Below are 105961 nucleotides of genomic sequence, written 5' to 3'. Positions count from 1 at the left end.
CCTCCCCTTCCGCAGCCCCCGCCCCTCCCGTCGTCTCGGCCCTCTCCTCGCCCTGGCGTATGCCCGTACCCCCGCCACCCTCCTCCTGCACGCCGCCCTCAACCCGTCGGCAGCGCTCACCGAGCGGGCCGTCGGCGGCGGGATCCGGGCGACGATCCCGCTGCAGGCCGCACTCGTCGCCCGCGCCGGGGCGCCGGGAACCGCGCTCGCGCTGCTCGGTCTCGTCCCGGCCGCCCGCGCCCTCGCCCGGAAGGTGAACCCCACATGACCACCGAGGGCCGTGCCACCACTCCCCGCATCACCTCCTCCGACCCCGACCCCGGCTCCGACCCCGACCCCGACCTCCGCGCGGGGCGACCCACCTCCAGGCCCACCGTTCGCCCCCGCCTGGGCTACGGCACCAACGGCCTCACCGATCTCCGGCTCGACGAGGCCCTCGGGCTCCTCGCCGACCTCGGCTACGACGGAGTCGGGCTGACCCTCGACCACATGCACCTCGACCCGCTCGCCCCCGATCTGGCCGCCCGTACCGCCCGGGTCGCCAGACGCCTGAGCGAACTGGGCCTGGCGGTCACCGTCGAGACCGGCGCTCGTTACGTCCTCGACCCGCGCCGCAAGCACGGCCCGTCCCTGCTCGACCCCGACCCCGAGGACCGGGCCGCCCGGGTCCGGCTGCTGCTCCGGGCCGTCCGGGTGGCGGCCGACCTCGGCGCGCACGCCGTGCACTGCTTCAGCGGCGTCCTTCCCGCCGGCACCCCGCCCGACGAGGCCTGGAAGCGGCTCGCCGCAACGCTCACCCCCGTTCTGGAGGCGGCGGAGGCCGCCCGCGTTCCGCTCGCCGTCGAACCCGAACCCGGTCACCTCCTCGCCACCCTCGACGACTTCCACCACCTGCGCGGACTCCTCGGCGGCCCACCACCCGCCGTACTCGGCCTCACCCTCGACATCGGCCACTGCCAGTGCCTCGAACCCCTCCCTCCCGCCGACTGCGTACGCGCCGCCGCCCCCTGGGTGCACCACGTCCAGATCGAGGACATGCGCCGAGGTGTCCACGAGCACCTGCCGTTCGGCGACGGAGAGATCGACTTCCCTCCGGTGCTCGCCGCCCTCGCGGAACTCACCGCCTCCGGCTACCCCGGGCTGACCGTCGTCGAACTGCCCCGGCACTCCCACGCAGGGCCCGAACTCGCCCGCACCTCCCTCTCCTTTCTGCGCCGGGAGATTCCGCCATGCTGACCGACATCTCCCGAGCCTGGCTGGACTCCGCACTCAGGGACGCCGCCGACCGCACCCCGGTGTGGGAGGAGCGGTTCGTCACCGCCGGCCGGCACTGCGGCCCGGCGGACGCGGACGAGGCCCGCACCCTTCTCCTCCGGGCGGTCGGCGCCGAACCCGACACGCTCACCCGCCTCTACCACCACGGCACCACCGCCGAACGGCGTGCCGTCCTCCTGGCACTCCCCGCCCTCGTCACCGGCCCCGAGTCCGTTCCCCTCGTCGAGGACGCCCTCCGCACTCACGACACCACCCTGATCGCCGCCGCCCTCGGCGCCTACGCCGCCACCCATCTCCCCCCTCACGCCTGGCGGCACGGACTCCTCAAATGTCTCTTCACCGGTGTCCCCGTCTCGGCCGTCGCCGGACTCGCCGAGCGCGCCGCCGGCGACACCGAACTCGCCCGGATGCTCGCCGACCACGCCGCCGAACGCACCGCGGCCGGCCGCCCCGTCCCCGCCGACCTCTCCCGCGTCCTCGCTCTCACCGCCCCCGCCGAGGAGTCCTGATGCGCATCTTCGACCCGCACATCCACATGACCTCGCGCACCACGGACGACTACCGGGCGATGTACGACGCCGGGGTCCGCGCCCTCGTCGAACCGTCCTTCTGGCTCGGCCAGCCGCGCACCTCGCCCGCCTCCTTCCTCGACTACTTCGACGCGCTCCTGGGCTGGGAACCGTTCCGCGCCGCCCAGTACGGCATCGCCCACCACTGCGCCCTCGCCCTCAACCCCAAGGAGGCCAACGACCCCCGCTGCGTCCCCGTCCTCGACGCCCTGCCGCGCTATCTCGCCAAGGACGGGGTGGTCGCCGTCGGCGAGATCGGCTACGACTCCCTGACGCCGGCCGAGGACACCGCTCTCGCCGCGCAGCTCCAGCTCGCCGCCGACCACGGTCTCCCGGCCCTCGTCCACACCCCGCACCGCGACAAGCTCACCGGCCTGCGCCGCACGATCGACGTCGTGCGCGAGTCCGCGCTCACCCCGGACCGGGTCCTCCTCGACCACCTCAACGAGACGACCGTCAAGGAGGCCGCGGACAGCGGCGCATGGCTCGGCTTCTCCGTCTATCCCGACACCAAGATGGACGAGGACCGGACAGTCGCGATTCTCAAGGAGTACGGAACCGGGCGCGTCCTCGTGAACTCGGCCGCGGACTGGGGCGCCAGCGACCCCCTCAAGACCCGCGCGGTCGCCGAGGCCATGCTCGCCGCCGGCTTCACCGACGACGACGTCGACCAGGTCCTCTGGCGCAACCCCGTCGCCTTCTACGGCCTCAGCGGACGCCTCCACCTCGAGGTAGCCGCCCCGGCCGATGCGCACGAGGGAAACTCCGTGCGCCGCGGCGGGGAATGAGGCACCGGCATGCGCTTCCGGCACCCCGACGGATCCACCGTCCACCTCTCCTACTGCACCAACGTGCACCCGGCCGAGACCCTCGACGGCGTCCTCGCCCAGCTCCGCGACCACTGCGAGCCGGTCCGCCGCCGCCTCGGGCGTGACCGTCTCGGCATCGGACTCTGGCTCGCCCGGGACGCCGCCCGCACCCTGACCACCGACGCGTCCTCGCTCCGCGCCCTCCGCGCCGAACTCGACCGTCGCGGCCTCGAAGTGGTCACCCTGAACGGCTTCCCGTACGAGGGCTTCGGCGCCGACGAGGTCAAGTACCGCGTCTACCAGCCGGACTGGACGCGACCCGAACGCCTCGCCCACACCACCGACCTGGCCAGGATCCTGGCCGCGCTGCTCCCCGAGGACGTCACCGAGGGATCCGTGTCCACCCTGCCGCTCGCCTGGCGGACCCCCTTCGACGCCCGCGCCGCCGCCCTGGCCCGGGCCGCCCTGACCACCCTCGCCGGGCGCCTCGACGCCCTGGAGGACCTCACCGGGAAGAGCATCGGCATCGGGCTGGAACCGGAGCCCGGCTGCGTCGTCGAGACCGTCGCCGACGCCGTCACGGCGCTCGACCCCCTTCCCGGCCCCCGGATCGGGGTCTGTCTCGACACCTGTCATCTCGCGACCTCCTTCGAAGACCCCCGCACCGCGCTGGACGCTCTCGCCGCCGGCGGCATCCCGGTGCCCAAGGCGCAGCTCTCCGCGGCGCTCCACGCCGAGCACCCGCACCTCCCCGAGGTGAGGGAGGCGCTCGCCGCGTTCGCCGAGCCCCGCTTCCTCCACCAGACCCGCACCAGGACGGCCGCCGGCCTCCGCGGCACCGACGACCTGCCCCAGGCCCTCGGCACCGCCGCCCGCGCAGCGGCCCCCGGCCTGCCCGAAGCCCTCGCCGCCGCGGGCGGTCACGACGCCGGCCCCGGTCTGCCCGACGCGACTCCGTGGCGCGCCCACTTCCACGTACCCCTGCACGCTCCCCCCGCTCCTCCGCTCGCTTCCACACTCCCCGTCCTCCGGGACGCCGTCGCTCTCCTCGTCGGCGGTGCGCACCCGCGCACCCATCACCTGGAGGTCGAGACGTACACCTGGCAGGCCCTTCCTCCCGACCGGCGTCCTCGCACCCGGGCCCGGCTCGCGGACGGCATCGCCGCCGAACTGACCCTGGCCCGTGACCTGCTGACCGACCTCGGCCTCAAGGAACTTCCATGAGCGACCCCGCACCCACACCCGCATCCGCGCCCAACCCCCTCCTGGTCCTCGACGTCGTCGGTCTCACCCCGCGGCTCCTGCCGCACATGCCCCATCTCGCCGCCCTCGCCCGCGACGGCTCCCACGCGCCGCTGTCCACCGTCCTGCCCGCCGTCACCTGCACCGCCCAGACCACCTTCCTCACCGGAACCCTCCCCGCCGAACACGGCATCGTCGGCAACGGCTGGTACTTCCGGGACCTCGGCGACGTCCTGCTGTGGCGCCAGCACAACGGCCTCGTCTCCGGCGACCGCCTCTGGGACGCCGCCCGCCGCACCCACCCCGGCTACACCGTCGCCAACATCTGCTGGTGGTACGCCATGGGCGCCGACACCGACATCACCGTCACCCCCCGCCCCGTCTACTACGCCGACGGACGCAAGGAACCCGACTGCTACACCCGGCCGCCCGCGCTGCACGACGAACTCACCGAGAGGTTCGGCACCTTCCCCCTCTTCCACTTCTGGGGCCCCGGCGCCGACCTCGTCTCCAGCCGCTGGATCGTCGACGCCACCCGTCACATCCTCCGCACCCGCCGTCCCGACCTCGCCCTCTGCTACGTCCCGCACCTCGACTACGACCTGCAGCGCTACGGCCCCGACGACCCGCGGGCCTTCCGTGCCGCCGCGGCGCTCGACACCGTCCTCGCCCCGCTGCTCGCCGAAGCCCGTGCCGAGGGCCGCACGGTCGTCGCGCTGTCCGAGTACGGCATCACCCGGGTCGACCGGCCCGTCGACATCAACCGCGCTCTTCGCCGGGCCGGGCTCCTGGAGGTCCACACCCAGGACGGCATGGAGTACCTGGATCCCATGACCTCGCGGGCCTTCGCGGTGGCCGACCACCAGATAGCCCACGTCTACGTGAGGCGTCCCGCGGACCTGCCGGCCGTCCGGGAGGCCCTCGCGGACCTGCCCGGTCTGGAACGGCTCCTCGACGACGAGGGCAAGAAGGAACACGGCCTCGACCATCCGCGCGCGGGGGAGCTGGTCGCCCTCGCCGAGCCCGACGCCTGGTTCACGTACTACTACTGGCTCGACGACGCCCGCGCCCCCGACTTCGCGCGGCTCGTCGAGATCCACCGCAAGCCCGGCTACGACCCGGCCGAACTCCTCATGGACCCGCTCGACCCCTACGTACGGATCAAGGCGGCCAGGGAGATCGCCCGCAAGAAGCTGGGTATGCGGTACCGGCTGGCGGTCGTTCCCCTCGACCCCTCACCTCTTCGCGGCAGCCATGGCCGCCTTCCCACGAGCGATGACGAAGGTCCGCTCATCCTGTGCTCCACCCCCCGCGCCCTGGACGGCCGCGTCGCGGCCACCGATGTGAAGAACCTGCTGCTCAGGCTGGCCGGAGTCGCTTGAGATCCCGACTCGACCCCGTCCTGATCCCGGCTGAATCCAGCTGAATCCAGTGAAGCAGGCCCCGACGACAGCCAAGGAGTTATCCACAGATGAGTCGCATCCGCCGTACCGAAGCCGCCACCGACCCCGAACTCGTCCACAGGCTCAGCAGGCGGAACATGCTGGGCGTCGCCGCCGGCGCGACCGCCGCCGCCCTCCTGGGAGCGGCGGCCGCTCCGGCCGCCGCCACGGCGCCGGTCTCCGCCGGCACGAGTCCCGAGACGCGGGGCGGCGGGCACGGCCGTCCCGTGCTGCCGCCCGGCCGTCTGGGCATCCAGCTCTACTCGCTGCGCGACAAGGTCGCCACCCTCGGCTTCGCCGCCGTCTTCGCCGAACTGCAGAAGTACGGCTACGACGAGGTCGAGTACGCCGGCTACGGCCAGGGGGCCGCGGGCCCCCTCAGCCTCGCCGAGCTCAGGAGCCTCACCCGCGACCACGGGTTGCGCGGCATCGGCAGTCACGTCGGTTACTACTCCGCGGATCCCAAGGCGTACACCTTCGCCCAGAACCTCGACCGCGTCCTCGACGACGCCGCGGCCCTGGGCCTGCCCCACATCGGCACCGCCTCCGGGCCCTGGCGCTACGGCTCCACCGTCGACGGGTGGAAGCGCTGCGCCGAGGAGTTCAACCGGTTCGGTGCCGCGGCGAGGGAGCGCGGCATGAAGTTCTACCAGCACAACCACTCGGAGGAGTTCTCCTTCGCGACCGACCGGCCCGACGTGCGCCTCTACGACGTGCTCCTGGCGGAGACCGATCCCGACCTGGTGCACCTGGAGATGGACATCTTCTGGGCGTACGTCGGGCAGCACCGCTACTCGACGCGTCCGGACGGCACCCCCGACCCGTTCGACCCCCTCGACTACGTACTCGCCCAGCCCCACCGGTTCCCGCTCTTCCACGTGAAGGACGGCGACCGCGACGAGTCCGTCGTCCCCTACGGGTACCGCATGACCGACGTGGGGGACGGCGACATCGACTACCGGCGCTTCATCTCGGCGGTCAACCGCACCCACCGCGGAAGGAACGCCCACCACTGGCAGACCGAGCGCGACAACCCCGTGGACTCCCTGAGCTTCGCCCAGAGGTCCAGCGTCCACCTCCACTCGCTGCGCGAGAAGGGGTAATGAGCCGGGGCCGTCCGCCCTCCCTCCACACGTTGCGCGCACGGTCCGTACACGTACGGAAACTCCTTGTGTGTCGCCCCGTGACACACACCCGATCAAGGGAGCCCGAAGGCGGGCGGCACCCCACTGACCACGGGAAACGCTGGTGAAAGGCACCACACCTTGTCCGGGTGGCGGAATGGCAGACGCGCTAGCTTGAGGTGCTAGTGCCCTTTATCGGGCGTGGGGGTTCAAGTCCCCCCTCGGACACCAGCGAGAATGCCGGTCGATCTTCGGATCGACCGGCATTCTGCGTTGTCCACAGGGCTCCCCGGGGCCGGGGCGGCAGGGTGGCAGGGCGCCTATCCTGGGGGAGTGATCGAGAACCTTCCCTCCTGTCCCCAGTGCTCGAGCGAGTACACCTACGAGATGAACAATCTGGTGGTGTGCCCCGAGTGCGGCCACGAGTGGGTGCCGGCCGCCGACAGCGGCACGAGCGCGGACGAGTCCGGGGAGCGCGTGATCAAGGACGCTGTCGGCAACATCCTCAGCGACGGCGACACGGTGACCGTCGTCAAGGCCCTCAAGGTCAAGGGCAACCCCTCCGGGATCAAGGCGGGCACCAAGGTGCGCAACATCCGCCTGGTCGACGGCGTCGACGGCCACGACATCGACTGCAGAATCGACGGCTTCGGCGCCATGCAGCTCAAGTCCAGCGTGGTCAAGAAGGCCTGAACCCGTGCGACGGCGGTGATCGCGGCCGGCGCGCGAGCGGTGGAGGCGAGTCATGGTCGAAGGACCTACTCCCGGCCCTTCCGGATCGACGCCGTCGGACAGTGGCCGGCCCCCTGCCGGTCCGCCGTCCGGCCCGCTGAGCGGTCCGCCGTTCCCGGATCGCCCGCCGCCTCGCCGACGGGTTCTCCTCATGGTCCTGGCGGGCGGGCTCGTCCTCGTCGTGGGCGCCGTGGGCGTCCTGATCGGCGCGGGCGCCTTCGGCGGAGGCGAGCGGGGCGGCGGAGCAGCCCCCTCGGGCGCGGCGCAGCGGGCCTCGTCCCCGGCCGTCCCGACCCCACCCACCTCGGCTCCACCCACCTCGGCTCCACCCACCTCGGCTCCACCCACCTCGGCTCCACCCACCTCGGCTCCACCCACCTCCGCTCCACCCACCTCCGCTCCACCCAGCCCCACCGCGTCCGACTCGCCCTCGGCCAGCTCCCTGCCCCCCGCCGCCGACGCGGCCGCCTTCGGCCGGACGCAGCGGTACGACGACGGCGTCGAGGTCACCGTGTCGGCGCCGGTCGCGTTCACCCCCTCCGCCGCCGCGGCCGGGCACACGGCGGGAAACAAGGCGGTGACCTTGCAGGTCACCGTGCGCAACGGCGGTGGCGAGCGGCTGGAGCTCGCGGTCGTGCAAGTGCGTGCCAGGGACGGCGAGGGCCGGGAGGCCTCGCGGGTCTTCGACGCGGAGCCCGACCTCGGCACGGGGCTCTCGGGCACCCTTCTGCCGGGGAGGAAGGCGGTGGCGGCCTACGGTTTCGACGTACCGCCGACCACGGACGCCCTGCTCGACGTCGAGGTACAGATCGGCTTCGAGCGTCCGGCCCTCTTCTGGAGCGGCACGGTCGAGTAGGCGGGCGGCCTACTTCCTCCGCGCCAGCACCAGCCTGCAGTGGGGGCTTCCGTCGTCCCTGCGGCCCAGGGTCTCGACCGGGGTGAGGGACACCTCGAAGCCGGTGTCCTCCAGGCGGCGGCGTACGTCCGCGAGGCGGAAGGTGCGGTAGTACATGACGAACGGCGGGCGCCAGACGGTGTTGCGGACGCGCATCGCGGCGTCGAAGCCCCAGAGGATCCAGTAGAGGCGGGAACCGACGCGGGGTGGGGCGCCCACGGGGAAGGCGAAGGTGCCGCCGGGGCGCAGGGAGGCGTGGACCTGGGCGAACAGGGTGCGCTGGGCGTCCGGCAGGAAGTGGCCGAAGGCTCCGAAGCTGACCGCCAGGTCGAAGACCGGCCCGAACGGCAGGGCCAGGGCGTCGGCGCGGACCAGGTCGGCGGTGGGGTGGGCGTCGCGGGCCCGGGTCAGCATGCCCGTACTGAAGTCGACCCCGGCGACCCGGCCCGCGCAGACCGAGCGGAGGACGCCGAGTCCGGCCCCGGTGCCGCAGCAGACGTCGAGTCCCGAGTCGAAGGGGCCGAGGGGCTCCAGGGTGCGGGTGACCGCGGCGAGGAGCCGGTCGGAGGTGCGGAAGGGGGTCGCGTCGAAGCTGCTCGCGAGCAGGTCGTAGCCGTGTTCCACGGAGGAGAGGGCCTGGACGGTCAGCTCGCGGAGGCTGGGACCCTGCGGGGAGAACATGCTGCCGACCCTATGCCGTGACGGCCCGTGGGCGTCAGAGCGCGCTGCCCACCGGTGGCCCGGTCCAGGACGGCGCGGTTCCCGTCAGCTGGCAGGCCAGCAGATACAGGGGGATCGGCGGGGTGTAGGGGGAGGTGCCGTCGGGGTGGTGGATCAGACGGGGGGCGCGGTCCGGGATCTCGGCGCCGGGTGCGTAGCAGGCGGGCAGCGGCCAGACGACGTCGAGGTCGGAGCCGGCCGGGACCAGCCACCACCACCAGTCGGAGTCGGCGTAGACGCAGCCTTTGGCGGGGAGCCGGGAGAGGATCTTGAAGCCGAAGCGGGCGGGGACTCCGACGGCGTCGCAGCCGAGTCCGGTGTGGAGTCCGACGGGGACGGGGAGGCGGGTGGCGCCCAGTTCCCGGGGGCCCGTGGCGCCGCGGGTGCCGGCGAGGAGTTCCGGGGAGCGGCGGGGCTCCGGCACGCGGCCGGGGGGCCTGCGGGTTCCCGGGAACATCGGGATCATGCGGGTGGCCATCGACCTCAGCACGGTTCCCCCATGCCGTGGGCCAGTTCCGCCCAGACGACCTGGGCCGAGCCGAGTCCGGTGCGGTCGGCGCCCCAGGCGGTGCAGAGGGCGTCGACGATGAGGAGTCCGCGGCCGCGTTCCTCCTCGCCGCAGTCGCGTATCCGCGGTCCGGCCGGGCCGCCTTCGTCACGCACCGCTATGCGGAGTGTCTCCTCGCCCTCGCGGAGTTCGCAGATCACCCGGCCGCTGGCGGTGTGCACGACGGCGTTGGTGACGAGCTCGGAGACGACCAGCGCCACCGTGTCGCGTATGTCGGGGCCGCAGCCCCAGAGGATGAGCCGTTCCTCCGCCAGTCTGCGGGCCCGCGCGACCGAGGCGGTGAGGGCCGGGAGCTCGAAGGCGAAGCGGCGGACGGCGTCGGTATCGGTCTGCGGCTGTGGGCGCTGGGCCATGACCCGCTGGGCTCGAGGGCTCATGAGACCTGAAGGCTGCGCGTTACCAGAAGCCACGACCGGTTCCTCACAACAGTGGGCAGGACTGCCGTACGTCGCTGTCGCCGTGGCGTGGTGGCGCACGGCGGCAGCGTGTACTGGTTCACCGGAACACTGTCCTCCTGAGTCGGACACTTGGCAAGTGGCACTCTGGAAATTGCAGAGTGCTGTGTTCTCTCTGGCCGGGCTTCGTGGCACACTCAGTCGAAACAGTGCGTCGGGGAGGTCTGAGAGTGAGCGAGCCGCGGTCCGCCCCCACGGTGGGACAGGTCGTTCTCGGCAGGCGCCTGCAGGATCTGCGGGAACGGGCCGGCCTGAAGCGGGAAGAGGCCGCGAAGATCCTCCGCGTGGCCCCGGCCACCGTCCGGCGGATGGAGACCGCCGAAGTCGCACTGAAGATCCCGTACGTACAGCTCCTGTTGAAGGAGTACGGGGTCACGGACTCCGAGGCGGAGGCGTTCATCGCCCTCACCGAGGAGGCCAACCTCCCCGGCTGGTGGCAGCGGTTCCACGACGTGCTGCCCGGCTGGTTCTCCATGTACGTGAGCCTGGAGGGGGCCGCCAGCCTCATCCGGGAGTACGAGCCCCAGTTCGTTCCCGGTCTGCTCCAGACCGAGGGATACGCCCGCGCCATTCTGCGCAGCGGGGCGGTCGGTGGCGGCAGTGATGCCGAGAAGGCCGAGGAGACCGAACGGCATGTAGCCCTGCGGATGGAGCGCCAGTCCCTACTGACCAGGGAGGGCGCCCCGAAGCTCTGGGTGATCATGGACGAGACGGTGTTCCGCCGACCGGTCGGTGACGGGCCCGAAGTGATGCGCGACCAGCTCGACCGGCTGCTGGAAGCAGCCGAGCTGCCGAACGTCACCCTGCAGATCGCGGAGTTCGCGTCCGGCCACCATCCCGGCACCTACGGACCGTTCGTCCTCTTCCGCTTCGCCATGCCGGAACTCCCGGACATGGTGTTCAGCGAGTACCTGACCGGCGCCGTCTATCTCGACGCGCGCCCCGAGGTGGCATCCCACCTCGAGGTCATGGACCGCATGGCGGCTCAGGCCGCGACTGCACAACGCACGAAGGAGATCCTCCGGGATCTCCGCAAGGAGCTGTGAATGGATCGCATATACAACGGCATGCCCGCCGCTGAGCTCGGTGCCGAGGGCTGGCACAAGCCGTGGAGCGGCGGGAACGGGGGCAACTGCGTGGAGGCCATGAAGCTGGCCGACGGCAGGGTCGCCGTGCGACAGTCCGCAGACCCTGAAGGACCCGCGCTCATCTACACCCACGGGGAGATCGCCGCTTTCATCCAGGGGGCCAAATCCGGTCAGGCAGATTTTCTGCTCACCTGACCCTTCCGTCTCACCCCGCACGTCACGTAACTCTTGCTGTAGCGCAGCCCGTTCATCCCGACCAGGAGAGCCGATGACCCAGGACCCCGCAGCCCCGCGGAGTGAGATACGCATCGACACCAGCACGCCGCACCCGGCGCGCATGTACGACTGGTTCCTGGGCGGCAAGGACAACTACCCGGTCGACGAGGCGATGGCCCGCCAGCTGTTGACCGTCGACGCCCGGGGCCGTGACATGGCCCGCGTCAACCGGGCCTTCATGCACCGCGCCATCCGCTGGCTCAGCGCCCACGGCGTCCGCCAGTACCTGGACGTCGGTACGGGCATCCCGACCGAGCCCAACCTGCACCAGATCGCGCAGGAGGCCGCGCCGGAGTCCCGCATCGTCTACTGCGACAACGACCCGATCGTGCTCGCGCACGCGGCCGCCCTGCTGCGCTCGACCCCGGAAGGGGCCACCGAGTACATCCAGGCGGACGCCCGCGAACCCGAGATCATCCTCGAAAGGGCCGGAAAGGTCCTTGACTTCGACCAGCCCATCGCGCTGTCGATGCTCGCCCTGCTGCACTTCGTCGGGGACGAGGACGGCGCGTACGAAATCGTCGCCAAGATCGTCGAGAAGCTCGCGCCGGGCAGCTACCTCGTCCTCTCGCATGTCACCGGGGACTTCGACCCCGAGGGCGCGGCGAAGGCGGCCGCGATGTACAAGGCGCGCGGGCTGACCCTGCGGCCCCGCTCGCGGGACGAACTGGCCGCGTTCTTCGACGGTCTGGAGTTCGTCGAGCCCGGGGTCTCGCTCACCGCCGAGTGGCACCCGGAGCTGGGCGTGCCCGTTCCGGTCCAGGGCGACGACCCGATCCCGGGCTGGGCCGGGGTGGCCCGCAAGCCCTGACCCGACCCGGATCCGTACGGAGGAGGCCCGCCGACCTGTCGGCGGGCCTCCTCGCGTTCCACGCCGCACACCAGGCCTGTTCTACGGCTCCACCAGCGTCACCAGGAAGCCGCGCGCCGGGCCGATGTTGCCGGCCGCGTCGATCGTGCGGTACTCGATCCGGTGCGTGCCGTGGTCGGGGGTCGCGTCGTCCCACGGCACCGCCCGGCTCCGGCCCAGCTTCCCGTACACGAGGTCGTCGATGACCGTGCCGCCCGGTGTGAAGCGGAAGGGCGCGTCCGCGTCCGTCGGCCAGCCGTAGTACGTGTACCAGCCGTCGCCGTCCACCCGGAACTGGCTCACCACCGCGCCCTCCTGGTCGTCCCGCGCGGTCAGTCGCATCGTGAACGGCCCGTCGTAGACGTACTCGACGGGCCGTCCGGGGCGCCGTACCGTGCGCAGGGGTTCCGACAGTTCGTACGCGGCCGTGGCCGGCCGGGCGTCGACCGTCCAGCTCAACTCCTCGGACGTGCCCGCTAGGTGGGCCGTCAGCGTGTGGGCCCCCGGGGTGAGCCGCAGGGAACGGAGGTCCAGGTCACGGTCGTTGGGTCCGGTCGACACGGGGCGGCCGTCGAGGCGCCACCGTACGTCCGGCGTGCGGTCCGCCGGATGCGTGGTGTCCGCGTGGACGACGGACCTGGCGCCGACGGGCGAACCGAGGGGCGTGTGACCGGTGAAGGCCACCCGGGTGTCGTCCCGGGCGGTGGTGAGGGAGGGGTCGACCGTCCAGCTCACGGTCTTGGTGAGGGCGGCGGACGCCCGGACCGCGGGATCGCGGACGAAGGGCGTCGGGTCGGTGACCGTCGCCGTGAGGCTGTGCGGGCCGGGGGAGAGCCGCAGCCTGCGAAGGTCGACCGTGCGGGCGCCGTCCGTGGGCAGGGTCCGGCCGTCGAGGCGCCAGGTCACGCGGAGCGCACCGCCCACCGGGTGCAGGGTGTCCACCCACACCGTCCGGTCGGCCCCGAGGGGCTCCGTGTTCGGCGTGTGGTCCTGGACGAGGTTCACCTTCGCGGAGATCGCGCGGACCATGACCTCACGCTCCACCTGGTCGAAGGAGTAGCCGAGGGTCTTCATGAGCGAGTGCCGGCTCGGCCGCCAGACGCCCGCGGTGCTGTACAGGCCGCCCTCGTGACGGCCTATGACCCCGCCCGACTCGCTCTCCTCGCCCAGCCAGCGCCACCACTTGGCCCGCTGCTCCAGCATCTGGCGCTCGGTGAGGAGGGTGTGGTGGACGGAGGAGGGCTCGGGGCCCGAGTAGGCACCGCCGGGCACCCCGCGCGCGTAGTAGTCGTACTCGTCCTGGAGACCGCCGAGGGAATGGCCTATCTCGTGCGGGGTGATGAGCGAGGAGAGTGCGTTGCCGCCGGACGCGGTGGCGTAACCGCCGCCCGCGCCGCCGTAGGTGGAGCTGTGGGCGAGGGCGACCACCTGGCGGTTGGCGCGGCTCGTGCCGGGGACGAGGTCGGCGAGCGCGGCGGCCTTGCGGCTGTCGACGGTGAGCAGCCGCTGCACGCTGTCCGGGTCGCAGCCGCCCCAGAAGCCCATGTCGAGCGCGGTGTCGCGGGCGGGGGCGTCCAGACCGGGGTCACAGTCCACGCCCGACTCGGCCGAAGGCGCCTCCACCGCCCACACGTTGACGTACGAGCGGTACGAGGCGAACGGCTCGATGCTCCACAGCGTGTTCAGGTGCCGTTCGAGGTCCGCGCGGAACGCCGGCATCTCCGCCGCCGTGTAACCGTCCCCCATGAAAACCAGGTTGAACCGCCGGTCCGCGGGGCCGGTGGTCTGGACGGGGACGACGACGGGACCGTCACCGGGCGTCGGTGTCTCCGCCGCCGCCGGCGCGGTGCCCACCAGGCCGGCGGCCAGCAGGCAGGCGGTGAGGAGGCGGCCCACCTCTCGTCGAACACCCTTGTTCTGTGAGGTCATGGGGCGCGAGCCTAGGCCGCGCCCCCGGCCTCGTAAAGATGTTCGTCGGCCGTACAGGCGGCTGTCGGCTCAGGGTCGTAGGTACGCCAGACCCGGGTGCTCCGCCGTGTAGCCGTCGACGAGCCGGCGGGCCACCGCCACCGAGTCGACCAGCGGGTGCAGCGCGAAGGCCTTCACGGCCGTCGTCCGCGAGCCGCTCTCCGCCGCCGCGAGGACCTCACGCTCCACCGCCTTCACCCCCGTCACCAGGCCGACGGCGTGATACGGCAGCGGGGAGACCGAGACCGGATGGGCGCCGTTCGCGTCCACGAGGCACGGCACCTCGATCACCGCGTCGGCGTCGAGCGCGGCGAGCGTCGTGCCGTTGCGCACGTTCAGGATGAGGGTCGCCCGCTCGTCCCGCGCGATGGCCCGCATCAGGGCGAGCGCCACCTTCTCGTAGCCGCCCGACTCCAGGTCCTCCTCGTCGCGCTCTCCGGTCCCGGCGGCCTCCCGGTTGGCCGCCATGTAGGTGGCCTCCCGGTCGGCGAGCGTGCGGTGCCAGGCGTCCAGGGCGGGGGTGTCCGGCTTCGCCATCTCGGCGTAGAAGCCCGCCTGCTGGTCGCGGAGATAGGCGCCGCGGGTCCGCTCCGCGGTCCGGTAGGCGTGCACGGCCTCCCGGTTGAAGTAGTAGTAGTGCAGGTACTCGTTGGGGATCGCGCCGAGGGAGCGCAGCCACTCGGAGCCGAAGAGCCTGCCCTCCTCGAAGGAGCCGAGCGCCTCCTCGTCGGCGAGGAGGCGCGGCAGCTCGTCACGGCCACCGACCCGCAACCCCCGCAGCCAGCCCAGGTGGTTGAGGCCCACGTAGTCGATCCAGGCCTCGTCCGGGTCGGCGCCCAGGACGCGGGCGACCCGGCGGCCGAGCCCGACGGGGGAGTCGCAGATGCCGACGACCCGGTCGCCGAGGATCCGCGACATCGCCTCCGTGACCAGGCCCGCCGGGTTGGTGAAGTTGATGACCCAGGCGTCCGGGGCGAGTTCTGCGATCCGGCGGGCGACGCGCACCGCGACCGGAACGGTCCGCAGCCCGTAGGCGATGCCGCCCGCGCCCACCGTCTCCTGTCCGAGTACGCCCTCGGCGAGCGCGATCCGTTCGTCGGCCGCTCTGCCTTCCAGCCCGCCGACCCGGATCGCGGAGAACACGAAGTCGGCGCCGCGCAGCGCCTCGTCGAGGTCCGTGGTCGCCGTCACCCCGGGCGCGTCCGGCACTCCGTGGCCCTGCTCGGCGAGGACCCTGGCGATGGCCGAGACCCGCCCTTCGTCGAGGTCGTACAGGGTGACGTGGGTGACCCGCCCCTCGGCGTGGTCGCCGAGGAGGGCCCCGTACACCAGCGGCACCCGGAACCCGCCGCCTCCGAGAATCGTCAGTTTCATGCTCGTACGCTACTCGGACGGACCCTCTGAGCAGCGGGATTCCCGACCGGCGTCCACGGGGGCGTCCACATGCCGGGCGCCGTCGCGCGTTCCCCGTGGGGGACAATGGCGGCATGTCCCGACGCAAGACCCGCCCCCGTACGACCGCCGCCGCGGCCCCGGCCGTGACCGCGACCTCGCCCTGCCCGTGCGGCCTCGACGCCCCGTACGGCGCGTGCTGCGGGCGGTTCCACGCGGGCACGGGCGGTACGGCGCCCACGGCCGAGCTGCTCATGCGCTCCCGCTACAGCGCCTTCGTCGTCCGCGACGAGGCCTACCTGCTGCGCACCTGGGCGCCGGCGACGCGTCCCGACGAGGTCGACTTCGATCCGGGTATCCGCTGGACCGGCCTGGACATCGTGGAGACCACCGAGGGCACCGCCTTCCACCAGCGCGGCACGGTCACCTTCACCGCGCGCTACGTCCACGCCGGCGAGCCCGGAGAGCAGAGCGAGCGGAGCCGCTTCTCCCGCCATGAGGGTGCTTGGGTGTACGTGGACGGGGACGTGGCGCGGTCATGATGAACCGCTGATCGGCTGCTCAGCGCGCCCCTCACCCCCGAGCGGGCCCCGCCCCGCTCAGCGGGCCCCCGCCGGGGCCGTCTGCCGGCCGGCCGGGAAGCCGCCCGCGAGGTCCTCGGCGACGATCTTCTTCGCGATGGCGTCCGTCGCCACCCGCAGTGCGGGCTCGCTGGGCCTGCCGCCCTCCTGCTCGATCCGGTCGGCGAGCCACGCGCCCCACGCGTGCGTGATGAGGTCCGCCTCGCGCTTGCCGGCGGGCGTGTGGGAGAGCAGGTTGCCGTCCCGGGTGAGGAACCCCTCGTCGACCATCCGGTCGAAGGCCGGGAGCAGCACCTCGGGCGGGATGCGCCGGCCCGCCGAGATCAGGCCGAGGCTCGCATGGCCGACCGCCCGGGTGAAGAGCTCGACCTGCATCACCGCCCAGGCGCCGGCGGTGTCGAGCCGGGTGTCGGACGCGGCGATGATCCGCCGGACGGTGTCGAGGTCGGTCTGGTGCAGGATCCGCCCGACGGCCAGTTCGAGGAGCTTCGCCGAGTCGCCCGCGGTGGTGGGGGAGCCGAAGCCCTCGCCCATGTCGGGGGCCGCGGCGCGCGCCGAGTCGCGGAGCTTCACCTGCTTGAGGAAGAGCGCGACGACGAAGCCGATGGCGGCGACCGGCACGGTCCAGAGGAAGACGGTGTGGAGGGTGTCGGCGTAGGCGTTGACGATCGGCTCCGCGACGGCGTCCGGCAGTCCGTGCACTCCGGCCGGGCTCTGCGCGGCCTCCGCGAGTCCGGTCGGGTCCACGCCGAGGCTCCCGGCGACGACCGTGGCCTCGCCGACCCCGGCGGTCAGGTTCGGGGTGAGCGAGTTGACGTAGATCGTGCCGAAGACGGCGGTGCCGAAGGAGCTGCCGAGGGTGCGGAAGAAGGTGACGCCGGAGGTGGCGGTGCCGAGGTCGGCGTAGTCGACGGTGTTCTGCACGGCGATGGTGAGGACCTGCATGCACAGCCCGATGCCGACGCCGAGCACGAACATGTAGAGCGACGAGAGCCAGGTGCTGGTCCCCGGCCCCATCAGCGACAGCAGATAGAGGCCGAGCCCCATGACCAGGCAGCCGACGATCGGGAAGATCCGGTAGTGGCCCGTCTTGCTGACCACGTTGCCGCTGAAGATGGAGGCGATGAGCAGGCCGACGACCATGGGGAGGGTGCGGATGCCGGAGACGGTGGCCGAGTCCCCGTCGACGTACTGGAGGTAGGTCGGCAGGAAGGTCATCGCGCCGAGCATGGCGAAGCCGACGACGAAGCTCAGCACGGAGCAGACGGTGAAGACGGGATTCCCGAACAGCCGCATGGGCAGCATGGGTTCCGCGGCCCGGGTCTCCACCCAGCAGAACAGGGCGAGGGAGATCAGACCGCCGGCGAAGAGGCCGATGATGACCCCGGACGTCCACGCGTACTCGTTGCCGCCCCAACTCGTGGCCAGGATCAGGGCGCTGGCACCGGCGGCGACGAGCGCGATGCCCGTGTAGTCGATGACGGGCCGGCTCGCCGAGCGTACGGAGGGGATCGTGCGGGCGGCGGCGATGACGACCAGGATCGCGATGGGTACGTTGACGTAGAAGGCCCAGCGCCAGCTGGCGTGGTCGGTGAACAGGCCTCCGAGCAGCGGGCCGATGACGGTGGAGACGCCGAACACGGCCCCGATCGCGCCCTGGTACTTGCCGCGTTCGCGCAGCGGGATCACGTCGGCGATCAGCGCCATCGAGGTGACCATCAGACCGCCGGCGCCGATGCCCTGGAGGCCGCGCCAGACGATCAGCAGCGTCATGTTGGTGGCGAGTCCGCAGAGGAACGAGCCGGTGATGAAGATGACCGCCGAGATCTGGAAGATGACCTTGCGGCCGAAGAGGTCGCCGAACTTGCCGACGAGAACGGTCGCGACGGTCTCGGCCAGCAGGTAGGCGGTGACCACCCACGACATGTGGGCTGCGCCGCCGAGGTCCGAGACGATCGTGGGCAGGGCGGTGCCGACGATCGTCTGGTCGAGGGCGGCGAGGAGGACGCCCAGCATGATCGTGCCGAAGACGATGTTGCGTCGGCGGCGGTCGAGCACGGGCGGCTCGGTGGCGGCCGGGGGCGCGGGCGCTGCGTCGCTGATCGTGGTCACTCTGGCAGCGTCACACCGGCCCCGCGCGGCTGCATGCGGGGGACGGCCGAACGGGCGGGCCGGTCGCGGGTGACGTGTGCGGGCCGGTCGGGAGTGACGTGTGCGGGCCGGTCGGGAGTGACGTGTGCGGGCCGGTCGGGGGTGACTTGCGCGGGCCGGTCAGGGGTGACGTGTGCGGGCCGGTCGGGCTTGACACGGGCGGACCGGTCAGGGACCGACGGGAAACGCGGCGTCAGGGGGTGACGGGCAGCTTCGGGTGGTGCTTGGCGAGGACCTTGTTGGCGCGTGCGAGCGCGGCGAGGGCATGCTCGCGGTCCGCCCGGTCCTCCGCGCACAGCGGCCCCCGGAACCGGTAGACCTCGCGCGCCGCGCAGTCCGCGTCGACCTCGGCCTGGAGGACGTGCAGCGGCAGGCACGAACCGATCAGCGCGGCCACACGGTCGGGGATCGGGACGGGAACGAGGCGCGAGGGTGAGGTGATCACGGTTCAGTCCTAGCGGGTCGGGGAAGGGTACGGAAGGGTCTGCTCTCCATACGTACCGGATGGCCGTACGGGTTCCGGTACGGCCGTGTCGCGACGGAGCAACGACGCGGGGGCGCAGCGGCGCGGCGCGCGGGAACCACGGCGGGGGAGTGGGTGAGGACCCTGGGCGGTCGCGGTCACGTTCTCGCAGGTACGAGGGCGGATGGCCCTCACGGGATTGCGCACCGTCCCTGCGTATCGCTCACGCGTGCGGTGAACGCATGCCCGATACGGGGCTGTTGGATGCGCGTCGACCCTTGTGGAATGTGAAGCATCTCACTCCCCGGACCGGGGCCTTCCGGCGCGCCCGTGCCAGCCCGAGGCGAGGGGAGGTCTAGGCCAGGACCTCCGACAGGTCGTACGAGACGGGCTCGTCCAGCTGCCCGTACCCGCAGGACTCCGGCGTCCGGTCCGGACGCCACCGCTTGAACTGCGCCGTGTGCCGGAAGCGGTCGCCCTCCATGTGGTCGTACCCGACCTCGCAGACCCGCTCGGGCCGCAGCGCCACCCACGACAGGTCCTTCTTCCCCGACCAGCGGCTCGGCGCGCCCGGCAGTCGCGCTCCCTCGTGTGCGGCCTCCTCCGCCCACGCCGCCCACGGATGCCCGTCGGGCGGATCCATCCGGAGCGGCTCCAGCTCCTCGACCAGCTCGGCGCGCCGCTGGGCGGTGAAGGCCGCGCAGACGCCGACGTGCTGGAGGACGCCCCTGTCGTCGTGCAGGCCGAGCAGCAGCGAACCGACCACGGGGCCGCTCTTGTGGAAGCGGTAGCCGGCCACCACCACATCGGCCGTCCGCTCGTGCTTGATCTTGTACATCAGGCGGGCGTCCGGCCGGTACGGCAGGTCGAGGGGCTTGGCGATCACCCCGTCGAGGCCCGCGCCCTCGTACTGCTCGAACCAGTGGGCGGCCAGCTCGGCGTCCCGGGTCGCCGGTGCCAGATGGACCGGCGCGTCGACGCCGGCGAGCATCCGCTCCAGCGCCTCCCGGCGTTCGCCGAGGGGAGTGTCGAGCAGCGAGGCGTCGCCGAGGGCGAGCAGGTCGAAGGCGATGAACAGGGCCGGGGTGGTCTCGGCCAGCATGCGGACCCGGGAGTCCGCGGGATGGATCCGCTCGCTGAGCCGGTCGAAGTCGAGCCGCCCGTCGTGCGCGATGACGATCTCCCCGTCGACCACGCACCGCTCGGGCAACCGGGCCGCGAGCGCCTCGACCAGTTCGGGGAAGTAGCGGGTGAGGGGCTTGCCGGTACGGCTGCCGATCACGAGCTCGGGCCCGTCCCGGTGCACGATCGCCCGGAAGCCGTCCCACTTGGCCTCGTACTGCATCCCGGGCGGGATCCGTTTCACGGACTTGGCGAGCATCGGTTTCACGGGCGGCATCACCGGAAGATCCATGAGCCGATTGTCCGGTATGCGGGAGTTGTCGGCGAGCCCTAGGCTGACCGGCATGGCAGGCAAGGCGGCAGCGGTGGAACTGGAAGTCGGCGACCGGACCGTACGCGTGTCCAATCCGGACAAGGTGTACTTCCCCGAACCGGGCTACACCAAGCTCGACATGGTCAGCTACTACCTCGCCGTCGGCGACGGCATCACCCGCGCCCTGCGCGACCGCCCCACCACGCTTGAGCGCTATCCGGACGGGGTGACCGGCGAGTCCTTCTTCCAGAAGCGCGCCCCGAAGTACCTGCCCGACTGGATCCCGACCGCGCACATCACCTTCCCCAGCGGCCGGTCGGCCGACGAGATGTGCCCCACGGAACCGGCGGCCGTGCTCTGGGCGGCCAACCTCGGCGCCGTCACGTTCCACCCGTGGCCGGTACGGCGGGACGACACCGACCACCCCGACGAACTGCGCATCGACCTCGACCCGCAGCCCGGCACGGACTACGCCGACGCCGTCCGTGCCGCCCACGAGCTGCGCTCGGTGCTGGACGAGCACGGACTGCGCGGCTGGCCGAAGACCTCCGGCGGGCGCGGGCTCCACGTCTTCGTGCCGATCCTGCCCCAGTGGACCTTCACGCAGGTCAGGCGCGCCGCCATCGCCTGTGGTCGGGAGCTGGAGCGGCGGATGCCGGAGCGGGTCACCATCAAGTGGTGGAAGGAGGAGCGCGGCGAGCGGATCTTCGTCGACTACAACCAGACCGCCCGGGACCGGACGATCGCCTCCGCCTACTCCGTACGCCCGCGCCCCCATGCCCCCGTCTCGGCGCCGCTGCGGTGGGAGGAGGTCGACGACGCCGTGCCGCGGGACTTCGACATCAAGAAGATGCCGGCCCGGTACGCCGAGGTCGGCGACGTCCACGCCGACATGGACGACGAGCGGTTCAGCCTGGAGTCCCTGCTCGAACTGGCCCGTAGGGACGAGGCGGAGCACGGTCTCGGGGACCTGCCCTATCCGCCGGAGTACCCGAAGATGCCGGGCGAGCCGAAGCGCGTCCAGCCGAGCCGGGCGAAGAAGGAGGAGACCGGCTGAACGGCCGTTCCGGCGTCTCGGTCAGTCCTCGACGGAGGACGGAGGGCGGGTCCAGAGCGTGAGGTCGCTGCTGGTCGCGACCGCCAGGGTGAGGCCGGTCGGGGAGAAGCCGGCGGCGCGCAGTTCCGAGTACTCGGAGTGGAAGACGTGCCACCAGGTGCCTCCCGCCGCCCCTCTGTTCGCTCCGCCGTCGGCGGAGAGGATGACGCGGTCGTGGGGCCAGTCGGGGCTGACGACGTCCACCGTCCAGCCGTCCGGTGTGGTGCGGTGCAGACCGCCGCCGAAGAGGCCGGCGATGCGGATCCCCGTGCCCGCGACGGGGCCGAGACCGGGGCAGGTGAGGTCCGGGTGTGCGTCGGGGGTGCTGGTGGCGGGGTCGGGGTCCCGGTCGCGTGCGATCTTCTCGCCGGTGATCGCGTCGAAGAGGCCGTGTCCGTCGTGGGAGACGACCATGACGAGGTCGTGTCCGGTGTCCGGATGGACCGCGAAGCCGATGCCGAGCAGGCCCCCGACGGGGGTCCCGCGGTCCAGGACCGGCTGCCAGGGTGCCGGGGCGGCCATGACGGGGGCGGCGAGGTGGTGAGCGCGCAGGCGCTGCTGGTACTCCGTGATCAAACCTGCCTCCTCGGTGCGTGACGGGGCCAGCCTAGGGGTCGGCCCTCTCCCTTCCCTCCTGAAACAACACGAACGATCGTGCTAGCATTTTTCCACGTCAGGACGATCGAGGAGATCCGGCATGTACCCCATGGCTCCGCTCATCCGCACCGCCCTCAACGCCACCGCCCGCGTCGCCCCCGGACCCGCCGGGCGCTGGGCCTTCCATCTCTTCGTCCGCCCGCTCGGCCGGGCGCGGGTCAGGCCGGAGGAGCGGAAGCTCCTCGACGCGGCGCGCACCGGGCACCTTCGGATCCGGGGCAAGGGCGTCGTCACCTACGCCTGGGGCGACGGCCGTCGGCCCGTACTCCTCGTCCACGGCTGGTCCTCGCGCGCCTCACGTCTCACCGCCTTCGCCGAGGCGCTCCTCGCACGCGGCTACAGCCCCATCGCCTTCGACGCCCCCGGCCACGGAGACTCCTCGGGGAAGGCCAGCAACATCGTCGAATACCGGGAGATCATCCGGGAGTTGCACGCCCGGCACGGTGACTTCGACGCGGTCGTCGCCCACTCCTTCGGCGTCCTCGCCGGCCTCTTCGCCCTTCGGGACGGCGTCCGTACCGCACGCTTCGTCGGCCTCGGCGGAGTCGGCTCCTTCGAGCTGCTGCTCGCGGGCTTCCGGGAGGGTCTCGGCCTCGACGAGCGGGTCATCCGGTGCATGCGCGACCACGTGGAGCGGCGGATCGCTCCGGACGAACCCGGGATCTGGGGCCGCTTCGGTGCCGACCGGGACCCAGGCGAACTCGGCGCGCCCCTCCTGCTGTTCCACGACGAGGGCGACGACATGGTGCCCTCCGCCCAGTCGCGACGGCTCGCACGGGCCCACGGGGACCGGGCCCGCCTCGTCGTCACCCAGGGGCTCGGCCACCGCCGCATCCTGTCGGATCCGGCGGTCGTGGCCGAGGCGGTGGAGTTCCTGACGGCTCCGGCGGAGGAGCCGTCAGGGGAGCGAATGGCGGCCGGCTGAGCGGGCAAGGGGGCCGTCGGCCGGGCGAGCGGGCCGGCGAGGTGCCTAGGGAGCGTCCTCGCCCAGGCCCGCCAGGCCCCGGTCCGTGGCCGAGGCCCGCAGGCGGGAGACGACGCCCCGCTCGGCGCGGGCGTAGGGCGCGGTGTCGCCGAGCAGGACGGACTGCGCGTTCGCCGCCTCCATCAGCGCGATCACCTCGAACGCGAGCTGCTCCACGTCCATGTCCTCGACGAAGTCGCCCACCGCCCGGGCCTCCGTCATGGCCTGTTCCATGTAGGCGGTCCAGTCGAGGCGGGTCCGGGCGACGGCGTCGTGGACCGGGCCCGTACGGGCGTCGAACTCGGCCGAGACCGCGTAGAAGAAGCAGCCGCCCGCGAAGACCCGGTCCGAGGAGTACGTGAGCCAGTTCCGGCACAGTGCGCGCACCCGCCGGGCGCCCGGCGGTACGTCCTCGAGAGGGGTGACGACGCTCTCGGCGAAGACGGCGACGGCGGCCCTGATGGTGGCGAGCTGAAGCTCTTCCTTGGATCCGAAGAGGGCGAAGACGCCGCTCTTGCTCAGCCGCAGCTCGGTCGCGATCCGTCCCAGGGACAGACCTTCGAGCCCCTCGATCGAGGCGATGTCCATCGTCCGGCCGAGCACGAGACGCCGGGTCTGGTTCCCGCGCTCGACCCGCCCGTCGGTCTTGGTCCCGGTGCCGCTTCCGGTGCTGCCGTTCATGCGCCCATGGTACTGACCGCACGACCGTACGGAAATCTTCGCTACCCGGCCTGGCCCCCGGGCGCGCGCCGTTCCCCCGGGGCGAGCAGCAACACCTCCAGGGCGCGGGCGCAGGACCGCGCCTGCGCCAGGAACCAGTCGAGCCGCGCGTCGGTGAGGAGCTCCGGGGCCGCGCGGACCGCGAGCGCGAACCGTGTGTGCCCGGACCGCTCCAGGACGGGTACGGCCAGGGTCCGCACTCCCAGGCCCGGCTCTCCTTCGTCGAGCGCGTACCCCGCCTCCCGTACGCGCGCCAGCTCGGCGGCCGGAGCGGAGGGCTCGGCGAAGGCCCGCTCGGTGACCGCGTGCGGCGGCGGGGCGTGCGGGCCGCCCTCATCGGCCCGGGGCCACGCGAGCAGGACCTTTCCGAGCGCCGTGGAGTGCAGGGGGCGGCGCAGCCCCACCTTCGGCGTCACCGGCCCGCCCGCCACGACCACCGCGTGCGGTCCACTGCGCAGCGCGAGCTCGGCGGTCGCTCCGGTCCGTTCGGCCAGATCGGACAGCTCCGGCGCGGCCAGGTGGAGCCCCCGCTGGTGGTACGAGAGCCGGCCCAGCTCCGTCATCGCCGGACCGAGCCGGTAGCGGGCGGTCCTGGTGTCCTGCTCCAGGAAGCCCGCGCCGAGCAGGGTCCGGGCGAGGCGGTGTGCCGTGGAGGTGGAGAGCCCGAGGCGCCGTGCGAGGTCGGAGGCGCTCAGGTCGGGCCCGTTGTCGTGGAAACAGTGCAGTACGTCCAGTGCGCGGCGGACCGCCTGGGCGCCCGCCGGGGGTCGGACGATGCCGGCCTCGGTCGTCATAGGGTTCGCTCCCCGTGGGTGATCGGGTTCCCACGTTCCCACGTGACGGGACTCGAATCAGCGGTCCCGCGAGGTCGGAAACAGTCCGTTCACAAGCGGTCCCACGGGATGGGAGGCGGGAGTCGGGCGAGGCCGACAGCCGGATCGTGCGTCGGGTATCCGCCATTGATCGAACGTTGATGGCGCGTTTACGGCAGTGCGGCAGCGTGTCGGTCATGCGGATGGACATGCAGAGGAACATGCGGATGGGCACGCGGATGAACACGCGGACGAGCCTGCGGACGGATGCCGACGTGCTGACCGCCCCCGGCCCCGCTCCTGACCTCTCCTGGCGCGAGGACGCGCTGTGCGCCCAGGCGGGACCGGAGTTCTTCTTTCCGGCGCCCGGGTCGTCGACGCGTGAGGCGAAGCAGCTCTGCGGGGCGTGCGAGGGGCGCGTGGCGTGCCTGGAGTACGCGCTGCGTCACGACGAGAGGTTCGGGGTGTGGGGCGGCCTCTCCGAGAAGGAGCGTGTGCGGCTCAAGCGGCAGAGCCGCTGACCCGCCGGGTCCGCCCACCCGGCCGGTGACTCAGCCGGCCGCGCGCGCGGCCATCCGCGCCTTGCGGGCCGCGAGCTTCTCGTCGAACTTGCTCGCCTCGGAGTCCAGGCCGTTCATGTACAGGCCGAGCTCCTCCTGGGCGCGCAGGCCGTCCGGGCCGAGGCCCTCGATCTGGAGGACCTTGAGGAAGCGCAGGACGGGCTGGAGGACGTCGTCGTGGTGGATGCGCATGTTGTAGATCTCGCCGATCGCCATCTGCGCCGCCGCCCGCTCGAAGCCGGGCATGCCGTGGCCGGGCATCCGGAAGTTGACCACGACGTCCCGCACGGCCTGCATGGTCAGGTCGGGAGCGAGCTCGAAGGCCGCGCCCAGCAGGTTGCGGTAGAAGACCATGTGCAGGTTCTCGTCGGTGGCGATGCGGGCGAGCATCCGGTCGCAGACCGGGTCGCCGGACTGGTGGCCGGTGTTGCGGTGCGAGATGCGGGTCGCGAGCTCCTGGAAGGCGACGTACGCCACCGAGTGCAGCATCGAGTGCCGGTTGTCGGACTCGAAGCCCTCGCTCATGTGCGACATCCGGAACTGCTCCAGCTTGTCCGGGTCGACGGCGCGGGAGGCCAGCAGGTAGTCGCGCATGACGATGCCGTGGCGCCCCTCCTCGGCGGTCCAGCGGTGCACCCAGGTGCCCCAGGCGCCGTCGCGGCCGAAGAGGCTGGCGATCTCGTGGTGGTAGCTCGGGAGGTTGTCCTCGGTGAGCAGGTTGACGACGAGGGCGATCTTGCCGATGTCGGTCACCTTGGACTGGGACGGGTCCCAGGCCTCGCCGTCCTCGAAGAAGCCGGGGAAGTTCCGGGCGTCGGACCACGGCACGTACTCGTGCGGCATCCAGTCCTTGGTGACCTTGAGGTGCCGGTTGAGTTCCTGCTCCACGACCTCTTCGAGCGCGTAGAGCAGGCGCGCGTCGGTCCACTCCGCCGAGCTGCCGAGGTGGGGAGAGGTGAGCGTCACGGGAACTCCTGGGGACGGAGAGAAGGGCATACGGGATTACCTACGGATTCGTAGGTTACGAGACCGTAGGTTAAGGCTCCGTAAGGCGACGGCCAAGCCCGTCGTGGCGATGTCCGGTTACGTTCCGTTATGTGTGCTGCTCCGGCGGGGGACCGGAGATGCAGGTCACGTCCCGCCCGCTCGGCCCGGGCCGCCCGCCCGACTACTCAGAGCAGATGGTCGGCCTCGCCCGCCTTCACCGCGGAGATCAGGGCGCGGAGCGCCTCCACCGAGTCGCTGACGTACACCCCGGGGGCGAGCGTCGAGCCGATGTAGGCGCGCCCGGCGTCGTCGAGGCCGAACCGGAAGCAGTTGGCGCCCTCGCTGCAGAAGGCCTCGCTCCAGTCGATCTCGACGGTGGGGGCGGTCGGGGCGACGGCGGTGCCGGTGCCGGTGCCGGTGGTGACGTTCATGTGGGGGTCCCTCACAGATCCTCGGCGATGGTGCGGACGAACGCGCGTGACTCGTCCACGGGCAGGGCCAGCCCGCGCAGTCGGTCCAGAAGCCCCCGGTAGCGGCGCAGTTGCATGTCGGCGTCGAGGAGCAGGGAGCCGTGGGAGGAGTCGAGCTGCACGGTGTCGAGCTGCGCCACGGGCGCGGCCACATAGGTGAACGACTGGCCCGCCCCGGGGAAACCCCCGGCGGCGAAGGGTATGACCCGCACGGACACGGTGTCGCGTTCGGAGCGGGCCAGGATGTGTTCCAGTTGCGCCCGTGCGACCTTCGGTCCGCCGAACTGCATGCGGAGCGCCGCCTCGTGGATCACGGCCTCGTATCCGATGGGCCGGTCGCGCTCCAGGACCTCCTGGCGGCGCAGGCGCAGGGCGAGCCGGGCCTCCAGATCGGGGTCGGGCAGTGGGGGGACGGCGGTGTCGAAGACGGCCCGCGCGTGGTCCTCGGTCTGCAGGAGTCCGGGGATGTGGGTGGTGACCGCCGTGTGCAACGCGGAGGCGTGGTACTCGAGTTCGGCGATGTCGATGAGTGCGGGCGGCAGGAGTCCGCGGTGCTCCTCCCACCAGCCCCGGTCCCGCTCGTGGGCCATGCCGGCGAGCAGGTCGACGAGGCCGGTGTCCGGGCAGCCGTAGTTGAACGCCAGGGTGCGGACGCGTTCGGCGCTGATCCCGAAGCGGCCCGACTCGATGTGGGGGATGCGGGTGCGGTCGACGCCCAGGAGGGCGGCGGCCTGCTGGGCCGACATCCCCGACTGTTCGCGCAGTTTGCGCAGTTCGCTCCCTAGCCGCTGCTGGCGCGCGGTCGGGCTGCTCCTGGGTGGCACGCTTCGTCTCTCCTTCGTCCCGTGACGTCGATATGGCCGGAATGGCACGAGTACCGGCAAGTAGTAGCACTGTGCTCCGCGCGTGCGCTACGGTCGGTAGCGCAAGTCTCACACGGCGCTACCGGTCGTGTGGAGCTACCCCCCTGCACAGGAAATGTGAGCAACCCGATGAAGGGCGCCCTGCGTTGCCTCCCGACCGCCGTCGCGGCCGGGCCCATACCCCCCGCCACGGAGAACCTCAGTTACTCGATGCTCCTTCCCGGAGGCGCCTACTGTGCCGGACTCGCCCGCCAGGCGGTCGAGTCGCTCCTGACCCGGCACGGGCTCTCCGAGCTCTGCGAGACCGCCACCCTCGCCGCCTCCGAACTGGTCTCCGCCGCCTACCGGTTCACCCCCGACCGGGAGATGATCCTGCGCGTCCGCTGGCAGTACGAGGCACTCCGGATCGTGCTCTACGACCAGCATCCGGCCCACACCTCACCCGCCGCGGCCGAGGAATGCCGCGACCGCCGCAGCCGCAGCATGTGGCTGCTGGCCGCGGCGGTCGACGGGCACGGCGGGGACTGGGGACTCGCCCCCGTCCTCACCCCGGGCGGCGGCACCAAATCCTGGGCGTTACTGCATCGCTAGGCGGAGCCCAGCGGTGTCCGGCGGCGCGCCCTAGCGCGAACTCGCCGTCGTCCCGCGTACCTCCTCCGCGGTCGTCGGCCGCAGCTCGCCGTCGAGCAGCAGCCAGCGGGTGATCCCCAGCGACTCCAGGAACGTCACGTCGTGGCTCGCCACGATCAGCGCCCCCTCGTACGCGTCGAGGGCCGCCGTCAGCTTCCGTACCGACGCCATGTCCAGGTTGTTCGTCGGCTCGTCCAGCATCAGCAGCTGCGGAGCCGGCTCCGCGAGGAGCAGCGCCGCCAGCGTCGCCCGGAACCGCTCCCCGCCCGACAGGGTTCCCACGGGCTGATCGGCCCGCGCCCCCCGGAACAGGAATCGTGCCAGTCGCGCCCTGATCGCGTTCGCCGTCGCGGCGGGCGCGAACCGGGCGACGTTCTCCACCACGCTCAGCCCGTCGTCAAGGACGTCGAGCCGCTGCGGCAGGAAGCGCAACGGCACCCGTGCCTCCGCCTCGCCCGACAGCGGCGGTAGCTCCCCGGCGATCGTCCGCAGCAGCGTCGTCTTCCCGGCGCCGTTCCGGCCGACCAGCGCGATCCGCTCCGGGCCGCGCAGCTCGAACCCGCCGGCCACCCGGGCCCCGTACCGCAGCTCCAGATCCCGCAGGAACAGCACCTCGCGACCCGGCGGCACCGAGGTGCGCGGCAGTTCGACGCGGATCTCGTCGTCGTCCCGCACCGCCTCCACGGCCGCGTCGAGCCGCTCCCTGGCCTCGGAAAGACGCTCCGCGTGCAGGGCGCGATGCTTGCCGGCGGCGACCTGGGCGTTGCTCCTGAGCCCGTTCGCCACGATCTTCGGGACGACCTTGTTCTCGAAGCTCTTCTGCGCGTACCGCTTCCGGCGCGCCAACTTCACCTGCGCGTCGCCGAGTTCCCGCTTCTGCCGCTGGACGTCCGCCTCGGCGACCCGCACCATCCGCTCGGCCGCCTCCTGTTCGGCCGCGAGCGCCTCCTCGTAGTCGGACCAGGCGCCGCCGTACCAGGTGACGGAGCCGTCCCGCAGATCGGCGATCTGGTCGACGCGCTCCAGGAGTTCACGGTCGTGGCTCACCACGACCAGGACGCCGGACCAGTTCTCCACCGCCTCGTACAGACGGGCGCGGGCCTGCCGGTCCAGGTTGTTGGTCGGCTCGTCCAGCAGCAGGACGTCGGGTCGGGCGAGCAGCAGTGCGGCGAGCCTCAGCAGCACGGACTCACCGCCCGAGACCTCGCCGACGGTCCGGTCGAGACCCACGCCGCCGAGGCCGAGCTGGTCGAGGGTGGCGCGGGCCCGCTCCTCCACGTCCCAGTCGTCGGCCAGGGCGGTGAAGTGCTCCTCCGCCGGGTCTCCCGCCTCGATGGCGTGCAGTGCGGCACGCTTCGCGGCGATCCCGAGGATCTCGTCCACCCGCCGGGAGGTGTCCAGGACCAGGTTCTGCGGGAGGTAGCCGAGTTCGCCCGTGACCCGGACGGTGCCGGAGGCAGGGGTGAGCTCGCCCGCGATCAGCTTGAGGAGCGTGGATTTGCCGGAGCCGTTGAGCCCGACGAGACCGGTGCGGCCGGGGCCGACCGTGAGCCGGAAGTCGTCGAGGACCTCGGTGCCGTCAGGCCACGAGAAGGAGAGGGACGTGCAGGTGATGAAGGTGGGGTGATGCGCCATAGGGGCCTCCCGGTCGCGCGAGCGTGAAATGGAGCAACGCGTGAGACACCGGGGCGCGGGCAGTCGAGAGAACGGCTCGTACGCCGAGGTCGAGAACGGCACACGCGGCTCAGGGGCACGCGCGGCTCGGTGTCTCGCAACCTCAGACGAGCAACGTCCTTCTCCGATCAGGTGACGACAAGGTCAGTGACGACGGTACGACGGGGGCTCGCGCAGCGGCAAACGATTTACCGGGCGAGCGGCCTCACCGGGCGACCCGTCGGGGGAGGGGGCGCGGGGCACACGGGTCACGGACGGTCGCGCAGCAGCTTCGCCAGGTCCTGGTCCCAGTCCAGGTACTGGTGCTCGCGCCCCTCGGGCACCAGGTGCTGCGAGCGCTCCAGGAAGCGGCGCAGCTCCGAGGTCCGGACGTGGACCATGGCCACCCCCTCGGGGGCGTGGAACTCGACCACCGTGCGGTCGTATCCGTACGGGCGCAGACGGACGTCCCCGACGCCGGCCGGGCGTTCGACGCCCTGGACGAGCAGCTCGCGCGCGAACGCCCAGGAGACCTCGACGCCCTCCAGGGTCGCGGGCGGCGGGAAGGCCATGCTCACGGCGTACGGATCCTCGCGGTCGTACCGCAGGGTGGCGGGGACGGTCTCCATCCGAGGAGCGGATGCGACCAGACGGGCCTGGACGGCTTGCTCGATGACGGCGGACAAGACCGGCTCCTCTCACGCGGGTTTCGGATCCTGTGCGTCTCCCCGACACCAGGGCCCCTGACACCTCGCAAGACGAGCAAGACGGCCGGAACGTGCACTCGGGACCCACGTGAGCTACGTCACCGAACCTGACGGACGGCGTGTCCCGGCAAGGTCGGCGCAGGTCAGCGTGGTTGGGGGGCGTCGTCCTCGGGTTCGGCGCACGGCCCGGAGCGGTCGCGGTACGGCTGGTGCCGAGGGGGACGCACCCTGGACGGGGAGCGGCCCGGGGGACTAGCTTCCGGCGCCATGACGTCCATGGGGAAGACGAGACGAATGATGTCGGTGGGACTGGTCGGGGCGGCGTTGGCGCTGACCCTGGCCGCTCCGGCGCGGGCCGGGGAGACCCCCACGGCCACGCCCGACCGGCAGCCGGCACCGACGGACACGGCGGCGACCACGAGCCGTCACGACGGAGGGACCGACACGACGGCGACCACGACCCTTCGCGAGGGAGAGTCCGAAGGGGCTGGAATCGGCTGGCAGTTGACCCCGACCGGCACCGACGCCCGCTTCCGGGGTCTCGCCGCGGTCGACCGACGCACCGCCTGGGCCGCCGGCTCCCGGGGCACGGTGCTGCGCACCACCGACGGCGGCGCGAGCTGGCGAGACGTCTCGCCGCCCGGCGCGGCCGAGCTGGAGTTCCGTGACGTGGAGGCCTTCGACGCCCGCCGGGCCGTCGGCCTCGCCATCGGAGAGGGCGAGGCCTCGCGCGTACTGCGCACCGAGGACGGCGGAGCCACCTGGACCGAGTCCTTCCGCAACACCGACCCGCGCGCCTTCTACGACTGCATGACGTTCTTCGACCGCCGGCACGGACTCGCCATGAGCGACCCGGTCGACGGGAAGTACCGCATCCTCTCCACCCGCGACGGCGGCCGTTCCTGGCAGGTGCTGCCGAGCGCCGGGATGCCGGACGCCCTCCCCGGGGAGGCGGGCTTCGCGGCGAGCGGCCAGTGCCTGGTCTCGGCCGGTCCCCGTGACGTGTGGCTGGCGACGGGCGGCGGGGCCACCGCGCGCGTGCTCCACTCCGGAGACCGCGGGCTGACCTGGACCGCCACCGTCACGCCCGTCCCCGCGGGGGACCCGGCGCGCGGAGTCTTCGGGCTCGCCTTCCGCGACCGGGCGCACGGCCTCGCCGTCGGCGGCGACTACCGCAAGGACCAGCCGTCCCCGCAGGCCGCGGCGGTCACCGGCGACGGCGGTCGCGGCTGGAGCGCCTCGGCCACGCCCCCGCCCGCGTACCGCTCGGGCGTCGCCTGGCTCCCGCACAGCAGGAGCGCGGCACTCGCCGTCGGGCCGACCGGCACGGACCTCACCACCGACGGCGGCGGCACCTGGCGCACGGTCGACACCGGCTCGTACGACACGGTGGACTGCACCCTCGACGGCTCCTGCTGGGCCTCGGGAGAGAAGGGCCGGATCGCCGTGGCAACGCGCCGGTAGTGCCCGTGCCCGGGTCACGGACTAGGAGGGCAACTGCTCCCGGTAGGTGGCGAGTTCCGCGGCCGTCTTGGTCGCGTGGAACTCCGTGATCCGGTACGCGCACACGCCCTCGACGCTGAACGGGTCGGCCGCCGCGATCCTCTCGATCTCCGCGCGGTCGACCCCGGCGGCCAGGATCACCCCGCCGTCGCGCGGGTTCTTCCGCCCCGAGGCGATGAACACACCGGCGGCGTACTGCGCGTCGAGCCACTCGACGTGGGCGCCGAGCAGGGCGTCGGCCCGCTCGACGGGCGCGGTGTAGGTCAATTCCAGTACGAACATGATCGCCAGGCTACCCGGTGCCCCCGCCCCGGGCCGGGGCGTTCCGACCCCTGGGACCGCCGCGCTCCCCCCTCGGTCCCCGATTTCCGCGACGCGGGGCTGGGAGCCCGTCCACGGGCGACCGTAGGGTGGCCCGCATCATGACGATCATCGAGATTCCGGCGGGCTGGCCCGTCGACGAGACCGCAGCCCGGGCCGTTCAGCAGGAGCTGCGCGGGCGTCTCGTACGCGACGAGGAGGGGCCCGAGGCGGGCGAAGGACACGTCACGGGGCTCGACGTGGCCTACGACGACGAGCGCGATCTCGTCGCGGCGGCGGCCGTCGTCCTCGACGCGCGGACCCTGCGGGTGGTGCAGGAGGCCACGGCGGTCGGCCGGGTCTCCTTCCCGTACGTCCCCGGGCTCCTCGCCTTCCGTGAGATCCCGACGGTCCTCGCCGCGCTCGACCGCCTGACCGTCGACCCCGGCCTCCTCGTCTGCGACGGCTACGGCCTCGCCCACCCCCGCCGCTTCGGGCTCGCCAGCCACCTCGGGGTGCTCACCGGCCGGCCCTCCATCGGCGTCGCGAAGAACCCCTTCACCTTCACGTACGAACAACCCGGCTCCGCGCGCGGCGACTTCGCCCCGCTCCTGGCCGGCGGCGAGGAGGTCGGGCGGGCGCTGCGCACCCGGGCCGGGGTGAAGCCGGTGTTCGTCTCCGTCGGTCACCGGGTCTCCCTCGCCAACGCCTGTGCCCACACCCTCCACCTCGCTCCGCGCTACCGCCTCCCCGAAACCACCCGCCACGCCGACTCGCTGTGCCGCCGCGCGCTGAACGAGGCACTGGGGGAGGAGTGAGCGTCGCGCGCGGGCGGTGCCGTGGCGGTCGGTGACCTGTGGCCCCTTTCGGCCTCAGTCCGCGAAGGACAAGCTGAGGGCCGCCCGCTCGGGCGCGCACGTCGTCGCCATCAGCCGTGACCCCGCGCAGGCGGAGGGGCTGCGAGCCCTGGGCGCCCACGAGGACCACCCCGACCCGGCCGCCGCCCGGCAGCCGGTGTCCGCCGTTCTCGACAACGTCGGCGGACAGTACCTCGTCGACGCCTTCGCCACCCTGTCGGCCGGCGGCACCCTCTACAGCGTGGGCCGCTCCTCCGAGGCCGACGTGGTGCTGCCGCCTGACGCTCTGCTGGGCGACGAAGGACGGCACGACCGGTCCATCCGCACCTTCTTCCTCTTCGGCGCCCCCACCACCGACTTCTCCACCGATCTGACCTGGCTGGCCGGAGAGATCGCCGCGGGCCGCCTCGATCCGGGCATCAGCTGGCGCGGCCCCTGGACTCGCCACTCCGAGGCGGTTGAGGCTCTCCTCGGTGGGCGCCTCCACGGCAAAGCCGTCCTCGATCTCGAGTAACCGGCCGGACCCGAGACCGTGACCACCTCCGTCGGCACCGCACGACACCGACGGAGGTCGAGGAACCAGCTGAGTATCTGTACGGATACCGGGCGGTGCTCCCGCTTGGAAAGGTGGGGTCCATGACAACACCCCTCTCCGCTTCGGTGCGTTCCCACGGGCGTGGCCTGAACCTGGTCCTCGCGGGGGCCGGGCTGCTCGCCCTGGGCTGGGTCTGCGCCATGTCCTACGTCCTCGTCGTCTGGAGTCTGACGTGATCGGGCGGCTGCGCTGCCTCGTCCTCGACTGCCCGGACGCCGAGCGACTCGCCCAGTTCTACCGGCAGTTGATCGGCGGAGAGGTGGAGAGCCCCGATCCCCGGTGGGCCGTCGGCGAGGGTTCCGCCGTGCTGCGCGGGGACGGCGGCCAGGCCCTCGCCTTCCAGGGCGTGGCCGACCACCGTCCGCCCGTCTGGGGCGCGCCCGAGCAGCAGTTCCATCTCGACGTGCGGGTCGACGACCTGGACGCCGCCCACGAGGCCGTCCTGGCGCTCGGAGCCGTACCCCTGGGCAGCGGAGGGGTCGACGACGGGGGAGGCGACCCGGCGTGGCGCGTCTACGCGGACCCGGCCGGGCACCCGTTCCGTCTCGTACGGCCCTGATCCGTCACGTCGCCGCCGGCCCGCCCCGCTCGCCGGACCCGCTCAGCCCCGGTGCGCCACCCTGAAGCGGATGCCCGCCGCCGTCAGCCGGGTCGTGAGCGCGTCGCCCATCGCCACCGCCGTCGTCACCTGCCCGGCCGTCTTCGGCAGCGGGTCGAACGCGAGACAGAGGGCCGACTCGGCGAGCATCTTGGCCGTCTCGTCGTACCCCGGGTCACCGCCCGAGACCTCGGTGAAGACCCGGCGTCCACCGCCTTCGCCGACGAAGCGCACCGAGAACCAGCTACGGGCGCGCCGCTCGGCGGACGGCCCCTGACCGGTCTGGTAACGCTCCATCAGCCATGCTCGCGCCGAAGGGAGTTGGGCCGCCGCCACGCTCGCGCCCACGGCCGCCGCGCCCCCGAGTGCCATCGGGAGCGTCTTCACGGAGGCGTAGTGCCGGTAGCGGAAGTCCGGACCGTACCGTTCGAGCGCCGCGGCCGAGCGCGCCACCACCTGCGGGTCGAGCGTCGGCAGCGGCAGCGCCCAGGTCCCGGTCTCCCGGCTGAACCTGGGCGCGCCCAGCGGTGCGCGGGCGCGCCGTCCCACCAACCTCGGTTCGTGCAGACGTCGTTCGTGCGCGGCCCGGAGGATCTCCCGGCCCCGGCCGAGCGCGGTGAGCGCGGAGGCGAAGGTGCCACCGGAGAAGGTCGCACCGGCCCGTACGAAGCCGTCCACCGTGAGCGGTACGCCCTCCGGGAGCTGCCGCACGGTGAAGTACACGCCCAGGTCGTGCGGGACGGAGTCGAAGCCGCAGGCGTGGACGATGCGGGCACCGGTCTCCCGGGCACGGGCGTCGTGCCGGACGTACGTCAGGTCGACGAACTCGGCCTCGCCGGTGAGGTCGACGCAGTCCGTGCCGGCCTCGGCGCACGCGGCGACGAGCCCGTCGCCGTACCAGACGTACGGGCCGACGGTGGTGGCCACCACCCTGGTGGACTCGGCGAGTTCGCGCAGCGATCCGGGGTCGGCGGCGTCGGCGACGACGAGCGGGAGCGTGGCACAGTGCGGCCAACGGGCGGCGAGGCGGTCGCGCAGGGCGCCGAGCCCGGCCGCGTCGCGGCCGGCGAGCGCCCAGCGGCACTCGGCGGGGGCGTGCTCGGCGAGGTACGCGGCGGTGAGTTCCCCGACGAAGCCGGTCGCCCCGAACAGGACCACGTCGTACGGCCTGCCGCTCCCGTCGCGACCTTCCCAGGCCCCGGCCCCGGCCCCTGTCCCGGCCCCCGGCCCGGTCTCGGCCCCGACCTCGCCCTCGGCCCCGGACTCGGGTCCCGTACCCGCGCCGCCGTCGCCTCCGCGCCCCATGCCCGCCCCTGTGTCCATCCAGCCCCTCGTTTCGGCCGTACCGCGCCGCCGCGCGCGGTTGTCGTCGTCGGCGGAGGATAGCGGGTCCCGGGCCGGCCCCGGCCCCCACCCCGGCCGCCGTAATTTCCAAGCGCTTGCTCGGCCGGGGGGCTTGTGCCGAGTGGAACACGTTCCTAGCATCTCCGGTGTTACATCATTGGTGTCACACACGCCTGGGGGCTCGATGAGCACGACGCACACCGCCGGGAACGGCCCGCTCACCGGGGTACGCGTGGTGGAACTCGCCGGCATCGGCCCCGGCCCGTTCGCCGCGATGCTCCTCGCCGATCTCGGCGCCGACGTCGTCCGCGTCGACCGCCCGGGCGGTCCCGGCCTCGGCATCGACCCGGCCCGCGACCTCACCAACCGCAACAAGCGCTCGGTCCTCGTCGACCTCAAGGCCGACGGCGGCCCGGCCACCGTCCTCGACCTGGTCGAGCGCGCCGACATCCTGATCGAGGGCTACCGGCCCGGCGTCGCCGAGCGCCTCGGCGTCGGCCCCGACCCCTGCCTCGCCCGCAATCCGCGCCTCGTCTACGGACGGATGACCGGCTGGGGCCAGGACGGTCCGCTCGCCGCGACCGCGGGACACGACATCGGCTACATCGCGATCACCGGCGCGCTCGGCATGATCGGCCCGGACCCGGACGGCCCGCCCACCGTCCCCGCCAATCTCGTCGGCGACTACGCGGGCGGCTCCCTCTACCTCGTCATCGGCGTCCTCGCCGCCCTCCAGCACGCCCGCGCGCACGGCGAGGGCCAGGTCGTGGACGCCGCCATCATCGACGGCACCGCGCACCTCACCACCATGATCCACGGCATGCTCGCGGCCGGCGGCTGGCAGGACCGGCGGGGCGTCAACCTCCTCGACGGCGGCTGCCCGTTCTACGGCGTCTACGAGACCTCCGACGGCGGCCACATGGCGGTCGGAGCCCTTGAGGAACAGTTCTACGCGGAGTTCGTCCGCCTCCTCGGTGTCGAGGAGGCCGCCCCAGCCCGCCGTGACCTCGCGCGCTGGCCGGAACTGCGCAAGGCCGTCGCGGACCGCTTCCTGAGCCGTACCCGCGAGGAATGGACCGCCGTCTTCGACGGCAGCGACGCCTGCGTCGCGCCCGTCCTCTCCCTGCGCGAGGCCCCGTCCCACCCGCACCTCGCCGCCCGCGGCACCTTCACCGAGCGGGACGGGATCGCCCAGCCCGCCCCCGCACCCCGCTTCTCCGCCACCCCCGGCACCCTGCGCACGGGCCCCGCCCTGCCCGGCGCCGACACCGCCGCCGTCGCCCGCGACTGGGCCGTACCCGCTCTAGCGGGCCGGCAGCAGAAGACCCAGGAGACCGAAGCATGAAGCGTCAGCTCTACACCGCCGACCACGAGGCCTTCCGGTCCACGGTCCGCACCTTCCTGGAGAAGGAGGTGCTGCCCCACTACGAGCAGTGGGAGAAGGACGGCATCGTCTCCCGCGAGGTCTGGCTCGCCGCCGGACGGCAGGGGCTGCTCGGCCTCGCCGTCGACGAGGAGTACGGGGGCGGGGGCAACCCCGACTTCCGTTACAGCGCCGTCCTCGCCGAGGAGTTCACCCGGGCCGGCGCCCCCGGGCTCGCCATCGGCCTGCACAACGACATCATCGGCCCGTACCTCACCTCGCTCGGCACCGAGGAGCAGAAGCGGCGCTGGCTGCCCGGCTTCTGCTCGGGCGAGACCGTCACCGCCATCGCCATGACCGAACCCGGCGCGGGCTCCGACCTCCAGGGCATCCGCACCACCGCCGAGGACCACGGCGACCACTGGATCCTCAACGGCTCCAAGACCTTCATCTCCAACGGCATCCTCGCCGACCTCGTGGTCGTCGTCGCCCGCACCACCCCCGAGGGCGGCGCGCACGGCCTCTCCCTCCTCGTCGTCGAGCGGGGCGCGGAGGGATTCGAGCGCGGCCGGAACCTGGACAAGATCGGCCAGAAGTCCCAGGACACCGCCGAGCTGTTCTTCAAGGACGTCCGCGTCCCCAAGGAGAACCTCCTCGGCGAACTCAACGGCGCCTTCGTCCACCTCATGACCAACCTCGCCCAGGAACGCCTGGCCATCGCCGTCGCCGGCATCGCGGGCGCCGAGCACCTCCTGGAGATCACCACCCGGTACGTCAAGGAGCGCGAGGCCTTCGGACGCCCGCTCGCCCGGCTCCAGCACATCCGCTTCGAGATCGCCGAGATGGCCACCGAGTGCGCCGTCACCCGGACCTTCGTCGACCGGTGCGTCACCGAGCACAACGACGGGGGGCTCGACGCCGTCCACGCCTCCATGGCCAAGTGGTGGGCGACCGAACTCCAGAAGCGGGTCGCCGACCGGTGCCTGCAACTGCACGGCGGATACGGCTACATGAGCGAATTCCCGGTCGCGCGTGCCTACACCGACGGCCGGATCCAGACCATCTACGGCGGTACCACCGAGATCATGAAGGAGATCATCGGCCGTTCCCTCCTCGGCTGACCTCCCGCCGCCCCACGAACACCACCCTCATCGCGAAAGGCTTTCCGTGAGCACCGAAGCGTACGTGTACGACGCGATCCGCACCCCGCGCGGACGCGGCAAGGCCAACGGCTCCCTGCACGGCACCAAGCCGATCGACCTGGTCGTCGGCCTCATCAGGGAGATCCAGGCCCGTAACCCCGGCCTCGACCCGGCCGCCATCGACGACATCGTCCTGGGCGTCGTCGGCCCGGTCGGCGACCAGGGCTCCGACATCGCCCGCATCGCGGCCATCGCCGCCGGGCTTCCCGACACCGTCGCGGGCGTGCAGGAGAACCGCTTCTGCGCCTCCGGCCTCGAAGCGGTCAACATGGCCGCGATGAAGGTCCGCTCCGGCTGGGAGGACCTCGTCCTCGCCGGCGGGGTCGAGTCCATGTCCCGCGTCCCGATGGCCTCCGACGGCGGCGCCTGGTTCGCCGACCCGATGACCAACCTGGAGACCAACTTCGTCCCCCAGGGCATCGGCGCCGACCTCATCGCCACCATCGAGGGCTTCAGCCGCCGGGACGTCGACGAGTACGCCGCCCTCTCCCAGGAGCGCGCCGCCGCGGCCTGGAAGGACGGCCGCTTCGCCCGTTCCGTCGTGCCCGTGAAGGACCGCGCCGGGCTCACCGTCCTCGACCACGACGAGTTCCTGCGTCCCGGCACCACCGCCGACTCCCTCGCCCGCCTCAAGCCCTCCTTCGCCGACATCGGCGAACTCGGCGGCTTCGACGCCGTCGCGCTGCAGAAGTACCACTGGGTCGAGGAGATCGACCACGTCCACCACGCGGGCAACTCCTCCGGCATCGTCGACGGCGCCTCGCTCGTCGCCATCGGCTCCAAGGAGGTCGGCGAGCGCAACGGACTGACCCCGCGCGCGCGGATCGTGTCGGCCGCCGTCTCCGGCTCCGAGCCGACGATCATGCTCACGGGCCCCGCCCCCGCCACCCGCAAGGCGCTCGCCAAGGCCGGCCTCACCATCGACGACATCGACCTGATCGAGATCAACGAGGCGTTCGCCGCGGTCGTGCTGCGCTTCGTCAAGGACATGGGGATCACCCTGGACAAGGTCAACGTCAACGGCGGCGCCATCGCGCTCGGCCACCCGCTCGGCGCCACCGGCGCGATGATCCTCGGCACCCTCGTCGACGAGCTGGAGCGGCAGGACAAGCGCTACGGCCTGGCCACCCTCTGCGTGGGCGGTGGCATGGGCATCGCCACCGTCGTCGAGCGCGTCTGACCGTCCCGTCCGCACCCCTCTTACGGAGAAGCAGCAGCCATGAGCGAGAGCACCACCATCCGCTGGGAACAGGACGAGACCGGGATCGTCACCCTCGTCCTCGACGACCCCGACCAGTCCGCCAACACCATGAACCGGGCCTTCCGGGCCTCCATCATCGCCGTCGCCGACCGCGTGGAGGCCGAGAAGGACTCCATCCGCGGCATCATCTACACCTCCGCCAAGAAGACCTTCTTCGCGGGCGGCGACCTCAAGGACATGATCCAGGCGGGCCCCGAGCACGCCCGGGACATCTTCGAGGCCGGCCTGGAGATGAAGAACGCGCTGCGCCGCATCGAGACCCTCGGCAAGCCGGTCGTCGCCGCGATCAACGGCGCCGCGCTCGGCGGCGGCTACGAGATCGCCCTCTCCTCCCACCACCGGGTCGCGCTCGACGCCCCCGGCTCCAAGATCGGCCTGCCCGAGGTCACCCTCGGCCTGCTCCCCGGCGGCGGCGGCGTCGCCCGCACCGTACGCCTCATGGGCATCACCGACGCCCTGCTCAAGGTGCTGCTCCAGGGCACCCAGTACGCGCCGAAGCGCGCCCTGGACAGCGGCCTCGTCCACGAGCTGGCCGCCACCCCCGAGGAGATGATGGCCAAGGCCATCGCCTTCATCGACGCGCACCCCGAGTCCCGCCAGCCCTGGGACGTCCCCGGGTACAAGATCCCCGGCGGCACCCCGTCGAACCCGAAGTTCGCCGCCAACCTGCCCGCCTTCCCGGCCAACCTGCGCAAGCAGCTGAACGGCGCGCCCTACCCGGCGCCCCGCGCCATCATGGCCGCCGCCGTCGAGGGCTCCCAGGTCGACTTCGCGACCGCCCTGACCATCGAGTCCCGCTACTTCACCGAGCTGGTCACCGGCCAGACGGCGAAGAACATGATCCAGGCGTTCTTCTTCGACCTCCAGGCCGTCAACTCCGGCGCCAGCCGCCCCCAGGGCGTCGACGCCCGGCCGGTCCGCAAGGTCGCCGTCCTCGGTGCCGGAATGATGGGCGCCGGCATCGCGTACTCCTGCGCCCGCGCCGGCATCGAGGTCGTCCTCAAGGACGTCTCCGCCGAGTCCGCCGCCAAGGGCAAGGCGTACTCCGAGGCGCTGTGCGCCAAGGCCGTCTCCCGCGGCCGCACCACCCAGGCGAAGGCCGACGCGCTCCTCGCCCGGATCACCCCGACCTCCGAGGCGGCGGACCTGGCGGGCTGCGACGCGGTCATCGAGGCGGTCTTCGAGGACACCGCGCTCAAGCACAAGGTGTTCCAGGAGATCCAGGGCGTCGTCGCGCCCGACGCGCTGCTCTGCTCCAACACCTCGACCCTGCCGATCTCCGTCCTCGCCGAGGGCGTGGAGCGCCAGACCGACTTCATCGGCCTGCACTTCTTCTCGCCCGTCGACAAGATGCCGCTCGTCGAGATCATCAAGGGCGAGCGGACCGGCGACGAGGCCCTGGCCCGCGCCTTCGACCTCGTCCGGCAGATCAACAAGACGCCGATCGTCGTCAACGACTCGCGCGGCTTCTTCACCTCCCGGGTGATCGGCCACTTCATCAACGAGGGCGTCGCCATGCTCGGCGAGGGCATCGAGCCCGCCTCGATCGAGCAGGCCGCCGCCCAGGCCGGCTACCCCGCCAAGGTCCTCTCCCTCATGGACGAGCTGACCCTCACCCTGCCGCGCAAGATCCGCAACGAGAGCAAGCGGGCGATCGAGGAGGCCGGCGGGACCTGGACCACGCACCCGGGCGAGGCCGTCATCGACCGCATGGTCGACGAGTTCGGGCGGACCGGGCGGAGCGGCGGCGCGGGCTTCTACGAGTACGCGGAGGACGGCAGGCGCGGCAAGCTCTGGCCCGGCCTGCGCGAGCACTTCGCCAAGCCGGGGTACGAGATCCCGTTCCGGGACATGCAGGAGCGGATGCTCTTCGCCGAGGCCCTGGACACCGTCCGGCTCCTGGAGGAAGGCGTCCTGACCTCGGTCGCCGACGCGAACATCGGCTCCATCATGGGCATCGGCTTCCCGGCCTGGACGGGTGGCGTGCTGCAGTACATCAACGGCTACGAGGGTGGTGTCGCCGGATTCGCGGCACGCGCGCGTGAGCTGGCCCGGACGTACGGCGAGCGCTTCACCCCGCCGGCCCTCCTGGTGGAGAAGGCCGAGCGCGGCGAGGTCTTCAGCGGCTCCTGAACGCCGTCCTCAGCTCCTCGCTCAGCGAGCGCTGGAAGGCCGTGAGGAGGGCCTGGACCACCATCGGCTGCATGTGGGCCGAGAGCGACTTCATCGCGCTCAGGTGGTCCGGGTCCTCCCCGCTCTCCCGGTACGGGCTCCACACCTCGTCCCGGAAGAGCCGGGAGAGCTCCTGGGCGGCAGCGCGCGCGTGCTCCAGGAGGACGGTGCGGGAGGCGAGGATCGTCTCGTGCTCGATGGGCACGTCGAGCAGCTCGACGCCGAGCCGCAGCAGCGCCCCGTCGAGGCGGTACGTGTCCTCGTCGGCGGTCCGGTCGAGCACCCCCATGGCGGCCAGCCGGTCCACGTCCCGCTCGGTCAGCGCCCGTCCGGCCCGCCGCTCCAGCTCCCGCCGCGTGATGGACTCGGCGGACTCGGGCGCCCAGGAGGCCACCAGGGCGCGGTGGACGGCGAGGTCCTGGGCGCTGAGGTCGTCCGGCAGCTGCTCGAAGTACCGCTCGATCGCCGCGAGCGTCATCCCCTGCCGCTGCAGCTCCTCGATCAGCGCGAGCCGCGACAGATGGTCCTGCCCGTAGTGCCCGACCCGCCGCGCGCCGATCACGGGCGGCGGCAGCAGCCCCCGGGTCCCGTAGAACCGCACGGTCCGCACCGTGACCCCGGCCCGCGCGGCCAGCTCGTCGACGGTGAGACTGGTCCCGTCCCCCTCGCCACTCCCGACGCCCATCCGAGGTGCCTCACTTCCCTGCCACCGACCCGCCGGTCCGGATCGCTTGAACAGTATTGCTGTCTCACCAGCTGTGTAAAAGAGTGGCGGTGTTGTCGGTGGCGGCGCGTAGCGTGATCGACATGAACGGGATCACCTACGTCCGGGGGGACGCGACCTCGCCGCGCGGCAAGGGCGTCAAGATCATCGCGCATGTCTGCAACGACCTCGGCGGCTGGGGCAGGGGGTTCGTCGTGGCGGTCTCCCGCCGCTGGCCCGAGCCGGAGGCGGCCTACCGCCGCTGGCACCGGGAACGGGCGCGCAACGACTTCGGCCTCGGGGCCGCCCAGCTGGTGCGGGTCGAGCCGTACGTCTGGGTGGCCAACCTGGTGGGGCAGCGGGGCATGCGCACCGGGCGCAGCTCCGGAGCACCCGTGCGGTACGAGGCGATCGACGCCGCACTCGGGCTGCTCGCGGACAGGGCGATCGAACTGGAGGCCTCCGTGCACATGCCGCGCATCGGCTGCGGACTCGCCGGGGGGCGCTGGGACCGGGTCGAGCCCCTGGTCGTCGGGCGTCTGGTGGACCGGGGGATACCTGTCACCGTGTACGACTTCGGCGCGTAAGGGGCGCAGGGGTGGGGTGTGGTCGGCGCCGCGGAGGGCGGGAGCTAGAGTCGGCCGCTGTTCGGAGCGGGGCAGGGGAACAGGGGAGTCAGATGTACACGCAACTCCGGGAGACGGCCACGGAATTGGCCCGACTCCTGTGGCGGGAGCACACCGTCTACCGGGAGCGGGGCGGCGGTGTGGTGATCCGCGGCGAGCACGTGGGCCGCTGGATCAGTCTCGGTCCCACCGGGGGCAAGGATCAGGCACTGCTGCGCGCCGGGCGGCTCCTCGACGGCGGGACCACCGCCCCGGCCCGGACCGAGGTGGTCGTCGACCTGACCGCCGGGACGGCCGAGCTGGCGGCGGTCTGCCGCAGCCTCCTCGCCGATGTGGCCGCGGCCGTCGAGCCGGTCCCCGCACCGTCGGGGCGGCGGCAGGGAGCCGGGAGGAAGCAGGAGAAGCCGGACCGGGCGGCGGGCGCCGCCCGACCCGGCCGGCCCCGCAAGGAGCGGCACACGAGCCTGGGCTCGTTCGTCGTGCTGCTCTGTGTCGCCGGGGTTTTCGGTGTCTGGCTCTACAGCCTCTTCGGCAGGTCCGGGTACTGAGCCGGTCGGCTAGAAGCCGGTGACGGGGTAGTGGTCGGAGAGGTTGGTGTACGTGTAGCGCGTGCCCCAGCTGGAGACCGACCAGGGAGCGCTCTGCTCCAGGACCACGTGGTTGGTCCAGCCGGCGGGGCGGGCGTTCCCGGCCCGGAAGAGGACGTAGTCGAGGTCCTCGCGCGGGTCGTCCGGGTAGCGCTCGGAGGCGATCGAGTTCAGCTCGGTGTCGAAGGAGTACGGGTGGCCGGTGCGGGCGTCGGCCCCGGCCAGGCCCGCGTCGGCGAGCATCGTGGCGTACTCGGCCGTGCGGGAGTCGACGTTCATGTCGCCGGCGACGATCACCTGCTCGTTCGCCGGGATGTTCTTGGCGTCGAGGAAGGCGTCCATCGCCTTGAACTGGCGGCTGCGCATCTGCGCCGCCTCGCCCGCCGAGCAGCCCGGGTCGGTGGACTGGGCGTGGGTGCCGACGACGTGGACCCGGCTGCCGTTCACGTCCAGGACGCTGTAGACGAAGCCCTTGTTCGAGTACCAGTCGGCGCCGCAGGCGTCCTTGTAGACGTACTGCTCCTTGCGGACGATCGGCCACTTGCTGAGGATCGTCACACCGCCGTCCTCGGGCGTGGTCGCGGAGTAGGCCCCGCCGGTGGCGTCCCAGCCGGTCTTGCCGCGGCCCATGACGGGCGTCTGGTGCGGGTACTGCGCGGCGGCGTTCGCCTTGAGCGCCTCGGAGGAGGAGTTGTCGAAGGCCTCCTGGACCACGACCACGTCCTGCCCCTGGAAGAAGGAGGCGGCGGGGATCGCCCGGGCCCGGTGGTCCTGGCCCCAGTTCGGGTAGAGCGTCTTGGAGAACAGGAACGCGTTGTACGAGAGGACCTTCAGCCGCGGGGTCTCGGCGGCCGTGGTGGAGGAGGCGGTCGCGCCCGGAGCGGTCGCGGCCAGGGTGGCGGCGGCGAGCGCGAGCGAAAGGACGGCGCCGGGGGTACGGCGGAGCGCGGCGAACGGCACGTGAACTCCCATGAGGGTGTGGGGGGTTGACCTGGCGCGGCACATACAATCAGCCGTGGTTACCTTCCGGTAGCCTTTGGGTGCCGGGAATCTTGCCGGGTCCGCACAAGCGCGCCAACTCTCCTCCCGTTGTCTGATTTGTCGTGTTTTGGTCCAGGTAGAATGCGCGCATGACCCTCGCGAACTCGCAGATCTTCAAGACGGACCTCGGTCCGCTCAACCCCGTCTGGGCCGAGCTCATCCTCGGCCTGGTCGTGTTCGGATTCACCTTCCTCGTCCTGGCGAAGGGCATCCTGCCGAAGATCCGGCGCACCCTCGACGAGCGCGAGGACGCCATCGACGGCGGCACCGAGCGCGCCGACGACCTGCGCTCCGAGGCCACCCAGATCCGTGAGCAGTACGAGGCCGAGCTCGCCGAGGCGCGTCACGAGGCCGCCCGTATCCGCTCCAAGGCCGTCGAGGAGGGCTCGGTCGCCATCGCCGCCGCCCGCGCCGAGGGCAACGCCGAGCGGGAGGCCATCCTCGCGGCCGGTGCCGAGAAGATCGCCGCCGAGCGCGCCGCCGCCGAGCGCGAGCTCACCGCGGACGTCGACGCGTGGGCCCACGCCCTCGCCGCCCGCATCGTCGGCGAGCCGGTCGGTGCCGACCGCGCCTGACCCGTACTCCCCGGAAGGGGCCGTCACCAGGGCCGCAGCGCCCGGGTGACGGCCCCTTCGTCGTGGGTGGCAGCCTGGAGTGTGAGGAGAAGCCCATGGAACGCGTGAATCCCGTCGATCCCGTCGGTCCGATCGATCCCGTCGATCCGGTCCGGCCTGCCGATCCGGTCGGTCCCGTCGATCCGGTGCCGCCGCCCGTCGGCGGGGTGCTGTGGACCGTCGCGGGCGACATCCGGGCACTCCTGATGCTGCCCGCCGCCCTCACGATGCAGGTCGCCCACCCCGCGATCGGCGCCGGCGTGGACGCGCACTCCGTCTTCCGGACCGACCCCTGGGGCCGCGGCGAACGCTCCCTGCGTTCGGTCCAGCTGTGGATCTACGGCGGCGAGGAGGCCGCACGCGAAGGACGCCGCCTCCGGGAACTGCACCGCACCATCCAGGGCACCGACGCCCACGGGCGCCGCTACCACGCCCTCACCCCCGCCTACTACTCCTGGGTGCACGCGACCGGCTTCCCCGTCTATGCCTGGGGCCTGCGCCTCCTCGCCCGCCCCCTCACCGAGGCGCAGGAACGGCAGCTGTACGCCGAGTGGCTCCAGGTCGGACGGATCCTCGGCATCCACGACCGGGACATGCCCGCGACGATCGAGGAGTTCTGGCCGTACTACCGCAAGGTCCTCGCCGAGGAGCTGGAGGCGACCGTCGTCGTCCGGGAGCTGCTCGACCCCGACCAGCCGGTGCCGGCCCCCGACCGCGGCCCGCTGGCGCTGCGGCTCGCCCTCCGGCTGCTCTGGCCCGTCCTGCGCCGCCCGTTCCTGCGGCTGCGCGCGTTCCTCACCGTGGGCCTGATGCCGCCGGACGCCCGGGAGGTCATCGGGCTGGAGTGGACGGACGCGCAGGAGCGCACCCTGCGCCGGTTCGCCCGGGTGGTCAGGGTCGTGGTCCCGGTCCTGCCGGAGCGGCTGCGCTATCTGCCGCTGGCCCGGAAGGCACGCGCGGCCGCCCGCCGCGCGAAGCGCTGACGGACGGCCCCGGTCGCCGGACCGCTCAGTGCGCGTGGCCGTGCTCCCCGGTCTCGTGGATCGTGTTCGTCTCCGCGATCTTCTTCCACGACTTCGGCTGCACAGGCTTCGGCTGCGCGGTCTCCGGCGCGGCCGACCGCGCGGCCGGAGCGGACGGACCGGCCGTCGCCGCCGTCGACGCGGACGGCTTCGACGGCTGGTACAGCCAGGTGTCGAAGAGCCCCGCCAGCGGCTTGCCGGAGACCCGCTCCGCGTACCGGACGAAGTCGGCGACCCGCGCGTTGCCGTAGGCGAACTCCTGCGGCCAGCCCTTCAGGATCGCGAAGAAGTCCTCGTCGCCGATCTCGTTGCGCAGCGCCTGGAGCGCCAGCGCGCCGCGGTCGTAGACGGCGACGTGGAACTGGTTCTCGGCGCCCGGGTCGCCCGGCTTCACCGTCCAGAACGGGTCCTCGGCCGTCCGGGTGGCGTACACGTAGTCCGCCAGCTCCTGCGCGGTGCCCTCGCCCTCCTTCTCCGACCAGAGCCACTGGCTGTAGCGGGCGAAGCCCTCGTTGACCCAGATGTCCTTCCAGTCCTGGACGGACACGCTGTCGCCGTACCACTGGTGCGCCAGCTCGTGGACGACCACGGACACGTTCGCGCCGTTGGCGAACTGCCGCGGGCTGTAGAACGGCCGGGTCTGCGTCTCCAGGGCGAAACCGCTGGTCACGTTCGGCACGTAGCCGCCGAGGGAGTTGAAGGGGTACGGCCCGAAGACCGACTCCAGCCACTCCGCGACCTCGGTCGTGCGCTCGATCGAGGCGCGCGCGGCGCCCGCGTTGTCGCCGAGGTCCTTGCTGTACGCGTTGAGGACCGGCAGCCCGTTCGCCGTCCTGTCCGTCGTGATGTCGAACTTCCCGACGGCGAGCGTGGCGAGATAGGTCGCCTGCGGCTTGTTGGAGCGCCAGTTGAAGCGGGTCCAGCCCAGGCGCGAGGACTGCGACTGCAGCACGCCGTTGCTGATGGCCTGGTGGCCGTCCGGCACCGAGACGGAGACGTCGAAGGTGGCCTTGTCGAGCGGGTGGTCGTTGGACGGGAACCACCAGACGGCCGAATCCGGCTCCTGCGCGGCGACGCCGCCGTCCGGGGTGCGGGCCCAGGCGGTCCAGCCGCCGACCTTCACCTCGGAGGGCTTGCCCGCGTAGCGGACGACGACCGAGATCGCCTTGTTCTTCTCCAGCGGGGTGGCCGGGGTGACCTCCAGCTCGTGGTCGCCCGAGGCGGTGAACTTCGCGAGCCTGCCGTTGACCCGTACCTCACTGACCTTCAGGCCGAGGTCGAGGTTGAACCGGGACAGGTTCTGCTTGGTGGTGGCGACGATCGTCGCCGTGCCCTCCAGGAGGTCCGTGGCGGGCTGGTACTTCAGGCGCAGGTCGTAGTGGGAGACGTCGTAGCCGCCGTTGCCACTGGTGGGGTAGTAGGAGTCGCCGATGCCCGGGGCCCCAGGGGTGAAGTCGGCCGCCGATGCCGGGATCGCCAGCAGCAGGGAGGCCGCGAGGGCGCTCGGAACGATGATTCTGCGGTGCACAGGTACTCCCCAAGTCATAAGACACGTAAGACGCGCGGGTGGTCGTCGGTCCTTAGCTCGAACCCTATTCAGCACCCCGACGCACCGTCACGTCCAGAGGACCCCCTGTCACATGATCGCCATTCGGCCGACATGAACCCGTCCGTCCCGGGGATCACCCCGAATCACCCCTGATTCCCTCCGGCGCTCTTTTGCACGGGAGTTGACCGGGGTACGTTCCCGCCCATGCCGATGCGAACGCGGAGAACCCGCGGAGTGCGCCTGCCGTACGGAACCCTCGTGGCCGCGGCCACCGCCGCCCTGCTCGCGACCCTCGTCCCGCCCGCCGTCGGACAGCCGGAACCGTTCGCGCTGTCGCGGACCGCCGCGCCCTCCACCGCCTCCGTGCGGGAGTCCCTGCCCGTCCACTCGTACGCCGACGCCATCCGCGAGTCCGTCTGGGTCGACACCGGCCTCGACGGTGACGGCGACGGCCGCGCGGACCGGGTCGCCGTCGACATCGTGCGCCCCCGGGAGACCGCCGCGGCCGGCCGGCGGATCCCGGTCGTCATGGACGCCAGCCCGTACTACGCCTGCTGCGGGCGCGGCAACGAGGGACAGAAGAAGACCTACGACGCCGAAGGGAACCCCGTCCAGTTCCCGCTGTTCTACGACAACTTCTTCGTCCCGCGCGGCTACGCCTTCGTCGCCGTCGACCTCGCCGGCACCAACCGCTCCGACGGCTGCGACGACGTCGGCGGCCGCTCCGACGTCCAGTCGGCCAAGGCCGTCGTCGACTGGCTGAACGGCCGCGCCCGGGGCTACACCTCCCGAACGGGCGGCGCCCCGTCCCGCGCCGCCACCTGGAGCACGGGGAACGTCGGCATGATCGGCAAGAGCTGGGACGGCACCGTCGCCAACGGCGTCGCCGCCACCGGGGTCGAGGGACTGAAGACGATCGTCCCCATCAGCGCCATCTCCTCCTGGTACGACTACTTCCACTCCCAGGGCGCCCCGCTCTACGACGCCAACCCGAGCTGGCTCTCCGCCTACGTCAACAGCCCCGAGGCACGGGCCCGCTGCGGCGCCGTCCAGGACCGCATCACCGCGGGCACCCCCTACAGCGGCGACCGGACGGCGGCCTGGACCGAGCGCGACCACGTGCGGGACGCCGGGAAGGTCAAGGCGAGCGTCTTCGTCGTGCACGGACAGCAGGACCTCAACGTGCGCGCCAACCACTTCGGCCAGTGGTGGGACGCGCTCGCAGCCCACGGCGTCGAGCGGAAGATCTGGCTCTCCCAGACCGGCCACGTCGACCCCTTCGACTTCCGGCGCGCCGACTGGGTCCGCACCCTGCACCGCTGGTTCGACCACTACCTCCTCGGTTACGACAACGGCATCGACCGCGAGCCGGTCGCCGACATCGAGCGCGCCCCGAACCGCTGGACCACCGACCGGCACTGGCCGCCCGTCACCACCGCGACCACCACCCTGCGCCCCGCCCCCGGGGCCGCGGCGGGCCCCGGCGTCCTCGGCCGCGCCCCCGCCACGCCCGGCTCCACCGCGACCTTCACCGACGACCCGGGCCTCGGCGAGCTCGACTGGGCGGCCCGGATCGACAGCGCCACCCCGGAGAAGGCCGGGTTCGTCACCCGCCCCCTCTCCCGTGATCTGCGGATCTCCGGCTCCTCGAAGGTGACCGTGACCGCCACCCCGACGACCGCCACCGCGCATCTCTCCGCCGTCCTCGTCGACCTCGGACCCGACACGATCCGCGACTACGGGGCACCCGGCGAGGGCATCACCACCCTCACCGACCGCAGCTGTTGGGGTGTGAGCACGCCCGGCGACAGCGCCTGCTTCAAGGAGACCGAGGCCCGCACGACCGCCGTCGGACACACGGTCGTCAGCAGGGGCTGGGCCGATCTCGGCACCTGGGCCGACGCGGGCCGGGAGCGCCCGCTGACCCCCGGCAGGGCGTACACGATGACCCTCGACCTGGCCGCCACCGACCACGTCGTCCCCGCCGGGCACCGGCTCGCCCTGATCGTCGGCGGCACGGACAAGGGCCTGCTCGACCCTCCGTCGACCACCCCGACCCTCACGCTCGACCTCGCCAGGACCTGGGCGCGGGTGCCGCTGGTCGGCGGAGCCGCCGCCTTCGGCAAGGCCACGTCGGGCCGCTACCCGGCCCTGCCGCCCACCACCGCAGTGCCCTCCCCGAACGGCGCCACACCGCCCGCCGGCGTCGCAGGTCCCCGCCTCCCCGGATCAGGAGCCGCCCGATGAGCCGCCCGTCGACTCCCCGTTCCGCGCACCGCGGTTCGCGCCGCGCTCTCGCGCTCGTGGCGGGTGCCGCCGCCCTCGCCCTGCCGCTCGTCGCCGTTCCCGCCGGGACGGCCGGCAGCGCCCCGGCGAAGCCCCTCCCGCGCACCGGATTCGAGGTGAGCGGGGGTGCCCGGTGGACCACCGAGACCGAGGAGCGGGACTTCCTCGCGGCCGTCGACCGGGCGAGCGAGCGGGTGTCGCTGCGGGTCATCGGCACCACGGCGCGGGGCCGTCCGCTGCGGCTCGCCACGCTCGGGACGGGCCGCACCACCGTGCTGCTCGTCTGCAGCCAGCACGGGGACGAGCCCGCGGGCCGTGAGGCCTGTCTGAGCGTGCTGCGGGACCTCGCCCACGCCCGGGACCCGGAGACCCGGCGCTTCCTCGCACGGACGACCGTGCTCGTCGTTCCCACCGCCAATCCCGACGGCCGGGAGGCCGACACCCGGGGCAACGGCGACGGCGTCGACGTCAACCGCGACCACATCGCCCTGCGGACCGCCGAGGCGCGGGCGGTCGCCGCCGTCATCCGCGACCAGCGGCCCGAACTCGTGTACGACCTGCACGAGTACGGTGCCACCCCCCGCTACTACGACAAGGACCTGCTCGCCCTCTGGCCGCGCACCCTCGACGCCGACCCGCACGTCCACGACGAGTCCCGGACCCTCTCCGAGAGCTACGTCCGGCCCGCCGCCGCGCTCGCCGGCTACAGCAGCGGCATCTACGGCATCTGGACCGATCCCCTCACCGGCCGCCCCGTCAAGCAGGTCGCGGGCGACGGCCAGGAGCGGATCCTGCGCAACACGGCGGGGATCAAGCACTCCGCCGGCCTGCTCGTCGAGACCCGGGTCGACGCGCTCGACGAGGCCGAGCAGAACGATCCCGCACGCAACCACCGGCGCCGGGTCGCCACCCAGCGTGCCGCCCTGGAGGGCGCCTTCGCCTACGTCGAGGAGCGTCGCGGCCCCCTCACGGCAGCCACCTCCGCGGCCAGGAGCGCCGGATTCGCCGACCGGGGACCGGTGTTCCTCGGCGGCGCCGACAACGACCCGCCGGAGCCCGGGGAGATCATCGCCGACCCGCCGTGCGGCTACCGCCTGGACGCGGCGCAGTACGCCGAGACGGCGGACGAACTGGCCCTGCACGGCGTCACCGTCCGGCGGGAGGGCGCCGGGGCGCTCGTACCGCTCGGCCAGTCGCGGCGCGCGCTCGTCCCGCTGCTCCTGGACGCGCGGGCCACCTATCGCCTCGTCAGTGGGAGTCCTGTGAAGGAGTGTTGACGCCTCCGTGCCCCAGGGGCTTCGTGGCGGGCAGCAGTGGTTTGCCGGTGTAAAGTTACCCGCTGGTACTGACCATGCCTCGAACAGGTCCCCACGGCCTGGAAGTTGGAGAACCACCATGCGCCACACGAAGTCCGCACGCCGCGTCCTGCCGGCCCTGATCGCCACGACGCTGCTCGCCGGAAGCGTGCTGATCGGCCAGACGGTGACCGCCGAACCGGCGGCCGCCGGCACCATCACCTGCAACATCGAGAAGCTCCGGAGCGACGCCCGCAAGGAGCGCGACCGCGCCGCCCAGCTCAAGCGCCTCGGCGCCACGACGGAGGCGCGTCGGGCCCTCGCCCGCGCCGACGCCCTGGAGCGGCGCGCCCGCCAGTGCGCCGACGCGGACAACAACAACCGCCCGCCGCTCTGGAAGTAGCGACACGTGCGGGGCGGGTGCGGTCCGAAAGGGACCACACCCGCCCCGCGGCCGTCCCGGCCGCCCCCACCTGGGCCCGCGCCCGCGGTTCAGCCGGCCTCCACCAGCTCCGCCGCCCGTTCCGCGCAGCCCCAGGCCACCGTCACCCCCGCACCCCCGTGCCCGTAGTGGTGCACCAGACGCCCGCCGCCCGGCAGCGGCTCCGCCTCGATCCGCACCCCGCCCACCCGTGCGGGCCGCAGCCCCACCCGGTGCCCCAGCACCCGCGCCCGCGCTATCTCCGGCCGCACCCGCGCGCACCGCGCCACGATCGCCGCCGCCGTCGCCTCATCGGGCGCGAGCCGTTCGTCGTCCTCCTCGGCCGTCCCGCCGAGCACCAGCCGCCCAGGCTGCGGGAAGAAGTACGTCGTCTCGCTCGACCCGGCGTCCGCCGAGGTGAACCACTCCTCGATCCCCGGGTTCTCCACGATCACCAACTGCCCCCGCACCGGCCGCAGGCCGGGATCCGGTACGAGTTCCCGGGCAGCCGCACCGGTGCAGTCGACGACCACCCGCGCCAGGGCCGCCGCGGCGCCGAAGCCGGTGACCGTCCGCCGCTCGAAGACCCCGCCCGCCGCCAGGAACCGTTCCCGCAGCCACGCCAGATGGACCGGCATGTCGATCAGCGGCAGGCGCGCCGCCAGACCCACGTCGTACGGGCCCGGCACCTCCTCCGCCGCCAGCTGCCGAAGCCCCGGCACCTCCCGCGCCCAGGAGCCCAGACGATCCAGGGCGGTGTCCGCGTGGACCCCGGCCACCCACCGCACCCCCGTCCGCTCCGGCTCCGCGGCCAGCTCCCCGTACACCCGCAGCGAGGCCAGCGCCCACATCCCCGCGTCGGCCTCCGGCTCGATCCGGTACGGCCACCACAGCGCCCCCGCCACCGCCGAGGTCGTCGCCGTCACCTCGTCCCGCGACCAGACCCGTACCCGCAGCCCTCGCTCCGCGAGGGTCACCGCCGTCGTCAGACCGACGACCCCGCCACCCACCACGATCACGTCGCTCTCCATCCGCGGACCGTACCGGGACCGGGACATTTCCGGTACGGCTCAGCCATGGAACAGGGCCCCTGACCGGGGAATGCTTGGCTGCATGCCGGCCGCGTACACGACCCTCGACCTCGCCCCCGCCGCCCTCCCCGGCGGCACCCCTCCAGGGGGCTTCGCCCATCCCCGCTCCGACGCCCTCGACCTCGTCGTCGACGGCAGGCCGCTGCTCCACCGGCTCGACGAGGCCGAGGGCGCCGACGTGGTCTCGCCCCTGGCGGCCGACCTGCCGCCCGCGCTGCGCGCCGCGCACGTGCGACGGCTCCTCGACCCGACTCCCTCGCTCGCGGACGGCCGTCAGGTGATCTACTCCTGCCCCGACTGCGAGGACCTCGGCTGCGGAGCCGTCACGGCCGTCGTCGAGCGCGTCGACGAGGACGGGAGCGACGGCGAGGACGGTGACGACGGCGGGAGCGTCGTCTGGCGCGACTTCGCCTGGCAGACCGGGCCCACCGCGGACCCGGCCCGCGACGGCTACCCCGGCGTCGGCCCGTACCGCTTCCACGGCCCCACCTACCGCGCCGTCCTGCTGAGCCTCGGCGCGGGCTCCTGACGCCACGCGGACCGGATCTCCCGCAGGGCCCGGCCCCTGCCCGGCCCTGCGCCCCGAGCCCCGCGCCCGTGGGCAGGTCCTCACGTCGCCTAGGATTCGTTCCCTGATGACTGCAACCCTCGTCGCCAAGGACCTCGCCGCCGGCCACGGCGAACGCACCCTCTTCGCCGGGCTCGACCTGGTCGTCGCCCCCGGCGACGTCATCGGCCTCGTCGGCGTCAACGGCGCCGGCAAGTCGACACTGCTGCGGCTGCTCGCCGGCATCGACACCCCGGAGGAGGGAGAGCTCAGGCTCTCCCCGCCCACCGCCGCCGTCGGCCACCTCCCGCAGGAGCCGGAGCGCCGCGCGGGCGAGACCGTGCGCGAGTTCCTCGCCCGCCGCACCGGTGTCGCCGCCGCACAGGAGGCCATGGACGAGGCCACCCAGGGCCTCGTCGACGGCACCCCCGGCGCCGACGACGCGTACGCCCTCACCCTGGAGAGCTGGCTGAACCTCGGCGGCGCCGACCTGGACGAGCGCGCCGAGGAGGTCGCGGACTCCCTCGGCCTCACCGTCGGCCTCGACCAGCCGATGACCTCCCTCTCCGGCGGCCAGGCCGCCCGCGCCGGTCTCGCCTCGCTCCTCCTCTCCCGCTACGACGTCTTCCTGCTCGACGAGCCCACGAACGACCTGGACCTCGAAGGCCTGGAGCGCCTGGAGTCCTTCGTGAAGGGGCTGCGGGCCGGGACGGTCGTCATCAGCCACGACCGCGAGTTCCTCACCCGTACCGTCACCAAGGTCCTCGAACTCGACCTCGCCCAGCAGCAGATCACCCTGTACGGCGGCGGTTACGACGCCTACCTGGAAGAGCGGGACAGGGCCAGGCGGCACGCCCGCGAGGACTTCGAGGAGTTCGCGGGAAAGAAGGCGGCCCTCGAAGCGCGCGGCCACATGCAGCGGTCCTGGATGGACAAGGGCGTCAAGAACGCCCGCCGCAAGGCCACGGACGGTGACAAGCTCGGCCGCAACGCGCGCAGCGAGGCCAGCGAGAAGCAGGCCGCGAAGGCCCGCCAGACGCAGCGCATGATCGAACGCCTCGACGTCGTCGACGAGCCCCGCAAGGAGTGGGAGCTGCGCATGGAGATCGCGGCCGCGCCGCGCTCCGGCTCGGTCGTCGCGACCCTGCGGGAGGCCGCGGTGCGCCGCGGCGACTTCTCCTTCGGCCCCGCCACCCTCCAGATCGACTGGGCCGACCGGGTCGCCGTCACCGGGGCGAACGGCGCCGGGAAGTCGACCCTGCTCGCCGCCCTGCTCGGCCGGCTGGCGCTGGACTCCGGTGACGCGTTCCTCGGCTCGGGCGTCGTCGTCGGCGAGGTCGACCAGGCCCGCAAGCTGTTCCACGGTACGGAGACGCTCCTCGAGGCGTTCTGCGCGGCCGTGCCCGAGACGGAGCCCGCCGAGGTCCGTACCCTGCTCGCCAAGTTCGGCCTCAAGGCCGTCCATGTGATGCGGCCCGCCACCACCCTGTCCCCGGGCGAGCGGACCCGCGCCGCACTCGCCCTGCTCCAGGGCCGCGGTGTGAACCTGCTCGTGCTCGACGAGCCGACCAACCACCTGGACCTGCCGGCCATCGAACAGCTGGAGTCCGCGCTCGACTCGTACACCGGCACGCTGCTGCTCGTCACCCACGACCGGAGGATGCTGGACGCGGTCCGCACCACCCGCCGCATCGAGGTCGCGGACGGAAAGGTGACCGAACTCTGATGACGGTCTCCTTCGGCTGGGGCCCCGTGGAGGCGGGGGTCCTCGCCGCGCGGGCCGCCTGCGTGGTCGTGGTGGACGTGCTGTCCTTCACCACGGCCGTGGGCGTCGCCGTCGAGGCCGGCGCGGCCGTGCACCCGTACCGCTGGCGGGACGCGACGGCCCTCGCGTACGCGGAGAGCGTCGGGGCCGCCCTCGCCGTGGGCCGCCGTGAGGCGACCCCCGAGCATCCGTGGACGCTCTCCCCGGCCGCGTTGCGCACCGCCCCGATGCCGGAGCGTCTGGTCCTGCCCTCCCCGAACGGCTCCACCATCGCGGCCGAGGCCACCTCGTACGGCGCGACCGTCGTCGCGGCCTCCCTGCGCAACCACGCGGCCGTCACCCGGCTGCTTGTCGACCGGGGCTACGGCACGGCGGACCGCCCGCTCGCCGTCGTCGCCTCCGGCGAGCGGTGGCCCGACGGCTCGCTGCGCCCGGCCCTCGAAGACCTGCTGGGCGCGGGAGCGGTGCTCTCCGCCCTCGCCGGGACGCACACCCTGACCCCGGAGGCGACCGCGGCCGCCACGCTGTGGACGGCGACCGAGGACCCGGTCGCCGCCTTGCACGGCTGTGACTCGGGCCGTGAACTGTACGAGTACGGCTTTCCCCAGGACGTGGCCGTGGCCGCCGAGGTCGACAGCTCGACGACCGTCCCCGTCCTCGTGGACGGCGCTTTCCAGGAGGCATCATGACCGACCTACTGACCCGGCTGACCGAGATGCTGGACGATCTCGACGCGGACGTCGACGAGACGATCGACCTCGCCGACGAGATCGCGGCCTCGGGCGATGCCGGTCTCCTGCCCCGCCTCCAGGCCGAGCTGGACCGCGCCCTCACCGAACGGAACGCCTACGCCCGGGAACTCCTCGGTGGTGTCGTCGCCGCCATCGGCGGCCCGGACGCCCTCCCCACCCTGATCCGCGCCTCCGCCGTCGATCTCGGTGACGACCAGGACGGCCTGGCCGCCGAGATCGTCGACCTCGTCCAGGCGGACCCCGGGACGGCCCGCGGTCTCCTCCAGCCGCTCACGGAGGACGACGACCTCTCCGTCGCCAACCGGGCCGACTGGGCGCTGCGCTTCCTGCCGTAGCCGGGACGTAAACGAAGAGGCGTACGCGAAGAGGCGTACGCGAAGAGGCCACGGCCCGGTGGGCTGTGGCCTCGTTCACGCGGACGTGGGGGTCGGCGGTCTACCAGAAGGTGCTGCAGTCGACGTCGCCCGTGCCGGAGTCCTTGATGCAGACGCGGTAGTAGTAGCTGCCGCCGCCGAGCATGTTCGACCAGTCGCTGCCCGGGTTGGGGAAGGTGACACTGAGGCTGCGTATGAAGCCGGTGCCGGCGCCCGACCACTTCTCGATGTAGCCGTACTTGGGCCACCACTGGCCGCCGGAGGAGTCGGTGACGCGGACCCAGCCGGCCTGGCACGTGGAGGACCAGCGCAGCTCGGCCTTGAGGCCGCCGTCGGCGGTGGCGGTCCGATACGTCACGGCGCCGGCGTCGCAGCCCTGCGAGACGGGGCCGAGGTTGTCGCAGCCGGAGCCGGAGCAGCCGGCCGCGTACGAGGTGCCCGCGAGCGGGACCAGGGCCATGGTCATCGCCGCGGCCGCGACGCCCGCCATCTTGGCGATCATGCGCTTCATCTGCTGTTTCTCTTCTTCCGGGGGTGAGAAGTGGCTTCGTTCACGTGGACGCGCGGGCCGCGGTCTACCAGAAGGTGCTGCAGTCGACGTGGTTCGTGCCGGAGTCCTTGATGCAGACGCGGTAGTAGTAGCTGCTGCCGCCGAGCATGTTCGACCAGTCGCTGCCCGGGTCGGGGAAGGTGACCTGGAGGCTGCGCAGAAAGCCGCTGCCGTAGCTCGACCACTTCTCGATGTAGCCGTACTTGGGCCACCAGGCGTTGGGGCCCGACGGGTCGGTGACGCGCACCCAGGCCGCCTGACACGCGGGCGACCAGCGCAGCTCGGCCTTGAGGCTGCCGTCGGCGTATGCGGTCGCCTTGGTGACGGCGTCGCCGTCGCAGCTCTGGGAGACGGGGCCGAGGTTGTCGCAGCCGGCGCCGTAGCAGCCGGCGGCGTACGAGGTGCCGGCCAGCGGGACCAGCGTCATGGTCAGTGCGGCGGCGGAGACCGTGGCCATCTTGGCGAGGACGCGCTTCATCTCTTGTTTCCACCTTCGGAAGCAGGAACGGGATGCGGCCTCCGCGGAGGCCGGAGCCGATCATGGTTGCTTGGCATGCCCGCGTCAATGTCTGCTCGGATCGGCTGCCGATCGGCGGCGGTGCGGGGGTGGCGGTCTACCAGAAGGGGGTGCAGTCCACGTCGTTCGTGGCGGCGGGGTCGCTGATGCAGGCGCGGTAGTAGGCGGTGGGGCTGCCCAGCATGTTGGTCCAGTCCGTGCCCGGGTTGGGGAACGTCACCTGGAGGCTGCGCTGGAACCCGGTGCCGGCGCCCGACCACTTCTCGATGTGGCCGTACCGCTCCCACCACTGCTCACCGGTGGCGGTGACGCGGGCCCAGGCCGCCTGGCAGGTGGGGGACCAGCGCAGCTCGACCCTGAGACCGGAGTGGGTGCGGGACGTGGCGCTGCCCTTGGTGACGGCGTCGGCGTCACAGCCCATCGAGACGGGGCCGCGGTTGTCGCAGCCGGCGCCGTAGCAGCCGGCGGCGTACGAGGTGCCCGCGAGCGGGACGAGGGCCATGGTCATCGCGGCGGCCGAGACCGTCGCCATCTTTGCGATCGCGCGCTTCATGGTTGCTGGAACCTCCAGGAGCAGGAGCATCGTGCGCCCCCCGTGGAGGCCGAAGATGATCATGATGGCCTGTCCTGTGCGCGTCAATGGGCAAAACGGGCGACTCCGTGCGATGACCCGTTCACACCACGTCGTCCCCGTCGCCCTGTCCGGGCGTACGGGGACGACTCAGGCACTCCGGTCGGATGTCGCCTCCGACCCGTGCGTCCTTATCGGCGCTTCCCGCCGCCCTCGCCCAGGAGGCCGGCCTTGCGGAGGGCGTCGGCCATCGCGCTGTTGGCGGGCGCGGCGGCGGGGGAGCGGTCCCGGCCGCCCCGGTCGGACTGTCCGCCCCGGCCCGTGCCGGCCCCCTGGCCGCCCTGTCCGCCCTGGGTGTTCCGTCCGCCCTGGCCGCCCCGGCCGCCACCGCCCTGGCGCTGCTGCGGCGGCCGCCCGGAGCGGTCGCCACCCCGCTCGCCCCGCTCGCGCCTGGGCGCGCCGCCCTGGCCGTCCGTGCCCGCCTCGTCGTCGAGCCGCAGCGTCAGCGAGATCCGCTTGCGCGGGATGTCCACGTCCTGGACCTTCACCCGGACCACGTCGCCGGGCTTCACCACGTCGCGCGGGTCCTTGACGAACGTCCTGGACATCGCCGACACGTGCACCAGCCCGTCCTGGTGCACGCCGATGTCCACGAAGGCCCCGAAGGCGGCCACGTTGGTGACGACCCCTTCGAGGATCATGCCGGGCTCCAGGTCGCCGATCTTCTCGACGCCCTCCTTGAAGGTGGCCGTCTTGAACGCCGGACGCGGGTCACGGCCCGGCTTCTCCAGCTCGCGCAGGATGTCCGTCACCGTCGGCAGACCGAAGGTCTCGTCGACGAAGTCGTCCGCCCGCAGCGAGCGCAGCCTGCCCGTGTCGCCGATCAGCGCCGCGACCTCGCCGCCCGTCGCCTTCACCATCCGGCGCACCACCGGGTACGCCTCCGGGTGCACGGACGAGGAGTCGAGCGGGTCGTCGCCGTCCCGGATGCGCAGGAAGCCCGCGCACTGCTCGTACGCCTTCGGGCCGAGCCGCGCCACGTCCTTGAGCGCCCTGCGGGAGCGGAAGGGGCCGTTGGCGTCCCGGTGCGCGACGATGTTCTCCGCGAGGCCGGAGCTGATGCCGGAGACCCGGGAGAGGAGCGGCGTGGAGGCCGTGTTGACGTCGACGCCGACGCCGTTCACACAGTCTTCGACGACCGCGTCGAGGGAGCGCGAGAGCTTCACCTCGGCCAGGTCGTGCTGGTACTGGCCGACGCCGATGGACTTCGGGTCGATCTTCACCAGCTCCGCCAGCGGGTCCTGGAGCCGCCGGGCGATGGACACGGCTCCGCGCAACGACACGTCGAGGTCCGGGAGTTCCTGCGAGGCGAAGGCGGAGGCCGAGTAGACCGAGGCGCCCGCCTCCGAGACCATCACCTTGGTCAGCTTCAGCTCGGGGTGCTTGGCCAGGAGTTCGGCCGCCAGCTTGTCGGTCTCGCGGGAGGCCGTGCCGTTGCCGATCGCGACCAGCTCGACCGCGTGCTCCTTCGCCAGCCGTGCCAGCCGGTCCAGCGCCTGGTCCCACTTGTTGGCGGGCACGTGCGGATAGATCGTGTCGGTGGCCACGACCTTGCCGGTCGCGTCGACCACGGCGACCTTCACGCCCGTACGGAAGCCGGGGTCGAGGCCCAGCGTCGCCCGGGTGCCGGCCGGCGCGGCGAGCAGCAGATCGCGCAGGTTCGCCGCGAAGACCCGGACCGCCTCGTCCTCCGCCGCCGTCCGCAGCCGCAGCCGCAGGTCGATCCCGAGGTGGACGAGGATGCGGGTCCGCCAGGCCCAGCGGACCGTGTCCTGGAGCCACTTGTCCCCGGGGCGCCCCCGGTCGGAGACCCCGAAGCGGTGCGCGACGATCCCCTCGTACGAGGAAGGTCCCTCCGTGGGTTCCTCCGGCTCCAGGTCCAGGCTGAGCACGTCCTCCTTCTCGCCGCGCAGCATGGCGAGCACCCGGTGGGAGGGCAGGGCGGTGAAGGGCTCGGTGAAGTCGAAGTAGTCGGCGAACTTCGACCCCGCCTCCTCCTGGCCGTCCCGCACCTTGGCCACCAGCCGGCCCCTGCCCCACATCCGCTCCCGCAGGTCGCCGATGAGGTCGGCGTCCTCGGAGAACTTCTCGGCGAGGATCGCCCGCGCGCCCTCCAGGGCCGCGGCGGCGTCCGCGACGCCCTTGTCCGCGTTCACGAAGGCCGCGGCGGCGGCCGCCGGCTCCACCGACGGGTCGGCGAGCAGCCCCTCCGCCAGCGGTTCGAGACCGGCCTCGCGGGCGATCTGGGCCTTGGTCCGCCGCTTCGGCTTGAAGGGCAGGTAGATGTCCTCGAGGCGCGCCTTGGTGTCGGCGGCCCGGATCCGGGCTTCCAGCTCCTCCGTCAGCTTCCCCTGCTCGCGTACGGAGTCGAGGATCGCCGACCGGCGGTCCTCCAGCTCGCGCAGATAGCGCAGTCGCTCCTCGAGCGTGCGCAGCTGCGCGTCGTCGAGCATCTCCGTCGCTTCCTTGCGGTAGCGCGCGATGAACGGCACGGTCGAACCGCCGTCGAGCAGCTCGACGGCTGCCTTCACCTGTCGCTCGCGTACGCCGAGTTCCTCGGCGATCCTTGCTTCGATGGACGTCGTCACGGTGTCCCGACTCGCCTTCTCGTGCCTCAAGCTTGCGAGTGCATTGTGCCGGGTCGGTCACCCGTACGCGGTAACCGACCCGTCCCGCGCGCGTCCCCGGGCGTTCGCCGCCGGTTCCCGCGCGCCCCGGCCCGTGCCGATCGGATCGGCTCAGCCCTTGCTGATCAGGTCCGCGGGGAAGGCGCCCGCGCCGGCCGCCGAGACGGCGAAGTCGCGCGCCAGGCCGGTGAGCCGCTCGACGCCCGCGATGCCGAGGTGCTCGTACGGGGCGGTGTCCAGCCGGTCCGTGATCTCCTCCAGCTCCTCCCGCAGCCGGGTGCCGGACTCCGTCAGCTCGCCCTCGGCGTCGAGCAGGCCGCGCTCCCGCAGCCGCTCGGCCGCAGCGTCCCAGTCGGCGCGCCGCCAGCCGCGGCTGCTCAGGAACCAGCGCGGGCTCATGGCCTTGCCGGTCGCCGTGTGCGAGACGACCGCCTCGACCGGGTCGAGGCCCAGCGAGAGCAGGGCCGTGAGGTGACCGTCGCCCCGGTGTTCGCGCAGCAGGGTCGCGGCGTGCCAGTAGGCGAGGTGGGGGGCGTCCGGCACGGGCAGGTCGGCGTTGGCCGCGTAGAGCGGGCGGGCGTGCCGGGTGCAGGCCTCGGCGGCGCGCAGGGCGAGCTCGGCGGCCTCGGCCATCTCCGGGGAGGCGACCGTCTCCTCGCCGAGCACCCGGCGCAGGGTCGCGTCGACGGCGCGCAGCCGCGCGTCGAGGACGGCGGCGGGGGAGGCGGTCTCCCAGACGGCGGGGAGGTGCCGGGCGAGCAGCCCGTGGTTGTAGTTGTAGAAGGTCGCGGCGACGGTGCCGGCGCCGACCGCGCCGAGGGCGGCGCTGCGCGCGGCGAGTCGCGCCGCGGTGGGGTCGGTGACGCCGAGGGCGCCGAGCTCGCGGTCGAGGTCGGGCGAGAAGTAGAGCGTGGAGTGCACCGTGTTGACGACGTTGTGGCAACGGCGTCCGGCGCGCGGGGGGAGAGAGGTCGTCATGGGCCGAACGTTACCGACTGGTCGGTACGACGGGAACGGGCGGGGCGCCGACGGTCTGCCGCGATGGCAGGAAAGGTGGGTTACCCGTCATTGCGGACGTCGCCGCCGCCGCGAAGGATGGAGGCATGACGCAGCGACCCGTTCTCGTCGTCCTCTTCGACGACGTCCAGAGCCTCGATGTCACCGGCCCCTACGAGGTGTTCGCCGGTGCCGCCCGCGCCGCCGGGGATCCGTCCGCGTACCCCCTCCGCACCGCCTCCCTGGACGGCGGGCCGGTCCGCACCCACAGCGGGCTGCGCGTCCTCCCCGACACCACGCTCGCCGAAGCCGTCGCCGACAGGCCTCCGCACACCCTCGTCGTACCCGGCGGCGAGGGCACCCGCCACCCCGACCCCGCCCTGATCGACTGGCTGCGCGTCCACGCCCCGCGCGCCGAGCGCCTGGTCTCCGTCTGCACCGGCGCGCTGCTCCTCGCCGAGGCGGGGCTCCTCGACGGGCACCGGGCCACGACCCACTGGGCCGCCTGCGAGCACCTCGCCCGCCGCCACCCCGAGGTCGAGGTGGACCCGGACCCCATCTTCGTACGGGAAGGACGGCTCTCCACCTCCGCCGGCGTCACGTCGGGCATCGACCTGGCGCTCGCCCTCGTCGAGGAGGACCTCGGCCGGGACGTGGCCCTCACCGTCGCCCGCCACCTGGTCGTCTTCCTGCGCCGGCCTGGCAACCAGGCCCAGTTCAGCGCCCAGCTGTCCGCGCAGACCGCCCGCCGGGAGCCACTGCGCGACCTCCAGCAGTGGATCACCGAACACCCCGGGGCCGACCTCTCCGTCGAGGCGCTCGCCGCCCGCGCCCGGCTCTCGCCCCGCCACTTCGCCCGCGCCTTCCACGAGGAGACCGGCACCCCGCCGGGCCGCTACGTCGACCGGGTCAGGCTCGAACACGCCCGCCGGCTCCTGGAGGAGACCTCGCGGGGTGTCGAGGAAGTCGCCCGTGCCGCGGGCTACGGCACCCCCGAGACGATGCGCCGCGCCTTCCTCAGGGCCCTGGGGACCGCCCCGGCGGAGTACCGCCGCCGCTTCCACTCACCCGTCACGTCACCCGTCACACGAAACGACTGAAAGGGACCACCGTGCAGATCGCCGTCCTGCTCTACCCGGGCTTCACCACGCTCGACGCCGTCGGGCCGTACGAACTCCTCGCCCGCCTGCCGGGAGCCGAGACCGTCTTCGTGGCCAAGGAGACCGGGCCCGTCCGCAACGACCAGGGCAGCCTCGCCCTTGTCGCCGACAGGACCCTCGCCGAGGTCCCGCGTCCGGACATCGTCCTGGTGCCCGGCGGGCCCGACTCCCGGCAGGCCATGAACGACCCGGAGATCCAGGCCTGGCTGCGCACCGCCGACGAGACCAGCACCTGGACCACCTCGGTCTGCACGGGTTCCCTGCTCCTGGCCGCCGCCGGAGTCCTCGACGGCCGTCGCGCCACCACCCACTGGCTCGCCTACGAGGAGCTCAGGGCGCTGGGGGTCGAGCCCACCGGCGAGCGGGTCGTCTTCGACGGCAAGTACGTCACGGCGGCCGGGGTCTCCTCCGGCATCGACATGGCGCTGCACCTGCTCGGCCGGATCGCCGGCGACGAGACCGCCCAGACGATCCAGCTGCTCACCGAGTACGACCCGCAGCCCCCGTACGACGCGGGCTCGCCGGAGAAGGCCCCGGCCGAGATCGTCGCCCGGTGGCGTGGACGGCCCACCGAGTCGCTCGTCCGGGAGGACTGACGCTCAGAGCCCGTACGTGAAGCGGGGCGCGCGGCGTTCCAGGAAGGCGGCGACCCCCTCCGCGGTGTCGCCGCTGCCGCGCGCCTGATCGGCCCAGTGGGCGTCCCGGTCCAGGCGCCCGTCGGCGAACTCCTTGGCCGCGGCCTGGGTGAGCAGGGAGCGCGAGGCCAGCACCCGGGCGAACTCGGCCACCCGTGCGTCCAGCGCGCCCACCGGGTGCAGCTCGTCCACGAGCCCGGTCCGCAGTGCCCGCTCCGCGTCGATCAATTCGCCCGAGAACAGCAGGTACTTGGCGGCCGAGGGCCCCACGAGGGCGGTGAGCCTGCGGGTCGAGGAGGACGGGTAGACGATGCCGAGCTTCGACGGGGTGATCCCGAAGCGGGCGCCCTCCTCGGCGAACCGCAGATCGCAGGCGGCGGCGAGCTGGCTGCCGCCTCCGACGCAGAAGCCCCGGACGGCCGCCAGGGTCGGCTTGGGGAAGGCGGCGAGGGCCTCCTCGGCCCGTACCGCGAGCGCCTGCTGCTCGTCCCCTGGCTCCCGCAGGGCCGAGATGTCCGCGCCGGCGCAGAAGGTGTCGCCCTCGCCCGTCAGGACCAGGACGCGCACCGCGGGGTCGGCGGCGAGCCGGTCCAGTACGCCGGGCAGGTCGCGCCACATGCCGGCGCTCATCGCGTTGCGCTTGGCCGGGTTGGCGATGACGACGGTGGCGATCCCGTCCGTGACGCCGTCCTTCAGCTGGGGCTCCATGGGCCGGATGCTATCCGCGGTGCCCGACCGTACGATCAGGAGGGGGCCGCCCCGAGGAGGCACCGCATGGCCAGGGACACCGGCGAGACGCACGAGGACCCGGACCCGCTCCGGGACATGGCACGCGAGGGGAAACGGCTCAACCGCAGCTTCGGCTGGCTGGCCGCGCTCGGCATCCTGCTCGTGATCGGCGGTGTCGTCGGTCTGGTCTACACGGGCCTCGCCACCCTGACCTCGATGCTTCTCTTCGGCTGGCTGCTGCTGATCGGCGGTGTGGTGGGCCTGCTCCAGGCGATCCAGTCGCGGGGGACCAGCTACTTCTGGCTGGCGGTGGTGGTGGCGGCCCTGAACATCGCGGCGGGCGTCGTGGTGATCCGCCACCCGGAGGGTTCGGCGGAGGCGCTGACGATGTTCGCCGCCCTGCTCTTCCTGACCGGCGGTCTCTTCCGGCTCGTCGGCAGTGTGGTGGTGCGGGGGCCGCAGTTCGGCTGGACCCTCCTGCAGGGGGCCTTCGGCCTGCTGCTCGGTCTGCTCGTCCTCTTCGACTGGCCGGACAGCAGCCGGTACGTGCTCGGGGTCTTCTTCTCGCTCGCGCTGCTCTTCGACGGCCTGGGCCTGATCGCGATCGGGGTGGGCGGACGACGGATCGTCAGCATGGTGACCCCGGAGCCCGGTTCCGGGACGCCCCCGGAGTCGTCAGAAAACGCGCCGGATCGGTCGAACAACTGACGTGGGCATAATCAACCGATCAGAAAGCGGCCGATACGTGTCGACTTCTGGTCAGTAGGCCGGTCCACCCCCGCGCATTGCCAAGACTCGATCCGTGGCGAGAATCGAGCACGAGGGTGGGAACCGTACCGTGGACACCCACGGAGGTGGCCCCGCCCGGCAACCGTCCTACGAAGGAGTCTGGCGCTTCACCGCTGCCGCGGTCGACGTCTCCGTCCCGCAGGCCCGGCACGCCGTACGCGACCTGCTGGTCCGCCAGGGCGTCCCCGTCCATGAGGAGATCATGGACGGCCTGCTGCTGATCGTCTCCGAGCTGGTCACCAACGCCGTGCGGCACGCGGCGCTGCTGTCCCCGGAGATAGCGGTGGAGGTGGCCATCGGCCCCGAGTGGATCCGGGTGTCCGTCGAGGACAATCATCCGTACCGCCCCAAGGCCCTCGAGGCGGACTACGGGCAGACGGGCGGCCGCGGACTGCTCCTGGTCCGCGAGATCGCCCAGGAGGCAGGCGGCGCCTGCGACGTCGAGCACACCGCGAGCGGCGGCAAGATCATCTGGGCGGCGCTGCCCCTGGCCCCGATGGCACCGGGGCCGGGGGGCGCGCCTCAGCTGCCGGCGATCACCAGCCCCCGGACGGACCCGTCAGCTCCCTGATCGCCGGACGCGCCGCGTCGAGCACCGTCATGAACCAGGCGGAGAACGGCGCGGCGGCGTGCCGCTCGGCCAGCTCGTCGGCGGTCACGAAGGCGGTGTCCTCGATCTCCTCCGGGTCGGGGCGCGGTGCGCCCTGCACGAGGCCGACGAAGAGGTGGTTGAACTCCTGCTCCACCAGGCCCGAGGCCGGGTCCGGGTGGTTGTAGCGGACGGTGCCCGCCTCGGCGAGCAGCGTGGGGGAGACGCCCAGCTCCTCGAAGGTCCGCCGGGCCGCCGCCGCGAACGGCGCCTCGTCCGGGTAGGGGTGGCCGCAGCAGGTGTTCGACCAGACGCCGGGGGAGTGGTACTTGCCGAGCGCCCGGCGCTGGAGCAACAGGCGGCCCGACTCGTCGAAGAGGAAGACGGAGAAGGCGCGGTGGAGCAGGCCGGGCGCCTGGTGGGCGGCGAGCTTCTCGGCCGTCCCGATCGTCGTCCCGTCCTCGTCGACCAGTTCGAGCATGATCGGCGCCGCGGTTCCGGACGGCTGGACACCGTTCGACATGATCTCCGGCGAGATCTGAGCCGCGGTGGCTGGTGTGGTCGGCATACCCATCCTTCGCATCGGTCCTCGGCCCGGTGGGGCCACCTCAGTCTGCCGCACGAAACCGGCTTGTCCGTACTTCGGCGGCAGGACGTGGCCGCTCCCGCCGCACCGGAGTACTCCGGTGCGGCGGGAGCGGAGGACGACGCGAGGGACCCTAGACCCCGAAAGCCGCCGGATAGACGAGCGTGCCCGGCGGGACGGGGACGGAGTCGTCGAGGACGAGCGCCATCATCGCCTCGTCCGGGACCTCGAAACCTGGCTTGATTCCGTACGCGGACGCACGTACGAACCCGAACCTCGGGTAGTACTCCGGATGGCCCAGGACGAGGACGAGCGGCTCACCCCGCAGCCGGGCCGCGTCGAGCACCGCCCGGACGACGGCCTGCCCGGCCCCCGTCCGCTGGTACGCGGGAGCGACCGACACCGGGGCGAGCGCCGCGGCGGGGGCGTCGCCCACCCGGCAGCGGGTGATCAGCGCGTGCGCGGCGATCGTGCCGTCCGGGGCCTCGGCCACGTACGAGAGGCCGGGCAGCCAGGCGTCGGGGTCGAGCCGGAGAGCGTCGACCAGATCCGCCTCGCTCCCGGAGGCCCCGGCCTCCGAACCGAAGGCCGTCGACACGACCCGCCGGATCGCCCCGGCGTCCCCGGGATTCTCCGTACGGGTGTGCCAGCGCGGATCGGCCGGACGCAGCGCGAAACCGGCGTATCCGTAGTCGGAGCCGTGCTCGCGCCGGAGCGCGATCTCGGTGCGCGCGCCCGCCACCGCCTCTGCCATGCCGGGCACGGTGGTGTCGGCCGCGTCGGCGTGGGCGGCGAGCGGACCGTAGTACTCGTCCCAGTCGCTCTCCGGCTGCGGGACGGTACCCAGGACGTGGTAGCCGGCCGCGACCGCCGCCGCCGCGTTCCCGGCGACGGTACGCAGCGTGTAGTGCTCCTCCCAGAAGGCGCGGGCCACCGGGCCCGGCTCCTCGGTGGTCCAGACGCACTCGGTCAGCACGAGCGTGCCGCCGGGCGCGAGGAGCCTGCGCCATTCGGCCAGCGCCCGGTCGAAGCCGAGGACGAAGACCGAGCTCTCGGCCCAGACCAGGTCGAACGAGCCGTCCGGGAACGGCAGTGCGCCCATGTCGGCGCGGAGGGTGTGGATCGACCCGTCGAGCCCGCGGTCGGCTGCGGACCGCCGCAGTTCCGCGAGGAACGGCTCGTGGGTGTCGACCGCGGTCACCTCCGCCCCCGCCTCGGCGGCGAGGAGCAGCGCGGAACGGCCGGGACCGCAGCCCAGGTCGAGGACGCGCGGACGCTCCGGCAACTTCCCCGCGAGGGCGAGGAGCCGTCGGGTGGTGGTGTCGGAGCCGGGGCCCTGCCGCGGAAGACCGTGGTGCAGGGCGAAGAAGGAGTCGTGCAAGGCGTTGTCGGACAACGTGGGAAACCCTTTGTGAGTGGGTTCCGGCCGACGACGTGAAGGACCGGTGGGAAGACCGGGATCAGGTCAGCCGGAGACCCGGAGGCTGAGGGACGACCGGGCGCTGCCGCTGCGGGCAGCCTCCATCGCGACGGTCATCAACCTCAGCTCCTCTCTCCACACGTGCGTACGAAGAGGTTAACAGTCTCCCGGTGGTCAGAGGCAGAGTTTCGCCTCGTGCTCCGCGTGCCCGGCGGGCTCCAGCTGGAAGGTGCAGTGCTCCACGTCGAAGTGCGAGCCCAGGCATCCCTGGAGGGCGTGCAGCATCTTCTCGTGGCCGACGGAGTCCAGCGCGCCCTGGTCCACGACCACGTGGGCCGAGAGCACCGGCATCCCCGAGGTGATCGTCCAGGCGTGCAGGTCGTGCACGTCCTCGACCCCCGGCAGGGCCAGGATGTGCGCCCGCACCTCCGCCATGTCGACGCCCTTGGGGGCCGCCTCCAGGAGCACGTCCAGGGTCTCGCGCAGCAGCTTGACCGTACGGGGGACGATCATCAGGCCGATCACGATCGAGGCGATCGGGTCGGCGTACTGCCAGCCCGTGGTCAGGATGACGCCGGCGGCGATGATCACGGTGACCGATCCCAGGGCGTCCGCGAGGACCTCCAGATACGCCCCGCGCACGTTGAGGCTGTCCTTCTGACCGCGCATGAGCAGCGAGAGCGAGATCACGTTGGCGACGAGGCCGATCACCGCGAACGTGATCGTCAGACCGCCCTTGGTCTCGGCGGGCTCCATGAACCGCTGGATCGCCTCGTACAGCACGTAGCCGCCGACGCCGAGCAGCAGCAGACAGTTGGCGAGCGCGGCCAGGATCTCGGCCCGCGCGAACCCGAAGGTGCGGTTCCCGGAGGGCGGCCGGTTGGCGAAGTGGATCGCGAGCAGCGCCATCGCGAGGCCGACCGCGTCGGTCGCCATGTGCGCGGCGTCGGCGATCAGGGCGAGCGAGTCGGCGAGCAGGCCGCCGATGATCTCGATCACCATCACGGAGAGCGTGATGCCGAGCGCGATCCGCAACCGGTTCTTGTACGCGGCCCCGGCGGTGCCCGTCGGCGGCGGGCCGCCGTGACTGTGCCCGTGGTCGTGTCCAGCCCCCATGGAATGGCCTCCAGATCGAGTCGTCCGCGTCCGCTCGGTGGTCTCCGACGGGGCAAGTGAACTACGGGTGGGGGGTATGCGCAACACGGTACTGAACACCGTTGTCATATGCTCTGACCTGCGGTGATTACATCAGGACCGGCCATGGCCAGAAGTCGGTCGCGCGGGCCCGGGAGGCGGGCGGCAGCCGGGGTTTGTGGGGCGGGCCGACGATCACCCATGATGATCACCGTCAGGACGAGGCGCACCCATGAGGACATGGGTGGGCCCGGGGGAGTCCTGCCCGCGAAGCCTCGGTGAACTCGCACTTCCGTTCATCCGATAGCCTCAGCCGACGTGTCGCCGCCCCGTGCCGGGCCGCACCGCCGCGCCCGGGGCCGCCATGGGCCCCGCCGGCCCCTCCGTCAGCTCCAAGGAGTGAGTTCGCCTGTCGACCGCCATCCTCACCGGCCCGCCGGCACCCGGATCCTCGCTCGACGGAGATCTGCGGTCGCTCGGTTTCGACGTCCGGACCGCCTCGGACGCCGATGAGGCCGGAGCCCTCCTTGCCACCGTCCCGGCGGGGGAGCGCGTCGCGCTCGTCGACCCCCGGTTCGTCGGTCACCTGCACGCACTGCGCCTCACCCTCACCGACCCCCGGTTCCCCGCGGCCGCCGCACCCGGCGCGCTCACCGCGCAGAGCGGGGCCCGCCCCGCGCTCGTCCGCGCCCTGACCGCTGCGCGTGCCGAGGGCCTCGCCGACGGCACCGACGACCTCACCGGCACCGTCGCCGACGCCCTCGACGCCGACGGCGTCGCCGTGCACCGGCCCCAGCTCGGCACGCTCGTCGCCGCCGTGCCCACCGACGCCGAGGCCCGCCACCGGGCGCGCGCCGCCGTCGACGCCGTCGACGACGAGGCCGTACGCCTGCGCTCGGCCGTCAAGGCCCACGACGGCTTCTTCACCACCTTCTTCATCAGCCCGTACTCGCGCTACATCGCCCGCTGGTGCGCGCGCCGCGGACTGACCCCCAACCAGGTCACCACCGCCTCGCTGCTCACCGCCCTGATCGCGGCCGGCTGCGCGGCGACCGGCGAGCGCGGCGGCTACATCGCCGCCGGCGTCCTCCTCCTCGTCTCCTTCGTCCTGGACTGCACCGACGGGCAGCTCGCCCGGTACGCGCTCAAGTACTCGACGATGGGCGCCTGGCTCGACGCCACCTTCGACCGCGCCAAGGAGTACGCCTTCTACGCGGGCCTCGCCCTCGGCGCCGCCCGCAACGGCGACGACGTCTGGGCCCTGGCGCTCGGCGCGATGGTCCTCATGACCTGCCGGCACGTCGTGGACTTCTCGTTCAACGAGGCGAACCACGACGCCACGGCCAACACCAGCCCCACCGCTGCCCTCTCCGACCGGCTCGACAGCCTCGGCTGGACCGTCTGGGCCCGCCGCATGATCATCCTGCCGATCGGCGAGCGCTGGGCGATGATCGCCGTCCTCACCGCCGTCACCACCCCCCGGATCGTCTTCTGGGCGCTGATCATCGGCTGCGCCTTCGGCGCCTGCTACACCACGGCGGGCCGCGTCCTGCGCTCCCTGACCCGCAAGGCGAAGCGCACCGACCGGGCCGCCCAGGCCCTGGCGGACCTCGCGGACTCCGGCCCGCTCGCCGAGACCGTCGCATGGCTCCGGTCCCGTGGCAACCGCCAGTACGTGAGCGGGCCGCTGCTCGCGGCCCTCGCCGCGGTAGCGGTGCTCGGCTCGTCCCTCGTCCAGGGTGATCCCTGGACCGTGGTCGGCGCCGCCATCGTCTACGCGCTGCTCTCGGGACTCGCCGTCTCCCAGCCCCTCAAGGGCGCCCTCGACTGGCTGCTGCCGCCGCTGTTCCGCGCCGCCGAGTACGGCACGGTCCTCGTCCTCGCCGCGCGTTCCGAGGCCGACCAGGCCCTCCCCGCCGCATTCGGGCTGGTGGCGGCGGTCGCCTACCATCACTACGACACGGTGTACCGCATCCGCGGCGGCACCGGCGCGCCGCCCGCGTGGCTGGTGCGCGTCACCGGCGGACACGAGGGGCGCACGCTCCTGGTGACCGTCCTCGCCGCCCTGCTGGCGGACCGCGGTGACGACTTCACCCTGGCACTGACCGCGCTGGCGGTCGCCGTCGCGCTGGTGGTGCTCGTGGAGTCCATCCGCTTCTGGGTCTCCTCCGGAGCACCCGCCGTTCACGACGAAGGAGAAACAGCATGATCGGTCTCGTACTGGCAGCCGGTGCCGGACGCCGTCTGCGCCCCTACACCGACACCCTTCCGAAGGCCCTCGTGCCGGTGGACGGCGAGACCACGATCCTCGACGGGACGCTGAAGAACTTCGCCGAGATCGGCCTCACCGAGGTCGCGATCGTCGTCGGCTACCGCAAGGAGGCCGTCTACGCCCGCAAGGAGGCCCTGGAGGCGAAGTACGGCCTCACCATCACCCTCGTCGACAACGACAAGGCCGAGGAGTGGAACAACGCCTACTCCCTGTGGTGCGCCCGTGAGGTCCTCAAGCGCGGTGTGATCCTCGCCAACGGCGACACCGTCCACCCGGTCTCCGTCGAGAAGACCCTGCTCGCCGCCCGCGGCAAGGGCCAGAAGATCATCCTCGCCCTCGACACGGTGAAGAACCTCGCCGACGAGGAGATGAAGGTCATCACCGCCGAGGACAAGGGCGTCCAGCGCATCACCAAGCTCATGGACCCGGCCACCGCCACCGGCGAGTACATCGGCGTCACGCTGATCGAGCCCGAGGCCGCCGAGGCCCTCGCCGACGCCCTCAAGGCCACCTTCGAGCGCGACCCCGACCTGTACTACGAGGACGGCTACCAGAAGCTCGTCGACGACGGCTTCACGATCGACGTGGCCCCCATCGGCGACGTCAAGTGGGTCGAGATCGACAACCACGACGACCTCGCGAAGGGCCGTGAGATCGCGTGCCAGTACTGACCCGGCTGATCCCCTCGCCGGTCGTCGTCGACATCCGCAGGGGAGCGCTGGACGACCTGTCCGCGCTCCTCGCGGACCAGCGGATCTCCAGCAACGGCAAGATCGCCGTCGCCATCAGCGGCGGCTCGGGCCTCAAGCTGCGTGACCACTTCGCCCCCGAGCTGCCGGGTGCCGACTGGTACCCGGTCGCGGGCGGCACCATCGACGAGGCCGTGAAGCTCGCCGACGCCATGCGCGGCAAGCGGTACGACGCCGTGGTCGCCCTCGGCGGCGGCAAGATCATCGACGTGACCAAGTACGCGGCGGCCCGGGTCGGACTGCCGTTGGTGGCCATCGCCACCAACCTGTCGCACGACGGCATCTGCTCGCCGATCTCCACCCTGGACAACGACAACGGCCGGGGCTCCTACGGTGTCCCCACCCCGATCGCCCTGGTCATCGACCTGGACGTGATCAGGGAGGCGCCGGTCCGCTTCGTCCGCTCCGGCATCGGCGACGCGATCTCCAACCTCTCCGCCATCGCCGACTGGGAGCTCTCCCACCAGGTGACGGGCGAGCCCGTCGACGGCCTCGCGGCCGCCATGGCCCGCAGCGCCGGCGAGGCCGTGCTCCGCCACCCCGGCGGCGTCGGTGACGACGACTTCCTCGTCACCCTCTCCGAGGGTCTGGTGATGTCCGGGATCGCCATGTCGATCAGCGGCGACAGCCGCCCCTCCTCGGGCGCCTGCCACGAGATCAGCCACGCCTTCGACCTGCTCTTCCCGGCCCGCGCCGCCAGCCACGGCGAGCAGTGCGGCGTCGGCGCGGCCTTCGCGATGCACCTGCGCGGCGCCCACGACGGGTCCGCGCAGATGGTCGAGACGCTGCGTCGGCACGGACTGCCCGTCCGGCCGGAGGAGATGGGCTTCACCGTGGACGAGTTCGTCCAGGCGGTGTCCTTCGCCCCGCAGACCCGGCCGGGCCGCTTCACCATCCTCGAACACCTCGACCTGTCCGACGACGAGATCAGGGACGCGTACGCCGACTATGCCAAAGCCATCCGTAGCTGAGCTCCGCCCGGTCGTCCACCCCCCGGGCGTCAAGGACCGGCGCAGCGGAGAGCACTGGGGCGGCCGCCTGTACATGCGGGAGATCTCCCTCAGGATCACCCGGCAGCTCGTCGGCACCAGGATCACGCCGAACCAGCTCACGTACGTCATGACCATCGCGGGCGTCCTCGCGGCACCGGCCCTGCTGGTGCCCGGGATCCCGGGGGCGCTGCTCGGCGCTCTCATGGTCCAGCTCTACCTGCTGCTCGACTGCGTCGACGGCGAGGTGGCCCGCTGGAAGAAGCAGTTCTCGCTGGGCGGCGTGTACCTGGACCGGGTCGGCGCCTACCTCTGCGACGCGGCCGTCCTCGTCGGCTTCGGCCTGCGCGCCGCCGATCTGTGGGGCACGGGCCGGATCGACTGGCTGTGGGCCTTCCTCGGCACGCTCGCCGCGCTCGGCGCCATCCTGATCAAGGCCGAGACCGACCTCGTCGGCGTCGCCCGCCACCAGGGCGGACTGCCGCCGGTCAAGGAGGCGGCGTCCGAGCCGCGCTCCTCCGGCATGGCGCTGGCCCGCAGGGCCGCCGCGGCGCTCAAGTTCCACCGGCTCGTCCTCGGCATCGAGGCCTCGCTGCTCATCGTGGTCCTGGCGATCGTCGACCAGGTCCGCGGCGACCTGTTCTACACCCGGGTCGGTGTCGCGGTCCTCGCCGGCATCGCGCTGCTCCAGACCGTGCTGCACCTGGTGTCGATCATGGTCTCCAGCAGGCTGAAGTGAGGCCGGCCGTGAGTGCGCCGCTCAAGGTGGGAGCCGTCGTCATCACGATGGGCAACCGCCCCGACGACCTGCGCGCGCTGATCGACTCGGTCGCCAAGCAGGAGGGCGACCCCGTCGAGGTCGTCGTCGTCGGACAGGGCACCCCGGTCACCGGGGTGCCCGCCTGGGTGCGGACCGTGGACCTCCCGGAGAACGTCGGCATCCCCGCCGGCCGGAACGTCGGCATCGAGGCCTTCGGCCCCGGCGGCACCGACGTGGACGTCCTGCTCTTCCTCGACGACGACGGACTGCTCGCCCACGCGGACACCGCCGAACTGGTCCGTCAGGCCTTCACCGCGGACCCGCGGCTCGGCATCATCACCTTCCGGATCGCCGACCCGGAGACCGGGATCACCCAGCGCCGGCACGTGCCGAGGCTGCGCGCCTCCGATCCGATGCGCTCCTCCCGGGTGACCACCTTCCTCGGCGGTGCCAACGCGGTGCGCACCAAGGTATTCGCCGAAGTGGGCGCCCTGCCGGGCGAGTTCTTCTACGCGCACGAGGAGACCGACCTCGCCTGGCGCGCGCTCGACGCCGACTGGATGATCGACTACCGTTCCGACATGGTGCTGTTGCACCCCACCACAGCCCCGTCCCGGCACGCCTCGTACCACTTCAACGTGGCCCGCAACCGAGTGTGGCTGGCACGTCGCAATCTGCCCGCGCCCCTGGTGCCGGTCTATCTCGGCGTCTGGCTTCTGCTCACCCTGGTCCGGCGGCCCTCGCTCCCCGCGCTGAAGGCGTGGTTCGGCGGATTCCGCGAGGGCTGGACGACCCCCTGCGGACCGCGCCGCCCCATGAGGTGGCGTACGGTGTGGCGGCTGACCCGGCTGGGTCGCCCCCCGGTCGTCTGACATCGTGGTACCGACGTGCCGCGCATCTTGAACACGAAAGTTTCGACTTGTGAGTGACACACAGCAGGGCGGGGCGGTCGCGACGAGCGCGCCCCCGTCCGTCGACGAGGGCCTGACGCCGGCCGCGCTGGCCGCGAAGTACGGCCTCTCGGTCAGCGGCGCCAGGCCCGGCCTCGTCGAGTACGTCCGTGAGCTGTGGAGCCGCCGCCACTTCATCCTGGCCTTCTCCTCTGCGAAGCTGACCGCCCAGTACAGCCAGGCGAAGCTGGGCCAGGTGTGGCAGGTGGCGACCCCGCTCCTGAACGCCCTCGTCTACTACCTGATCTTCGGGCTCATCCTGGACGCCGGCCGCGGCATGACCAAGGGCGTCTACATCCCCTTCCTGGTCACCGGCATCTTCGTGTTCACCTTCACCCAGAGCTCGGTCATGGCCGGCGTCCGGGCGATCTCGGGCAACCTGGGCCTCGTCCGGGCCCTGCACTTCCCCCGCGCCACGCTGCCCATCTCGTTCTCCCTGCAGCAGCTCCAGCAGCTGATGTTCTCGATGATCGTGCTCGTGGCGGTCGCCATCGCCTTCGGCAGCTACCCCTCGCTCCGCTGGCTGCTGCTGATCCCGGCGCTGTTCCTGCAGTTCGTCTTCAACGTCGGACTCGCCATGATCGTGGCGAGGATGGGCTCCAAGACGCCCGACCTCGCCCAGCTGATGCCGTTCGTCATGCGCACCTGGATGTACGCCTCCGGCGTGATGTTCTCGATCCCGGTGATGCTCGCCGACAAGCCGGCCTGGATCGCCGACGTCCTCATGTACAACCCGGCGGCCGTCTACATGGACCTGATCCGCTTCTCCCTCATCGAGGGCTACGGCGCGGAGAACCTGCCGGCGCACGTCTGGATGACCGCGCTCGGCTGGGCGCTGGCCTTCGGCATCGGCGGCTTCGTCTACTTCTGGAAGGCCGAGGAGAGGTACGGCCGTGGCTGATACGAACACGAACACCGACCGGTCCGACGTTCCCACCGTCATCTGCGACGACGTCCACATCGTCTACCGGGTCAACGCCGGCGGCGGCGGCAAGGGCAGCGCCACGGCGGCGCTCAGCCGGATCGTCGGCCGCGGAAAGGCCGAGGTCACCCGGGGCGTCCGCAAGGTCCACGCGGTCCGCGGCGTCACCTTCACCGCCTACCGGGGCGAGGCCATCGGGCTCATCGGCTCCAACGGCTCCGGCAAGTCCACCCTGCTCCGCGCCGTCGCCGGTCTGCTCCCCACCGAGAGCGGCAAGGTCTACACCGACGGGCAGCCCTCGCTCCTGGGCGTCAACGCGGCGCTCATGAACGACCTCACCGGTGAGCGCAACGTGATCCTGGGCGGTCTCGCCATGGGCATGAGCCGCGAGGAGGTCCGCTCGCGCTACGAGGGGATCGTCGACTTCTCGGGCATCAACGAGAAGGGCGACTTCATCAGCCTGCCCATGCGCACGTACTCCTCCGGTATGGGCGCCCGGCTCCGTTTCGCCATCGCGGCCGCCAAGAACCACGACGTCCTCCTCATCGACGAGGCGCTCGCGACCGGCGACCGCAAGTTCCAGATCCGCTCCGAGGAGCGCATCCGCGAGCTCCGCAAGGAGGCCGGAACGGTCTTCCTGGTGAGCCACAGCAACAAGTCCATCCGGGACACCTGCGACCGGGTGCTCTGGCTGGAGAAGGGGCAGCTCCTGATGGACGGCCCCACGGACGAGGTGCTCAAGGCGTACGAGCGCGAGACCGCTCGATAGGGTCTGTCGTTCGGTCCCGCGAGGAGCCCCTGCCGGAATCATCCGGTAGGGGCTCTTCCGTTTTTCGCGCGTCGCTCCGCCACCTGGAATGTTCATGCGGTCAACATCGGGCAGGATGAGCCCATGGCAGCGATCTCGGGGGGAAACACCTATCATCACGGCGATCTGCGCAACGCGCTGATCTGCGCGGCCGTCGCCCTCGCCACCGAGGGCGGCCCCGAGCGGGTCGTCCTGCGCGAGGCGGCCCGCCGGGTCGGCGTCTCGCCCACCGCCGCCTACCGGCACTTCGACGGACGCGGTGAACTGCTGCTCACCGTCAGGACCCACGCCCGGCGCGAACTCGCCGACTCCATGGAGCGGGCCGCCGCCCGCGAGCCGGGCGCCGACGACCCCGCCCTGGCGGCCGAGCGCCGGGTCGCCGCCCTCTGCCGGGGGTACGTCGGCTTCGCCGTCGAGCAGCCCGGCCTCTACCGGGCCGCGTTCTGCGTCCCCCGCCCCGCCGCCCCGGACGAACCGGCGCAGGAGCGGCCGCAGGCCGAGCCCGAGATCCGCGCCTTCACCCTGCTGAGGGAGGCGCTTGAGACGCTCGCCCGGTCCGGCGCCGCCCGGCCCGGCACCCGCCCCGCCACCGGCGCCGCCGCGTGGTCGGCCGTGCACGGACTGTCACTCCTGCTGGTCGACGGGCCCCTTCGCCGCCTTCCCGCGCAGCGCAGGAACGCCGTCGTCGAGACGACCCTCGCCATGGTGGTCTCGGGCGCGCGCGCCCTCTGAGTCTCCCTGCAAGTCGAACTCCCTTGTCTCACCGCCGGGTTGATGACCCGTACGGGTGAGGTTGCCGCCGCCCGGCACCCCGGAACGCCGACGGACGTCGTACAACGTAAGCTGGAGCGGTCTGTTTCGCGGCAAGTAGGGCGATACCCCACGGCCAATGAGCCCCCGGGCGGCAGCCCTATGGGCGGGGGTCGGCGGCGTGTCCGAAATAGGATGGATTGGATCGGCAGTGTAGAACGGGAGACGTGACGGCCATGACGCAGAATCTCCAGCTCCATGAGGGTGTCGCCGTCCCTCCGGCGGGCAGTGACCTGTGACGGACACCAGGCAGGCGCGCCCCGACGCCTCCTCGCACGCCACACTCGGCAAGGCCGCGGACGAGAACTTCCCCGTGGCCCCCTTCTTCCTGCCCCGGGCCTGGCGCGACGACCTGATGGCCGTCTACGGTTTCGCCCGCCTCGTCGACGACATCGGCGACGGCGACCTCGCCCCCGGCGGCGCCGACGCCATCCACCTCGGCCTCGACCCCGAGACCGCCGAGGACCGGCTCGCCTTCCTCGACGCCTTCGAGGCCGACCTGCGCCGCGTCTTCGACGGCAGCCCGCGCCACCCCCTGCTGCGGGACCTCCAGCCGACCGTCCGACGGTGCGGGCTCACCCCCGAGCCCTTCCTCGGCCTCATCGCCGCCAACCGCCAGGACCAGCGGGTCGGCCGCTACGAGACGTACGACGACCTCCTCGCGTACTGCGAACTCTCCGCCAATCCCGTCGGCCGGCTCGTCCTCGCGATCACCGGCACCGACACCCCCGAGCGGATCAGGCGCTCCGACGAGATCTGCACCGCCCTGCAGATCGTCGAGCACCTCCAGGACGTCGCCGAGGACCTCGGACGCGACCGGATCTACCTGCCCGCCGAGGACCTGAAGCGGTTCCACGTCACCGAGGCCGACCTGGCCGAGCCCACCGCCGGCGCCTCCGTCCGCGCCCTGATCGCCTTCGAGGCCGAGCGGGCCCGCGCACTGCTGCACGCGGGCAGCCCGCTCGTCGGCAGCGTCCACGGCCGGCTCCGCCTCCTCCTCGCGGGATTCACCGCCGGAGGACTCGCGGCGCTCGACGCGATCACCGACGCCGGATTCGACGTACTGACCGGCCCACCGAAGTCCACCAAGCCGAACCTGATGCGCCAGGCGGGAGCGGTTCTGCTCCGCGCGCGGAGAGAGGGGTGAGCGCGACCGTGGAGGGACACCCCCAGTCGTCCGCACCGGTACAGGCCGCCTACAGCTACTGCGAGGCGGTCACCGGACAGCAGGCGCGCAACTTCGCCTACGGGATCCGGCTGCTCCCGGCCGAGAAGCGCCAGGCGATGTCCGCCCTGTACGCCTTCTCCCGGCGCGTCGACGACATCGGCGACGGCACGCTCGCGCCCGAGGTCAAGCGGGAGCGCCTGGAGGCCACCCGCGCCCTGCTCGACCGGATCCGCGCCGGAGAGGTCGAGGAGGACGACACCGACCCCGTCGCCGTCGCCCTCGCCGACTCGGCCCGCCGCTTCCCGATCCCGCTCGACGGCCTCGACGAACTCATCGACGGCGTCCTCATGGACGTCCACGGCGCCACCTTCGAGACCTGGGACGACCTCAAGGTCTACTGCCGCTGCGTCGCCGGGGCGATCGGCCGGCTCTCCCTCGGCGTCTTCGGCACCGCGCCCGGCGCCCAGGGCGCCGACCGCGCCCCCGAGTACGCCGACACCCTGGGCCTCGCGCTCCAACTCACCAACATCCTCAGGGACGTACGCGAGGACGCGGAGAACGGGCGGACCTACCTGCCGGCCGACGACCTCGCCAAGTTCGGCTGCGGCGAGGGCTTCGGCGGCGAGGCCCCGCCCGCCGGCGCCGACTTCGACGGCCTCGTCCACTTCGAAGTGCGGCGCGCCCGCGCCCTGTTCGCCGAGGGCTACCGGCTGCTGCCCATGCTCGACCGGCGCAGCGGCGCCTGCGTCGCCGCCATGGCCGGCATCTACCGCCGCCTCCTCGACCGGATCGAACGCGACCCCGGGGCCGTGCTGCGCGGCCGGGTCTCGCTGCCGGGCCGCGAGAAGGCGTACGTCGCGGTGCGCGGTCTCTCCGGCCTCGACACCCGCCACATCGCCCGCCGTACGGTCAGGAGGCGTGCATGATCGTTCCGTACGCCCCCGCCCGCCGGGCAACCCCGGACGCCGCCCCGGCGTCCCTGCCCGCGACGACCCGAACGGAGGCCGCGTGACCCACGAAGGAACCGAGCGAGAGGCCCGGCAGCCCCACGCCGTCGTCGTCGGCGGCGGGCTCGCCGGGATCACCACCGCGCTCCGGCTCGCCGAGGCCGGAGTCGGCGTCACCCTCCTCGAAGGCAGGCCCCGGCTCGGCGGCCTCGCCTTCTCCTTCCGCCGTGGCGACCTCACGGTCGACAACGGCCAGCACGTCTACCTGCGCTGCTGCACCGCCTACCGCTGGTTCCTCGACCGGATCGACGCCGCCCGGCTCGCACCCGTCCAGGACCGCCTCGACGTGCCCGTCCTCGACGTCGGCCACCCCCGCGGACCCCGGCTCGGCCGGATCCGCCGCGACAACCTCCCCGTCCCGCTGCACCTCGCGCGCAGCCTCGCCACGTACCCGCACCTCTCGCTCGCCGAGCGTGCCTCCGTCGGCCGGGCCGCGCTCGCCCTGAAGAAGCTCGACCCCGCCGACCCGGCGCTCGACGGCGTCGACTTCGCCACCTGGCTCGGCCGCCACGGGCAGTCCCCGCGCGCCGTCGAGGCCCTGTGGGACCTCGTCGGCATCCCCACCCTCAACGCCCCCGCCCCGCAGGCCTCCATGGGCCTCGCCGCGATGGTCTTCAAGACCGGTCTGCTGTCCGAGCCCGGTGCCGCCGACATCGGTTGGGCCCACGTCCCGCTCGGTGAACTCCACGACACCCGGGCCGCGAAGGAGCTCGACGCCCTCGGCGTCCGCACCCTGCTCCGCACCAAGGCCGACCGGATCTCCCGTACCGACGACGGACGTTGGACCGTCGACGTACCCGGCGAGACGCTCACCGCGGACGCCGTCGTCCTCGCCGTACCGCAGCAGGAGACCCACGGACTGCTGCCCGAGGGCGCCCTCGACGACCCCGACCGGCTCCTCGACATCGCGACCGCCCCCATCCTCAACCTGCACGTCGTCTACGACCGCAAGGTCCTGAAGCGGCCCTTCTTCACCACCCTCGGCTCCCCGGTGCAGTGGGTCTTCGACCGCACCGACTCCTCCGGACTCACCGGCGGCGGACAGTACCTCGCCGTCTCCCAGTCCGCCGCCCAGGACGAGATCGACGAACCCGTCGCCGCCCTGCGCGCGAAGTACCTTCCCGAGCTGGAGCGGCTGCTGCCCGCCGCCCGCGGCGCCGGGATCCGCGACTTCTTCGTCACCAGGGAGCGGACGGCGACGTTCGCCCCCACCCCGGGCGTCGGCCGGCTGCGCCCCGGCGCCCGCACCCGTGCCCCGGGGCTGTACCTGGCCGGGGCCTGGACCGCCACAGGCTGGCCCGCGACCATGGAGGGTGCCGTCCGCAGCGGTTTCAGCGCCGCGGGCGCCGTGCTCTCCACCCTCGGCCGCCGCCATGACCATCCGCTGCAGGAGGCGGTATGAGTGTGAGTACCGGAACAAGAGGAGAGACCGTGCCGACAGCGCCGCCGGGTAATCCGGCCGTCGACACCGCGGACGTGTCCGCACTGCTGGAGCGGGGGCGGACCCTGTCCACCCCCGTACTGCGGGCGGCCGTCGACCGCCTCGCGCCGCCCATGAACACCGTGGCCGCCTACCACTTCGGCTGGATCGACGCCCACGGCAGGCCCGCGGACGGCGACGGCGGCAAGGCCGTCCGCCCCGCGCTCGCCCTGCTGTCGGCCGAGGCCGCGGGCGCCGGGCCCGAGGTCGGAATCCCCGGCGCCGTCGCCGTGGAACTCGTCCACAACTTCTCGCTGCTGCACGACGACCTGATGGACGGGGACGAGCAGCGCCGCCACCGCGACACCGTGTGGAAGGTGCACGGCCCCGCGCAGGCCATCCTCGTCGGCGACGCCCTGTTCGCGCTCGCCAACGAGATCCTCCTCGAACTCGGCACGGTCGAGGCGGGCCGCGCGACCCGCAGGCTCACCACCGCCAGCCGGAAGCTCATCGACGGGCAGGCCCAGGACATCTCCTACGAGCACCGCGAGCGGGTCACCGTCGAGGAGTGCCTGGAGATGGAGGGCAACAAGACGGGCGCCCTGCTCGCCTGCGCCGTCTCCATCGGCGCCGTGCTCGGCGGCGCCGACGACCGCACCGCCGACAAGCTGGAGGAGTACGGGTACCACCTGGGCCTGGCCTTCCAGGCCGTGGACGACCTGCTCGGCATCTGGGGCGACCCGGAGGCCACCGGCAAGCAGACCTGGAGCGACCTGCGCCAGCGCAAGAAGTCCCTGCCGGTCGTCGCCGCCCTCGCCGCCGGCGGCGACGCCTCCGAGCGACTCGGCGAACTGCTCGCCGCGGACGCCAAGTCCAACGACCTCGACGGCTTCTCCGAGGAGGAGTTCGCCTTCCGGGCGGCCCTCATCGAGGAGGCCGGAGGACGCGAGTGGACCTCCCAGGAGGCCCGCCGCCAGCACGCCGTCGCGATCGCGGCCTTGGACGAGGTGGACATGCCCGCCCGCGTACGGGCGCAGCTCACCGCGCTCGCCGACTTCGTGGTCGTACGGAAGAGATGATCACCATCACCCTGATATGAGTTCGCGGTCGCCGGCCGGTGCCCTCCGGCGCCGGCCGACGGCAGACCCGCAGAAGCAGAAGACACCGACTGCCAAAGGGGAAGCCATGACAGCGACGACCGACGGGAACCCCGGGGCCGCGAGCCCCGGGGAAGCCGCGGCCAGCACGACGCACGAGCCCCGACGTGGTGCCACCGCGTCGGACCTCGACGGGACCGCCGCGCGCGCCGCGGAACGGGCCGTCGAGCACCTGCTCGCCCGACAGGATCCCGAGGGCTGGTGGAAGGGCGACCTGGAGACCAACGTCACCATGGACGCCGAGGACCTCCTCCTCCGCCAGTTCCTGGGCATCCTCGACGCCGACACCACCCGCGCCGCAGCCCTCCACATCCGCCGCGAACAGCGCGAGGACGGCGCCTGGGCCACCTTCTACGGCGGGCCCGGCGAAGTCTCCGCCACCGTCGAGGCATACGTGGCCCTGCGACTCGCCGGAGACCTGCCCGAGGCCCCGCACATGGCACGCGCCGCCGCCTGGGTGCGCGCCAGGGGCGGCATCGCCGCCGCACGGGTCTTCACCAGGATCTGGCTCGCCCTCTTCGGCTGGTGGCGTTGGGAGGACCTGCCGGAACTGCCCCCGGAACTGCTCTTCCTGCCGAAGTGGTTCCCGCTCAACATCTACGACTTCGGCTGCTGGGCCCGGCAGACGATCGTGCCGCTCACTGTCGTCTCCGCGAAGCGCCCGGTCCGCCCCGCGCCCTTCCCGCTCGACGAGCTGCACACCGATCCGGCCCGGCCGAACCCGCCCCGGCCCCTCGCCCCGGCGACCGGCTGGGACGGGATCTTCCAGCGGCTCGACAAGGCGCTGCACGCCTATCACCGGGTGGCGCCCCGCGCCCTGCGCAGGACCGCCATGAACGTCGCCGCGCGCTGGATCGTGGAACGCCAGGAGAACGACGGCTGCTGGGGCGGCATCCAGCCCCCCGCCGTCTACTCCGTCATCGCCCTCCACCTCCTCGGCTACGACCTCGGGCACCCCGTCATGCGCGCCGGTCTCGAGTCGCTCGACCGGTTCGCCGTGTGGCGCGAGGACGGCTCGCGGATGATCGAGGCCTGCCAGTCGCCCGTGTGGGACACCTGCCTCGCCACGATCGCGCTCGCCGACGCGGGGCTCCCGCCGGACCACCCGGCCCTGGTGAAGGCCGTCGACTGGATGCTCGACGAGGAGATCACCAGGACCGGCGACTGGGCGGTACGGCGGCCCGAACTCCCGCCGGGAGGCTGGGCGTTCGAGTTCCACAACGACAACTATCCCGACATCGACGACACCGCGGAAGTGGTGCTCGCCCTGCGCAGGGTCCGGCACCCCGAGCCCGCACGGGTGGAGGCGGCCGTCGCCCGCGGCACCCGCTGGACGCTCGGCATGCAGTCGCGGGGCGGCGCCTGGGGCGCGTTCGACGCCGACAACACCAGTTCCTTCCCGAACAAGCTGCCGTTCTGCGACTTCGGCGAGGTGATCGACCCGCCCTCCGCCGACGTCACCGCCCACGTGGTGGAGATGCTGGCGTACGAGGGCCTCGCCCAGGATCCCCGTACCCGCAGGGGAGTCGAGTGGCTCCTCGCCGAACAGGAGCCGAACGGCGCCTGGTTCGGCCGCTGGGGCGTCAACCACGTGTACGGCACGGGCTCGGTGCTGCCCGCGCTGATCGCCGCGGGACTGCCCGTCTCCCATCCGGCCGTCCGCCGGGCCGTCGGCTGGCTCGGGTCCGTACAGAACGAGGACGGCGGCTGGGGCGAGGACCTCCGCTCCTACAGCGACCCGGGGTGGATCGGGCGTGGGACCTCCACCGCCTCCCAGACGGGCTGGGCGCTGATCGCCCTCCTCGCGGCCGGCGAGCGCGACTCCGAGCCGGTGCGGCGGGGCGTCGCCTGGCTCGCCGCGACCCAGCGCGAGGACGGCTCCTGGGACGAGCCGTACTTCACCGGCACCGGCTTCCCCTGGGACTTCTCCATCAACTACCACCTCTACCGGCAGGTCTTCCCCCTCACGGCGCTCGGACGCTACGTGTACGGGGAACCCTCGCCCGGCAAGGAGCGCTGATGGGCCGCGAGCCGGACCCCGCCGCACCGCCGCCGCTGCTCATCGCCTGCGCGCTCGGCATCGAGCAGCTCGCCCTGCGCAGCGGCGACCGCGGCGGCGCCCCCGGGGCGGTGACCGTGCTCCGTACGGGCATGGGACCCGACCGGGCCCGCCGGGCGGTCGCCCGGACGCTCGGCGAGGAGCGGTGGCGGGACGCCGCCGTCATCGCCTCCGGCTTCTGCGCGGGGCTCGCCCCCGGTATGCACCCGGGGGACCTGGTCGTCGCCGACGAGACCCGCGGACCCGACGGCACGACCCCCTGCAGCGGCACCGAGCTCCTGGTGAAGGCCCTGGTCAAGGCGGTGCCGGGGCGGGCCGTCCACACCGGGCCGCTGACCGGATCCGACCACGTGGTGCGCGGCCCCGAGCGGGCCGCCCTGCGGGCCACCGGGGCCATCGCCGTCGACATGGAGTCCGCGGCGACCCTGCGTACGGCCCGGGGAGCCCTCTCGGGCGCCGGCACGGGGCCCGATGCCCGCCCGGTTGCGGCCGTCCGGGTGGTCGTGGACGCTCCAGAACATGAACTGGTGCGGATCGGCACGGTACGCGGGGGAATATCGGCCTTCCGTGTCCTTCGTGCCGTCCTTCCCGCATTCTTCGAATGGCACCGTTCTTTGCTGCTCCCCAGGAGGTGAACGAGTTATGGCCATGCCGCTCCGTCAGTCCATCCGGGTCGGGACCTACCTCTTCGAACAGAAGCTCCGCAAGCGGGAGAAGTTCCCGCTGATCGTCGAGCTCGAACCGCTCTTCGCCTGCAACCTCAAGTGCGAGGGCTGCGGCAAGATCCAGCACCCGGCGGGTGTCCTCAAGCAGCGCATGCCGGTCGCCCAGGCGGTCGGCGCGGTCCTGGAGTCCGGCGCCCCCATGGTGTCCATCGCCGGCGGCGAGCCGTTGATGCACCCTCAGATCGACGAGATCGTGCGCCAGCTGGTCGCCAAGCGCAAGTACGTCTTCCTCTGCACCAACGCCATGCTGCTCCGCAAGAAGCTGGCGGACTTCACCCCGTCCCCGTACTTCGCCTTCGCCGTGCACATCGACGGCCTGCGCGAGCGGCACGACGAATCCGTCGCCAAGGAAGGCGTGTTCGACGAGGCGGTGGCGGCCATCAAGGAGGCCAAGCGACGCGGCTTCCGCGTCACCACCAATTCCACCTTCTTCAACACCGACACCCCGCAGACCATCATCGAGGTGCTCAATTACCTCAACGACGACCTCCAGGTCGACGAGATGATGATCTCGCCCGCGTACGCGTACGAGAAGGCCCCCGACCAGGAGCACTTCCTCGGCGTCGAACAGACCCGCGAACTGTTCAAGAAGGCCTTCGCGGGCGGAAACCGGCGCCGCTGGCGGCTCAACCACTCGCCGCTCTTCCTGGACTTCCTGGAAGGAAAGGCGGACTTCCCGTGCACCGCCTGGGCCATTCCGAACTACTCGCTCTTCGGCTGGCAGCGCCCCTGCTATCTGATGAGCGACGGATACGTGCCCACGTACCGCGAACTCATCGAGGACACCGACTGGGACAAGTACGGCCGCGGCAAGGACCCCCGCTGCGCCAACTGCATGGCGCACTGCGGCTACGAGCCCACCGCCGTCCTCGCCACCATGGGCTCCCTCAAGGAATCCCTGCGCGCGATCAGGGAGACCGTCTCGGGGAACAACGGGTGAGTGCCTCGTGAAGGGTGAGGACGAGCCTCGCATGAAGGGTGAGGACGGGCGTCCCGTGAAGGGCGGGTTCGACGTGCGGGCGCTGCTCGCCGAGCGCGGCGGCGAGCGGTACGAGCTGCACGCCAAGTACCTCAACCACCAGCTGCCGCGCATGCTCCACACCATCGGCTTCGACAAGGTGTACGAGCGGGCCGAGGGCGCCCACTTCTGGGACGCCGACGGCGTCGACCACCTCGACATGCTCGCCGGCTTCGGCGTGATGGGCCTCGGACGGCACCACCCCGTCGTCCGCAAGGCCCTCCACGACGTCCTGGACGCCCAGCTCGCCGACCTCACCCGCTTCGACTGCCAGCCCCTGCCCGGACTCCTCGCCGAGCGGCTCCTCGCCCACAGCCCGCACCTCGACCGGGTCTTCTTCGGCAACAGCGGCACGGAGGCCGTGGAGACCGCCCTCAAGTTCGCCCGGTACGCCACCGGGCGGCCCAGGGTCCTCTACTGCTCCCACGCGTTCCACGGCCTGACCACCGGCTCCCTCTCCGTCAACGGCGAGAAGGGCTTCCGGGACGGCTTCGCCCCGCTGCTGCCCGACACGGCGATCGAGCTCGGCGACCTCGACGCCCTGGAGCGGGAGCTGCGCGGGGGCGACGTGGCCGCCTTCGTCGTCGAGCCCATCCAGGGCAAGGGGGTCCACGAGGCCCCGCCGGGCTTCCTGCGCGCCGCCCAGGAGCTGCTGCACCGGCACGGGGCGCTGCTGATCGCCGACGAGGTGCAGACCGGCCTCGGCAGGACCGGCGACTTCTACGCGTACCAGCACGAGGAGGGGGTCGAACCGGACCTGGTCTGCGTCGCCAAGGCGCTCTCCGGCGGGTACGTGCCGGTCGGCGCCACCCTCGGCAAGGACTGGATCTTCAAGAAGGTCTACTCGTCGATGGACCGGGTGCTCGTCCACTCGGCGAGCTTCGGCGCGAACGCCCAGGCCATGACCGCGGGACTCGCCGTCCTGTCGGTCATGGAGAACGAGGGGACGGTCGCGCACGCCCGCCGGATCGGCGACCTGCTCTCGGGCCGGCTGAAGGAGCTCGTGCCCCGGTACGAACTCCTTCACGAGATCCGCGGCCGAGGTCTGATGATCGGCATCGAGTTCGGCCGGCCGTCCTCGCTGGGGCTGCGCGGGCGCTGGACGATGCTCCAGGCGGCCCGCAAGGGCCTCTTCGCCCAGATGGTCGTGGTGCCGCTGCTCCAGCGGCACCACATCCTCACCCAGGTCTCCGGGGACCATCTGGAGGTCATCAAGCTGATCCCGCCGCTGATCATCGACGAGGCCGACGTGGACCGGTTCGTCACCGCCTTCACGGCGGTCATGGACGAGGCCCACGGCGGCGGCGGGCTGATGTGGGACTTCGGGAGGACACTGGTCAAGCAGGCGGTCGCGCAGCGCTGACAGCCTTGGCTTTTCCACGGCTTTTGCCTCTGAGGCAAGAAACTTGCCTCAGAGGCACGAAGCTGGCGGAATGGACGCATGGACCACGTCCCCGGGGACCCCTCCCCGGACCCTGCCACCTCCGCCGACCTGCCCGACGTCGCCCCGCAGCTGCGGGCCCTGCGCCGGCGGCGGGGACTCACCCTGGAGGCCGCGGCCCGGCGGGCCGGCCTCTCGCCCGCCCATCTGTCGCGGCTTGAGACCGGGAACCGGCAGCCCTCGCTGCCCATGCTGCTCGGCCTCGCCCGCATCTACGGTACGACGGTCTCCGAGCTGCTCGGCGAGGCGCTCCCCGAGCGCGACCCCGTCGTCCGGGCCGGCCGCTCCGAACCCGTCGAGGCCGACGGCTGGATCTACCGCCAGGTGGGCGGCGCCGGGCGCGCCCTGCAGTGCCTGCGGGTCCACGTGCCGCACGCCACCCGGGCCGACATCGTGCGCGTCCACCCGGGGGAGGAGTGGATCCATGTCCTGGAGGGCCGGGTGCGGCTCGCGCTCGGCGAGACCGTCCACGTCCTCGACCCCGGCGACAGCGCGCACTTCGACTCGCTCACCCCGCACCGGATCGGCGCCGCCACCCCCGGCGGGGCGGAGCTGCTGTTCGTGCACACCCTGATGCAGAGTCCCGCGGCCGAGCTGTGCCTCGGCGACGGCACCCCGCACCGGCGCTGAGCCCCGTGGCCCCGCATTCCTTCGAAAGGATCGAAATGTCCGAGACCTCCGACAAGTCGCGACCGGTCACCGGTGAGGAGCGCGGGGAGGGCAAGTTCCCCAGGGGTCTGGTGCTCCGGCTGTTCGCCTACCTGGTCGCAGGGCACCTCTTCGCCGGCTTCCTCTACCTGCTCTTCATGCTGGGCGGGCAGAACCAGTAGGACGGGGAGGGGGCCGGGCCTGGCGGAGCCGTGGGGGCGCCCGGCCCGGCGGGCGGCCCGCTCACGCCTCGGTGAGCAGGCGCTCCCGGAGACGCTCAAGGGTCTCGGGGGCCAGCTTCAGGCCCTCCGTGAGGTAGGTGTCCACCGAGCCCCAGGTCGCCTCGATCGTCTCGAAGGCGCCCCGCAGGTACTCGACCCGCGCGTCGAAGAGCGGGCTCAGCAGCTCCATCACCTCGGGCGACATCGCGTCCGGGGCGGTGGAGCTGCGGCGCACCTTGTAGCGGCGGTGCGGGTCGTTCGACTTCACGTAGTCCGCCTCGATCGCCTCCCGCTCGACCCCGAGGGCGAGCAGGGTGATCGCTATGGAGAGCCCGGCGCGGTCTTTGCCGGCCGCGCAGTGCATCAGGGCGGGGAGGCTGTCCTCCGCCATGGAGTGCAGGATCCGGCTGTGCTCAGCGGTCCGCTCGATCACCATCTTCCGGTACGAGTCGGACATCCGGGCGGCGGCCTTGCCGTCGCCGAGGATCTCCCGCAGCTGCTCGATGTCCCCGTCGCGGACCAGCTTCCAGAACTCCTTGCCGTCGGCCGGATCGTTGAGCGGTATGTTCACGTTCCGCACGCCGGGCAGCTCGACGTCAGGGCCCTCGATCCTGCGGTCGGCCACGTTCCGGAAGTCGAAGACGGTGTGCAGTCCCAGCGAGTCGAGGAAGACGACGTCCGTCTCGGTCGCGTGGGCGAGGTGGCCGCTGCGGAAGAGGCGTCCGGGCCGCACGGCGCGCCCGTCCGTCGTCGGCAGGCCGCCCACGTCCCGGAAGTTGCGGACCTCGGCGAGCTCGGGTTCGTTCAGTTCGACGGGCGGCAGCTGCTGCGTCACGGATGCTCCTGGTGGTCGACGTTCGGGTGTCCCGACGTGAGATCGGTTCCGGGGGCAATCATCCAGGCGGGGCGGCGACGGCGCACCCCCCTGGACGGGAATGGGCGATCTGTCCGTATTGAGGCCTTGCGTATAACGCGCCCTGTTTACAGGCGAGATGAGCCCCGGCGCGTGAGCAGCGTCATAAAGGTGACGGATCGTGGCCGAAGGCCAGGAGCAATTGCCGTGCGGAAAAGGGAAATCGAAGGACCGTCATCCACGGAGGGTGACCGGAATTCGGCGCGAAAGCCGGGGCGGGGAAAGCCGGTGGAAATCCGCGGCTTGTTCGCGCCGACCCCCCTCGTCTAGCGTCACCGTCAATCCGGTCGGACCGCCGAATCCTGCCACCGTCCGGAATTCCACTCATCCCATGCGTGGCAGGAGCGGGGGACCCACGGAAGTACGCCGGTCCCGCGACGCAGGACGGCTCGGGGTGAAGCCGCGTGAGAACGCGGCCGGGCATCTCCAGTCCGAACCCGACAGCTCACCTCGCAGGCGCCGGAGAGGAATTCGCCATGCCCGCGAAGGGTAAGCACCGCCGCATCACGTCCAACCGTCTGACCCGCGGAATCGCCGCCGCCGGTACGGGAGGCGCCGTCGTCGCCCTCCCGCTCCTCGGTGCCACCGGGGCCCACGCCGCCCCGGCCGCCGTCCCCGGTCAGGCCGTCACCGCCGCCGCCCAGGTCGCGGCCCCCGCCGCCGTCCAGGCCGCGCCCGCCGCCGCGAAGGCCGCGCCGAAGACGTACTCCGTCGTGCCCGGCGACTACCTGTCGAAGATCGCCGCCGACCACGACCTCACCGGCGGCTGGCAGAAGCTGTACGCCGACAACCGCCAGGTCGTCGGCGAGGACCCCTCGCTCATCCTGCCGGGCATGAAGCTCACGCTCGGCGCCAAGAGCACCGCCGCCCCGAAGAGCGCCGCGCCCAAGAAGGCCGCCGCCCCGAAGAGCACCCAGAAGAGCTCCGCCGGGTCCTCCGCCAAGAACGGCGACACCCCGCGCGCCTCCCGCGGCAGCGAGCGCCCCGCCGCCCCCGCCACCACGGAGTCCTCGGCCCCCGCCGCCTCGACCTCCTCCGGCTCCTCCAGCGCCTCGACCTCCTCCGGCTGGGTCGCCCCGGTCAGCGGCGGCGTCTCCACCCCGTACCGCGCCTCCGGCTCCATGTGGTCCTCCGGCTACCACACCGGTGCCGACTTCATCGCCTCCTCCGGCACCACCGTCCGCGCCGTCGGCGCCGGCACGGTCGTCTCGGCCGGCTGGAGCGGCGCCTACGGCAACGAGGTCGTCATCCAGCACGCCGACGGCAACTACTCCCAGTACGCCCACCTCTCCTCCCTCGCCGTCTCGTCCGGCCAGGCCGTGACCGGTGGACAGCAGATCGGCCTCTCCGGCTCGACCGGCAACTCCACCGGTCCGCACCTGCACTTCGAGATCCGCACTTCGCCGAGCTACGGCTCGGACATCGACCCGCTCGGCTACCTGCGCCAGCACGGCGTCTCCATCTGACGCCGACAGGTCCCTCCGACGCGCGCACGCGTCAACTCCCGTGTGGCCCGGCACTCCTGTGCCGGGCCACCGGCGTGTTCCGTCCCCCTTCTATTCCGGCTTGGCAAATTCTTTATCGGTGGCATATGTCACCCGACGTCAACCCCTCCTTACGGTCGCGTAGGTCACACCCGAAAGGGAAGGATGTGGTCCCGTGGCAGACGATTCGAGATCAAGAGACAAGAACGCATTCGGGTCGTACGCGGCGATCGGTGACAGCTTCACCGAGGGCGTCGGAGACCCCGGGCCCGACGGGACGTACGTCGGCTGGGCGGACCGTTTCGCGGTGCTGCTCGCCGACCAGCTGCCGGAGCACGACGCCTTCCGCTACGCCAACCTGGCCGTACGCGGGCGCCTCCTCGACCAGATCGTGGCGGAACAGGTCCCCCGGGCGAAGGAACTCGCCCCCGACCTGGTGACCTTCTGCGCCGGCGGCAACGACATCATCCGCCCCGGCTCGGACCCCGACGACGTGGCCGAGCGCTTCGAGCGCGCCGTCGCCGAACTGACCTCCGCCGTCGGCACCGTCATGGTGACCACAGGCTTCGACACCCGTGACGTGCCCGTGCTCCGGCACCTCCGCGGCAAGATCGCCACCTACACCGCCCACGTCCGGGCCATCGCGGACCGCTACGACTGCCCGGTCCTCGACCTGTGGTCCCTGAAGTCCGTGCAGGACCGGCGCGCCTGGGACGACGACCGGCTGCACCTCTCGGCCGAGGGGCACACCCGGGTGGCCCTGCGCGCCGCCCAGGTCCTCGGCCTGCCGGTGCCGGCCGATCCGGACCAGGCCTGGCCGCCGGTTCCTCCGCGCGGCACCCTCGAGGTGCGCCGCGACGACATCCAGTGGGCGAGGGAGTACCTGGTGCCCTGGATCGGGCGCCGGCTGCGCGGCGAGAGCTCCGGCGACCACGTCGAGGCCAAGCGCCCCGACCTCATGCCCCTCTGAGCTTCGGGGGTACGGACGTACCGCCGGCCGGGATCCGCTCCAGGACCCCGCCGGCGAACACGTCGTACAGCGGAAGCGTCTCCAGGTGGACGTAGCCGATGTGGCAGTCGCAGAGGGCGAGGGGGCAGGCGCGGGGACGCAGGGCGGCACGGTACGAACCGTCGTACAGGTTCCCCAGCTCGGCCTTGACGAAGTGGCAGCGCCGTACCGTCCCCTCGCCGTCCACCGAGATCACCGACTCCCCGGTCCTGCACGGCAACCCCGCCGAGCGGTGCGGGTGGCGGCTGTACGGGAAGAGCGGGTCGATCCCCGTCCACTCCTCGGCCTCCGCGTCGGTGTACGTGTGCCCCTCCGCCGCGTTCACCCACAGGTAGACGTGCGCCGGCAGCGCGGCCCGCAACCGGCGGGCGTGCTCCGCGTGCTCCGGCAGACCGACCACACCGACGCTGAACCGGACGCCCCGCTCCGTCAGCTCCCCGCACTTGGCGAGGAAGCGCTCGTACGGAGTCTGCCCGGGGTGGTACGTGCACCAGAGCGCCACACGCTCCGGGTCCGCCTCCGCCAGCCAGTCGGTCCGGCAGCTCAGGTTGGTCTGGATCGCCACCCGATCGACGTGCGGCAGCCGGGAGAGCTCGACCAGGGCACGCCGGTACCAGGAGCGGACCAGGCCCTCGCCCCACGGGGTGAACAGGATCCGCAGCCGGTCGCCGGTCTGCCCGGCGGCCCACCCGGTGAACCGTTCGAGCGCCGCCCGGTCCGCGCGCAGCTGCTCACGGCTGTCCCGGCGCTTGGCGAAGGGGCAGTACGGGCAGTCGAAGTCGCAGGAGGAGAGCGGTCCCCGGTAGAGCAGTGTCAGGTCCATGCTCCGTGTCAGGTCCATGGCTTCCCCCTACTTCGGCTCGTACGCGGCCATCGCGGCCCGCACCGAGGGGGAGAACAGCTCGGGGCCGAGGCCGTCCGAGTGGGCGAGCCCTTCCGGCGACAGCCTCAGGAGGCCCGACGGGGCGTCCCCGTCCAGCCAGCCGAGGTCCTCGAACCGGCCCAGTTCCTCGGAGAAGTCCGCGAACGGCGAGGAACCGAACCGCTCCTCGTACCCGGCGAGCGGCATGCCGCCGGCCTGGAGGAGCGACTGGAGCAGATGGCGGCGCCGGGCCTCGTCCTCGTCCACCGCGCGGCCCACCTCGGCGCGTGAGAAGTCCTCGGTCTCCGTGTACGTGTCGATGATCGAGCGGATCTCCCGCATGTCGACCGCGTAGTCGAAGGAGTAGTGGAGGGCCGAGGTGTACGAGCGGGCCCCGCAGCCCAGGCCGATCATCCCGTCCGTCTGGCAGGCGTGGTCGTCGGGGCCGAGCGGGACGGCGTCCGCCCGCCGGAACATCCGCATCGACACCTGCTCGTAGCCCTGCCCGAGAAGGTGGTCACGGCCGTACCGGTACAGGCGCAGCCGCAGCTCGTCCCACTCCCGGTCGGCCCGCAGGCGCTCGGCGGGGGAGATCCGGCCGAGACCGGTGAGCGGGCGGACGTACAGCGGGTAGAGGTACAGCTCCTCCGGGCGCCAGGCCAGGGCCGCGTCGAGCGAGGAGCGCCAGGAGTCCTCGGTCTGCCCGTCGATCCCGTAGATCAGGTCGATGTTGAGCACGGGGACGCCCGTGTCCCGGATCCGGCCGAGCGCCGCCTCGACGTCCGCGCGGCGCTGCGGCCGGACGGCAGCCCGCGCCTCGGCCTCCACGAAGCTCTGCACGCCGATGCTCAGCCGGGTCGCGCCCCGCTCGGCGAGGAGCGCGAGCCGGTCGGCGGTCGCCGTCGACGGCGAGGTCTCCACGGAGAGCGGCACCGCCCGCAGATCCACGCCCATCCGCTTCTCGGCGATGTCGCAGAGCCGCTCCAGCTCGGCCGCGGTGAGGAACGTCGGCGTGCCACCGCCGAACGCGGCCGTCGCGAACCGCACCGGCTCCCCGTCCCCGAGGGCCTCACGGACGGCCGTGGCCTGCCGGTCGAGGGCGTCGAGGTAGCGGGTGGTCAGCTCGTCGGGGGCGCCGATCCGGGTGAAGAGGTTGCAGAAGCCGCAGCGGACCTCGCAGAACGGTATGTGCGCGTAGAGGGAGAGCGCGTCCTTCGGCTCGTTCCTCCAGAGCCCGGCCAGCGTCGGCGCCGGGTCGGGGAGCGGCCGGTACGCCGTCTTGTGCGGGTAGGCGTAGACGTAGCTGCGGTACGGGCGGGGCGTGCCGTCGCTCATGCCGCGACCTCCCGCTCCGGGCCGGCGAGGACGAACTGCGCGTACGGGACGGTCCACACGACCTCGTGGCCGAGCCGGTGCCCGGTGTGGCCGTCCTCCCCGTACGCCGTGCCATGGTCCGAACAGACGATCGCGAAGCACGGGCGGCGGCTGCTCATCGCGGCGAAGAGCCGCCCGATGTGCCGGTCGACGTACTCCAGTGCCGCCGCGTGGGTGGCCCTGGAGTCCCCCGTCTCGCGGGTGGCTCCCGGCAGATGGAACCAGTTGGGCTGGTGCAGCGCCGACACGTTGACGAAGAGGAAGAGCCGCCGGCCGCGGGGGAGCCCGGCGACGACCTCCTCGGCGCGCGCCACCTGGGACTCGAAGGAGGTCGGGGAGGCGACGCCGAAGGCGGGCTCCCAGTGGCTCTCCTGGAACAGGCCGGGGAGCACGGTGCCGAGCGGCGGCTGCCGGTTGAAGAACCCGACGCCGCCGACGCAGACCGTCCGGTAGCCCTCGCCCGCGAGGGCGGACACCAGGTCGGGGGTGTCATGGACGTAGGTGCCGTCGGCGGTGGACTCGCTGCCCGCGAAACGGGCCGCGAACAGGCGCGGGTGCGGCCCCGGGGCGGCCGGGGTCGGCAGGAAGCCCGCGAACATCGCCTGGTGCGAGGCGTACGTGAAGCTCCCGGGCGCGTGGCGCCGCTCCCAGACACCGCCGGGCAGATGCCGCGCCAGGTTGGGGATGCGGCCGGCGGCGGCGAGCTCCACCGCCACGTCGTACCGCAGCGTGTCGAGCGTGACCAGGAGCAGGTCGTGGCTGCCGACGATCGCGTTCATGTCGGGCTGGTTCACGTGGTGCTCGTTCCTGTGGTGCGGGGGGAGTCGTGGTGATGCTTCCGGGCTTCGGGGAACTGCGCGGTGACCTGGGCTCCGTACGTGTCGAGGCCCTCCGCTCCGCTCCCCGGCAGGCCCATGAGCCCGGGCAGCAGATCGCCGAAGGCGTTGACCTCGCCGACCGCGAAGCGGCGCCAGCCGGCGGTCGGCAGCAGGTCGACGCCCACGCAGCGGGTGCCGGGGAAGACGGCGGCGGCCCGCTCGCACACGTCGAGCGCGTCCCCCCATCGCCCGCCGGACGCGGCGATCGCGGCGCGGGCCGCGTCCAGATCGCCGCGGGCGCCGCCCAGATGGAGATTGGTCATGGGGGAGCGGCTGGTGCGGAGCACGGCGTGGGTGGCCCGGCCGTCGATCACCACCACCCTCAGGTCGGCGGCCCGGCCGTCCTGGGTGGCCTTGGGCAGCCAGCGCTCGACGTGCAGGCCGTCGGGCGCGAGGGCGTCCACGAGCGCGGCGACCTCCCGCTCGCTCGTGTAGCGCCGCACCCGCAGGGAGTTGAAGAGGCGCCCGTCGGGCCCGCGCTCCACCGACGTGGTGGTCTGCACCCGGCCCGCGCCGTTGGTCTCCAGAGCGAGCACCCCCGAGGCGGAGGAGCCGTGCGCCGGCTTCACGAAGACCCGGCGCATCCCGGCCTCGGCCATCAGCGACCCGAGGTGCTCCCAGCCGCGCACCACCGGGGCGGCCGGCCCTGAGGTCGGCGACGGGGGCACCGGCACCCCGGCCGCGCGCAGCAGGCCGTGGCTCAGCCGCTTGTCGAACAGGCTGGTCAGCTCGGCAGGGTCGTCGACGAGGGCGGCTCCCGCCTCGGCCACGGACCGGGCGAGACCCGCCACGGCGTCGGTGAACCGCTCGTACCAGAGGCCCGTCCCCTCGACCCGGGCGGGATCGTCGACGTCCCGCAGCAGCCGGTCGGCCTCGGCGTCCTCGCCGGGCGAGTCGATCCGTACGGTCTCGCCCGACGCGAACCGCGCGCTGCCGCGCAGCACCTCGGGCCAGGACACCACCCGCGCCCCGGGCAGCCCGGCGGTCCGCAGCGCGTCCTGGAAGAACGCGACGCGGCGGCCCGCCGGATCGCCGACGACCACGAGACGCGGGGCGGGTGTCATTCGGCGACCGCGACGAACCGGTAGACCACGCCGTTGTACTCCTCCGGCTCCAGCGCGTCGTCGAGGACGACGGTCACACCGTGCGGGGCGAGCGCGGCGAGGACCCGCTCCCGCATGGCCTCCGACAGGAAGTGGTGGGAGAGGTCGAGGTGGGCGAGATGCGTCAGCGGCTGACCGTCGAGCAGGGCGGCGGCCCCCTCGTCGGTGAGTACGCCCATCGACAGGTTCAGCCGCTCGATCCGGGCGACGACGGGAGCGCTCGCCACGGCGGCGGCGATCTCGTCCTGGATCACGCTGTTGCACAGGCCCAGGCTGCGCAGGGCGGGGAAGGACGCCCCGGAGAGCAGCGGAGCCAGGTCCTCCGGCGTGCTGTCCGCACCGTAGGTGTCGGTGCCGAGCCAGAGCTCCAGGTTCTCCAGGGCGGGCAGGTCACTTCCCGCGATCCCGCGTACGACGTCGGCACCGAGACCGCCCGTCTCCACGACCAGGGTCTCGAGGCCCGTGTGCCGGATGGAGGGGAAGGCGAGCTGGGAGCCTCCGCGCACCCCGAACTCCCGCAGCGCCGGATAGGCGGCCAGCAGCGGCGTCACATCGGACTGGATGATCCAGGAGATCTCGCAGTCCTCGGAGTCCATGTCCCCGAGGAAGACCGCCTCCAGACCGGTGAGCCGGTCGTTGGCGCCGATGAGGGCCGTCACGATGTCGGCCGACGAGTTCTCGTACGCCTCGTCCCAGCCGCCGACGACCACCGCGCGCACCCGCCCCGTGTCGACCGTCTTCAGGAACCGCTCGAAGAGCGGCTGCCACAGCTCGTCCTCGGGCTCGGAGTACGTCGGCGCGGAGAGCCGCCAGGCGACGGCCGCCGCGTCGGGCAGCTCGACACGCGCGTCCGCGGCCGGGAATTCGAACACGGGCAGGTCGTGGAATTCCCGCATGTGGTGGCCAACGGTCATGACTGCGCTCCCGGACGACGAACGGCGTTGATCGACTGATGCCAAGAGTTCTACCAAGCGGCACCGACAACGCACCGCGCCGGGTCGGTCCCCGAGGTGGCCGCGGCCGATTGTCAGACCCGCCCCCTAGCGTCGTTCCTGTTCGGCCGGACCGTGCCGAACGGGAAGGGGAGAGCCATGTACCGGCAGGGAGACGTACTGATCGCGCCCGTCGAGGAGACGGCCGTTCCGGCGCGGGCGAAGACGGCGGCGGGGGAGCCGAGGGACGCAAGGGGACGCCTCGTCCTCGCCCTCGGCGAGGTCACCGGGCACGCCCACGCGATCCCCGGGCCCGGCCGGCTCGTGCGGGAGCCGGGACCCTTCGGTCCGTTCCTGCTCGAACTCCCCGAGGGCGGCCGGGTGGTGCACGAGGAGCACGCGCCGATACCGCTGCCCAAGGGCTGGTACCGGGTGGTGCGCCAGCGGGAGTACCTGCCGGGCGCGTACCGGATCGTCGCGGACTGACAGAGAGAGACCTGGGGGACAGCGGATGAAGCACGCCGACACGCACCACGCCGGCACGGGTCGGGCCGACAGGGGTCGGCCCGACACGGGGAGCGTCATGAAACAGACGACCGCGCAGGAGAAGTGGCGGTCCGTCGCCGCTGCCACCGGGCCCGCCGACCGTAGCGCTGCCGAGGAGGGCGTCCGGCTCGCCTACCGCGCGGCGGGCCTCGCGGAACCCGGGCGCGTGCTCTGGGCCGACTCGCCGCTCTCGGCCGTCACACTCGTACGGGGCCTGACGGACCAGGGGCGTTCGGTACGGGACGCGGTGCGCACCCGGCCGTGGGCCGACGAGCGCCGTCGCCTCCACGACGCCCTCGGGCCCTCGGGCTGGGCGGCCCACTGGCAGTCGACGGGGGCCCACCTCTGGGACCTCACCCGGAGCCTCGCCGACCGGATACGGGCCGGGGTGACGGAGGCCGTGACGGGGACGGGGGACGGTGCCGGTCCCGAGGCGACCGCCGTGCGGCTCGTGCTGCTCGACGCGGTGCTCGGCCAGCACGACGCCGCCTGGCTGGCCGCTTTCGACGGCCACGGCGACCGGCTGGTCGGCCTCGCCGCCGTGGCCGAACACGCCGGCTGGTGGTGGCCGTACGAGAACGTCGCGGTGGTCTGCGAGCGGCCGGTCGAGCTCCACCGGGACGAGGCGGGACGGCTCGACCGGGGGGACGGCCCCGCGCTCGCCTTCGCCGACGGATTCGCCCTGCACGCCTGGCGCGGCATGTCCGTCTCCGCCACGTTCCTCGCCGGTCTCGCGGGCCTCACCCCGGAGCGGATCCGGGACGAGGAGAACGCCGAACTGCGGCGCGTGATGCTGGAGTACTACGGCCACGAGCGCTACCTCGCCGCCTCGGGAGCCCGGCACGAGCACCGTGACGAGACGGGAGTGCTCTGGCGCATCGAGCTGGCGGGCGACGAGGACGTGGTGATGGTCGAGGTCGTCAACTCCACGCCCGAGCCGGACGGCACCCACCGCACGTACTGGCTCCGGGTGCCCCCGGGGACCAGAACCGCGCGGGAGGGCGTCGCCTGGACCTTCGGGCTGCACCCCGACGCGTACGAACCACTCGTCCAGACCTGAGCGGCAGGCCCGAGGGCCCTCGGGGGCGCCCGGAGCGGCGGCCGGGATGGTACGGAGAGGTGAAGGGAGCCGTTGGTCAGGAGTGGCGTACGGGAGGCGGCGGCGACGGGTGCTGGGATGTGCCCGCCGGAGCCCCGGCACCCAGCACCGAAGGGACCGCCTGTGACGATCCGCCGGCCCAGCGCCGCCCGCACCGCCCGTCTGCTCGTCGCCACCGGCCTGCTCGGCGGCCTCCTCGCCGGCACCGCGGCCCCCGCCCTCGCCGCCGCGCCCGAGCGGGTGGCCCCGCGCGGTGCCGTCCTGACGGAGGCGCCCGCGACGGTGACCGTCAGCGGCAACGGCCGGGCCGCCGCCGCGCCCGATCTCGCGATCCTCTCCGTCGGGGTCGAGGCCACCCGCAAGACCGCCAAGGAGGCGATGGCCGCGCAGAACACCGCTGCCGAGGCCCTCCTCGCGGTCCTGGACAAGCAGGGCATCGCGGAACGCGACATCCGTACCGACAGCCTCTCGCTGTCACCGGTCTACACCCAGAACACCCAGGGCGAGAGCAAGGTGACCGGATATCAGGCCGGGCAGTCCTTCTCGGTCAAGGTCAGGGACATCGACAGGACCGGGCAGGTGATCGGTGCCGTCAACGACGCCACGGGAGACGCGGGCCGGATCAACGGCGTCGTCTTCGACGTCGCCGACCCCTCGGCCCTGCGGGTGAAGGCGCGGGAGGCCGCCTACCGGGACGCGTACGACAAGGCGGCACAGCACGCCCGGCTCAGCGGGCACCGTCTGGGCCGGCTCGTCTCGCTCAGCGAGGGGGAGTCCGTGCGCCCCGGCCCCGGGGCCGCCCCGGGCGTCTCCGCCGACGAGGCGAGCGTCCCGCTGGCTCCGGGCGAGATCGAGGAGCAGGTCACGGTCTCGGCGGTCTTCGAACTGCTCTGACGGGCCGCGCGGGACGGCACCGCTCCGACCGGCGGGCGGGGGTCAGCTCTGACCCGGCTCCCGGCCCTCGCCCTCGCGGCCGTCCTCGCCCTCGCCGTCGCCCTCGTCTCCGTCCCCGTCTCCGTCTCCGTCTCCGTCTCCGTCCCCGTCCCCGGTTTCGTTCGGCAGGTTCAGCTCCCGTACGAGGGCGGCGTCCGCCCAGCGCAGCATCGCGGTACGGGAGAGGGATCCGGCGTAGGCGGTCGTCTGGACCGCGAGGCCGTCGAGGAAGGCGGTGAGGCGCCAGGCCGCCCCGGCCGGGTCCGCGCAGCGGAACTCGCCGGCGGCGGCCCCCTCCGCGATCACCCGGGCCAGCGCGGCCTTCCACTCCTGGTCGAGGGAGGCGGCGACCCGGCGCAGTTCCGGGTCGCGCAGGGAGGCCGCCCAGCCCTCGATCCACAGCCGCCAGCCCTTGGCCGGCCCGGTCGGCGCGTACCACCGCACCGCCGCGCGCAGCCGTCGCACCGCCGTGGAGCGGCGCCCGAGGATCCGTCGCAGCCGACCGAGATCGGCTTCGGCGGCGTGCGCGAAGGCGGCGGCGACCAGCTGTTCCTTGGAGGAGAAGTGGTAGAGCACCAGGGCGTTGCTCACTCCGAGGGCGGCGGCCACGTCGGAGATCCGTACAGCCGCCACCCCGCGCGCCTCGATCTGCTCGACGGCGGCCCGCAGCAGGTCCTCCCGCCGCTCGGCCACGCTCAACCGCACTCTCGCCACGTCGTGCAGCCTACACAGCACATGACAAGGGCATGATCATCAAGCGCTGCGGTGTGCGACGGGTCGGCTCAGTACCAGCCGTGACGCTCCGCGATCAGCGGCAGCCGCTCCGCCACCAGCGCGTGCGCCGCGGCGCGCGGGTTCGTGCCGTCCGCCTCCGCCCGGTCGAGCATCCCGCCGACGAGCGTCCGCATGGCCCGGCGTACCCGGTCGAAGGCCTGTTCGGCGTCGGCCTCGATGTCGCCGAAGAGCGTCCACCACCACCAGGCGTTGGTGCACGAGTTCACGACCACGTCGGGCAGCACGGTCACTCCGCGCGCGGTGAGTGCCTCCTCGGCCTCCGGCAGGACCGGCATGTTGGCGGCCTCGGCGATCCAGCGGGCCGTGACCAGCCCCTGGTTCCCGGCGTCGATCGCGTACGACACGGCCGCGGGGACCAGCACCTCGGCCTCCGTCGTGAGCCAGGCGTCCCCGGGCTCCTCCCGGTCGCCGGGGCGTAGCGCGGAGCGGTCGACGGTGCCGTGGGCGTCGCGGGACGCGAGCAGCGCCTCGACGTCGAGTCCGCCGGGGTTCACGATCGTGCCCTGGACATCGGCGACGGCCACCACGCGCAGTCCGGCCCGCGCCAGGAACCGGGCGGTCGCCGCGCCCATCGTGCCGAGCCCCTGCATCGACACCCGGGTCCCGGCGTACTCCCGGCCGGCCCGGTCGAGGGCGACGAGCACGGACTCGGCGACCCCGAGGCCACCGACCAGCTCGTCGAGGCCGATGCCGTCGACCTCGATCGCGAAGGCGTCGGCGAGCCGCTTCCGGGCGGACGCCTCGTCGTCGAGCAGCGGGTACACGGCCTGGATCGAGGAGACGAGCCCCGCCTCGGCCACGGCCCGGTCCACCAGGTCCTGGGTGAGCCCCAGGTCCTCGCCGGTGGTCCAGAACCGCTCCACGTACGGGCGCATCGCCCGCAGATAGCGCACCAGGACGCCGTACGCCTCGGGGGAGCGGGGATCGCAGTCGATGCCGCCCTTGGCGCCGCCCAGCGGGACGTACCGGGCCCGCGGGTCGTAGTGCAGGGCCTCCTTCATGGTCATGCCGCGCGCGAGCCCGGCCACCTCCTCCGCCGTGCAGCCCTCCCGCATCCTGAGGCCGCCGCTGGCCACCCCGCGGACCAGCCGGTCGACCACCAGGTGGCCCCGGCGACCGGTCACGTGGTCGGTCCAGCCGACGGCGAGCAGGGGTTCGGCGGCAGTCATCGTGCGTCTCCTCGGAAAGGGCGGGCGGACCGGTGGTCGTACTGAACGGTGGTTCAGTATGGCCGACCGCCCCGACCGTTCTGGGCTCGGGCCGCCCATAATGGAACGACCCCCAGAGATCAGGAGGTCCTGTGACCGGTACCGGCTCCGACCGATCGCCGCGGGCCCGGCTGCGCGAACTGCGCCCCGAGTCCTTCGGCGCGGATCCCACGGGCGAGCGCCTCGCCCGCATCCACCGCTCGCCGAACTTCGCGGACGGGATCTTCCAGAACCCCGAACCGGCGCGACGCGGTCCCTCGGGCTCCGGCATGGAGTTCGCCAAGATCTACTTCGACCAGGAAGGGCGGTCGCGCCGAGCCCCCACCGGCACGATCCCCGTCCACCCCACCACCGTCGCCGATCTGGCCAGGCCCCCGGCCACCGGTCTGCGGCTGACCTGGATGGGGCACTCCGGCGTCCTGGCCGAGATCGACGGCCACCGGGTGCTCTTCGACCCCGTGTGGGGCGAGCGCTGCTCCCCGTTCCCCTTCGTGGGGCCCAAGCGGCTCCACCCCGTGCCGGTGTCGCTCGCCGCCCTCGGCCCGGTCGACGTCGTCGTGATCTCGCACGACCACTACGACCACCTCGACCTGCCGACGATCAAGGCGCTCGCCACCACCGACACCGTCTTCGCGGTGCCGCTGGGCGTCGGCGCGCACCTGGAGCGCTGGGGCGTACCCGCGTCCCGGCTGCGCGAGCTGGACTGGAACGAGTCCACCGAGATCGGCGACCTGCGGCTCACCGCGACCCCGGCCCGGCACTTCTGCGGTCGCGGCCTGCGCAACCGGCAGATGACCCTGTGGTCCTCCTGGGTGGTGACGGGACCCGCCCACCGGATCTTCCACAGCGGCGACACCGGCTACTTCTCCGGCTTCAAGGACATCGGCGCGGCCCACGGGCCCTTCGACGCCACGATGATCCAGATCGGTGCGTACTCGGAGTTCTGGACCGACATCCACATGACGCCGGCGGAGGGCCTGCGGGCCCACCTCGACCTGCAGGGAGGCGGGCCGGGCGGGGTGCTGCTGCCGATCCACTGGGGCACCTTCAACCTGGCTCCGCACGCGTGGGCGGAGCCCGGCGAGTGGACGAAGGACGCGGCCGAGGAGGCGGGCCAGGCGGTGGCCTTCCCCCGCCCCGGTCAGCCGTTCGAACCCGCGGGCAAGCTGCCGGAGGAGCCCTGGTGGCAGCGGGTGTCCCACCCGGCCGCACACCCGTGGCGGCGCCCCCGGGGCGTCGATGTCGCGACCGAGGAGACGCGCAGCGACGATCTCGACCTCGCGGGCGAGCGGTGACGCCGGCCGGGAAGCCGTCGCTCAGCACTTCGGACCGTTGCCGACGTGGCAGGGATCGTCGCGGGTAGTGGTCAGCACGCACCTCACGTGCCGCTGATTCCGAGGTTGGCGGGGACTCCCCGCCAACCCACGCATGGTCATGCCTGGGGCGCGTCTTCTCGGGTCAGGTCTTTGTGGCGCCGCGCCGCCACGTCGAGAAGTACGGACCGAAGCGACTCACGGGAGCGTCCGCGCGTCTTGACGGCGTGACAGTTGGGGCACAGGGCGACCATCTGCTCGGGGTGGTCGCGGCCGCCGGCCGCCAACTCGACGATGTGGTCCACCTCCAAGATCGGCTGTCCGCTGTCTGTCAGATCCGACGGCTGTCCGGCGCAGCCCGGGTTCTCGCAGTGACCTCCACTCCGTACGAGGACGGCCTCGCGCGCAGCCGGACGCCGCTTGAGGCGCTGAACCGTCTGCTCCGTACGACTGGGTCCGGATTCATCGACCGCCTCCACGGAACGCACCAGCGCACGGTAGAGAGCGTGGTCAGCATGCTGCGGATGCGCGGGAGGCGGTGGGTCGGCGCTCTCTTGGGCCAGGGACCTTCCTTCGCACCGCTGATGACGGGTCCGGCCCTCGACAAGCCCTTCCTTGAGACAGACCGGGCAGACGCGTGCCTCTATCCGCGGTTCGCCGAGGGGGGTGCGAGCCAAGAGCAACGCCGGTCGACCGTCACTTCCTGCTGCCTGCTGGGGAACCGCGGCCCGTGGCTCCTCAACCGAGTCCTCGTCGCCCGACGGCAGCCCGGACGGAACCACGTCGAGATTCTCTCCCGGGGGCTCAGCCGCGGATTCTCCGAGACCGTCCGGCCTCGGCTCGTCGGCCACCGGAACCCTGGGGCTTGCCCGCACGGCAGTGGTCCTGACGGCGACGGGCTCCGTCGAGACCGGCTCGCCGGGCCCGCCGCGAGGAGGCTGGTGGCCGCTCGTCATGGCGTTCAGGCGGTGTCGGGCGGCCAGGAGCTGCTCCCGGGCGAGCTCCAGTTCAGCCTGAAGCCGGTTGTAGCCGGAGCTGCGGGCCCACCGCTCCTCGAAGCCCGCTCTGGCTGCGCGCACCACACCTTCGGCCTCCGCCTCGGCTTCGGGTGTCTCGTGTTCCGCCCCCGTGGTCTCCTGGTACTCGACAGCGCGGGCCAGGGCCCGTTCCACCGCTCGGAGCACTCTCTCCGCCCTCAACACGTCTGCCTGCGCTATGTAGAGGGTCGGCTGTCCGGAAGGCAACGAGGGGCTCCTTAATGTCACACGGACGATCAGGCGGTGGTCCAGCGCCGTACGGTCTCTTCGTCGTGGGTGAGCCACGTGCCGTCGCCGAGTGGCACGGCAGCGGCTCCTGGCGTCTGCGGGTAGTCGAGTTCGGCGAGGGCTTTGAGCGTATGGGCGTCGAGGAGGAGGTGGGTGCCCTGCTCTGCCCACTGTTCCTCGGCCGATACGACCAGAATCCGCTGGTTGTCGACGAAGCCCGGGGTGTAGCCGACGAACACCCGGTCCCTGGGGAGAACCCCGCCGGCCTCGATGATGACGTCGTCGGCGCCGTCCTGCGTCCGGCAGAGATAGCCTCCGCCGACGTCCCGGCTGATCAGCACCCCGTCCGCACCGAGGCCGACGTACGGTTCCTCGGCGGTGCCCGCCGCCCGGACGTCGAGTCCGGCGGCCGTGTACGTGACCAGGAGGCAGCGCGTGCCGTCCTGGCCCATGGACGCGGTGAGCAGAACCTCGGGGCGTGCGTTCGGGAACTGCTGGAAGGCGTACATCGCCGAGAAGGACGGCAGGACGTGCTCGGCGAGCACCTCGCCCGTGGTCAGGTCGAGGGCGCGGCAGATGTCGCCCTGGGAAAGCCCGTCGGCTCCCAGAGGTCCGGCCATGGTCGCCAGAAGGACACGGCCGGCCGGGTCGGGCGTGCACGCGCCGGAGGCCTCGGGTGAATGCCGCCAGTCCCCATGACGGTGTTCCCAGCGGACGGTTCCTTCGGGTTCCCGGACGGTGACGGCCTCCCGGCTGCTCAAGGCCAAGGCGCCGTCGGGCAGCGGCGAACAGTACGCGCCGGAGCCCTTCGGAGCCGGGTCGATCCACGTGGCCCGGGCGGCGACCACCTGAGAGCGATCGGTACTGATCCTGCTGGTGGTGATCCTGCCCTCGTGCCGGGTCACGATCCAGTGCGCACCCTCGCGCAGGAGCAAGCCGTCCAGGTTCCCCAGCGCCTCGGCGATACCGGGCAGGGACTCGTGGGCGAGAAGCCGTGCGCGTACGCGGGGATGGTTCATGTGCTCATCCTGGCTCGTGTCGGGCCGCGGTGTGTGCCGGGGCCCGGTGTTGTCCCGGAACGGCCGGTCAGTAGGGGCAGCCGCTGCTGGGCAGGGAACCCGGGGACGGTGGGGTGGTGCCGTCGTAGAGGGCGGCAGCAGCACACCGCCCGCGGTGCCGTAGAGGTGGCCGTGGCCGTCGTGGACGAGCTTGTCGCCCGCGACTCCGGAAAGAGCGCCGACGCGCCCACGCCATGGGCGTCCCGCGGAAGCCTTGACCCTCACCGACGAGTTGGCGTAACGGCGCCGGGGGTCGCTGAACGGTTCAGATGGTTGGCGGGTAGCACGGAGGTCGTCGCCTTCTATGCGCTCAATGCTCCTGAATGTCCGCCCGGTTGACAGGTGATCATCTGAGCGATCACTATCCGTGCGCCGTTGCCGCCGGTCCGTACTCAGGTGGGTGTGGGCCTGCCGGCGCGGCATTGTTCCAGGCGCGTCGGAAACCTCCGGCGGGCTCATTCGGCGTGCCGTTCTCCGTGCGGAGGGACCTTGTCGCATCCGCGGGATCCGGCGCGCCGCACGGAAGGGCATCGAGGTGCACAGCTCCTACAGGAGGTACGTCTCCTGTCTCGTGGTGTCGGCGGTGGCGGGAACGCTACTGCCGCAGGTCGCGTATGCGGCACCACCCCCCGGGCCGCCCGGTCAGGACGACGGCAAGGGTGTCTTCGAAACGGCTCTGGGCTGGTTCTCTGACGACGAACGACAGGACGCGAAGCCGCCGTCGGACGACAGACCAGAGATAGCCAGCCGGGAGAAACTGCCGGTTGGCAAGGCGGCCGCGAAGCCGAAGCGGGTTGCCGAGCTGACGGGTAAGCGTTCGGCGAACGCGCGGTACTGGATGCTGTCCGACGGGCGGGTCCAGGCCGAGGTGTCGGCCGTGCCGACCGGTTACCGGGACGGCGCGTCCTGGAAGGACGTCGACCCGACGGTCACGGCCGGCAAGACCGCGGGTTTCCCGTTCACGAACACGACGAACGTCGCCCGTAGTTCTTTCGGTACGGACGCCGGGCGGCTGCTGCGGTTCGAGGCCGGCGGTCACACGGTGACCCTGGGTCTGGAGGGTGCGGGGAAGCTCGCTCCGGTCGCCAAGGGTGACACCGTCACGTACAAGGACGCGGTGTCCGGTGCGGATCTGTCGTACGTGGTCGGTCCGGGCCGTGTGAAGGAGAACATCGTCCTGGACGCGAAGCCGTCCGGTCCGGTGTCCTTCACCTTCACCCTTGATGCCGGCGGGCTGACGCCGAAGGCGAACAAGGACGGTTCGATCTCCTTCTTCGGTGAGGGTGCGGACCCGGTCCTGGTCATTCCTGCGGCGTTCATGACGGATGCCAAGAAGGATGCCTCCTCCCCGTACGGGCTCGCGTACAGCGACCAGGTCACCCAGCGGCTGGCCAAGGCCGATCTCGTCGGACGGTCCGACGACGAATTACAAGGACAACTGGCGTCTGTCGGTCGGTAACACCAGTACGGGCACCTCGCGTGCGCTGCTGCGGTTCCCTGTCGGCAGTATTCCGGCGGGTACGAAGATCGATTCGGCTGATCTGAAGCTGTATTTCGATCAGTTCCACACGACGGGTGACACCGAGGTCCAGCTGGAGGCGCACCGCGCCACCCAGGCGTGGAGTGAGGAGACCGCGACGTGGAACAGTGCGAACACGTTCACCGGTGAGCTGTCGGGTA

Annotated in this window: 107 protein-coding genes, 1 tRNA gene, 1 pseudogene and 1 riboswitch; of the genes and pseudogenes, 68 read left to right on the top strand and 41 right to left on the bottom strand. The window is 72.4% G+C overall.

Going from position 1 to position 105961, the window contains the following annotated elements:
* The 10 genes and pseudogenes from IO20_RS0125720 to IO20_RS37720 all read left to right on the top strand — a co-directional run.
* A pseudogene (locus tag IO20_RS0125720) lies at nt 1-268 on the top strand (SCO3242 family prenyltransferase); the annotation flags it as partial.
* Nucleotides 265-1236: a sugar phosphate isomerase/epimerase family protein gene (locus IO20_RS0125715; protein WP_078946151.1), complete on the top strand. Its 972-nt coding sequence runs from the start codon at nt 265-267 to the stop codon at nt 1234-1236. The pseudogene IO20_RS0125720 and the gene IO20_RS0125715, both read left to right, overlap by 4 nt.
* A complete protein-coding gene (locus tag IO20_RS0125710; RefSeq protein WP_030554091.1) occupies nt 1230-1784 on the top strand; it encodes an EboA domain-containing protein in 555 nt (184 codons plus the stop codon). The genes IO20_RS0125715 and IO20_RS0125710 overlap by 7 nt, the downstream gene beginning before the upstream one ends.
* Nucleotides 1784-2632: a TatD family hydrolase gene (locus IO20_RS0125705; RefSeq protein WP_030554090.1), complete on the top strand. Its 849-nt coding sequence runs from the start codon at nt 1784-1786 to the stop codon at nt 2630-2632. The genes IO20_RS0125710 and IO20_RS0125705 overlap by 1 nt, the downstream gene beginning before the upstream one ends.
* A 9-nt stretch (nt 2633-2641) precedes the next feature.
* Nucleotides 2642-3877: a metabolite traffic protein EboE gene (gene eboE, locus IO20_RS0125700; RefSeq protein ID WP_030554088.1), complete on the top strand. Its 1236-nt coding sequence runs from the start codon at nt 2642-2644 to the stop codon at nt 3875-3877.
* On the top strand, nt 3874-5277 hold the full coding sequence (locus IO20_RS0125695; RefSeq protein WP_030554086.1) for an alkaline phosphatase family protein: 1404 nt from the start codon (nt 3874-3876) through the stop codon (nt 5275-5277). The genes eboE and IO20_RS0125695 overlap by 4 nt, the downstream gene beginning before the upstream one ends.
* An 89-nt stretch (nt 5278-5366) precedes the next feature.
* The gene (locus IO20_RS0125690; RefSeq protein WP_030554085.1) at nt 5367-6440 is read left to right on the top strand and encodes a sugar phosphate isomerase/epimerase family protein; all 1074 of its coding nucleotides are present in this window, start codon (nt 5367-5369) and stop codon (nt 6438-6440) included.
* A 164-nt stretch (nt 6441-6604) separates the two neighbouring features.
* Nucleotides 6605-6692, top strand: a tRNA-Leu gene (locus tag IO20_RS0125685).
* A gap of 102 nt (nt 6693-6794) precedes the next feature.
* Nucleotides 6795-7154, top strand: coding sequence for a zinc ribbon domain-containing protein YjdM (locus IO20_RS0125680; protein WP_030554083.1), 360 nt, complete (start codon nt 6795-6797; stop codon nt 7152-7154).
* 190 nt (nt 7155-7344) lie between these two features.
* Nucleotides 7345-8049, top strand: coding sequence for a DUF4352 domain-containing protein (locus tag IO20_RS37720; RefSeq protein ID WP_051874661.1), 705 nt, complete (start codon nt 7345-7347; stop codon nt 8047-8049).
* A gap of 9 nt (nt 8050-8058) precedes the next feature.
* Here IO20_RS37720 and IO20_RS0125670 read toward each other — a convergent pair whose 3' ends face one another.
* The 3 genes from IO20_RS0125670 to IO20_RS0125660 are packed head-to-tail and all read right to left on the bottom strand — an operon-like array spanning nt 8059 to nt 9753.
* Nucleotides 8059-8769: a class I SAM-dependent methyltransferase gene (locus tag IO20_RS0125670; protein WP_030554080.1), complete on the bottom strand. Its 711-nt coding sequence runs from the start codon at nt 8767-8769 to the stop codon at nt 8059-8061.
* Nucleotides 8770-8803: 34 nt separating this feature from the next.
* On the bottom strand, nt 8804-9286 hold the full coding sequence (locus tag IO20_RS0125665; RefSeq protein ID WP_030554078.1) for a hypothetical protein: 483 nt from the start codon (nt 9284-9286) through the stop codon (nt 8804-8806).
* 5 nt (nt 9287-9291) lie between these two features.
* A complete protein-coding gene (locus tag IO20_RS0125660) occupies nt 9292-9753 on the bottom strand; it encodes an ATP-binding protein (RefSeq protein WP_030554077.1) in 462 nt (153 codons plus the stop codon).
* A 248-nt stretch (nt 9754-10001) separates the two neighbouring features.
* Here IO20_RS0125660 and IO20_RS0125655 point away from each other — a divergent pair, with 248 nt between their 5' ends.
* The 3 genes from IO20_RS0125655 (at nt 10002) to IO20_RS0125645 (ending at nt 12006) form a co-directional block, all read left to right on the top strand.
* Entirely contained in the window at nt 10002-10877 is an 876-nt protein-coding gene (locus IO20_RS0125655; protein WP_030554076.1) for a helix-turn-helix domain-containing protein, read from the top strand.
* A complete protein-coding gene (locus IO20_RS0125650) occupies nt 10878-11114 on the top strand; it encodes a DUF397 domain-containing protein (protein WP_015037566.1) in 237 nt (78 codons plus the stop codon).
* A gap of 73 nt (nt 11115-11187) precedes the next feature.
* Nucleotides 11188-12006 carry an SAM-dependent methyltransferase gene (locus tag IO20_RS0125645; RefSeq protein WP_030554075.1) on the top strand — a complete coding sequence of 273 codons (819 nt, stop codon included), beginning with the start codon at nt 11188-11190 and terminating at the stop codon, nt 12004-12006.
* 81 nt (nt 12007-12087) lie between these two features.
* Here IO20_RS0125645 and IO20_RS0125640 read toward each other — a convergent pair whose 3' ends face one another.
* Both IO20_RS0125640 and IO20_RS0125635 read right to left on the bottom strand, forming a co-directional pair.
* A complete protein-coding gene (locus IO20_RS0125640) occupies nt 12088-13974 on the bottom strand; it encodes a M64 family metallopeptidase (protein ID WP_030554074.1) in 1887 nt (628 codons plus the stop codon).
* Between the two features lie 69 nt (nt 13975-14043).
* Entirely contained in the window at nt 14044-15387 is a 1344-nt protein-coding gene (locus IO20_RS0125635) for a 6-phospho-beta-glucosidase (RefSeq protein WP_030554073.1), read from the bottom strand.
* Nucleotides 15388-15500: 113 nt separating this feature from the next.
* On the opposite strand from IO20_RS0125635, the gene IO20_RS0125630 reads away from it, so the two are divergent.
* Nucleotides 15501-15947: a YchJ family protein gene (locus tag IO20_RS0125630; protein ID WP_030554072.1), complete on the top strand. Its 447-nt coding sequence runs from the start codon at nt 15501-15503 to the stop codon at nt 15945-15947.
* Nucleotides 15948-16004: 57 nt separating this feature from the next.
* On the opposite strand, the gene IO20_RS0125625 is transcribed toward IO20_RS0125630, so the two are convergent.
* The 3 genes from IO20_RS0125625 to IO20_RS0125615 all read right to left on the bottom strand — a co-directional run bounded on the left by IO20_RS0125625 (nt 16005) and on the right by IO20_RS0125615 (nt 20014).
* Complete coding sequence (locus tag IO20_RS0125625; protein ID WP_030554071.1) at nt 16005-18098, bottom strand: MDR family MFS transporter; 2094 nt, start codon at nt 18096-18098, stop codon at nt 16005-16007.
* A 232-nt stretch (nt 18099-18330) separates the two neighbouring features.
* Nucleotides 18331-18582, bottom strand: a complete 252-nt coding sequence (locus tag IO20_RS0125620) for a hypothetical protein (RefSeq protein ID WP_037631047.1) — start codon at nt 18580-18582, stop codon at nt 18331-18333.
* 373 nt (nt 18583-18955) lie between these two features.
* A complete protein-coding gene (locus IO20_RS0125615; protein WP_030554070.1) occupies nt 18956-20014 on the bottom strand; it encodes an ATP-dependent DNA ligase in 1059 nt (352 codons plus the stop codon).
* Between the two features lie 52 nt (nt 20015-20066).
* On the opposite strand from IO20_RS0125615, the gene ligD reads away from it, so the two are divergent.
* A complete protein-coding gene (gene ligD / locus IO20_RS0125610; RefSeq protein ID WP_030554069.1) occupies nt 20067-21092 on the top strand; it encodes a non-homologous end-joining DNA ligase in 1026 nt (341 codons plus the stop codon).
* A gap of 21 nt (nt 21093-21113) precedes the next feature.
* On the opposite strand, the gene IO20_RS0125605 is transcribed toward ligD, so the two are convergent.
* Complete coding sequence (locus IO20_RS0125605) at nt 21114-21707, bottom strand: hypothetical protein (RefSeq protein WP_030554068.1); 594 nt, start codon at nt 21705-21707, stop codon at nt 21114-21116.
* A gap of 121 nt (nt 21708-21828) precedes the next feature.
* Here IO20_RS0125605 and IO20_RS0125600 point away from each other — a divergent pair, with 121 nt between their 5' ends.
* On the top strand, nt 21829-22713 hold the full coding sequence (locus tag IO20_RS0125600; protein ID WP_030554067.1) for an alpha/beta hydrolase: 885 nt from the start codon (nt 21829-21831) through the stop codon (nt 22711-22713).
* A 45-nt stretch (nt 22714-22758) separates the two neighbouring features.
* Here the strand turns inward: IO20_RS0125600 and IO20_RS0125595 are convergent, their stop codons facing one another.
* A complete protein-coding gene (locus IO20_RS0125595) occupies nt 22759-23433 on the bottom strand; it encodes a TetR/AcrR family transcriptional regulator (RefSeq protein ID WP_030554066.1) in 675 nt (224 codons plus the stop codon).
* A gap of 41 nt (nt 23434-23474) precedes the next feature.
* On the bottom strand, nt 23475-24266 hold the full coding sequence (locus IO20_RS0125590; RefSeq protein WP_030554065.1) for an IclR family transcriptional regulator: 792 nt from the start codon (nt 24264-24266) through the stop codon (nt 23475-23477).
* A gap of 257 nt (nt 24267-24523) precedes the next feature.
* Between IO20_RS0125590 and IO20_RS0125585 the strand changes: the two genes are divergently transcribed.
* On the top strand, nt 24524-24805 hold the full coding sequence (locus IO20_RS0125585) for a WhiB family transcriptional regulator (RefSeq protein ID WP_211270422.1): 282 nt from the start codon (nt 24524-24526) through the stop codon (nt 24803-24805).
* 30 nt (nt 24806-24835) lie between these two features.
* Here IO20_RS0125585 and IO20_RS0125580 read toward each other — a convergent pair whose 3' ends face one another.
* The 3 genes from IO20_RS0125580 to IO20_RS0125570 all read right to left on the bottom strand — a co-directional run bounded on the left by IO20_RS0125580 (nt 24836) and on the right by IO20_RS0125570 (nt 27125).
* A complete protein-coding gene (locus IO20_RS0125580) occupies nt 24836-25810 on the bottom strand; it encodes an acyl-ACP desaturase (protein WP_030554063.1) in 975 nt (324 codons plus the stop codon).
* A 206-nt stretch (nt 25811-26016) separates the two neighbouring features.
* Nucleotides 26017-26262 (bottom strand): hypothetical protein, encoded by a 246-nt coding sequence (locus tag IO20_RS0125575; protein ID WP_051874660.1) that lies wholly within the window; start codon nt 26260-26262, stop codon nt 26017-26019.
* A gap of 11 nt (nt 26263-26273) precedes the next feature.
* Nucleotides 26274-27125, bottom strand: coding sequence for a helix-turn-helix domain-containing protein (locus IO20_RS0125570; protein ID WP_030554060.1), 852 nt, complete (start codon nt 27123-27125; stop codon nt 26274-26276).
* A gap of 156 nt (nt 27126-27281) precedes the next feature.
* Between IO20_RS0125570 and IO20_RS0125565 the strand changes: the two genes are divergently transcribed.
* A complete protein-coding gene (locus IO20_RS0125565; RefSeq protein ID WP_245685044.1) occupies nt 27282-27755 on the top strand; it encodes an ATP-binding protein in 474 nt (157 codons plus the stop codon).
* 30 nt (nt 27756-27785) lie between these two features.
* Here the strand turns inward: IO20_RS0125565 and IO20_RS0125560 are convergent, their stop codons facing one another.
* Together IO20_RS0125560 and ssgD are read right to left on the bottom strand one after the other, a co-directional pair.
* Entirely contained in the window at nt 27786-29429 is a 1644-nt protein-coding gene (locus tag IO20_RS0125560; RefSeq protein ID WP_030554057.1) for an ABC-F family ATP-binding cassette domain-containing protein, read from the bottom strand.
* Between the two features lie 287 nt (nt 29430-29716).
* On the bottom strand, nt 29717-30133 hold the full coding sequence (gene ssgD, locus IO20_RS0125555) for a spore wall synthesis regulator SsgD (protein ID WP_030221549.1): 417 nt from the start codon (nt 30131-30133) through the stop codon (nt 29717-29719).
* A gap of 288 nt (nt 30134-30421) precedes the next feature.
* Between ssgD and IO20_RS0125550 the strand changes: the two genes are divergently transcribed.
* A complete protein-coding gene (locus tag IO20_RS0125550) occupies nt 30422-31618 on the top strand; it encodes a beta propeller repeat protein (protein ID WP_037636245.1) in 1197 nt (398 codons plus the stop codon).
* A gap of 21 nt (nt 31619-31639) precedes the next feature.
* Here the strand turns inward: IO20_RS0125550 and IO20_RS0125545 are convergent, their stop codons facing one another.
* Complete coding sequence (locus IO20_RS0125545; RefSeq protein ID WP_030554054.1) at nt 31640-31939, bottom strand: YciI family protein; 300 nt, start codon at nt 31937-31939, stop codon at nt 31640-31642.
* 140 nt (nt 31940-32079) lie between these two features.
* Here IO20_RS0125545 and IO20_RS0125540 point away from each other — a divergent pair, with 140 nt between their 5' ends.
* The 4 genes from IO20_RS0125540 to IO20_RS0125525 all read left to right on the top strand — a co-directional run bounded on the left by IO20_RS0125540 (nt 32080) and on the right by IO20_RS0125525 (nt 33968).
* Nucleotides 32080-32775 carry an endonuclease V gene (locus IO20_RS0125540; RefSeq protein ID WP_030554052.1) on the top strand — a complete coding sequence of 232 codons (696 nt, stop codon included), beginning with the start codon at nt 32080-32082 and terminating at the stop codon, nt 32773-32775.
* A gap of 31 nt (nt 32776-32806) precedes the next feature.
* On the top strand, nt 32807-33328 hold the full coding sequence (locus IO20_RS0125535; RefSeq protein ID WP_245685043.1) for a zinc-binding dehydrogenase: 522 nt from the start codon (nt 32807-32809) through the stop codon (nt 33326-33328).
* 122 nt (nt 33329-33450) lie between these two features.
* Nucleotides 33451-33585, top strand: coding sequence for a morphogenic membrane protein MmpA (gene mmpA / locus IO20_RS42045; protein WP_281181676.1), 135 nt, complete (start codon nt 33451-33453; stop codon nt 33583-33585).
* The gene (locus IO20_RS0125525; RefSeq protein WP_030554048.1) at nt 33582-33968 is read left to right on the top strand and encodes a VOC family protein; all 387 of its coding nucleotides are present in this window, start codon (nt 33582-33584) and stop codon (nt 33966-33968) included. Before mmpA ends, IO20_RS0125525 begins: the two co-directional genes overlap by 4 nt.
* Before the next feature lie 42 nt (nt 33969-34010).
* On the opposite strand, the gene IO20_RS0125520 is transcribed toward IO20_RS0125525, so the two are convergent.
* Complete coding sequence (locus IO20_RS0125520) at nt 34011-35330, bottom strand: saccharopine dehydrogenase family protein (protein WP_030554046.1); 1320 nt, start codon at nt 35328-35330, stop codon at nt 34011-34013.
* Nucleotides 35331-35535: 205 nt separating this feature from the next.
* Here IO20_RS0125520 and IO20_RS0125515 point away from each other — a divergent pair, with 205 nt between their 5' ends.
* Genes IO20_RS0125515 through IO20_RS0125500 form a run of 4 tightly spaced genes read left to right on the top strand, consistent with a single transcriptional unit; the run spans nt 35536 to nt 41310 of the window.
* Entirely contained in the window at nt 35536-36696 is a 1161-nt protein-coding gene (locus IO20_RS0125515) for a CaiB/BaiF CoA transferase family protein (protein ID WP_030554044.1), read from the top strand.
* On the top strand, nt 36693-37835 hold the full coding sequence (locus IO20_RS0125510) for an acyl-CoA dehydrogenase family protein (protein WP_030554043.1): 1143 nt from the start codon (nt 36693-36695) through the stop codon (nt 37833-37835). Before IO20_RS0125515 ends, IO20_RS0125510 begins: the two co-directional genes overlap by 4 nt.
* A 46-nt stretch (nt 37836-37881) precedes the next feature.
* Nucleotides 37882-39096, top strand: coding sequence for an acetyl-CoA C-acetyltransferase (locus IO20_RS0125505; RefSeq protein WP_030554041.1), 1215 nt, complete (start codon nt 37882-37884; stop codon nt 39094-39096).
* Between the two features lie 39 nt (nt 39097-39135).
* Entirely contained in the window at nt 39136-41310 is a 2175-nt protein-coding gene (locus IO20_RS0125500) for a 3-hydroxyacyl-CoA dehydrogenase NAD-binding domain-containing protein (RefSeq protein ID WP_030554040.1), read from the top strand.
* Here IO20_RS0125500 and IO20_RS0125495 read toward each other — a convergent pair.
* Entirely contained in the window at nt 41297-42034 is a 738-nt protein-coding gene (locus tag IO20_RS0125495; protein WP_030554038.1) for a MerR family transcriptional regulator, read from the bottom strand. The two genes, IO20_RS0125500 and IO20_RS0125495, sit on opposite strands and share 14 nt — an antisense overlap.
* A 122-nt stretch (nt 42035-42156) precedes the next feature.
* Here IO20_RS0125495 and IO20_RS0125490 point away from each other — a divergent pair, with 122 nt between their 5' ends.
* Both IO20_RS0125490 and IO20_RS0125485 read left to right on the top strand, forming a co-directional pair.
* Nucleotides 42157-42639 (top strand): macro domain-containing protein, encoded by a 483-nt coding sequence (locus IO20_RS0125490; protein WP_030554036.1) that lies wholly within the window; start codon nt 42157-42159, stop codon nt 42637-42639.
* A gap of 92 nt (nt 42640-42731) precedes the next feature.
* Nucleotides 42732-43226, top strand: coding sequence for a hypothetical protein (locus IO20_RS0125485; RefSeq protein WP_030554035.1), 495 nt, complete (start codon nt 42732-42734; stop codon nt 43224-43226).
* Nucleotides 43227-43235: 9 nt separating this feature from the next.
* Here the strand turns inward: IO20_RS0125485 and sph are convergent, their stop codons facing one another.
* Nucleotides 43236-44225, bottom strand: a complete 990-nt coding sequence (gene sph / locus IO20_RS0125480; protein WP_030554034.1) for a sphingomyelin phosphodiesterase — start codon at nt 44223-44225, stop codon at nt 43236-43238.
* Between the two features lie 170 nt (nt 44226-44395).
* Between sph and IO20_RS0125475 the strand changes: the two genes are divergently transcribed.
* Nucleotides 44396-44881 carry a F0F1 ATP synthase subunit B family protein gene (locus tag IO20_RS0125475; RefSeq protein WP_030221450.1) on the top strand — a complete coding sequence of 162 codons (486 nt, stop codon included), beginning with the start codon at nt 44396-44398 and terminating at the stop codon, nt 44879-44881.
* A gap of 95 nt (nt 44882-44976) precedes the next feature.
* The gene (locus IO20_RS0125470) at nt 44977-45903 is read left to right on the top strand and encodes an oxygenase MpaB family protein (RefSeq protein WP_245685042.1); all 927 of its coding nucleotides are present in this window, start codon (nt 44977-44979) and stop codon (nt 45901-45903) included.
* A 25-nt stretch (nt 45904-45928) separates the two neighbouring features.
* On the opposite strand, the gene IO20_RS0125465 is transcribed toward IO20_RS0125470, so the two are convergent.
* Nucleotides 45929-47470: a M1 family metallopeptidase gene (locus tag IO20_RS0125465; RefSeq protein ID WP_030554030.1), complete on the bottom strand. Its 1542-nt coding sequence runs from the start codon at nt 47468-47470 to the stop codon at nt 45929-45931.
* A 225-nt stretch (nt 47471-47695) separates the two neighbouring features.
* Here IO20_RS0125465 and IO20_RS0125460 point away from each other — a divergent pair, with 225 nt between their 5' ends.
* The 3 genes from IO20_RS0125460 (at nt 47696) to IO20_RS0125450 (ending at nt 51475) form a co-directional block, all read left to right on the top strand.
* A complete protein-coding gene (locus IO20_RS0125460) occupies nt 47696-49738 on the top strand; it encodes a Xaa-Pro dipeptidyl-peptidase (protein WP_051874659.1) in 2043 nt (680 codons plus the stop codon).
* Nucleotides 49735-51054: a M14 family metallopeptidase gene (locus IO20_RS0125455; protein WP_078946148.1), complete on the top strand. Its 1320-nt coding sequence runs from the start codon at nt 49735-49737 to the stop codon at nt 51052-51054. Before IO20_RS0125460 ends, IO20_RS0125455 begins: the two co-directional genes overlap by 4 nt.
* A 118-nt stretch (nt 51055-51172) precedes the next feature.
* On the top strand, nt 51173-51475 hold the full coding sequence (locus IO20_RS0125450) for a hypothetical protein (protein ID WP_030554025.1): 303 nt from the start codon (nt 51173-51175) through the stop codon (nt 51473-51475).
* Nucleotides 51476-51564: 89 nt separating this feature from the next.
* On the opposite strand, the gene IO20_RS0125445 is transcribed toward IO20_RS0125450, so the two are convergent.
* Entirely contained in the window at nt 51565-52524 is a 960-nt protein-coding gene (locus tag IO20_RS0125445) for an FAD-dependent oxidoreductase (protein ID WP_030554024.1), read from the bottom strand.
* 82 nt (nt 52525-52606) lie between these two features.
* On the opposite strand from IO20_RS0125445, the gene IO20_RS0125440 reads away from it, so the two are divergent.
* The 4 genes from IO20_RS0125440 to IO20_RS0125425 all read left to right on the top strand — a co-directional run bounded on the left by IO20_RS0125440 (nt 52607) and on the right by IO20_RS0125425 (nt 55983).
* Nucleotides 52607-53113 carry a hypothetical protein gene (locus IO20_RS0125440; RefSeq protein ID WP_030554022.1) on the top strand — a complete coding sequence of 169 codons (507 nt, stop codon included), beginning with the start codon at nt 52607-52609 and terminating at the stop codon, nt 53111-53113.
* Nucleotides 53114-53219: 106 nt separating this feature from the next.
* The gene (locus IO20_RS0125435) at nt 53220-54857 is read left to right on the top strand and encodes an ABC-F family ATP-binding cassette domain-containing protein (protein WP_030554020.1); all 1638 of its coding nucleotides are present in this window, start codon (nt 53220-53222) and stop codon (nt 54855-54857) included.
* Nucleotides 54857-55585 (top strand): 2-phosphosulfolactate phosphatase, encoded by a 729-nt coding sequence (locus tag IO20_RS0125430; protein ID WP_030554019.1) that lies wholly within the window; start codon nt 54857-54859, stop codon nt 55583-55585. The genes IO20_RS0125435 and IO20_RS0125430 overlap by 1 nt, the downstream gene beginning before the upstream one ends.
* Nucleotides 55582-55983, top strand: a complete 402-nt coding sequence (locus tag IO20_RS0125425; protein WP_030216119.1) for a hypothetical protein — start codon at nt 55582-55584, stop codon at nt 55981-55983. Before IO20_RS0125430 ends, IO20_RS0125425 begins: the two co-directional genes overlap by 4 nt.
* Before the next feature lie 100 nt (nt 55984-56083).
* Here the strand turns inward: IO20_RS0125425 and IO20_RS0125420 are convergent, their stop codons facing one another.
* The 5 genes from IO20_RS0125420 to IO20_RS0125400 form a co-directional block, all read right to left on the bottom strand.
* Nucleotides 56084-56533, bottom strand: a complete 450-nt coding sequence (locus tag IO20_RS0125420) for a DUF2690 domain-containing protein (RefSeq protein WP_030554017.1) — start codon at nt 56531-56533, stop codon at nt 56084-56086.
* Nucleotides 56534-56597: 64 nt separating this feature from the next.
* A complete protein-coding gene (locus tag IO20_RS0125415) occupies nt 56598-57050 on the bottom strand; it encodes a DUF2690 domain-containing protein (protein WP_030554015.1) in 453 nt (150 codons plus the stop codon).
* A 136-nt stretch (nt 57051-57186) separates the two neighbouring features.
* The gene (locus IO20_RS0125410) at nt 57187-57705 is read right to left on the bottom strand and encodes a DUF2690 domain-containing protein (RefSeq protein WP_030554014.1); all 519 of its coding nucleotides are present in this window, start codon (nt 57703-57705) and stop codon (nt 57187-57189) included.
* A gap of 146 nt (nt 57706-57851) precedes the next feature.
* Nucleotides 57852-60308, bottom strand: coding sequence for a Tex family protein (locus IO20_RS0125405; RefSeq protein WP_030554012.1), 2457 nt, complete (start codon nt 60306-60308; stop codon nt 57852-57854).
* Between the two features lie 150 nt (nt 60309-60458).
* Nucleotides 60459-61325, bottom strand: a complete 867-nt coding sequence (locus IO20_RS0125400) for an SCO6745 family protein (RefSeq protein ID WP_030554011.1) — start codon at nt 61323-61325, stop codon at nt 60459-60461.
* Nucleotides 61326-61450: 125 nt separating this feature from the next.
* On the opposite strand from IO20_RS0125400, the gene IO20_RS0125395 reads away from it, so the two are divergent.
* The gene (locus tag IO20_RS0125395) at nt 61451-62443 is read left to right on the top strand and encodes a GlxA family transcriptional regulator (protein WP_030554009.1); all 993 of its coding nucleotides are present in this window, start codon (nt 61451-61453) and stop codon (nt 62441-62443) included.
* An 11-nt stretch (nt 62444-62454) separates the two neighbouring features.
* The gene (locus IO20_RS0125390) at nt 62455-63099 is read left to right on the top strand and encodes a DJ-1/PfpI family protein (RefSeq protein ID WP_030554007.1); all 645 of its coding nucleotides are present in this window, start codon (nt 62455-62457) and stop codon (nt 63097-63099) included.
* 3 nt (nt 63100-63102) lie between these two features.
* On the opposite strand, the gene IO20_RS0125385 is transcribed toward IO20_RS0125390, so the two are convergent.
* The gene (locus IO20_RS0125385) at nt 63103-63846 is read right to left on the bottom strand and encodes an enoyl-CoA hydratase/isomerase family protein (RefSeq protein WP_030554006.1); all 744 of its coding nucleotides are present in this window, start codon (nt 63844-63846) and stop codon (nt 63103-63105) included.
* 66 nt (nt 63847-63912) lie between these two features.
* On the opposite strand from IO20_RS0125385, the gene IO20_RS0125380 reads away from it, so the two are divergent.
* Both IO20_RS0125380 and IO20_RS0125375 read left to right on the top strand, forming a co-directional pair.
* On the top strand, nt 63913-64575 hold the full coding sequence (locus IO20_RS0125380) for an HdeD family acid-resistance protein (RefSeq protein WP_078946147.1): 663 nt from the start codon (nt 63913-63915) through the stop codon (nt 64573-64575).
* A 130-nt stretch (nt 64576-64705) separates the two neighbouring features.
* Nucleotides 64706-65227, top strand: coding sequence for an ATP-binding protein (locus tag IO20_RS0125375; protein ID WP_051874658.1), 522 nt, complete (start codon nt 64706-64708; stop codon nt 65225-65227).
* Here the strand turns inward: IO20_RS0125375 and idi are convergent.
* From idi to IO20_RS0125355, 3 genes are all read right to left on the bottom strand, one after another.
* The gene (idi, locus tag IO20_RS0125370; RefSeq protein WP_030554002.1) at nt 65193-65813 is read right to left on the bottom strand and encodes an isopentenyl-diphosphate Delta-isomerase; all 621 of its coding nucleotides are present in this window, start codon (nt 65811-65813) and stop codon (nt 65193-65195) included. The genes IO20_RS0125375 and idi overlap by 35 nt on opposite strands.
* Nucleotides 65814-65964: 151 nt before the next feature.
* A complete protein-coding gene (locus IO20_RS0125365) occupies nt 65965-67227 on the bottom strand; it encodes a bifunctional class I SAM-dependent methyltransferase/N-acetyltransferase (RefSeq protein ID WP_030554000.1) in 1263 nt (420 codons plus the stop codon).
* A 198-nt stretch (nt 67228-67425) separates the two neighbouring features.
* Entirely contained in the window at nt 67426-68367 is a 942-nt protein-coding gene (locus tag IO20_RS0125355) for a cation diffusion facilitator family transporter (RefSeq protein ID WP_030553999.1), read from the bottom strand.
* Between the two features lie 427 nt (nt 68368-68794).
* Between IO20_RS0125355 and IO20_RS0125345 the strand changes: the two genes are divergently transcribed.
* The 18 genes from IO20_RS0125345 (at nt 68795) to IO20_RS40820 (ending at nt 87470) form a co-directional block, all read left to right on the top strand.
* The gene (locus IO20_RS0125345; RefSeq protein WP_051874657.1) at nt 68795-70594 is read left to right on the top strand and encodes a DUF5941 domain-containing protein; all 1800 of its coding nucleotides are present in this window, start codon (nt 68795-68797) and stop codon (nt 70592-70594) included.
* Entirely contained in the window at nt 70591-71328 is a 738-nt protein-coding gene (locus IO20_RS0125340; protein WP_030216089.1) for a phosphocholine cytidylyltransferase family protein, read from the top strand. The genes IO20_RS0125345 and IO20_RS0125340 overlap by 4 nt, the downstream gene beginning before the upstream one ends.
* A complete protein-coding gene (locus IO20_RS0125335; RefSeq protein WP_030553996.1) occupies nt 71316-72377 on the top strand; it encodes an iron-containing alcohol dehydrogenase family protein in 1062 nt (353 codons plus the stop codon). The genes IO20_RS0125340 and IO20_RS0125335 overlap by 13 nt, the downstream gene beginning before the upstream one ends.
* Nucleotides 72355-73134 (top strand): CDP-alcohol phosphatidyltransferase family protein, encoded by a 780-nt coding sequence (locus tag IO20_RS0125330; RefSeq protein WP_078946146.1) that lies wholly within the window; start codon nt 72355-72357, stop codon nt 73132-73134. The genes IO20_RS0125335 and IO20_RS0125330 overlap by 23 nt, the downstream gene beginning before the upstream one ends.
* Nucleotides 73135-73181: 47 nt before the next feature.
* Nucleotides 73182-74027 (top strand): glycosyltransferase family 2 protein, encoded by an 846-nt coding sequence (locus tag IO20_RS0125325; protein ID WP_051874662.1) that lies wholly within the window; start codon nt 73182-73184, stop codon nt 74025-74027.
* A gap of 49 nt (nt 74028-74076) precedes the next feature.
* Nucleotides 74077-75006, top strand: a complete 930-nt coding sequence (locus IO20_RS0125320) for an ABC transporter permease (protein WP_030216081.1) — start codon at nt 74077-74079, stop codon at nt 75004-75006.
* A complete protein-coding gene (locus tag IO20_RS0125315; RefSeq protein WP_030216079.1) occupies nt 74999-75796 on the top strand; it encodes an ABC transporter ATP-binding protein in 798 nt (265 codons plus the stop codon). Before IO20_RS0125320 ends, IO20_RS0125315 begins: the two co-directional genes overlap by 8 nt.
* 123 nt (nt 75797-75919) lie before the next feature.
* Nucleotides 75920-76567 (top strand): TetR/AcrR family transcriptional regulator, encoded by a 648-nt coding sequence (locus tag IO20_RS0125310; RefSeq protein ID WP_030553993.1) that lies wholly within the window; start codon nt 75920-75922, stop codon nt 76565-76567.
* A 313-nt stretch (nt 76568-76880) separates the two neighbouring features.
* A complete protein-coding gene (hpnC, locus tag IO20_RS0125305; protein ID WP_030553992.1) occupies nt 76881-77792 on the top strand; it encodes a squalene synthase HpnC in 912 nt (303 codons plus the stop codon).
* Nucleotides 77789-78739, top strand: a complete 951-nt coding sequence (gene hpnD, locus IO20_RS0125300; protein WP_030553991.1) for a presqualene diphosphate synthase HpnD — start codon at nt 77789-77791, stop codon at nt 78737-78739. The genes hpnC and hpnD overlap by 4 nt, the downstream gene beginning before the upstream one ends.
* 82 nt (nt 78740-78821) lie before the next feature.
* Nucleotides 78822-80222 (top strand): hydroxysqualene dehydroxylase HpnE, encoded by a 1401-nt coding sequence (gene hpnE, locus IO20_RS0125290; RefSeq protein WP_030553990.1) that lies wholly within the window; start codon nt 78822-78824, stop codon nt 80220-80222.
* The gene (locus tag IO20_RS0125285; protein WP_051874656.1) at nt 80219-81319 is read left to right on the top strand and encodes a polyprenyl synthetase family protein; all 1101 of its coding nucleotides are present in this window, start codon (nt 80219-80221) and stop codon (nt 81317-81319) included. The genes hpnE and IO20_RS0125285 overlap by 4 nt, the downstream gene beginning before the upstream one ends.
* Nucleotides 81320-81425: 106 nt before the next feature.
* Nucleotides 81426-83417 (top strand): squalene--hopene cyclase, encoded by a 1992-nt coding sequence (gene shc, locus IO20_RS0125280; RefSeq protein WP_030553988.1) that lies wholly within the window; start codon nt 81426-81428, stop codon nt 83415-83417.
* Nucleotides 83417-84091: a phosphorylase family protein gene (locus IO20_RS0125275; RefSeq protein ID WP_030553987.1), complete on the top strand. Its 675-nt coding sequence runs from the start codon at nt 83417-83419 to the stop codon at nt 84089-84091. Before shc ends, IO20_RS0125275 begins: the two co-directional genes overlap by 1 nt.
* A gap of 7 nt (nt 84092-84098) precedes the next feature.
* Nucleotides 84099-85121 carry an adenosyl-hopene transferase HpnH gene (hpnH, locus tag IO20_RS0125270; RefSeq protein WP_030216062.1) on the top strand — a complete coding sequence of 341 codons (1023 nt, stop codon included), beginning with the start codon at nt 84099-84101 and terminating at the stop codon, nt 85119-85121.
* Between the two features lie 31 nt (nt 85122-85152).
* On the top strand, nt 85153-86562 hold the full coding sequence (locus IO20_RS0125265; RefSeq protein WP_030553985.1) for an aspartate aminotransferase family protein: 1410 nt from the start codon (nt 85153-85155) through the stop codon (nt 86560-86562).
* Nucleotides 86563-86640: 78 nt separating this feature from the next.
* The gene (locus IO20_RS0125260) at nt 86641-87270 is read left to right on the top strand and encodes a helix-turn-helix domain-containing protein (protein WP_051874655.1); all 630 of its coding nucleotides are present in this window, start codon (nt 86641-86643) and stop codon (nt 87268-87270) included.
* Nucleotides 87271-87305: 35 nt separating this feature from the next.
* The gene (locus tag IO20_RS40820) at nt 87306-87470 is read left to right on the top strand and encodes a DUF6126 family protein (protein ID WP_169749542.1); all 165 of its coding nucleotides are present in this window, start codon (nt 87306-87308) and stop codon (nt 87468-87470) included.
* Between the two features lie 61 nt (nt 87471-87531).
* Here the strand turns inward: IO20_RS40820 and IO20_RS0125250 are convergent, their stop codons facing one another.
* Nucleotides 87532-88344, bottom strand: a complete 813-nt coding sequence (locus tag IO20_RS0125250) for a tyrosine-protein phosphatase (protein ID WP_030553981.1) — start codon at nt 88342-88344, stop codon at nt 87532-87534.
* A 389-nt stretch (nt 88345-88733) separates the two neighbouring features.
* A riboswitch (cyclic di-AMP (ydaO/yuaA leader) is annotated at nt 88734-88894 on the top strand.
* Between the two features lie 4 nt (nt 88895-88898).
* Here IO20_RS0125250 and IO20_RS0125245 point away from each other — a divergent pair.
* A complete protein-coding gene (locus IO20_RS0125245; protein WP_030553980.1) occupies nt 88899-89888 on the top strand; it encodes a LysM peptidoglycan-binding domain-containing M23 family metallopeptidase in 990 nt (329 codons plus the stop codon).
* A gap of 193 nt (nt 89889-90081) precedes the next feature.
* Nucleotides 90082-90876: an SGNH/GDSL hydrolase family protein gene (locus IO20_RS0125240; protein WP_030216052.1), complete on the top strand. Its 795-nt coding sequence runs from the start codon at nt 90082-90084 to the stop codon at nt 90874-90876.
* Here IO20_RS0125240 and IO20_RS0125235 read toward each other — a convergent pair.
* The 5 genes from IO20_RS0125235 to IO20_RS0125215 are packed head-to-tail and all read right to left on the bottom strand — an operon-like array spanning nt 90863 to nt 96046.
* Nucleotides 90863-91738, bottom strand: a complete 876-nt coding sequence (locus IO20_RS0125235) for an STM4011 family radical SAM protein (protein ID WP_030553978.1) — start codon at nt 91736-91738, stop codon at nt 90863-90865. The two genes, IO20_RS0125240 and IO20_RS0125235, sit on opposite strands and share 14 nt — an antisense overlap.
* Before the next feature lie 27 nt (nt 91739-91765).
* Entirely contained in the window at nt 91766-93112 is a 1347-nt protein-coding gene (locus tag IO20_RS0125230; protein ID WP_030553977.1) for an STM4012 family radical SAM protein, read from the bottom strand.
* On the bottom strand, nt 93109-93930 hold the full coding sequence (locus tag IO20_RS0125225; protein ID WP_030553976.1) for an STM4013/SEN3800 family hydrolase: 822 nt from the start codon (nt 93928-93930) through the stop codon (nt 93109-93111). Before IO20_RS0125225 ends, IO20_RS0125230 begins: the two co-directional genes overlap by 4 nt.
* An 11-nt stretch (nt 93931-93941) precedes the next feature.
* Nucleotides 93942-95093: an STM4014 family protein gene (locus tag IO20_RS0125220; protein ID WP_030553974.1), complete on the bottom strand. Its 1152-nt coding sequence runs from the start codon at nt 95091-95093 to the stop codon at nt 93942-93944.
* A complete protein-coding gene (locus IO20_RS0125215; RefSeq protein WP_030553972.1) occupies nt 95090-96046 on the bottom strand; it encodes an STM4015 family protein in 957 nt (318 codons plus the stop codon). The genes IO20_RS0125220 and IO20_RS0125215 overlap by 4 nt, the downstream gene beginning before the upstream one ends.
* A gap of 177 nt (nt 96047-96223) precedes the next feature.
* Between IO20_RS0125215 and IO20_RS0125210 the strand changes: the two genes are divergently transcribed.
* The 3 genes from IO20_RS0125210 (at nt 96224) to IO20_RS0125200 (ending at nt 98603) form a co-directional block, all read left to right on the top strand.
* Nucleotides 96224-96550 carry a hypothetical protein gene (locus IO20_RS0125210; protein ID WP_030216036.1) on the top strand — a complete coding sequence of 109 codons (327 nt, stop codon included), beginning with the start codon at nt 96224-96226 and terminating at the stop codon, nt 96548-96550.
* A gap of 97 nt (nt 96551-96647) precedes the next feature.
* Nucleotides 96648-97670 carry a DUF6745 domain-containing protein gene (locus IO20_RS0125205; RefSeq protein ID WP_030553970.1) on the top strand — a complete coding sequence of 341 codons (1023 nt, stop codon included), beginning with the start codon at nt 96648-96650 and terminating at the stop codon, nt 97668-97670.
* A gap of 162 nt (nt 97671-97832) precedes the next feature.
* Nucleotides 97833-98603 (top strand): SIMPL domain-containing protein, encoded by a 771-nt coding sequence (locus tag IO20_RS0125200; protein WP_030553968.1) that lies wholly within the window; start codon nt 97833-97835, stop codon nt 98601-98603.
* A gap of 42 nt (nt 98604-98645) precedes the next feature.
* Here the strand turns inward: IO20_RS0125200 and IO20_RS0125195 are convergent, their stop codons facing one another.
* Both IO20_RS0125195 and IO20_RS0125190 read right to left on the bottom strand, forming a co-directional pair.
* Nucleotides 98646-99356 (bottom strand): TetR/AcrR family transcriptional regulator, encoded by a 711-nt coding sequence (locus IO20_RS0125195; protein WP_245685041.1) that lies wholly within the window; start codon nt 99354-99356, stop codon nt 98646-98648.
* A gap of 68 nt (nt 99357-99424) precedes the next feature.
* Nucleotides 99425-100606 carry a Glu/Leu/Phe/Val dehydrogenase dimerization domain-containing protein gene (locus IO20_RS0125190; RefSeq protein ID WP_030553964.1) on the bottom strand — a complete coding sequence of 394 codons (1182 nt, stop codon included), beginning with the start codon at nt 100604-100606 and terminating at the stop codon, nt 99425-99427.
* A 131-nt stretch (nt 100607-100737) separates the two neighbouring features.
* Here IO20_RS0125190 and IO20_RS0125185 point away from each other — a divergent pair, with 131 nt between their 5' ends.
* The gene (locus IO20_RS0125185; protein WP_030553962.1) at nt 100738-101940 is read left to right on the top strand and encodes an MBL fold metallo-hydrolase; all 1203 of its coding nucleotides are present in this window, start codon (nt 100738-100740) and stop codon (nt 101938-101940) included.
* A gap of 137 nt (nt 101941-102077) precedes the next feature.
* Here IO20_RS0125185 and IO20_RS0125180 read toward each other — a convergent pair whose 3' ends face one another.
* The gene (locus IO20_RS0125180; protein WP_030553961.1) at nt 102078-103202 is read right to left on the bottom strand and encodes an HNH endonuclease signature motif containing protein; all 1125 of its coding nucleotides are present in this window, start codon (nt 103200-103202) and stop codon (nt 102078-102080) included.
* 29 nt (nt 103203-103231) lie between these two features.
* A complete protein-coding gene (locus IO20_RS0125175; RefSeq protein WP_030553960.1) occupies nt 103232-104242 on the bottom strand; it encodes a hypothetical protein in 1011 nt (336 codons plus the stop codon).
* 574 nt (nt 104243-104816) lie between these two features.
* Between IO20_RS0125175 and IO20_RS38840 the strand changes: the two genes are divergently transcribed.
* Entirely contained in the window at nt 104817-105740 is a 924-nt protein-coding gene (locus IO20_RS38840; protein ID WP_245685040.1) for a hypothetical protein, read from the top strand.
* Nucleotides 105682-105961, top strand: a 280-nt coding sequence (locus IO20_RS41535; RefSeq protein ID WP_245685045.1) for a DNRLRE domain-containing protein, incomplete at its 3' end; no start/stop codon positions are given. The genes IO20_RS38840 and IO20_RS41535, both read left to right, overlap by 59 nt.

The sequence above is a fragment of the Streptomyces exfoliatus genome, from assembly GCF_000725545.1.
GTDB classification, from domain to species: Bacteria; Actinomycetota; Actinomycetes; order Streptomycetales; family Streptomycetaceae; genus Streptomyces; species Streptomyces exfoliatus.
Note: the sequence above shows the minus strand (reverse complement) of the source record. Positions and strands in the feature narration are given on the sequence as shown.

What these genes read in the sequence shown, in the direction of transcription:
- IO20_RS0125575 (WP_051874660.1), bottom strand. Translation starts at nt 26,262, where the DNA reads ATGAACGTCACCACCGGCACCGGCACCGGCACCGCCGTCGCCCCGACC.
- IO20_RS0125705 (WP_030554090.1), top strand. Translation starts at nt 1,784, where the DNA reads ATGCGCATCTTCGACCCGCACATCCACATGACCTCGCGCACCACGGAC.
- IO20_RS0125420 (WP_030554017.1), bottom strand. Translation starts at nt 56,533, where the DNA reads ATGAAGCGCATGATCGCCAAGATGGCGGGCGTCGCGGCCGCGGCGATG.
- IO20_RS0125710 (WP_030554091.1), top strand. Translation starts at nt 1,230, where the DNA reads ATGCTGACCGACATCTCCCGAGCCTGGCTGGACTCCGCACTCAGGGAC.
- ligD (WP_030554069.1), top strand. Translation starts at nt 20,067, where the DNA reads ATGGCAGGCAAGGCGGCAGCGGTGGAACTGGAAGTCGGCGACCGGACC.
- IO20_RS0125325 (WP_051874662.1), top strand. Translation starts at nt 73,182, where the DNA reads ATGGGCAACCGCCCCGACGACCTGCGCGCGCTGATCGACTCGGTCGCC.
- IO20_RS0125595 (WP_030554066.1), bottom strand. Translation starts at nt 23,433, where the DNA reads ATGAACGGCAGCACCGGAAGCGGCACCGGGACCAAGACCGACGGGCGG.
- IO20_RS0125445 (WP_030554024.1), bottom strand. Translation starts at nt 52,524, where the DNA reads ATGGAGAGCGACGTGATCGTGGTGGGTGGCGGGGTCGTCGGTCTGACG.
- IO20_RS0125285 (WP_051874656.1), top strand. Translation starts at nt 80,219, where the DNA reads ATGAGTGTGAGTACCGGAACAAGAGGAGAGACCGTGCCGACAGCGCCG.
- IO20_RS0125470 (WP_245685042.1), top strand. Translation starts at nt 44,977, where the DNA reads ATGGAACGCGTGAATCCCGTCGATCCCGTCGGTCCGATCGATCCCGTC.
- IO20_RS0125430 (WP_030554019.1), top strand. Translation starts at nt 54,857, where the DNA reads ATGACGGTCTCCTTCGGCTGGGGCCCCGTGGAGGCGGGGGTCCTCGCC.
- IO20_RS0125495 (WP_030554038.1), bottom strand. Translation starts at nt 42,034, where the DNA reads ATGGGCGTCGGGAGTGGCGAGGGGGACGGGACCAGTCTCACCGTCGAC.
- IO20_RS0125275 (WP_030553987.1), top strand. Translation starts at nt 83,417, where the DNA reads ATGGGCCGCGAGCCGGACCCCGCCGCACCGCCGCCGCTGCTCATCGCC.
- IO20_RS0125690 (WP_030554085.1), top strand. Translation starts at nt 5,367, where the DNA reads ATGAGTCGCATCCGCCGTACCGAAGCCGCCACCGACCCCGAACTCGTC.
- IO20_RS0125190 (WP_030553964.1), bottom strand. Translation starts at nt 100,606, where the DNA reads ATGACTGCCGCCGAACCCCTGCTCGCCGTCGGCTGGACCGACCACGTG.
- IO20_RS0125485 (WP_030554035.1), top strand. Translation starts at nt 42,732, where the DNA reads ATGTACACGCAACTCCGGGAGACGGCCACGGAATTGGCCCGACTCCTG.
- IO20_RS0125245 (WP_030553980.1), top strand. Translation starts at nt 88,899, where the DNA reads ATGCCCGCGAAGGGTAAGCACCGCCGCATCACGTCCAACCGTCTGACC.
- IO20_RS0125340 (WP_030216089.1), top strand. Translation starts at nt 70,591, where the DNA reads ATGATCGGTCTCGTACTGGCAGCCGGTGCCGGACGCCGTCTGCGCCCC.
- IO20_RS0125660 (WP_030554077.1), bottom strand. Translation starts at nt 9,753, where the DNA reads ATGAGCCCTCGAGCCCAGCGGGTCATGGCCCAGCGCCCACAGCCGCAG.
- IO20_RS0125515 (WP_030554044.1), top strand. Translation starts at nt 35,536, where the DNA reads ATGAGCACGACGCACACCGCCGGGAACGGCCCGCTCACCGGGGTACGC.
- IO20_RS0125260 (WP_051874655.1), top strand. Translation starts at nt 86,641, where the DNA reads ATGGACCACGTCCCCGGGGACCCCTCCCCGGACCCTGCCACCTCCGCC.
- IO20_RS0125640 (WP_030554074.1), bottom strand. Translation starts at nt 13,974, where the DNA reads ATGACCTCACAGAACAAGGGTGTTCGACGAGAGGTGGGCCGCCTCCTC.
- IO20_RS0125355 (WP_030553999.1), bottom strand. Translation starts at nt 68,367, where the DNA reads ATGGGGGCTGGACACGACCACGGGCACAGTCACGGCGGCCCGCCGCCG.
- IO20_RS0125550 (WP_037636245.1), top strand. Translation starts at nt 30,422, where the DNA reads ATGACGTCCATGGGGAAGACGAGACGAATGATGTCGGTGGGACTGGTC.
- IO20_RS0125205 (WP_030553970.1), top strand. Translation starts at nt 96,648, where the DNA reads ATGAAACAGACGACCGCGCAGGAGAAGTGGCGGTCCGTCGCCGCTGCC.
- IO20_RS0125600 (WP_030554067.1), top strand. Translation starts at nt 21,829, where the DNA reads ATGTACCCCATGGCTCCGCTCATCCGCACCGCCCTCAACGCCACCGCC.
- IO20_RS0125235 (WP_030553978.1), bottom strand. Translation starts at nt 91,738, where the DNA reads ATGGACCTGACACTGCTCTACCGGGGACCGCTCTCCTCCTGCGACTTC.
- IO20_RS40820 (WP_169749542.1), top strand. Translation starts at nt 87,306, where the DNA reads ATGTCCGAGACCTCCGACAAGTCGCGACCGGTCACCGGTGAGGAGCGC.
- IO20_RS0125615 (WP_030554070.1), bottom strand. Translation starts at nt 20,014, where the DNA reads ATGGATCTTCCGGTGATGCCGCCCGTGAAACCGATGCTCGCCAAGTCC.
- IO20_RS0125590 (WP_030554065.1), bottom strand. Translation starts at nt 24,266, where the DNA reads ATGACGACCGAGGCCGGCATCGTCCGACCCCCGGCGGGCGCCCAGGCG.
- IO20_RS0125265 (WP_030553985.1), top strand. Translation starts at nt 85,153, where the DNA reads ATGAAGGGTGAGGACGGGCGTCCCGTGAAGGGCGGGTTCGACGTGCGG.
- IO20_RS0125645 (WP_030554075.1), top strand. Translation starts at nt 11,188, where the DNA reads ATGACCCAGGACCCCGCAGCCCCGCGGAGTGAGATACGCATCGACACC.
- IO20_RS0125385 (WP_030554006.1), bottom strand. Translation starts at nt 63,846, where the DNA reads ATGGAGCCCCAGCTGAAGGACGGCGTCACGGACGGGATCGCCACCGTC.
- IO20_RS0125510 (WP_030554043.1), top strand. Translation starts at nt 36,693, where the DNA reads ATGAAGCGTCAGCTCTACACCGCCGACCACGAGGCCTTCCGGTCCACG.
- IO20_RS0125175 (WP_030553960.1), bottom strand. Translation starts at nt 104,242, where the DNA reads ATGAACCATCCCCGCGTACGCGCACGGCTTCTCGCCCACGAGTCCCTG.
- IO20_RS0125330 (WP_078946146.1), top strand. Translation starts at nt 72,355, where the DNA reads ATGCCAAAGCCATCCGTAGCTGAGCTCCGCCCGGTCGTCCACCCCCCG.
- IO20_RS0125215 (WP_030553972.1), bottom strand. Translation starts at nt 96,046, where the DNA reads ATGACCGTTGGCCACCACATGCGGGAATTCCACGACCTGCCCGTGTTC.
- IO20_RS0125380 (WP_078946147.1), top strand. Translation starts at nt 63,913, where the DNA reads ATGGCCAGGGACACCGGCGAGACGCACGAGGACCCGGACCCGCTCCGG.
- IO20_RS0125450 (WP_030554025.1), top strand. Translation starts at nt 51,173, where the DNA reads ATGCGCCACACGAAGTCCGCACGCCGCGTCCTGCCGGCCCTGATCGCC.
- IO20_RS0125310 (WP_030553993.1), top strand. Translation starts at nt 75,920, where the DNA reads ATGGCAGCGATCTCGGGGGGAAACACCTATCATCACGGCGATCTGCGC.
- IO20_RS0125635 (WP_030554073.1), bottom strand. Translation starts at nt 15,387, where the DNA reads ATGAAACTGACGATTCTCGGAGGCGGCGGGTTCCGGGTGCCGCTGGTG.
- IO20_RS37720 (WP_051874661.1), top strand. Translation starts at nt 7,345, where the DNA reads ATGGTCCTGGCGGGCGGGCTCGTCCTCGTCGTGGGCGCCGTGGGCGTC.
- IO20_RS0125545 (WP_030554054.1), bottom strand. Translation starts at nt 31,939, where the DNA reads ATGTTCGTACTGGAATTGACCTACACCGCGCCCGTCGAGCGGGCCGAC.
- mmpA (WP_281181676.1), top strand. Translation starts at nt 33,451, where the DNA reads ATGACAACACCCCTCTCCGCTTCGGTGCGTTCCCACGGGCGTGGCCTG.
- IO20_RS0125435 (WP_030554020.1), top strand. Translation starts at nt 53,220, where the DNA reads ATGACTGCAACCCTCGTCGCCAAGGACCTCGCCGCCGGCCACGGCGAA.
- IO20_RS0125490 (WP_030554036.1), top strand. Translation starts at nt 42,157, where the DNA reads ATGAACGGGATCACCTACGTCCGGGGGGACGCGACCTCGCCGCGCGGC.
- IO20_RS0125475 (WP_030221450.1), top strand. Translation starts at nt 44,396, where the DNA reads ATGACCCTCGCGAACTCGCAGATCTTCAAGACGGACCTCGGTCCGCTC.
- IO20_RS0125415 (WP_030554015.1), bottom strand. Translation starts at nt 57,050, where the DNA reads ATGAAGCGCGTCCTCGCCAAGATGGCCACGGTCTCCGCCGCCGCACTG.
- IO20_RS0125540 (WP_030554052.1), top strand. Translation starts at nt 32,080, where the DNA reads ATGACGATCATCGAGATTCCGGCGGGCTGGCCCGTCGACGAGACCGCA.
- IO20_RS0125520 (WP_030554046.1), bottom strand. Translation starts at nt 35,330, where the DNA reads ATGGACACAGGGGCGGGCATGGGGCGCGGAGGCGACGGCGGCGCGGGT.
- IO20_RS0125585 (WP_211270422.1), top strand. Translation starts at nt 24,524, where the DNA reads ATGAACACGCGGACGAGCCTGCGGACGGATGCCGACGTGCTGACCGCC.
- IO20_RS0125560 (WP_030554057.1), bottom strand. Translation starts at nt 29,429, where the DNA reads ATGGCGCATCACCCCACCTTCATCACCTGCACGTCCCTCTCCTTCTCG.
- eboE (WP_030554088.1), top strand. Translation starts at nt 2,642, where the DNA reads ATGCGCTTCCGGCACCCCGACGGATCCACCGTCCACCTCTCCTACTGC.
- shc (WP_030553988.1), top strand. Translation starts at nt 81,426, where the DNA reads ATGACAGCGACGACCGACGGGAACCCCGGGGCCGCGAGCCCCGGGGAA.
- IO20_RS0125670 (WP_030554080.1), bottom strand. Translation starts at nt 8,769, where the DNA reads ATGTTCTCCCCGCAGGGTCCCAGCCTCCGCGAGCTGACCGTCCAGGCC.
- IO20_RS0125630 (WP_030554072.1), top strand. Translation starts at nt 15,501, where the DNA reads ATGTCCCGACGCAAGACCCGCCCCCGTACGACCGCCGCCGCGGCCCCG.
- hpnH (WP_030216062.1), top strand. Translation starts at nt 84,099, where the DNA reads ATGGCCATGCCGCTCCGTCAGTCCATCCGGGTCGGGACCTACCTCTTC.
- IO20_RS0125425 (WP_030216119.1), top strand. Translation starts at nt 55,582, where the DNA reads ATGACCGACCTACTGACCCGGCTGACCGAGATGCTGGACGATCTCGAC.
- IO20_RS0125400 (WP_030554011.1), bottom strand. Translation starts at nt 61,325, where the DNA reads ATGACGACCTCTCTCCCCCCGCGCGCCGGACGCCGTTGCCACAACGTC.
- IO20_RS0125440 (WP_030554022.1), top strand. Translation starts at nt 52,607, where the DNA reads ATGCCGGCCGCGTACACGACCCTCGACCTCGCCCCCGCCGCCCTCCCC.
- IO20_RS0125230 (WP_030553977.1), bottom strand. Translation starts at nt 93,112, where the DNA reads ATGAGCGACGGCACGCCCCGCCCGTACCGCAGCTACGTCTACGCCTAC.
- idi (WP_030554002.1), bottom strand. Translation starts at nt 65,813, where the DNA reads ATGCCGACCACACCAGCCACCGCGGCTCAGATCTCGCCGGAGATCATG.
- IO20_RS0125500 (WP_030554040.1), top strand. Translation starts at nt 39,136, where the DNA reads ATGAGCGAGAGCACCACCATCCGCTGGGAACAGGACGAGACCGGGATC.
- IO20_RS0125395 (WP_030554009.1), top strand. Translation starts at nt 61,451, where the DNA reads ATGACGCAGCGACCCGTTCTCGTCGTCCTCTTCGACGACGTCCAGAGC.
- IO20_RS0125410 (WP_030554014.1), bottom strand. Translation starts at nt 57,705, where the DNA reads ATGATCATCTTCGGCCTCCACGGGGGGCGCACGATGCTCCTGCTCCTG.
- IO20_RS0125665 (WP_030554078.1), bottom strand. Translation starts at nt 9,286, where the DNA reads ATGGCCACCCGCATGATCCCGATGTTCCCGGGAACCCGCAGGCCCCCC.
- IO20_RS0125715 (WP_078946151.1), top strand. Translation starts at nt 265, where the DNA reads ATGACCACCGAGGGCCGTGCCACCACTCCCCGCATCACCTCCTCCGAC.
- IO20_RS0125455 (WP_078946148.1), top strand. Translation starts at nt 49,735, where the DNA reads ATGAGCCGCCCGTCGACTCCCCGTTCCGCGCACCGCGGTTCGCGCCGC.
- IO20_RS0125225 (WP_030553976.1), bottom strand. Translation starts at nt 93,930, where the DNA reads ATGAACGCGATCGTCGGCAGCCACGACCTGCTCCTGGTCACGCTCGAC.
- IO20_RS0125220 (WP_030553974.1), bottom strand. Translation starts at nt 95,093, where the DNA reads ATGACACCCGCCCCGCGTCTCGTGGTCGTCGGCGATCCGGCGGGCCGC.
- IO20_RS0125650 (WP_015037566.1), top strand. Translation starts at nt 10,878, where the DNA reads ATGGATCGCATATACAACGGCATGCCCGCCGCTGAGCTCGGTGCCGAG.
- IO20_RS0125210 (WP_030216036.1), top strand. Translation starts at nt 96,224, where the DNA reads ATGTACCGGCAGGGAGACGTACTGATCGCGCCCGTCGAGGAGACGGCC.
- IO20_RS0125460 (WP_051874659.1), top strand. Translation starts at nt 47,696, where the DNA reads ATGCCGATGCGAACGCGGAGAACCCGCGGAGTGCGCCTGCCGTACGGA.
- IO20_RS0125695 (WP_030554086.1), top strand. Translation starts at nt 3,874, where the DNA reads ATGAGCGACCCCGCACCCACACCCGCATCCGCGCCCAACCCCCTCCTG.